Source organism: Streptomyces sp. NPDC059718 (assembly GCF_042733315.1).
Taxonomy (GTDB): Bacteria; Actinomycetota; Actinomycetes; order Streptomycetales; family Streptomycetaceae; genus Actinacidiphila.
The window spans coordinates 1-112,783 of the sequence record NZ_JBHWGA010000010.1 but is presented as its reverse complement, the minus strand read 5'-3'; the positions used below and the strand labels follow the sequence as shown (position 1 = coordinate 112,783).

General features: G+C 74.7%; 94 protein-coding genes, 1 tRNA gene and 3 pseudogenes (1 of these 98 cut by a window edge). 50 read left to right on the top strand and 48 right to left on the bottom strand.

The genetic code is table 11. From position 1 onward, the window contains the following. Together ACFV3E_RS14130 and ACFV3E_RS14125 are read left to right on the top strand one after the other, a co-directional pair. Nucleotides 1-244 carry the 3' end of a Sco1979 family transcriptional regulator gene (locus ACFV3E_RS14130; protein WP_500534941.1) on the top strand. 623 nt of this gene lie to the left of the window's left edge, so 244 of the gene's 867 nt are visible here — the last part of the coding sequence; the start codon falls outside the window, past its left edge; it ends in the stop codon at nucleotides 242-244. Between the two features lie 85 nt (nucleotides 245-329). Further along, a complete protein-coding gene (locus tag ACFV3E_RS14125) occupies nucleotides 330-1,136 on the top strand; it encodes an SAM-dependent methyltransferase (RefSeq protein ID WP_500534940.1) in 807 nt (268 codons plus the stop codon). Between the two features lie 21 nt (nucleotides 1,137-1,157). On the opposite strand, the gene ACFV3E_RS14120 is transcribed toward ACFV3E_RS14125, so the two are convergent. The 6 genes and pseudogenes from ACFV3E_RS14120 to ACFV3E_RS14095 form a co-directional block, all read right to left on the bottom strand. Then, on the bottom strand, nucleotides 1,158-2,048 hold the full coding sequence (locus tag ACFV3E_RS14120; RefSeq protein ID WP_500534939.1) for an STM4011 family radical SAM protein: 891 nt from the start codon (nucleotides 2,046-2,048) through the stop codon (nucleotides 1,158-1,160). A gap of 11 nt (nucleotides 2,049-2,059) precedes the next feature. Next, complete coding sequence (locus ACFV3E_RS14115) at nucleotides 2,060-3,439, bottom strand: STM4012 family radical SAM protein (RefSeq protein WP_500534938.1); 1,380 nt, start codon at nucleotides 3,437-3,439, stop codon at nucleotides 2,060-2,062. Beyond that, nucleotides 3,436-4,245 carry an STM4013/SEN3800 family hydrolase gene (locus ACFV3E_RS14110; RefSeq protein ID WP_500535026.1) on the bottom strand — a complete coding sequence of 270 codons (810 nt, stop codon included), beginning with the start codon at nucleotides 4,243-4,245 and terminating at the stop codon, nucleotides 3,436-3,438. The genes ACFV3E_RS14115 and ACFV3E_RS14110 overlap by 4 nt, the downstream gene beginning before the upstream one ends. 1 nt (nucleotide 4,246) lies before the next feature. Further along, nucleotides 4,247-5,370, bottom strand: a pseudogene (locus ACFV3E_RS14105) (STM4014 family protein). Continuing rightward, the gene (locus ACFV3E_RS14100) at nucleotides 5,351-6,316 is read right to left on the bottom strand and encodes an STM4015 family protein (protein ID WP_500534937.1); all 966 of its coding nucleotides are present in this window, start codon (nucleotides 6,314-6,316) and stop codon (nucleotides 5,351-5,353) included. The pseudogene ACFV3E_RS14105 and the gene ACFV3E_RS14100 overlap by 20 nt, the downstream one beginning before the upstream one ends. A gap of 7 nt (nucleotides 6,317-6,323) precedes the next feature. Further along, the gene (locus ACFV3E_RS14095) at nucleotides 6,324-7,280 is read right to left on the bottom strand and encodes an STM4015 family protein (protein ID WP_500534936.1); all 957 of its coding nucleotides are present in this window, start codon (nucleotides 7,278-7,280) and stop codon (nucleotides 6,324-6,326) included. A gap of 201 nt (nucleotides 7,281-7,481) precedes the next feature. Between ACFV3E_RS14095 and ACFV3E_RS14090 the strand changes: the two genes are divergently transcribed. Beyond that, nucleotides 7,482-7,808: a DUF8820 family protein gene (locus tag ACFV3E_RS14090; RefSeq protein WP_500364173.1), complete on the top strand. Its 327-nt coding sequence runs from the start codon at nucleotides 7,482-7,484 to the stop codon at nucleotides 7,806-7,808. Nucleotides 7,809-7,889: 81 nt separating this feature from the next. After that, on the top strand, nucleotides 7,890-8,918 hold the full coding sequence (locus tag ACFV3E_RS14085) for a DUF6745 domain-containing protein (protein ID WP_500535025.1): 1,029 nt from the start codon (nucleotides 7,890-7,892) through the stop codon (nucleotides 8,916-8,918). Here ACFV3E_RS14085 and ACFV3E_RS14080 read toward each other — a convergent pair. Continuing rightward, entirely contained in the window at nucleotides 8,894-9,817 is a 924-nt protein-coding gene (locus tag ACFV3E_RS14080) for a carbohydrate kinase family protein (protein WP_500534935.1), read from the bottom strand. The two genes, ACFV3E_RS14085 and ACFV3E_RS14080, sit on opposite strands and share 25 nt — an antisense overlap. A 153-nt stretch (nucleotides 9,818-9,970) precedes the next feature. Here ACFV3E_RS14080 and ACFV3E_RS14075 point away from each other — a divergent pair, with 153 nt between their 5' ends. Beyond that, nucleotides 9,971-11,167 (top strand): RNA-guided endonuclease InsQ/TnpB family protein, encoded by a 1,197-nt coding sequence (locus tag ACFV3E_RS14075; protein ID WP_500534934.1) that lies wholly within the window; start codon nucleotides 9,971-9,973, stop codon nucleotides 11,165-11,167. A 174-nt stretch (nucleotides 11,168-11,341) separates the two neighbouring features. On the opposite strand, the gene ACFV3E_RS14070 is transcribed toward ACFV3E_RS14075, so the two are convergent. The 5 genes from ACFV3E_RS14070 to wecB form a co-directional block, all read right to left on the bottom strand. After that, nucleotides 11,342-11,626 (bottom strand): hypothetical protein, encoded by a 285-nt coding sequence (locus ACFV3E_RS14070; RefSeq protein WP_500534933.1) that lies wholly within the window; start codon nucleotides 11,624-11,626, stop codon nucleotides 11,342-11,344. 117 nt (nucleotides 11,627-11,743) lie between these two features. Beyond that, the gene (locus tag ACFV3E_RS14065) at nucleotides 11,744-13,906 is read right to left on the bottom strand and encodes a glycosyltransferase family protein (RefSeq protein WP_500534932.1); all 2,163 of its coding nucleotides are present in this window, start codon (nucleotides 13,904-13,906) and stop codon (nucleotides 11,744-11,746) included. Further along, on the bottom strand, nucleotides 13,903-15,720 hold the full coding sequence (locus ACFV3E_RS14060) for a hypothetical protein (RefSeq protein ID WP_500534931.1): 1,818 nt from the start codon (nucleotides 15,718-15,720) through the stop codon (nucleotides 13,903-13,905). The genes ACFV3E_RS14065 and ACFV3E_RS14060 overlap by 4 nt, the downstream gene beginning before the upstream one ends. Next, nucleotides 15,720-16,361, bottom strand: a complete 642-nt coding sequence (locus ACFV3E_RS14055) for a class I SAM-dependent methyltransferase (RefSeq protein WP_500534930.1) — start codon at nucleotides 16,359-16,361, stop codon at nucleotides 15,720-15,722. Before ACFV3E_RS14055 ends, ACFV3E_RS14060 begins: the two co-directional genes overlap by 1 nt. After that, nucleotides 16,354-17,439 carry a non-hydrolyzing UDP-N-acetylglucosamine 2-epimerase gene (wecB, locus tag ACFV3E_RS14050; RefSeq protein WP_500534929.1) on the bottom strand — a complete coding sequence of 362 codons (1,086 nt, stop codon included), beginning with the start codon at nucleotides 17,437-17,439 and terminating at the stop codon, nucleotides 16,354-16,356. The genes ACFV3E_RS14055 and wecB overlap by 8 nt, the downstream gene beginning before the upstream one ends. Nucleotides 17,440-17,501: 62 nt before the next feature. On the opposite strand from wecB, the gene ACFV3E_RS14045 reads away from it, so the two are divergent. The 3 genes from ACFV3E_RS14045 to ACFV3E_RS14035 are packed head-to-tail and all read left to right on the top strand — an operon-like array spanning nucleotide 17,502 to nucleotide 21,361. Further along, nucleotides 17,502-18,932: a glycosyltransferase family 4 protein gene (locus ACFV3E_RS14045; protein WP_500534928.1), complete on the top strand. Its 1,431-nt coding sequence runs from the start codon at nucleotides 17,502-17,504 to the stop codon at nucleotides 18,930-18,932. A gap of 18 nt (nucleotides 18,933-18,950) precedes the next feature. Continuing rightward, on the top strand, nucleotides 18,951-20,210 hold the full coding sequence (locus tag ACFV3E_RS14040) for a nucleotide sugar dehydrogenase (RefSeq protein WP_500534927.1): 1,260 nt from the start codon (nucleotides 18,951-18,953) through the stop codon (nucleotides 20,208-20,210). Further along, the gene (locus ACFV3E_RS14035) at nucleotides 20,210-21,361 is read left to right on the top strand and encodes a glycosyltransferase (protein ID WP_500534926.1); all 1,152 of its coding nucleotides are present in this window, start codon (nucleotides 20,210-20,212) and stop codon (nucleotides 21,359-21,361) included. Before ACFV3E_RS14040 ends, ACFV3E_RS14035 begins: the two co-directional genes overlap by 1 nt. A 322-nt stretch (nucleotides 21,362-21,683) precedes the next feature. Here the strand turns inward: ACFV3E_RS14035 and ACFV3E_RS14030 are convergent, their stop codons facing one another. Further along, entirely contained in the window at nucleotides 21,684-22,715 is a 1,032-nt protein-coding gene (locus tag ACFV3E_RS14030) for a saccharopine dehydrogenase family protein (protein ID WP_500534925.1), read from the bottom strand. 231 nt (nucleotides 22,716-22,946) lie between these two features. On the opposite strand from ACFV3E_RS14030, the gene ACFV3E_RS14025 reads away from it, so the two are divergent. Continuing rightward, on the top strand, nucleotides 22,947-23,858 hold the full coding sequence (locus ACFV3E_RS14025) for an alpha/beta hydrolase (protein WP_500534924.1): 912 nt from the start codon (nucleotides 22,947-22,949) through the stop codon (nucleotides 23,856-23,858). Nucleotides 23,859-24,178: 320 nt separating this feature from the next. On the opposite strand, the gene ACFV3E_RS14020 is transcribed toward ACFV3E_RS14025, so the two are convergent. From ACFV3E_RS14020 to ACFV3E_RS14005, 4 genes are all read right to left on the bottom strand, one after another. Then, nucleotides 24,179-24,634, bottom strand: coding sequence for a hypothetical protein (locus ACFV3E_RS14020; protein WP_499515234.1), 456 nt, complete (start codon nucleotides 24,632-24,634; stop codon nucleotides 24,179-24,181). A 523-nt stretch (nucleotides 24,635-25,157) separates the two neighbouring features. Beyond that, nucleotides 25,158-26,225: a maleylacetate reductase gene (locus tag ACFV3E_RS14015; protein ID WP_500534923.1), complete on the bottom strand. Its 1,068-nt coding sequence runs from the start codon at nucleotides 26,223-26,225 to the stop codon at nucleotides 25,158-25,160. After that, nucleotides 26,222-27,088 carry a dioxygenase family protein gene (locus tag ACFV3E_RS14010; protein ID WP_500364145.1) on the bottom strand — a complete coding sequence of 289 codons (867 nt, stop codon included), beginning with the start codon at nucleotides 27,086-27,088 and terminating at the stop codon, nucleotides 26,222-26,224. Before ACFV3E_RS14010 ends, ACFV3E_RS14015 begins: the two co-directional genes overlap by 4 nt. Nucleotides 27,089-27,100: 12 nt before the next feature. Then, nucleotides 27,101-28,858 carry an FAD-dependent oxidoreductase gene (locus ACFV3E_RS14005; protein WP_500534922.1) on the bottom strand — a complete coding sequence of 586 codons (1,758 nt, stop codon included), beginning with the start codon at nucleotides 28,856-28,858 and terminating at the stop codon, nucleotides 27,101-27,103. 69 nt (nucleotides 28,859-28,927) lie between these two features. Here ACFV3E_RS14005 and ACFV3E_RS14000 point away from each other — a divergent pair, with 69 nt between their 5' ends. The 3 genes from ACFV3E_RS14000 to aroQ are packed head-to-tail and all read left to right on the top strand — an operon-like array spanning nucleotide 28,928 to nucleotide 31,385. Further along, complete coding sequence (locus tag ACFV3E_RS14000) at nucleotides 28,928-30,073, top strand: helix-turn-helix domain-containing protein (protein ID WP_500534921.1); 1,146 nt, start codon at nucleotides 28,928-28,930, stop codon at nucleotides 30,071-30,073. A gap of 60 nt (nucleotides 30,074-30,133) precedes the next feature. Continuing rightward, complete coding sequence (locus ACFV3E_RS13995; protein ID WP_500534920.1) at nucleotides 30,134-30,895, top strand: pirin family protein; 762 nt, start codon at nucleotides 30,134-30,136, stop codon at nucleotides 30,893-30,895. A gap of 22 nt (nucleotides 30,896-30,917) precedes the next feature. Continuing rightward, on the top strand, nucleotides 30,918-31,385 hold the full coding sequence (aroQ, locus tag ACFV3E_RS13990; RefSeq protein WP_500534919.1) for a type II 3-dehydroquinate dehydratase: 468 nt from the start codon (nucleotides 30,918-30,920) through the stop codon (nucleotides 31,383-31,385). Between the two features lie 43 nt (nucleotides 31,386-31,428). Here the strand turns inward: aroQ and grpE are convergent, their stop codons facing one another. Continuing rightward, nucleotides 31,429-32,124 carry a nucleotide exchange factor GrpE gene (gene grpE, locus ACFV3E_RS13985; RefSeq protein ID WP_500534918.1) on the bottom strand — a complete coding sequence of 232 codons (696 nt, stop codon included), beginning with the start codon at nucleotides 32,122-32,124 and terminating at the stop codon, nucleotides 31,429-31,431. Continuing rightward, nucleotides 32,121-33,989 carry a molecular chaperone DnaK gene (gene dnaK / locus ACFV3E_RS13980; RefSeq protein ID WP_499515243.1) on the bottom strand — a complete coding sequence of 623 codons (1,869 nt, stop codon included), beginning with the start codon at nucleotides 33,987-33,989 and terminating at the stop codon, nucleotides 32,121-32,123. The genes grpE and dnaK overlap by 4 nt, the downstream gene beginning before the upstream one ends. Before the next feature lie 142 nt (nucleotides 33,990-34,131). Between dnaK and ACFV3E_RS13975 the strand changes: the two genes are divergently transcribed. The 4 genes and pseudogenes from ACFV3E_RS13975 (at nucleotide 34,132) to ACFV3E_RS13960 (ending at nucleotide 36,308) form a co-directional block, all read left to right on the top strand. Beyond that, nucleotides 34,132-34,986 (top strand): NUDIX domain-containing protein, encoded by an 855-nt coding sequence (locus ACFV3E_RS13975; protein ID WP_500534917.1) that lies wholly within the window; start codon nucleotides 34,132-34,134, stop codon nucleotides 34,984-34,986. Nucleotides 34,987-35,039: 53 nt separating this feature from the next. Beyond that, nucleotides 35,040-35,570 (top strand): O-acetyl-ADP-ribose deacetylase, encoded by a 531-nt coding sequence (locus tag ACFV3E_RS13970; RefSeq protein ID WP_500364129.1) that lies wholly within the window; start codon nucleotides 35,040-35,042, stop codon nucleotides 35,568-35,570. Nucleotides 35,571-35,812: 242 nt separating this feature from the next. After that, a pseudogene (locus ACFV3E_RS13965) lies at nucleotides 35,813-36,144 on the top strand (EfeM/EfeO family lipoprotein); the annotation flags it as partial. Continuing rightward, nucleotides 36,141-36,308, top strand: coding sequence for a hypothetical protein (locus ACFV3E_RS13960; RefSeq protein ID WP_500534916.1), 168 nt, complete (start codon nucleotides 36,141-36,143; stop codon nucleotides 36,306-36,308). The pseudogene ACFV3E_RS13965 and the gene ACFV3E_RS13960, both read left to right, overlap by 4 nt. A gap of 55 nt (nucleotides 36,309-36,363) precedes the next feature. Here ACFV3E_RS13960 and ACFV3E_RS13955 read toward each other — a convergent pair whose 3' ends face one another. The 3 genes from ACFV3E_RS13955 to ACFV3E_RS13945 are packed head-to-tail and all read right to left on the bottom strand — an operon-like array spanning nucleotide 36,364 to nucleotide 40,045. Beyond that, nucleotides 36,364-37,899: an ATP-dependent DNA ligase gene (locus ACFV3E_RS13955; RefSeq protein WP_500534915.1), complete on the bottom strand. Its 1,536-nt coding sequence runs from the start codon at nucleotides 37,897-37,899 to the stop codon at nucleotides 36,364-36,366. 47 nt (nucleotides 37,900-37,946) lie between these two features. Continuing rightward, nucleotides 37,947-39,083 (bottom strand): site-2 protease family protein, encoded by a 1,137-nt coding sequence (locus ACFV3E_RS13950; RefSeq protein WP_500534914.1) that lies wholly within the window; start codon nucleotides 39,081-39,083, stop codon nucleotides 37,947-37,949. Between the two features lie 17 nt (nucleotides 39,084-39,100). Then, complete coding sequence (locus tag ACFV3E_RS13945) at nucleotides 39,101-40,045, bottom strand: AraC family transcriptional regulator (RefSeq protein WP_500534913.1); 945 nt, start codon at nucleotides 40,043-40,045, stop codon at nucleotides 39,101-39,103. Nucleotides 40,046-40,323: 278 nt separating this feature from the next. On the opposite strand from ACFV3E_RS13945, the gene ACFV3E_RS13940 reads away from it, so the two are divergent. Then, nucleotides 40,324-40,974 (top strand): DUF4360 domain-containing protein, encoded by a 651-nt coding sequence (locus ACFV3E_RS13940; RefSeq protein ID WP_500364121.1) that lies wholly within the window; start codon nucleotides 40,324-40,326, stop codon nucleotides 40,972-40,974. A gap of 69 nt (nucleotides 40,975-41,043) precedes the next feature. On the opposite strand, the gene ACFV3E_RS13935 is transcribed toward ACFV3E_RS13940, so the two are convergent. After that, nucleotides 41,044-41,928, bottom strand: coding sequence for an alpha/beta fold hydrolase (locus ACFV3E_RS13935; RefSeq protein WP_500534912.1), 885 nt, complete (start codon nucleotides 41,926-41,928; stop codon nucleotides 41,044-41,046). Between the two features lie 68 nt (nucleotides 41,929-41,996). Here ACFV3E_RS13935 and ACFV3E_RS13930 point away from each other — a divergent pair, with 68 nt between their 5' ends. The 5 genes from ACFV3E_RS13930 (at nucleotide 41,997) to ACFV3E_RS13910 (ending at nucleotide 46,962) form a co-directional block, all read left to right on the top strand. Then, nucleotides 41,997-42,626: a GNAT family N-acetyltransferase gene (locus ACFV3E_RS13930; RefSeq protein WP_500534911.1), complete on the top strand. Its 630-nt coding sequence runs from the start codon at nucleotides 41,997-41,999 to the stop codon at nucleotides 42,624-42,626. A gap of 39 nt (nucleotides 42,627-42,665) precedes the next feature. Beyond that, nucleotides 42,666-43,067, top strand: a complete 402-nt coding sequence (locus tag ACFV3E_RS13925) for a hypothetical protein (RefSeq protein ID WP_500534910.1) — start codon at nucleotides 42,666-42,668, stop codon at nucleotides 43,065-43,067. A gap of 125 nt (nucleotides 43,068-43,192) precedes the next feature. Further along, nucleotides 43,193-45,049, top strand: coding sequence for a DUF2264 domain-containing protein (locus tag ACFV3E_RS13920; RefSeq protein ID WP_500534909.1), 1,857 nt, complete (start codon nucleotides 43,193-43,195; stop codon nucleotides 45,047-45,049). A gap of 7 nt (nucleotides 45,050-45,056) precedes the next feature. Beyond that, nucleotides 45,057-45,485, top strand: coding sequence for a PPOX class F420-dependent oxidoreductase (locus tag ACFV3E_RS13915; RefSeq protein ID WP_500534908.1), 429 nt, complete (start codon nucleotides 45,057-45,059; stop codon nucleotides 45,483-45,485). 310 nt (nucleotides 45,486-45,795) lie between these two features. Next, nucleotides 45,796-46,962, top strand: coding sequence for an MBL fold metallo-hydrolase (locus tag ACFV3E_RS13910; RefSeq protein WP_500534907.1), 1,167 nt, complete (start codon nucleotides 45,796-45,798; stop codon nucleotides 46,960-46,962). 73 nt (nucleotides 46,963-47,035) lie between these two features. Here ACFV3E_RS13910 and ACFV3E_RS13905 read toward each other — a convergent pair whose 3' ends face one another. From ACFV3E_RS13905 to tnpA, 5 genes are all read right to left on the bottom strand, one after another. Next, nucleotides 47,036-48,202: an MFS transporter gene (locus ACFV3E_RS13905; RefSeq protein ID WP_500534906.1), complete on the bottom strand. Its 1,167-nt coding sequence runs from the start codon at nucleotides 48,200-48,202 to the stop codon at nucleotides 47,036-47,038. Beyond that, nucleotides 48,199-51,159, bottom strand: a complete 2,961-nt coding sequence (locus ACFV3E_RS13900) for a glycoside hydrolase family 2 TIM barrel-domain containing protein (RefSeq protein WP_500534905.1) — start codon at nucleotides 51,157-51,159, stop codon at nucleotides 48,199-48,201. Before ACFV3E_RS13900 ends, ACFV3E_RS13905 begins: the two co-directional genes overlap by 4 nt. A gap of 313 nt (nucleotides 51,160-51,472) precedes the next feature. Continuing rightward, complete coding sequence (locus tag ACFV3E_RS13895) at nucleotides 51,473-52,027, bottom strand: P-loop nucleotide/nucleoside kinase family protein (protein WP_499515259.1); 555 nt, start codon at nucleotides 52,025-52,027, stop codon at nucleotides 51,473-51,475. Between the two features lie 89 nt (nucleotides 52,028-52,116). After that, nucleotides 52,117-53,424 (bottom strand): hypothetical protein, encoded by a 1,308-nt coding sequence (locus ACFV3E_RS13890; RefSeq protein ID WP_500534904.1) that lies wholly within the window; start codon nucleotides 53,422-53,424, stop codon nucleotides 52,117-52,119. 110 nt (nucleotides 53,425-53,534) lie between these two features. Further along, the gene (gene tnpA / locus ACFV3E_RS13885; RefSeq protein WP_500534903.1) at nucleotides 53,535-53,963 is read right to left on the bottom strand and encodes an IS200/IS605 family transposase; all 429 of its coding nucleotides are present in this window, start codon (nucleotides 53,961-53,963) and stop codon (nucleotides 53,535-53,537) included. Nucleotides 53,964-54,011: 48 nt separating this feature from the next. Here tnpA and ACFV3E_RS13880 point away from each other — a divergent pair, with 48 nt between their 5' ends. Then, complete coding sequence (locus ACFV3E_RS13880; protein WP_500534902.1) at nucleotides 54,012-55,226, top strand: RNA-guided endonuclease InsQ/TnpB family protein; 1,215 nt, start codon at nucleotides 54,012-54,014, stop codon at nucleotides 55,224-55,226. Here the strand turns inward: ACFV3E_RS13880 and ACFV3E_RS13875 are convergent. Together ACFV3E_RS13875 and ACFV3E_RS13870 are read right to left on the bottom strand one after the other, a co-directional pair. Continuing rightward, on the bottom strand, nucleotides 55,185-55,832 hold the full coding sequence (locus tag ACFV3E_RS13875) for a hypothetical protein (RefSeq protein WP_500534901.1): 648 nt from the start codon (nucleotides 55,830-55,832) through the stop codon (nucleotides 55,185-55,187). The genes ACFV3E_RS13880 and ACFV3E_RS13875 overlap by 42 nt on opposite strands. A 164-nt stretch (nucleotides 55,833-55,996) precedes the next feature. Then, nucleotides 55,997-56,719 (bottom strand): transporter substrate-binding domain-containing protein, encoded by a 723-nt coding sequence (locus ACFV3E_RS13870; RefSeq protein WP_500534900.1) that lies wholly within the window; start codon nucleotides 56,717-56,719, stop codon nucleotides 55,997-55,999. A 173-nt stretch (nucleotides 56,720-56,892) separates the two neighbouring features. Here ACFV3E_RS13870 and ACFV3E_RS13865 point away from each other — a divergent pair, with 173 nt between their 5' ends. From ACFV3E_RS13865 to ACFV3E_RS13845, 5 genes are read left to right on the top strand one after another with little or no spacing between them, the layout of a single operon-like run. Continuing rightward, the gene (locus ACFV3E_RS13865) at nucleotides 56,893-57,747 is read left to right on the top strand and encodes a DUF4132 domain-containing protein (RefSeq protein WP_500534899.1); all 855 of its coding nucleotides are present in this window, start codon (nucleotides 56,893-56,895) and stop codon (nucleotides 57,745-57,747) included. Next, nucleotides 57,744-62,723, top strand: coding sequence for a hypothetical protein (locus tag ACFV3E_RS13860; RefSeq protein ID WP_500534898.1), 4,980 nt, complete (start codon nucleotides 57,744-57,746; stop codon nucleotides 62,721-62,723). The genes ACFV3E_RS13865 and ACFV3E_RS13860 overlap by 4 nt, the downstream gene beginning before the upstream one ends. Further along, nucleotides 62,720-63,889: an ATP-binding protein gene (locus ACFV3E_RS13855; protein WP_500534897.1), complete on the top strand. Its 1,170-nt coding sequence runs from the start codon at nucleotides 62,720-62,722 to the stop codon at nucleotides 63,887-63,889. Before ACFV3E_RS13860 ends, ACFV3E_RS13855 begins: the two co-directional genes overlap by 4 nt. Before the next feature lie 4 nt (nucleotides 63,890-63,893). Continuing rightward, entirely contained in the window at nucleotides 63,894-67,670 is a 3,777-nt protein-coding gene (locus ACFV3E_RS13850; protein WP_500534896.1) for a DUF5682 family protein, read from the top strand. Then, nucleotides 67,667-69,496 (top strand): hypothetical protein, encoded by a 1,830-nt coding sequence (locus ACFV3E_RS13845; RefSeq protein ID WP_500534895.1) that lies wholly within the window; start codon nucleotides 67,667-67,669, stop codon nucleotides 69,494-69,496. Before ACFV3E_RS13850 ends, ACFV3E_RS13845 begins: the two co-directional genes overlap by 4 nt. 4 nt (nucleotides 69,497-69,500) lie before the next feature. Here ACFV3E_RS13845 and ACFV3E_RS13840 read toward each other — a convergent pair whose 3' ends face one another. The 3 genes from ACFV3E_RS13840 to ACFV3E_RS13830 form a co-directional block, all read right to left on the bottom strand. Next, entirely contained in the window at nucleotides 69,501-69,713 is a 213-nt protein-coding gene (locus ACFV3E_RS13840) for a hypothetical protein (RefSeq protein ID WP_500534894.1), read from the bottom strand. Between the two features lie 160 nt (nucleotides 69,714-69,873). Then, the gene (locus ACFV3E_RS13835; RefSeq protein ID WP_500364086.1) at nucleotides 69,874-70,728 is read right to left on the bottom strand and encodes an ABC transporter permease; all 855 of its coding nucleotides are present in this window, start codon (nucleotides 70,726-70,728) and stop codon (nucleotides 69,874-69,876) included. Continuing rightward, nucleotides 70,725-73,400 (bottom strand): alpha/beta fold hydrolase, encoded by a 2,676-nt coding sequence (locus tag ACFV3E_RS13830; RefSeq protein WP_500534893.1) that lies wholly within the window; start codon nucleotides 73,398-73,400, stop codon nucleotides 70,725-70,727. The genes ACFV3E_RS13835 and ACFV3E_RS13830 overlap by 4 nt, the downstream gene beginning before the upstream one ends. Nucleotides 73,401-73,519: 119 nt before the next feature. On the opposite strand from ACFV3E_RS13830, the gene ACFV3E_RS13825 reads away from it, so the two are divergent. Continuing rightward, on the top strand, nucleotides 73,520-74,485 hold the full coding sequence (locus ACFV3E_RS13825) for an aldo/keto reductase (RefSeq protein WP_500534892.1): 966 nt from the start codon (nucleotides 73,520-73,522) through the stop codon (nucleotides 74,483-74,485). Here ACFV3E_RS13825 and ACFV3E_RS13820 read toward each other — a convergent pair. Both ACFV3E_RS13820 and ACFV3E_RS13815 read right to left on the bottom strand, forming a co-directional pair. Further along, nucleotides 74,482-75,423, bottom strand: a complete 942-nt coding sequence (locus ACFV3E_RS13820) for a transketolase family protein (protein ID WP_500534891.1) — start codon at nucleotides 75,421-75,423, stop codon at nucleotides 74,482-74,484. The genes ACFV3E_RS13825 and ACFV3E_RS13820 overlap by 4 nt on opposite strands. A gap of 29 nt (nucleotides 75,424-75,452) precedes the next feature. Then, nucleotides 75,453-76,154 carry a thiamine pyrophosphate-binding protein gene (locus ACFV3E_RS13815; protein WP_500534890.1) on the bottom strand — a complete coding sequence of 234 codons (702 nt, stop codon included), beginning with the start codon at nucleotides 76,152-76,154 and terminating at the stop codon, nucleotides 75,453-75,455. A gap of 54 nt (nucleotides 76,155-76,208) precedes the next feature. Here ACFV3E_RS13815 and soxR point away from each other — a divergent pair, with 54 nt between their 5' ends. Continuing rightward, the gene (gene soxR, locus ACFV3E_RS13810) at nucleotides 76,209-76,688 is read left to right on the top strand and encodes a redox-sensitive transcriptional activator SoxR (RefSeq protein ID WP_500534889.1); all 480 of its coding nucleotides are present in this window, start codon (nucleotides 76,209-76,211) and stop codon (nucleotides 76,686-76,688) included. Here soxR and ACFV3E_RS13805 read toward each other — a convergent pair. Next, on the bottom strand, nucleotides 76,669-76,959 hold the full coding sequence (locus tag ACFV3E_RS13805) for a YiaA/YiaB family inner membrane protein (RefSeq protein ID WP_500323927.1): 291 nt from the start codon (nucleotides 76,957-76,959) through the stop codon (nucleotides 76,669-76,671). The two genes, soxR and ACFV3E_RS13805, sit on opposite strands and share 20 nt — an antisense overlap. Nucleotides 76,960-77,140: 181 nt before the next feature. Between ACFV3E_RS13805 and ACFV3E_RS13800 the strand changes: the two genes are divergently transcribed. After that, nucleotides 77,141-77,214, top strand: a tRNA-Pro gene (locus tag ACFV3E_RS13800). 335 nt (nucleotides 77,215-77,549) lie between these two features. Further along, on the top strand, nucleotides 77,550-79,364 hold the full coding sequence (locus tag ACFV3E_RS13795) for an ABC transporter ATP-binding protein (RefSeq protein WP_500534888.1): 1,815 nt from the start codon (nucleotides 77,550-77,552) through the stop codon (nucleotides 79,362-79,364). A 26-nt stretch (nucleotides 79,365-79,390) separates the two neighbouring features. On the opposite strand, the gene ACFV3E_RS13790 is transcribed toward ACFV3E_RS13795, so the two are convergent. Next, nucleotides 79,391-79,870, bottom strand: a complete 480-nt coding sequence (locus ACFV3E_RS13790) for a winged helix-turn-helix transcriptional regulator (RefSeq protein WP_500534887.1) — start codon at nucleotides 79,868-79,870, stop codon at nucleotides 79,391-79,393. Between the two features lie 139 nt (nucleotides 79,871-80,009). Between ACFV3E_RS13790 and ACFV3E_RS13785 the strand changes: the two genes are divergently transcribed. From ACFV3E_RS13785 to ACFV3E_RS13775, 3 genes are all read left to right on the top strand, one after another. After that, complete coding sequence (locus ACFV3E_RS13785) at nucleotides 80,010-80,366, top strand: MmcQ/YjbR family DNA-binding protein (RefSeq protein WP_500364073.1); 357 nt, start codon at nucleotides 80,010-80,012, stop codon at nucleotides 80,364-80,366. Beyond that, nucleotides 80,363-81,436: a TIGR03617 family F420-dependent LLM class oxidoreductase gene (locus ACFV3E_RS13780; protein ID WP_500534886.1), complete on the top strand. Its 1,074-nt coding sequence runs from the start codon at nucleotides 80,363-80,365 to the stop codon at nucleotides 81,434-81,436. The genes ACFV3E_RS13785 and ACFV3E_RS13780 overlap by 4 nt, the downstream gene beginning before the upstream one ends. A 123-nt stretch (nucleotides 81,437-81,559) precedes the next feature. Next, nucleotides 81,560-82,243: a RibD family protein gene (locus ACFV3E_RS13775; RefSeq protein ID WP_500364069.1), complete on the top strand. Its 684-nt coding sequence runs from the start codon at nucleotides 81,560-81,562 to the stop codon at nucleotides 82,241-82,243. Nucleotides 82,244-82,485: 242 nt separating this feature from the next. Here the strand turns inward: ACFV3E_RS13775 and ACFV3E_RS13770 are convergent, their stop codons facing one another. Continuing rightward, a complete protein-coding gene (locus ACFV3E_RS13770) occupies nucleotides 82,486-83,280 on the bottom strand; it encodes a CDP-alcohol phosphatidyltransferase family protein (protein WP_500534885.1) in 795 nt (264 codons plus the stop codon). Between the two features lie 116 nt (nucleotides 83,281-83,396). Here ACFV3E_RS13770 and ACFV3E_RS13765 point away from each other — a divergent pair, with 116 nt between their 5' ends. The 5 genes and pseudogenes from ACFV3E_RS13765 to ACFV3E_RS13745 form a co-directional block, all read left to right on the top strand. Then, the gene (locus ACFV3E_RS13765; protein ID WP_500534884.1) at nucleotides 83,397-84,377 is read left to right on the top strand and encodes a zinc-dependent alcohol dehydrogenase; all 981 of its coding nucleotides are present in this window, start codon (nucleotides 83,397-83,399) and stop codon (nucleotides 84,375-84,377) included. 24 nt (nucleotides 84,378-84,401) lie between these two features. Next, nucleotides 84,402-84,800: a 6-pyruvoyl trahydropterin synthase family protein gene (locus ACFV3E_RS13760; protein ID WP_500534883.1), complete on the top strand. Its 399-nt coding sequence runs from the start codon at nucleotides 84,402-84,404 to the stop codon at nucleotides 84,798-84,800. Beyond that, a complete protein-coding gene (locus ACFV3E_RS13755) occupies nucleotides 84,797-85,921 on the top strand; it encodes a glycosyltransferase family 4 protein (protein ID WP_500534882.1) in 1,125 nt (374 codons plus the stop codon). Before ACFV3E_RS13760 ends, ACFV3E_RS13755 begins: the two co-directional genes overlap by 4 nt. Further along, nucleotides 85,918-86,769 carry an SAM-dependent methyltransferase gene (locus ACFV3E_RS13750; protein WP_500534881.1) on the top strand — a complete coding sequence of 284 codons (852 nt, stop codon included), beginning with the start codon at nucleotides 85,918-85,920 and terminating at the stop codon, nucleotides 86,767-86,769. Before ACFV3E_RS13755 ends, ACFV3E_RS13750 begins: the two co-directional genes overlap by 4 nt. Beyond that, nucleotides 86,766-87,596: pseudogene (locus ACFV3E_RS13745) on the top strand (lysylphosphatidylglycerol synthase transmembrane domain-containing protein); the annotation flags it as partial. The gene ACFV3E_RS13750 and the pseudogene ACFV3E_RS13745, both read left to right, overlap by 4 nt. A 107-nt stretch (nucleotides 87,597-87,703) precedes the next feature. Here ACFV3E_RS13745 and ACFV3E_RS13740 read toward each other — a convergent pair. From ACFV3E_RS13740 to ACFV3E_RS13730, 3 genes are all read right to left on the bottom strand, one after another. Continuing rightward, the gene (locus ACFV3E_RS13740; RefSeq protein ID WP_500534880.1) at nucleotides 87,704-88,213 is read right to left on the bottom strand and encodes a GNAT family N-acetyltransferase; all 510 of its coding nucleotides are present in this window, start codon (nucleotides 88,211-88,213) and stop codon (nucleotides 87,704-87,706) included. A gap of 565 nt (nucleotides 88,214-88,778) precedes the next feature. Then, the gene (locus ACFV3E_RS13735) at nucleotides 88,779-90,230 is read right to left on the bottom strand and encodes an MDR family MFS transporter (RefSeq protein ID WP_500364054.1); all 1,452 of its coding nucleotides are present in this window, start codon (nucleotides 90,228-90,230) and stop codon (nucleotides 88,779-88,781) included. A gap of 143 nt (nucleotides 90,231-90,373) precedes the next feature. Then, nucleotides 90,374-91,150 carry an enoyl-CoA hydratase-related protein gene (locus ACFV3E_RS13730; RefSeq protein ID WP_500534879.1) on the bottom strand — a complete coding sequence of 259 codons (777 nt, stop codon included), beginning with the start codon at nucleotides 91,148-91,150 and terminating at the stop codon, nucleotides 90,374-90,376. A gap of 133 nt (nucleotides 91,151-91,283) precedes the next feature. On the opposite strand from ACFV3E_RS13730, the gene ACFV3E_RS13725 reads away from it, so the two are divergent. Beyond that, a complete protein-coding gene (locus tag ACFV3E_RS13725) occupies nucleotides 91,284-92,069 on the top strand; it encodes a tyrosine-protein phosphatase (RefSeq protein ID WP_500534878.1) in 786 nt (261 codons plus the stop codon). A 106-nt stretch (nucleotides 92,070-92,175) separates the two neighbouring features. Here the strand turns inward: ACFV3E_RS13725 and ACFV3E_RS13720 are convergent, their stop codons facing one another. Both ACFV3E_RS13720 and ACFV3E_RS13715 read right to left on the bottom strand, forming a co-directional pair. Then, on the bottom strand, nucleotides 92,176-92,832 hold the full coding sequence (locus ACFV3E_RS13720; protein WP_500364047.1) for a hypothetical protein: 657 nt from the start codon (nucleotides 92,830-92,832) through the stop codon (nucleotides 92,176-92,178). A 39-nt stretch (nucleotides 92,833-92,871) separates the two neighbouring features. After that, a complete protein-coding gene (locus tag ACFV3E_RS13715; protein ID WP_500534877.1) occupies nucleotides 92,872-94,026 on the bottom strand; it encodes a LysR family transcriptional regulator in 1,155 nt (384 codons plus the stop codon). 117 nt (nucleotides 94,027-94,143) lie between these two features. Between ACFV3E_RS13715 and ACFV3E_RS13710 the strand changes: the two genes are divergently transcribed. From ACFV3E_RS13710 to ACFV3E_RS13680, 7 genes are all read left to right on the top strand, one after another. Further along, nucleotides 94,144-95,016 carry an FAD binding domain-containing protein gene (locus ACFV3E_RS13710; protein ID WP_500534876.1) on the top strand — a complete coding sequence of 291 codons (873 nt, stop codon included), beginning with the start codon at nucleotides 94,144-94,146 and terminating at the stop codon, nucleotides 95,014-95,016. A gap of 1 nt (nucleotide 95,017) precedes the next feature. After that, nucleotides 95,018-95,539, top strand: coding sequence for a (2Fe-2S)-binding protein (locus ACFV3E_RS13705; RefSeq protein WP_500534875.1), 522 nt, complete (start codon nucleotides 95,018-95,020; stop codon nucleotides 95,537-95,539). Continuing rightward, a complete protein-coding gene (locus ACFV3E_RS13700) occupies nucleotides 95,536-97,590 on the top strand; it encodes an aerobic carbon-monoxide dehydrogenase large subunit (protein WP_500534874.1) in 2,055 nt (684 codons plus the stop codon). The genes ACFV3E_RS13705 and ACFV3E_RS13700 overlap by 4 nt, the downstream gene beginning before the upstream one ends. After that, a complete protein-coding gene (locus ACFV3E_RS13695; protein WP_500534873.1) occupies nucleotides 97,572-97,892 on the top strand; it encodes a hypothetical protein in 321 nt (106 codons plus the stop codon). The genes ACFV3E_RS13700 and ACFV3E_RS13695 overlap by 19 nt, the downstream gene beginning before the upstream one ends. A gap of 8 nt (nucleotides 97,893-97,900) precedes the next feature. Beyond that, entirely contained in the window at nucleotides 97,901-98,845 is a 945-nt protein-coding gene (locus ACFV3E_RS13690) for an XdhC family protein (RefSeq protein WP_500534872.1), read from the top strand. Next, the gene (locus ACFV3E_RS13685) at nucleotides 98,835-99,176 is read left to right on the top strand and encodes an AAA family ATPase (protein ID WP_500534871.1); all 342 of its coding nucleotides are present in this window, start codon (nucleotides 98,835-98,837) and stop codon (nucleotides 99,174-99,176) included. Before ACFV3E_RS13690 ends, ACFV3E_RS13685 begins: the two co-directional genes overlap by 11 nt. 540 nt (nucleotides 99,177-99,716) lie before the next feature. Then, on the top strand, nucleotides 99,717-100,925 hold the full coding sequence (locus ACFV3E_RS13680; RefSeq protein ID WP_500534870.1) for a vWA domain-containing protein: 1,209 nt from the start codon (nucleotides 99,717-99,719) through the stop codon (nucleotides 100,923-100,925). Between the two features lie 46 nt (nucleotides 100,926-100,971). Here the strand turns inward: ACFV3E_RS13680 and ACFV3E_RS13675 are convergent, their stop codons facing one another. Next, nucleotides 100,972-101,958 (bottom strand): NAD-dependent epimerase/dehydratase family protein, encoded by a 987-nt coding sequence (locus tag ACFV3E_RS13675; protein ID WP_500534869.1) that lies wholly within the window; start codon nucleotides 101,956-101,958, stop codon nucleotides 100,972-100,974. Nucleotides 101,959-101,991: 33 nt separating this feature from the next. Further along, complete coding sequence (locus ACFV3E_RS13670; RefSeq protein ID WP_500534868.1) at nucleotides 101,992-102,711, bottom strand: TetR/AcrR family transcriptional regulator; 720 nt, start codon at nucleotides 102,709-102,711, stop codon at nucleotides 101,992-101,994. A 144-nt stretch (nucleotides 102,712-102,855) separates the two neighbouring features. On the opposite strand from ACFV3E_RS13670, the gene ACFV3E_RS13665 reads away from it, so the two are divergent. Further along, the gene (locus ACFV3E_RS13665) at nucleotides 102,856-104,373 is read left to right on the top strand and encodes an APC family permease (RefSeq protein WP_500534867.1); all 1,518 of its coding nucleotides are present in this window, start codon (nucleotides 102,856-102,858) and stop codon (nucleotides 104,371-104,373) included. A 59-nt stretch (nucleotides 104,374-104,432) separates the two neighbouring features. After that, the gene (locus ACFV3E_RS13660) at nucleotides 104,433-106,085 is read left to right on the top strand and encodes an amidohydrolase (protein ID WP_500534866.1); all 1,653 of its coding nucleotides are present in this window, start codon (nucleotides 104,433-104,435) and stop codon (nucleotides 106,083-106,085) included. Between the two features lie 13 nt (nucleotides 106,086-106,098). Here the strand turns inward: ACFV3E_RS13660 and ACFV3E_RS13655 are convergent, their stop codons facing one another. From ACFV3E_RS13655 to ACFV3E_RS13645, 3 genes are all read right to left on the bottom strand, one after another. Then, the gene (locus tag ACFV3E_RS13655) at nucleotides 106,099-107,079 is read right to left on the bottom strand and encodes an ATP-binding cassette domain-containing protein (protein WP_500534865.1); all 981 of its coding nucleotides are present in this window, start codon (nucleotides 107,077-107,079) and stop codon (nucleotides 106,099-106,101) included. After that, complete coding sequence (locus ACFV3E_RS13650; protein WP_500534864.1) at nucleotides 107,076-109,850, bottom strand: hypothetical protein; 2,775 nt, start codon at nucleotides 109,848-109,850, stop codon at nucleotides 107,076-107,078. The genes ACFV3E_RS13655 and ACFV3E_RS13650 overlap by 4 nt, the downstream gene beginning before the upstream one ends. A 1-nt stretch (nucleotide 109,851) precedes the next feature. After that, the coding region (locus ACFV3E_RS13645) for an FtsX-like permease family protein (protein WP_500534863.1) at nucleotides 109,852-112,783 on the bottom strand (2,932 nt) is incomplete at its 5' end.

The window sequence follows — 112,783 nt, the reverse complement described above, 5'->3', positions numbered from 1 at the left end:
ACTCCAGATCATGCCGTTCACGGCCGGACCGCACCCCGCCATGTACGGCCCGTTCCACATCTTCCGGTTCCAGACGCACGAGCTCCCGGACGTCGTCTACTCGGAAAGCCTGGTCGGGGGCGTCTACTTCGACGACCGCGACGACGTCTCGGCGTTCCTGGAGGCACTGGACCGGATGTGCGCACAGGCCGCACCCACCCAGAGCACCGAGCGGATCCTCGGTGGCATCCACAGGGAGACGTGACCATGGAGCGGACCCACGACGGCGACGAGATGACCGCACCGACCTCGGCCCGCAAGGGTCGCCGGAATCCGAACGGAGCAGGGCGTTGACCGACAAGGGCTTCCCCGCGGAGGAGATCGACACCAGCCGGCCGCACCCGGCCCGGATGTACGACTACTACCTCGGCGGCAAGGACAACTACGAGGCCGACCGCGAGGCGGCCGAGATGGTGATCCGCATGACCCCCGACGCGCGCCCCAGCGCCCGCGCCAACCGGGACTTCATGCAGCGCGCGGTGCGCTACGCGGCGGGGCAGGGCGTCCGGCAGTTCGTCGACATCGGCACCGGCATCCCCACCTCGCCCAACACCCACGAGGTCGCCCGCTCCGTCGTCCCCGAGGCCCGGGTCGCCTACGTCGACAACGACCCCATCGTCGCGGCCCACGCCGGCGCGCGGCTCACCAACACCGGCAACGCGGGCTTCTTCCTCGGCGACGTCCGCGAGCCCGAGACCATCCTGGAGCACGCCACCATCCGGGAGCTGATCGACTTCGACGAGCCCGTCGCCCTGATGCTCGTCGCGCTGCTGCACTTCGTCCGCGACGACGAGGACCCGGCGGGGATCGTGCGCACCCTCACCAAGAACCTCCCGGCCGGCAGCTTCCTGATCCTCAGCCACGGCACGACCGACTTCCACCGGGACGTCGACGCCGACGCCGGTGAGGCGTACAAGAACGCCACCTCCACCCTCAACCTGCGCAGCAAGCCGCAGATCGAGCCCTTCTTCGAGGGGTTCTCCCTGGTCGAACCCGGCCTGGTGCAGGTGCCGCGGTGGCGCCCGGACTCCCCTTCCGCGCAGGAGGGCGAGCACGCCCGCGCAGCCTTCTGGGGAGGCGTCGGCCGCAAGGGCTGACGCGGGGGCGTCGGCCGCCCGCTACGGAATCAGGGAGGGCAGGAGCGGGAGCGGGGTCCGCCCCGGCGGCGGCGCGGCGGGGATCCGCTCCAGGACCCCGCCCGCGAACACGTCGTACAACGGCAGCGTCTCCAGGTGGACGTAGCCGATGTGGCAGTCGCAGACGGCCAGCGGGCACGCGCGCGGGCGCAGGGCCGCGCGGTAGGAGCCGTCGTAGAGGTTGCCCAGTTCCTCGGGGACGAAGTGGCAGCGGCGCACCGTGCCCTCGCCGTCCACCGAGACGACCGACTCGCCCGTGCGGCACGGCAGGCCCGCGCTGCGGTGCGGATGCCGGCTGTACGGGAAGAGCGGGTCCAGCGCGGTCCACCGCGCCGCCTCGGCGTCGGTGTACGTGTGGCCCTCGGCGGCGTTGACCCACAGGTAGACGTGGTCCGGGAGGTCGGCCCGCAGCCGGTCGGCCTGTTCCAGGTGCTCCGGCAGCCCGACCACGCCCACGCTGTGGCGCACGCCGCGGTCCGCGAGCTCGCGGCACTTGGCCAGGAAGCGGTCGTAGGGCGTCTGGCCCGGGTGGAAGGTGCACCACAGGGCGAGCGTGTCCAGGTCGGCCTCGTCCAGCCACTGCGTGCGGCAGCTCAGATTGGTCTGGATCGCCACCCGGCGGACGTGCGGAAGCCGGCTCAGCTCCGCCAGCGTACGCCGGTACCAGGAGCGCACCAGGCCCTCGCCCCACGGCGTGAACAGCAGGGAGAGCCGGTCGTCGGTCCGCCCGGCCGCCCAGCCCGCGAAGCGCTCCAGCGCGGCGCGGTCGGCGGTCAGCTGGGCGCGGCTGTCACGGCGCTTGGCGAAGGGGCAGTACGGGCAGTCGTAGTCGCACGAGGCCAGCGGGCCGCGGTAGAGGATCGTCAGGTCCATGGCGGAGGCGCTCACTTGGGCTCGTAGGCGGCCATGCGCCGGCGGACGGCGGCGGAGAACAGCTCGGGTCCGGCCGCGTCGGAGTGGGCCAGCCCCTGCGGCGACAGCCGCAGCACCTCCGGCCCCGCTGAGGCGTCGATCCAGCCCCGGTCCGCGAAGCGCTCCAGTTCCGCGGCGAAGTCCTCCCCGGGAGCCGTGCCGAACCGGGCCCGGTACTCCGCGACCGGCAGGCCCTCGGCCTGCAGCAGGGACTGCAGCAGATGACGGCGGCGGGCCTCCTCGGCGTCCATCGCCCAGCCGAAGTCGGCGTGGGCGAACTCCCCCGTGGTGCGCGCCGTGTAGTCGTCGATGATGCCGCGGATGTGGTGCATGTCGACGGCGTAGTCGAAGGAGTAGTGCAGCGAGGAGGTGTACGAACGGGCGCCGCAGCCCAGGCCCACCATGCCGTCGGTCTGGCACGCGTAGTCCCCGCCGCCCGTGGTGGGCGCCCCCTCACGGCGGAACATGCGCATCGACACCTGCTCGTAGCCGTGCGCCAGCAGATGGTCGCGGCCGTGGCGGTACAGCCGCAGCCGCTGCTCGTCCCACGCCGCCTCGCCCCGCGCGGCGTCGGCCGCGTGCCGGCCGAGGCCGGTGAGCGGGCGGACGTACAGGGGGTACAGGTACAGCTCCTCGGGCCGCCAGGCGAGCGCCGCGTCGAGGGACTGCGTCCAGGAACCCTCGGTCTGGCCGTCGATGCCGTAGATCAGGTCGATGTTGAGGACGGGGATACCCGCCTCCCGGATCCTGCCCAGCGCCGCCTCGACGTCGGCCCGGCGCTGGGGACGGACGGCGGCGCGCGCCTCGGCGTCGACGAAGCTCTGCACCCCCAGGCTCAGCCGGGTCGTGCCGCGCTCCGCCAGCACCGACAGCCGGTCGGCGGTCGCGGTGGCCGGCGAGGCCTCCACGGACAGCGGTATCGCCCGCAGGTCCGCCCCCAGGCCGTGTTCGGCGAGATCGCAGAGCCGCTCCAGCTCGGCAGCCTCCAGGTACGTGGGAGTGCCGCCGCCGAAGGCGGCGTTGGCGAACCGCGCGCCCTCGCCCAGCGCCTCCCGCACCGCCGCGGCCTGGCGCTCCAGCGCGTCCAGGTAGGCGGTCGCCAGGCCGTCGGGTGCCCCGATCCTGGTGAAGAGGTTGCAGAAGCCGCAGCGGACCTCGCAGAACGGGATGTGGAAGTAGAGGGAGAGCGCGTCCTTCGGCTCGTCCGCCCACAGGTCGCGCAGCCGGGCGTGCTCGCGGGGCAGCGCGCGGTAGGCCGTCTTGTGCGGGTACGCGTACACGTAGTGCCGGTACGGGCGCACGGCGGCCGTGGCCGGGGGCGTGGCGGAGAGCGTCACGTCGGTGCGGGTCATCGGGCGGCCCCGTCGAGGAGGAAGTGGGCGTAGGGCACCGTCCACACGACCTCGTGGCCGATGCGGTGGCCGGTGTGGCCGTCCTCGCCGTACGCCGTGCCGTGGTCGGAGCAGACGACGGCCAGGCACGGACGGCGGCTGGAGACGGCGGCGAAGAGCCTGCCGATGTGGCGGTCGACGTACTCCAGGGCGGCGGCGTGGGTGGCGCGCGAGTCGCCCGCCTCCCGGGTGGCGCCCGGCAGGTGGAACCAGTTGGGCTGGTGCAGCGCCGACACGTTCACGAACAGGAAGAGCCGCTGCTGCGTCGGCAGGGCGGCGACGACCTCCTCGGCGCGGGCCACCTGGGCCTCGAAGGAGGTCGGGGAGGGCACGCCGAACTCCGGCTCCCAGTGGCTCTCCTGGAAGAGGCCGGGCAGCACCGAGCCCAGCGGCGCCTGCTTGTTGAAGAAGCCGACGCCGCCGATGCACACCGTGCGGTAGCCGGCCTCGGCCAGGCCCGACACCAGGTCGGGGGTGTCGTACACGAAGGTGCCGTCCGCGGTGCTCTCGCTGCCGGCGAAGCGCGCCGCGAACAGCCGCGGGTGCGGACCGGGCGTGGTGGGCGTGGGCAGGAAGCCCGCGAAGATCGCCTGGTGGGAGGCGTAGGTGAAGCTGCCGGGCGCGTGCCGGCGTTCCCAGCTGCCACCGGGCAGATGGCGGGCCAGATGGGGGATGCGGCCGGCCGCGGCCAGCTCCTCGGCCACGTCGTGGCGGAGGGTGTCCAGCGTGACCAGCAGGATGTCGTGGCTTCCCACGATCTGGTTCATGTCAAGCGGTGGCGTCATGGTGGTGCTCCTCGCGTCGCGCGCCGTGCATCGCGGCCGGTACGGCGGCGACCTGGGCGGCGTAGGTGTCCAGGCCCTCGGCACCGCTGCCGGGGAGGCCGGTGAGCCGGGGCAGCAGATCCCCGAAGGCGTTGACCTCGCCGACGGCGAAGCGGCGCCAGCCCGTCGCGGGCAGGACGTCCACGCCGACGCAGAGCGTGCCGGGGAAACACGCGGCCGCCCGTTCGGCGGTCGTCAGCACTTCCCCGAAGTCGCCGCCCGCGGCGCGGATCGCCGCGCGGGCCGTGTCCAGGTCGCCGCGGGCGCCGCCGAGGTGCAGGTTCGTCATGGGGTGCGGGCTGGTGCGGACGACGGCGTGCGTGGCGCGGCCCGCGACCACCACCACCCGCAGGTCGGCCGCCCGCCCGTGCTGGGACGCCTTGGGCAGCCAGCGCTCGACGTGCAGCCCGTCCGGGGCCAGCGCGTCCACGAGGGCGGCGACCTCCCGCTCCGTGCGGTACTCGCGTACCCGCAGCGAGTTGAACAGGCGTCCGTCGGCGGTGGTCTCCACCGAGGTCGTGGCCTTGACCCGGCCGGGGCCCGCCATCGCCAGCGCCACCACCCCGGAGGCGGAGGAGCCGTGCGCGGGCTTGAGGAACGCCCGGGAGATCCGGGCGGACCGCAGGCGCTCCCTGAGCTCGGCCCAGCCGCGCACCGGCGGCCCGTCTGGAGCGGGCGGCACCGGGACCCCCGCGGCGGCCAGCCGGGCGTGGCAGCGGCGCTTGTCGAACAGCACGGCGACCTCCCCGGCGTCCGCCGACGGCACCGCACCGGCCAGGCGGGCCGCCTCCGTCACCTCGTGCACCGCGGCGGTGAAACGGCGGTACCACAACGCGGTGCCCTCGACCCTGGCCGGGTCGTCGGCGCCTCGCAGCATGCGGTCGACCTCGGCGTCCTCGCCGGGCGAGTCGACGCGCACGAACTCGCCGGGCGCGAAGGCGTACCGGCCGCGCAGCACGTCGCGCCACGCACCGCGTCGGCGAAGAGGGTCGTCCTGCGGTTGCCGGGGTTGCCGACGACGGCGATCCGGAGCGGACCGCCGGTACCGCTACTCGGAGACGGCGACATAGCGCCACTCCTCGTTCCGCCAGTGATGCGGCTCGCAGTGCTCCGACAGGTCGACCTCGGTGCCCGCGGAGCCCACGACGGCGCGCAGCCGCTCGGCCAGGGCCCCGCTCAGGAAGTGGTGGTGCAGGTCGAGCCGCTTGAGATGGGTGAGGGGCTGGCCGCCCAGCAGCGCCTCGGCGCCGGTGTCGGTGAGGGTGCCCATGGACAGGCTCAGCGTCTCCAACTGCGCGACGACGGGAGCGGAGGCCACGGCCGCCGCGATCTCGTCCTGCAACTCGCTGTCCTGCAGGCCGAGGTGGCGCAGCGCGGGGAAGCGGCCGCCGGCCAGGACCGGCGCGAGGTCGGCGACCGTGGCGTCGCCTCCGTACTGCTCCACGCCGAGCCACAGCTCCAGCCGCTCCAGCGCGGGCAGTTCGCAGGCGCCGACCGCCCGCACCACCGCGCCGGGCAGCCCGCCGGACTCCAGGCGCAGTACGCGCAGCGCCTCGTGACGGACGGGACGCAGCGACAGCGGCTCCTCGCCCAGCCCCAGCGAGTCGCCGCCGCGGACCCCGAACTCCTCCAGCAGCGGAAAGCGTTCGAGGACGGGCGTGACGTCGGTCAGCTGAAGCCAGGAGACCTCGCACTCCTCGCCGGTCACGTCGGCGAGGAACAGGGCGCGCAGCGCGGGGAAACGCTCCGCGTCCGCCAGCACCAGTTCGAGGACGGGACGCAGCTCGGAGTACTCGTCGTCCCACCAGGGGCCGAGGACCAGGGCGCGCACCCGCGTGGTGTCGACCGCCGCGGTGAAGTGGCTCCACAGCTCGGGGAAGGGGATCTCGCCGGCCTCGAAGCAGTCCAGCCGCCAGGCCACGGCGTCGGGCCCGGGCAGCTCGGCCGTGCCGGCCTCGGGCAGCGTGTGCACGCGCAGCCCGTGGAAGGTCTCCAGGTGACGTGTGACGGTCATGACGGCCTCACTCCGCGACGGCGGTGTAGCGGTGGACCTCGCCGTCCCACTCGTCCTCGTCACCGGGTTCCGAGAGGTCGACCTCGACGCCCGAGGGCTCGAGGGCGGCCCGCACGCGCTCGGCGACCGGCTCGGTGACGAAGTTGTGGTGCAGGTCCAGCCAGTTCAGGTGGGTGAGCGGCTGGCCGGCGAGCAGGGCGGTCACACCGTCGTCGGTGAGCACGCCCAGGGACAGGTCGAGCGAGGAGAGCTGGGCCACGACGGGGGCCGCGGCGACGGCGGCGGCGATCTCGTCCTGGATCTCGCTGTTGCGCAGGCCGAGGTGGCGCAGCGCGGGGAAGCGGCCGCCGACCAGGACCGGCGCGAGGTCGGCGACCGTGGCGTCGCCTCCGTACTCCTCCACGCCCAGCCACAGCTCCAGGTGCTCCAGCGCCGGGAGTTCGCTCGCGGCGACACCGCGGACCGCCTCGCCGGGCAGGCCGCCCGCCTCGAAGCGGAGCGTGCGCAGCCGCTGGTGGCGGGTCGCCGGGAAGCGCAGTCCGGTGCCGCCGCGGACGCCGAACTCCTCCAGCCGCGGATAGGCCTCGAGCACCGGCGTCACGTCGGACTGCTCGATCCAGGAGATCTCGGCCTCCTCCATCTCCAGGTCGCCGATGAACACGGCCTCCAGCGCGGTCAGCCGTTCGCGCGCGTCCACGAGCAGCCGCACGAGGACGCCGGAGTCGTTGTCGTAGGGCTCGCCCCACTGGCCCAGGACCAGGGCCCGCACCCCGGCGGGTTCGACCGTCTCCAGGAAGCGGTCCCACAACTGCGCGAAGGTCTCCTTCGCGTCGTCCTCCCAGGGGTTGACGGCCAGCCGCCACGCCACCGCGCCCGCCGCCGGGAGCTCCTGCCGCGCGCCGGGCGCGGGGAAGTCGAAGGCCGGCAGGCCGTTCAGTTCCTGCAGATGTTCGACGTGGGACATCGGTGGTCTCCCGAGGTGGACGGACGCGGTGCCTTGAGTGGTGGTGCCTTGAGCGGTGCCTTGCTCGCGAAGAGTTCTACCAAGCCGCTCCGACAGTGCCTGCCGCGGGCTGTGCACAAGCCGTCGGGGGGCGTTGTCACACCCCCCGCGTAGCGTCGTGGACATCGGGTCGGCGGGTGCCGACGGCGGAGGGAGACACGCATGTACCGGCAGGGGGACGTCCTGATCGTGCCCGTCGCGGAAGCGGCCGTGCCGCCGGGCACGGACCGGATGCCGCGGCAGGCGAGGGACGCGCGGGGCAGGCTCGTGCTGGCCCTCGGCGAGGTGACCGGGCACGCCCACGCGGTGGTCGGGCCGGGGACGCTGGTGCGCGAGACCGGGCCTTTCGGGGCGGCGTACCTCCATCTCCCGGACGGTGGGCGGGTGGTCCACGAGGAGCACGCCGCGATACCGCTGCCGAAGGGGTGGTACCGGGTGGTGCGGCAGCGCGAGTACGCGCCCGGCGCGGTACGCGTCGTGGCGGACTGACCAGGACGGGGGAGCGGAGCGATGACGACGGTGGCGAACACGGGCACGGCCACGAGCACGAGTTCGGGCACGGGTGTGGCGATGGAGCCGGCGCCGGACACGACGGCGCTGTGGCGCGAGGTCGTCGCGGCGACCGGACCCGCGGACCGGACGGCGGCGGAGGAGGGGGTGCGCCTGGCCTACCGGCTGGCGGGGCTGCCGGAGCCGGAACGGATCGTGTGGGCGGCCTCGCCCCTGGAGGCGGTGGTCCTGGCCGTGCGCCTGACGGCGGACGGCACGGCGGGCGGCAGCGTCCGCGACGCCGTGCGGACACGGCCGTGGGCGGCCGCGCGGGAGCGGGTCGCCGACCGGCTCGGACCGGCTGGGTGGGCGGACCACTGGGCCGTCACGGGCGCGCAGTTGTGGGACACAACGGTGCTGCTGACCGAGCGGATACGGACCGCAGTGGTGGACGCCGGACCGGGTGTGCCCGGCGGCGGGCAGGCCGTGCGGCTCGCGTTGCTCGACGCCGTGCTCGGGCAGCACGACGCGGCGTGGCTGGCCGCCTTCGACGGCCAGGAGGGCACGCGGGAGCTGGCCGGGATCGCCGCGGTCGCCCGGAGCGCCGGCTGGTGGTGGCCGTACGAGCGGACGGTGGTCGTCGCCGAACGCCCCCTGGAGTTGCACCGGGACGAGGCGGGCCGGCTCGACCGCGGCGACGGCCCCGCGCTGGCCTACGCGGACGGCTTCGCGCTCCACGCCTGGCGGGGCATGCCGGTCCCCGCCGAGTTCCTCGACGGGCTCGCCGGGCTGACCCCGCGCCGTATACGCGAGGAGGAGAACGCCGAGCTGCGCCGGGTGATGCTGGAGCACTACGGCTACGAGCGCTACCTGGAGGAGTCCGGGGCCGAGCCCGCGCAGCGGGACGCCGCCGGCGTGCTGTGGCGGATCGAGCTGGAGGGGGACGAGCCGCTGGTGATGGTCGAGGTCGTCAACTCCACGCCGGAGCCGGACGGCACCCACCGCACCTACTGGCTGCGGGTGCCGCCGCGGACCCGGACCGCCCGCGAGGGCGTCGCCTGGACCTTCGGACTGGAGGAGGCCGACTACGTGCCGGAGAGGGAGACCTGAGCGGACTCCAGCGTCGCGGCGTCGATGAGGGCGAGGTTGCCGCCCGCCGTGCAGGTGTGGGCACCTGCCGTCGCGCCGAGCCGGGCGCAGGACTCGAAGTCCAGTCCGCGCATGCGCCCGTGGAGGAAGCCGCAGAGGAAGGCGTCGCCCGCCCCGTTGGAGTCCACCACCGGGCCGGGCGGGGTGACGGCCGGGACGTGCCGGGGCATGCTGCCCCCGTCGCGCGCGAGCAGATAGGCGCCGCCCGCGCCCGCGGTGGCGATCACGGCCTGGGCGCGGCCGTCGCGCAGGATCCCGCGCATGATGTCCGCGATGCGCTCGCCCGCTCCCGCCGCGCTGAGGAAGACCAGGTCGGAGCGGTGGGCGAACTCCCGCTGGTGCTCGGCCAGTCCGTCCCAGTCGTGCAGGTCGGTCGAGACGGGCAGGCCGAGTTCCTCGATGTCGTCGTAGAGGAAGCGCGTGAAGTGCGAGATCGACAGGTGCACGTGCCGGGCCCGGCGCAGGTGCGGCAGGTAGAACTCGCGCGGCATCCGCAGGTCCGCCGGGTCGCGTCCGTCGTAGAAGGACATCCGGCGGCCCGTGGAGTCCACGAGGTTGACGGCCCGCCGGGTCCCGGCGGGGGAGATCAGCGGCTCGAAGTCGACGTCGCCCTTGGCCAGGCGCTCCCTGAGCATGGTGCCGATCCAGTCGTCGCCGACGAAGTCGAGGAACTTCACGGTCATGCCGAGCGCGCGGCAGCCCAGCGCCACGTTGCCGCCGGTCTGGCCGGGCCACTCCCGGACCGGCTCCACCCCGAGGGAGTCCACGAGCGGTACGGGCAGGGTGTCCACCCGCACGACGGTGTCCACCCCGGAACCGCCCACGACGAGCACGTCGTACGGCGACTCTTCCGTGGTCATCGAATCTCCTTCGAGGAAACCCCGCCCTTCAGCGGGGAGGAATCGAACCCCTGCGGAGCAGGGCAAAGAGAGCTGGTTCGCCGTCAGGGCGAACAGGTGTCCACTCCCAATTTATCGGCGCAAGTTACAAACTGACGTAATAGTATGTGAGTGATGAAAGTCACCCATGTGAAGCGGGCGTTCAAGTTCCGCTTCTATCCGACCGATGCACAGGCGGCCGAGCTGTCGCGCACGTTCGGTTGCGTGCGGAAGGTCTACAACCTCGCTCTCGCAGCGCGCACCGAGGCGTGGGCGCGGCGGGAGCGGGTGAACTACAACCAGATGTCGATGATACTGACGGCCTGGAAGAAGACCGAGGAACTGGCGTACCTCAACGACGTCTCCTCCGTCCCCCTCCAACAGACCCTGCGCCACCTTCAGACGGCGTTCACCAACTTCTTCGCCAAGCGGGCCAGCTACCCGCGCTTGAAGTCGCGGAAGAAGTCGAGGAAGTCGGCGGAATACACCACCAGCGCGTTCCGGTTCCGGGACGGCCGATTGACCCTGGCGAAGATGGCGCAGCCGCTCGACATCGTGTGGTCCCGGCCGCTGCCCGAAGGCGCGTCGCCGTCCACCGTGACCGTGTCCCAGGATGCGGCCGGCCGCTGGTACGTGTCCATTCTTTGCGAGGACCCGTCCGTTGCGCCTCTGGTCGCGGGCGGCAACGCCGTGGGCGTCGATGTCGGCCTGGACCACCTGCTGACCCTGTCCACGGGGGAGAAGGTTTCCAACCCGCGGCACGAGCGCCGCGACCGCGCCCGACTGGCGCTGGCGCAGCGGCGTTTGGCGAAGAAGGCCCGAGGTGATGGGGCCAACCGTCGCAAGGCTCGGCTGAAGGTCGCCAAGATCCACGCCCGCATCGCTGACCGGCGCCGTGACGGGTTGCACAAGCTGACCACTCGACTCGTTCGTGAAAATCAAACGATCGTGATTGAGGATCTGGCCGTGCGCAACATGGCCAGGAACCGGAGTCTGGCCCGCGCCATCAGCGATGCGTCGTGGGCGGAGTTCCGGAGCATGCTGGAGTACAAGGCCACCTGGTATGGGCGGGAAGTGATCGTGGTCGACCGCTTCTTCCCCTCGTCCAGGCTGTGCTCCGTCTGCGGCACCTTGCAAGGCAAGATGCCGCTGCACGTCCGTACCTGGACCTGCGAATGCGGCACGACCCACGACCGGGACGTGAACGCCGCGCAGAACCTGCTGGCCGTCGGACTGACGGTGTCGGCCTGTGGAGCCGGTGTAAGACCTCAACGGAGAACTCCGAGCGGGCAGTCGGCGATGAAGCAGGAACCCCTACAGCGCGAGCCGTAGGAACCCCTCCCTTCAAGGAGGGGAGAAAGTCAAGTGCACCTCCAGTCACCCCCCGCCACCTCGGCGCCATGTTACGGCCGGGCGGTGTCCCCGGTGTCCGGTCACGGATGTGCTCGGCCGCCCGGGGGGCCCGCTCCTGCCGCATCCTGGTGAAGCGCAGCCCGCACTCCAGGGTCAGCCGGTCGTAGAAGGCGAGGTCGCCGCCTGCGTCCCAGTCGACGGAGCGCTCGAGTTCCAGCAGCTCCTCATGGCGCTCCGCGGCCGGCGCCCCCCGTGCTCCACGTAGGCGCGGGCCCGTCCGGTGTCGACCTGGTGGACGAGGAAGACCCGCAGCAGCGCGTCGTTGCGGCGGTTGCGCTGCGGCTCCCCCTCGGTGAGCCATTGGATCAGCTCCGCGCGGCCCGCCTCGGTGAGGGCATACTCCCTGCGCCCGCATGGCCCCTCGGCGGCGACGGTCACCAGCTCGGCCTCGGCGAGCCGGTTCGCTCCGGGTAGAGCTGGCTCCAGGGGACAGGCCGGACGTCGGCGTGGCTGCCCGCCGGCAGGCAGCCGGTCCGGCGCCCGCCCCCGCGGGCGTCACGGCGCCGAGCCGGTGACCAGCTCCGTCCACGCCGCGCGGACCGTGTCGAGCCCGAAGGACGCGCGCAGCCAGTCGCGGGCTTGCTCGCCCGCCTCCTGCCAGCCGTCGGCCGCGAGCGCCGCGATCGCGTCCGCCATGGCCGAGGGGGAGTCGTGGATCCAGCGGCGCTCGTAGATCGCGTCGGCGCCCGGCCAGGGCAGCAGGGCGGGCACCGCGCCGGAGGCCATGCCCTCGGCGGGCGCGAGGTGGAAGCTCTCGTCGTCGCTGGTGGAGAGCACGAAGCCGATGCGCCGCAGCCAGCTCGCCACGTCGGGGCCGAAGTCGTCGAAGACCACGGCGTCCTCCAGCGGACCGGACTGCACACGGCGCAGCACGGCGTCGTAGTGCGCCCGCTCCTCGGGCTTGTTCCAGATCCACCAGTAGTCCCAGGGCATCTTGGACTTCACCGACAGCCGCCAGCGCGGGTCCCTGGCCCGCAGCGCCTCGAGCACGTCCAGGCCCAGGTCGAGCCGCTTGCGCGAGGGCGCGATGCCGATCATGCCGAGGCGGTAGCGGGCGTCGGGGACCTTGGGGCGGTCCAGCTGCCGGTCGTCGACCCAGTTGGGGACGGTGACGAGCTTCTCCTGCGGCCAGCCGGTGCGTTCCCGTGTGAGCCGGTTGTAGTGCGGGCTGACGCACACGACGCGGTCGACGGCGTCGATGTCGACCTGCGCGGGGTAACCGGCGTACAGCTCGAAGCGGTGGAGGCGCACCAGCAGGCGGGAGCCGCGCCGCTTGTGGCGGCTGTACCAGACGGCCGCCGGCCCGCACCACTCCACGACCACGACGTCGGCCCAGGCGGCGAGTTCGCGGCCGGCGGCCGCGTCGTGCCGGGCCAGTGCCTCCCAGGCGTCGACCCGCACCTCGACCCCGGGCAGGGCCTGGAGGTGGTCCAGCAGACGCGTGAAGAACTTCAGGTCGTGCCCGGCCACGACGACCCGCAGCGGCCGTCCGCGTCCGGCGAGCGCGACCGGTGCCGCCGGCAGCGCCCGTTCGACCAGGCCGCGCAGCCGTTCGGCGGCCCGGTCCAGTGAGAAGTGCGCGGCGGCCTCGCGGCAGCGCCGGGCGGCCGTGCGGTAGGCCTCGGGGGAACGGACGGCGGTGGCGACCGCCTCCGCCGCGTCGTCGAGGGTGCCGCGGCCGGGCACGAACAGCGGGTAGTCGGCGCCGAGCAGCGCCTCGTGCGCCGGCGTGCGGTTGAGCACGACGGGCAGCCCGAGCGTCCCGAACTCCAGTACCTTCGTGGACAGTTCCAGGCTCGCGTCCAGTTCCGGATGACGCCAGCCCAGCCCCAGGTCGCATCCCGCGGCGATCCGCATGGCCTCCTGGCGGGGGGTGCCGCCGTGGTGCACCACGCCGGTCGCGCTCCGCAGCGCACGCTCCATGGCCGCGTGGAAGCCGGGGTGCCGCGGGTCGTCGTGGACCTTGTCGCCGACGGTGTGCAGCTCGGCCCGGATCCCGCGGGCGGCCAGCGCGCCCGGCAGTTCCGTCATCTCCAGGGTGTTCCAGCGGGGCGCGAACTTGCCCGTGTACACCATGCGGACGGGGTCGCGCGCCGCGTCGTGCCCCGGCACCGCGAAGTCCGGGACGGGCACGCTCGGCGGGTACAGCACGCACTTGCCGCACGCGGCCGGCACCCAGGCCTCGATGAAGCAGCGCAACTCCTCGGTCTGGCACAGCAGGTAGCGGGAGGCCTCGGCGATCCGGGTCAGTTCGCCGACCGCCTCGTCCGACATCTGCGCCGCCGACTGCGGGATGTCCGTGAGGTACGCCCAGATCCGCCCGTCGAAGGCGCCGTCGGCGACGACCTGCGCCACCAGCCGGCGACCGCGCAGCACCAGCAGGTCGCACGGCTCCCGCTCGTCCTGCTCGCGCAGCACCCGCGAGGCCTGGACGGGGGACAGGACGTGCCCGGTCGGTACGACGGACACCCCCGGCAGCTGCGCCAGCGGATCGACCAGCCGTCCGGTGCGCACCGGCGCCTTCAGCACCAGCCGGGTCCCGCAGCCCGCCCGCGCCAGCGCCTGCACCGTCGACTGGGCCCACACCGCGGAACCGTCGATGAGGTTGAGGTCCACGTCCCCGTAGACCATCGCCCTGACCGTGCGCGTGCCCGTCATCGGACCTCCTCCGGGCGGATCGTGAACAGCCGTGCCGCCCCGGGGGACGGCCAGAGCGTCCTGCGCAGCAGGGCCGGGCGGAAGCCGTTGACGTGCGGCACGAAGCCCGGGGTGTCCGCGCTGAAGCCCACCGCGTCGGCCCCGGAGCACTCCTGGGCGCACATCAGGTCCAGCAGGTGGACCGCCGGCCGTTCCTCGGCGAGGTCCGACCAGTCCGCGACCCAGGGCGCGCCCGGCCCGTCCGCCGTGGCCCGTACGGTGACCCCGACCGCGGTGAGTTCCGCGTAGGCCGCCCCGGGAACGGGCACCAGCACCTCGGCGGGGCGGAGCCGCTGCGCCATCACCTGCGCGACCAGGCGTGACACCTCGGATCCGTCACGCGGGTCGGCCAGCACGGCCACCCGCCGGGCGTCCAGCGGGTCCGCCGCCCCGGCGATCCGGGCGAGTTCCGACAGCCGGACCCGGGTGGCCCGGGAGGTGAAGATCTCCCGCAGGTCGGCGCGGTCCACCGACGCCGGGTCCAGCCGGGCCGGCTGCACCCCGGTGTCCCCGTCGAGCACGGCGTCCCAGGGGAACGGGGCCAGCCCCGGCGCGGCGGAGGCGGGGGCGTCCCGCCACAGCACGGCGGTACGGCCGAGCGCGTGGACGGTGGCGAGGAGTTCGGCCAGCCGGCGGTCCAGGTCGGGGGCGGTGCCGGTGCCGGTGTGCGCCCACGGCCCGGCGAGGCAGGCGCTGAGCTGCACGACGAGCACGTCCGGGTCGGTGCGTTCGGCGACCTGCCGTGCGTCGTGCGGCAGCACGCGGTTGACGACGGCGTCGTGGGCGAAGTCGGCGGCGGTCGTGGCGTCCAGGACGCCGGCGATGACCAGCCGTTCGCGGGGGCCGGCCGTGAACGCCCGGTGGGCCAGGTGCAGGTGTCCGTCGGCCGCCGGACCGCCCCCGCCCGGTGCGGGGGAAGCGGCGGCCGGCACGCCCGGCCGGGCGGCCGCGGGGCGACCGCCCTTGCCGCGGCCGCGCCACATCCCGTACAGCTCGCGCGGCAGCCGCGTCGAGCCGCGCAAGGGGGAGCGCGCGGCCGAGACCAGCGCTTGGCCGACCCGCAGCGAGGTCGAGCCCTGCAGCATGGCGACCCGGGTCTCCAGCACCCCGATCCGCTCCCTGGCGCGTCGCAGCTCTGCCGCGAGCCGGTCGCGTTCGTGCGTCACGGCCGCCGTCCGCTCGCCGTCCGTGCCGTCCTGCAGCGCCTCCAGCGCGCGCTGGTCCTCCTCGTGCCGCCGCTCCAGCTCCAGCACCCGCGCGCGCTCGGCACGCGAGACGAACTCCGCCAGCACGTACTCGCCGGCCACCCGCAGCGCGGTGCTCTCCCCGCCGGGCACGGGCCGCCCGGCCGGGTCCAGGAGCGGCAGCAGCGCCTCGGTGCAGGTGAACACCGCGCCGCCGTGCAGGTGCAGGTAGGCCAGGCCGGCCGCCCGCAGCACCTGGCAGCGGTGCGCCACCAGGGCGTCGAGCAGCCGGTGGTACGGCAGTTCGGCACCGGTGTGGCCGAACACGATCAGGCCCTTGCCACCCGGGCGCATGCGCCGCAGCGCCGCGAGGCACGCGTCCTCGTCGCCGTGCCGGGTGGGGTCGGGGCCGTAACTGAGCAGGGCCAGCCGTCCCTCGCCGACCGGGTCGTGGTCACCGGCCTGCGGGGGGCACAGCCGGACGCCGCCCGGCAGGTGCAGGTACGGCTCGAGCGGGATGCCTCCGCCGGTCGCGTCGACGACCTCGGTCACCCCGTCCAGGTGCGGGTGGAGCAGATCGAGAAGGCGCATCAGGAGGTCCTCGTGAAGACGTGGAAACCGACCCTGTTCTCCCGGAAACCGTACGGCGTGAAGCCGCCGTACCGCAGTCCGAGCGGTTCGACGGCGGCGCGGTACTCGGCCGCAGGGCGGTGCAGGATGTAGTCGCCGCGCGCCACGCGCCCGGGCGCGTCCTCGTCGGTGACGACCAGCCGGCCGGTCAGCCGGACGAGGGAGGCGAGGTTGACCAGCGCGGCCCGCCAGGCGGTGTCGTCGAGCACGTGGAAGAGCACGTCCACGGCGAGCACCACGTCGTACAGCCACGGGCTCCGCCACGCCGACAGCTCCGCCACCGCGTAGCGGGGGCCGCCGCCGAGCGCGCGGCCGTGGTCCACCGCCGAGGGGCTGGCGTCGATCGCGTCGACGAGGTGGCCGCAGCGGGCCAGGGCCCGGGCGAAGTGGCCCTTGCCGCAGCCCGCGTCGAGCACGAGCAGCGGGTCGTTGGCGCGTTCGAAGTCGCCGGTGATGCGCAGCACCCCCGCGACGCGCAGCGCGTAGAAGATCTCGTTGCCCGGCCGGTCGAGGCCGATGTGGCCGCCGGAGGCGAGGTCGTCGTGCTCGCGGTGGCGGTTGTCCCAGTACGCGAGGGGGTCGTCCAGGCGCGGCTCAGACATGGTGGTCCAGCCACTCGGTGATGACGCGGGCGATGCGGGGCCCCGAGCGGCCGTCCCACAGCGGGGGGCCCTCGGGGGCGCGGGCCTCGCCGTCCAGCGCCTTGAGCAGGGCGGGGACCAGCCCGTCGGGGGCCACCAGGCGGTTGGTGCCGTGGGTGACCGTCACGGGCCGCTCGGTGTTCGGCCGCAGCGTCAGGCAGGGCACGCCCAGGACGGTGGTCTCCTCCTGCACTCCGCCCGAGTCGGTGACCACCGCGGCGGCGCCCCGCAGCAGCCCCATGAACTCCAGGTAGCCGAGCGGCTCCAGGATCCGGATGCCGGGCGTGTCGCCGAGCCCCGCCGCCTCCAGCGCGGCCCGCCCGCGCGGGTGCAGCGGGACCGCCAGCTCCAGGTGTTCCGCCGCCTCGCGCAACGCCGCCACGGCGGCGGCCGCGGCGGCCGGGTCGTCGACGTTGGCGGGACGGTGCAGCGTGACGACGCCGTAGCGCCCGCGCAGCCCGTGGGCGGCGCGGGCGGCCTCCGGGTCGAACCGCGGCAGGTGGGCCATCAGGGTGTCGATCATCGGGTTGCCGACGAAGTGCACCCGGGCGGTGTCCACGCCCTCGTCCGCCAGATGGCCCACCGCCTCCGGGCTGGTGACGAAGAGCAGGTCGGCGAGCTGGTCGGTCAGCCGCCGGTTGACCTCCTCCGGCATCGTCATGTCGAAGCTGCGCAGGCCCGCCTCGACGTGCGCCACGGGCAGCCCCAGTTTAGCGGCGACCAGGGCGGCGGCGAGCGTGGAGTTGACGTCCCCGTAGACCGTGACCAGGGCGGGCGCCCGGGCCGACAGCTCGTCCTCCAGGGCGGTCAGCAGGGCGGCGGTCTGCCGGGCGTGGCTGCCGGAGCCGACGCCGAGGTCCACGTCCGGCTCGGGCAGGCCGAGCTCCCGGAAGAAGACGTGCGACATCCGCTCGTCGTAGTGCTGTCCGGTGTGCACCACCGACTGCGGCTGCCCGGCCTCGCGCAGCGCGGCGACGACCGGGGCGGCCTTGACGAAGTTGGGCCGGGCGCCGACCACGTGGACTACCGAGCCGAGCACGGTGCCTCCCGTTCACTTGCCGTGCTTAGGGTGGGATTGTGCGTCGTCGTACTCTTCGTGCCTTGATTCTCGCCGCCTCCGTGGCAGTCCGTCATCTGCGGGACGACCCGGTGCGCGCGGCGTCCCTTGCCCTGAGGGTCGCCCCGGGGCCGGCCCGGCGGCCCGCCCGGTGGGCGCTGGCCCGGCTGCCCGAGCGCGATCCGCACCGCGTACGCGGCGGTGCCACCGCGTACGGGCCGCGGGGTGTGCCCGCCCCGGCCGGCGTGCCGGGGACGGCGGTGCCCGGGCGGGTGCTGCACCTGGTCACCAACTCCCTGCCGTACCGCAACGCCGGCTACACCGTCAGGACGCACGCCATCGCGCGCGCCCAGCGGCAGGCGGGCCTGGACCCGCAGGTCGTCACACGGCTGGGCTTCCCCGTGGCGCAGGGCGTCTGGGACGGACGGCCGGCGCAGGTCGTGGACGGGGTGCCGTACCACCGCCTGCTGCCGGTGCGGATGCCGGGGACGCCCGAGGCCGCCCTCGCCCGCAACGCCGAGCTCGCCGCCCGGCTCGTCGAACGGCTCCGCCCCGCGGTCCTGCACGCGGCCACCGATCACCCGAACGGCCGAGTGGCGCTCGCACTGCGCGAATCGTTCGGCCTGCCGGTCGTCTACGAGGTGCGCGGCTTCCTGGAGGAGACCTGGCTGACGCAGGGACCCGGGCGTGACCGTGACAGCGCGTCGTACCGGGAGCGGCGCGCCCTGGAGACGCACTGCATGAAGGCCGCCGACCTGGTGCTCACCCTCGGCGAGGCCATGATGGCGGAGATCGTCTCCCGGGGGGTGCCCGAGGAACGGGTGCGGGTCGTGCCCAACGCCGTGGACGACGTCTTCCTGCAGCCGCTGCCCGACCCCGGTGACCTGCGCACCCGTCTCGGCATCGGCCCGGACGAGATGGTCGTGGGAACGGTCTCCACGCTCACGCCCCACGAGGGCATCGGCACCCTGCTGCGCGCCGGGGCCGTACTGCGCCGCCGGGGGGTGCCGCTGCGCCTGCTGATCGTGGGGGACGGCCCGCAGCGGCCCGCGCTGGAGCGGCAGGCGGCCGGGCTCGGCCTCGGCGGGAGCGCCCTGTTCACGGGCCGTGTGCCGTACGCCGAGGTGCGCGCCCACCATGCCGTGCTGGACGTCTTCGCGGTGCCCCGGACGGGAGAGCGGGTGTGCCATCTCGTGACCCCTCTCAAGCCGGTGGAGGCGATGGCGAGCGGTCTTCCCCTCGCAGCAAGTGATGTCACGGCGATGGGGGAGCTGGTCGAAGACCAGGTGAACGGACGGCTAATTCCGTCAGGAGACGTAAATGCCTGGGCAGATGCGCTCGAAATATTGCTCTATAGTCCAAATCAACGGCGGATGATGGGCGACGCCGCCCGCGCACGAGTGGCCCGTGACCGTACGTGGGCCCACATCGCGGGGCGGACGCGCGACGCCTACCGCGGTCTGGGGGCCGTATAGCGCTCTGGATGGTGCGGCATGACGGTGGAGCTCGCAGTCGTAGGCCTCGGATACGTCGGGCTGCCCCTCGCCAGGGAGGCGGCGGCGGTGGGACTGAGCGTCGTGGGACACGATCTGGACCCCGCCGTGGTGGACGCCCTCAACTCCGGCCGCTCGCACGTGGACGACGTCCGCGACGACGACCTGCGGCGCATGCTGGCCTCCGGGTTCACCGCGACCACCGGCCAGGAGTGCCTGGCGGAGGCCCAGGCCATCGTCATCTGCGTCCCCACCCCGCTGTCCGAGGACGGCGGACCCGACCTGACCGCGGTCACCGGGGCCGCCGAGGCGGTCGCCGCGCGGCTGCGCCCCGGCGTCCTGGTCGTGCTGGAGTCGACGACCTACCCCGGTACCACCGACGAGGTCGTCCGGCCCCTGCTCGAGGCGGGCTCGGGGCTGCGCGCCGGGGTGGACTTCGCCCTCGCCTTCTCGCCCGAGCGGATCGACCCGGGCAACCGGACCCACGGCTTCCGTGACACCCCGAAGATCGTCGGCGGGCACACCCCCGGGTGCGCGGCGCGCGCCGTCGCGTTCTACGGCAAGCTCGTCGACACCGTCGTGCGGGCCAAGGGCACCCGCGAGGCCGAGATGGCCAAACTGCTGGAGAACACCTACCGCCACGTCAACATCGCGCTCGTCAACGAGCTGGCCATCCTCTGCCGCGAACTGGGCGTGGACATCTGGAACGTCATCGACTGCGCCGCCACCAAGCCCTTCGGCTTCCAGGCCTTCCGGCCCGGCGCGGGCGTGGGCGGCCACTGCATCCCGATCGACCCCAACTACCTGTCGTACAAGGTCCGCACCCTCGGCTACGAGTTCCGCTTCGTCGAACTCGCCCGGGAGATCAACCACCGGATGCCGGAGTACGTGGTGCGCCGGGCGCAGGACCTGCTCAACACGGCCGGGAAGGCGCTGCACGGCTCACGGGTGCTGCTGCTCGGCGTGACCTACAAGCCCGACATCGCCGACCGGCGCGAGAGCCCCGCCGTCCCCGTGGCGCGGCTGCTGCGCCGGCTCGGCACGGGGATCTCCTTCCACGACCCGTTCGTGGAGGCCTGGGAGGTCGACGGCGAGCCCGTCCCCCGGGCCGGCGACCTGGCCGCCGCCCTGCCGGAGCACGACCTGACGATCCTCCTGCAGGACCACAGCGCCTACGACCTCCAGGTGGTGGCGGACCGGGCCCGCCTGCTGTTCGACACGCGCGGACGGATCTTCCGGCCGGACGTCGAGGTGCTGTGATGCACGTACTGGTCGTCACCGTCGTGCACCACCCCGAGGACGCGCGCATCCTGCACCGGCAGATAGCCGCCCTCATGGCCCACGGCCACACCGTCACCTATGCCGCGCCCTTCACCGCGCGGGCGACCCCGCCCCGCCCCGGGGTCGAGGGCGTCGACCTGCCCCGGGCCACCGGACGGGACCGGCGTGCGGCCGTCCGTGCGGCCCGGCGCCTGCTGGTGCGGCGCGGGTCCACCGTCGACGCCGTCCTGCTCCACGACCCCGAACTGCTGCTCGCCCTGCCGCGCGCGCTGCGGCACTGGCACCGTACCGGCGCCCGGCGGCCGGCCGTGGTGTGGGACGTGCACGAGGACACCGCGGCCGCCCTCACCATGAAGGGCTGGGTGCCGCGGCCGCTGCGCCCGCCGCTGCGTCTTGTGGTCCGCGCGGCCGAACTCGCCGCCGAGCGGCATCTGCACCTGCTGCTCGCCGAGGACGCCTACCAGCGGCGCTTCCGCCGCGCGCACCCCGTGGTGCCGAACCTGGTCACCGTCCCCATGGACCCCCCGCCGGCGCCGGGCGACGACCGCGTGGTCTACCTCGGGCAGCTGTCCCGGGCCCGCGGGGCCGAGGAACTGGTCGCCATGGCACGGCTGCTGGCCCCGGACGTCCATGTGGAGCTCATCGGCGCCGCCGACGGCGACGTCCGCGCACTGCTGGCGGCGGCCGACCGCGACGGCGCGCTGCGCTGGCACGGTTTCCTGCCCAACGACGCGGCCCTGGGCCGGCTGCGCGGCGCCCTCGCCGGGGTGTCGCTGCTGCGCGACGAGGCGAACTACCGCCACTCGCGGCCCACCAAGGTCGTCGAGTACATGGCCTACGGCATCCCCGTCGTGAGCACTCCCAACCCCCTCGCCGCCGAGCTGGTCCGCGGGCACGACTGCGGCCTCCTCGTCCCCTTCGGGGATCCCGTGGCTGCCGCGGACGCGGTCCGACGGCTGCGCGACGACCCGGAACTGCGCCGCGCGATGGGCGCCCGCGGCCACGCTGCCGCCCGCGGCGGGCTGCACTGGCCCGACTGCGCCGGGCACTTCGTCACGAGCCTGGAGGGCTGGGCGGTGGCGGCGGCCACCGCCGCCACGGCGCGCGCCTCGGCGGCGCGTCCGTCGTAGCGGGAGCCTCGGCCGGCGCGGGGGCCCGGTCGCGGACCGGTGGGGCGGCTTCGGCGGCAGGGTCGCGGGCCGCGGTTCCGACTCACCGCAGGGCTGTCGGAGGCCAACGGCGTCGCCCGGACCTTGCCGCTGTGCCTGGCGCGGGTGCGTGCGCCCGGTCGCGGGAGTGGGCGCGTGGTGGCGCCCCTCCGCCGTGGCCCTTCAGGGACCGGCCGACCGCGGCGCGGGTCGGCCTCGGCGACCGCGTCCCCCGGCGGCGGATCCGTCGTGGCGGGAGCCTCGGCCGGCGCGGGCCTGGGCGGTGCGCCTGTCGTAGGGGGGATCAGCTGACGTGGGGTCCGTCCCGGCGTACTCCGTCCAGTTCCAGGACGAAGTCGGCGCCGAGGGCCGAGGAGGGGGTCTGGGTGCCGTGCGGGAGCCGCGGCAGCCGGGTCACGATGCGCAGCACCGAATCGACGGTCAGGGCGTAGCCGTTGGGGGCCGACAGCGCCGCCTGGGCCTCACCGCCGTGCGCGTCGCGGGCGCGGGCCCACACCTGGGAACGGGTGCGCGCCCGCGCGCGCTCGCCGGGGCCCGTCAGGAAACGTTCGACCCCCGCGCGGGCCAGCCGCCGTACCGGGCCGACCCCGAGCACGCGTGCCACCAGCGGGGCGCCCGGCAGCCAGGTGTACGTCGAGATGTTGGGGATGCCGGTCGAGTGGTAGGCCGTGCTGACGTCGCCCCAGGCGATGCCGGCGACCTGGCGCCGGCCGGTGCGGAAGGACGCGGTCACCCGGGGGTGCCCGAGCGGGACGTCGCGGATCACCCCGTCGACGCGGGCGCGGCCGCCGGCGCCCTTGTCGAGCGCCTCGAGCGCGGAGCGCGCCGTGCCGGGGCTCGCGCCCCCGCCGGCCACGAAGGCGATGTCCAGGTGGGTGGCGGTGGGCAGCGCGGCGGCGACGGTCGCGGCGAGGCAGTCGGTGGGGACGACGTCGAACCCCGCCCCGGGCAGCAGGACCACGCCCGCCGCGCGGGCCCGGGCGCTCATCGCGTGCAGCGCCTCGAGCACGTCGATCTCGCCGGTGATGTCGAGGTAGTGCGTGCCGGTGTCCAGGCACGCCTCGGCCATCGGCAGCGCCGTCGCGGAGAAGGGCCCGGCGCAGTGGGCCACGGCGTCCACGTCCGCGAGCGCCGCGCGCAACGCCGCCGCGTCGCCGAGGCCGACCACCCGGTGGTCCAGGCCCAGTTCGGCCGCGAGCGGGGCCAGCGCGGCGGCCGACCGCCCCGCGAGCACCGGGCGTTCCCCGCGGGCCACGGCCTCCCGTGCGACGAGGCGGCCGGTGTAGCCCGTGGCTCCGTACAGCAACCAGGTCATGCGCGTGTGCTCCCTCGTCGGTTCCGGCCCCCGGGGTGAGGTCTCCGGACACCGAACCTACCGGTCGGTCACCGGACTTCACCCCCCGGCGCGTCGCGGGCCTGCGGCGCCTCGCGGGAACCGAGGCGGCCGTTGAACCACTCCCGGCCGCCGTCCGTTACCCCGGGTAAAGGGAGTGCGCCCGGTCCGTGCGCGCCCCCGCCGCGCACCTGTCCTGTGAGGAGCCACCCCATGACCCCCAGCACCGCACGCGCGCCCGGAGGGACCGCCGCCGAGGTGTCCGCCGCGACCCGCGTCGACGCACGCACCTGGGACCTGACGGTCGCCTCGGCGGCGCTCGGCCGCCCGGCGGCGGTGCGGATCGTCCTTCCCGCGGACTTCGCGCGTGCGCCCGGGCGCACCTGGCCGGTGCTGTACCTGCTGCACGGGCCGCACGAGGACCACACCGCCTGGAGCCGGCAGGCGGGCGTCGAGCGGCTCACCGAGGGCGGCGGCCTCATCCTCGCCATGCCGGACTGCGGCCCCGCGGGACTGTCCAGCCACTGGCTCGACGGCTCCGACTACGAGACCTTCCAGCTGGGCGAAATCGACGGGCTGCTGCGCCGCGACTACCGGGCCTCCGGCGTACGGGCCGTGGCGGGCGTCTCGACCGGCGGCCACGGCGCCATGGCCCACGCCGCCCGCCACCCGGGGGCGTTCCGCGCCGCCGCCTCCTTCAGCGGCGTCCTGGACACCACCTTCGCCGGGGTGCCCACCGCCCTCGACGCCCTCCTGCTCCGCGAGAGCCTCTGCCCCGGGTCCCTGTGGGGCGACCCCGTGGACCGGTGGGACACCTGGCGGTCCTTCAACCCCACGGCGCGCGCGGGAGGGCTGCGCGGCACCGCGCTGTACGTGTCCTGCGGAAGCGGTGCCGCCGCCCCGGCCGCGGGCGGCGGCACCGAACTGCTTCCGGAGGTGCTGGAGAGCACCCTGTGGCCCGCCACGCATGTCTTCGCCACCGCGCTGGAACTCCGTGACATCCCGGTGACGACGCACTACTACGAGGGCGGCCGGCACGAATGGGCTTACTGGCGACAGGAGTTCGCGACGGCGTGGCCGCTGCTCGCCCACGCGCTCGGCCTGCCGGGACCTCCGGGCGCGTGACGATGAGACGATGAGCGGGTCAGAGGGTGAGAGGAAGGCCCCTAAAGAGGGGCGCGCGCTCACTCGTTCCAGTGGCGCTGCCCGCTCCGGACGTACCACCGGCGCACGAGCCGCGTTGCAAGGGGACATGGACAGCAGCTCATCCTCGACCCGTGGATGCCTCCTCGAGGGCCACCCGGACCATCACCGGACCTTCGCCGAACTCACCGGCGCCTACTGGATGGATCCACCGATCTACACGGAACTCCTCGCCGACTGGCGGGCCCACGGGCGCGCCGTCCCCGGCTCCGCGGGGCCGGACGTACCGCGGGCGGCCTCCTTCAGCGGCGGCAGTCTGCCGCAACTGCTGCCTGGAACAGCGCCAGTTCCACCACGGTAGGGGTGTGCAGGGTGCCCGTTCCGTCGGGGGGCACCAGCCACCGCAGGGCCCCCGCGGCCCGGTACGGGGGCGGGACGGCGATCCAGGCGCCCCTGCCGGCGTAGCGGATCCCGGTGCCCACCCATCTGCTGACGGGGTCCGGCGGGAGGAAGAAGCCGACCCGGCGGGAGGCCGTGTCGGCGAGGGTGGGCCCGGGTTCCGTGCGGGGGAGGCGCAGCAGGGCGTCGAGGGCGAGCAGGCCGAGGTCCTCGGGCACGCTGAGCACGTCCCAGAAACGCCCGGCGGGCAGCAGGACGGTCCCGCTCTCGCCGTGTTCCCATTCCCGTTTGCACGCCCGCGGATCCGCCGCGGCGGCGGCCAGCCACTCCATTGCCTGTTTCGGTGCCGCATTTCTCATACGCTCAACCTTGGTAGATATTTCTAACCGGCGGAAGGGGTGGCGGGGGATGGCGTTTTGGAGCGCGAAACGCCTGTTTTCCGTACGCCTGTGCGGCGTTGCGGCGCGGGCCCGCCGTGCCCTGCACGGCGGGCCGCGGGACGGTGCCGCACTCGAACGGCTGGTGAGGACGGCGGAGCGGCTGGACTACGGCGGCGGGCCGCCCGCGGCGCCGGACCGGGAGACGCGGCGCCGGGGCTGAGGGATTCCCGCGCACCGGCGGAACGCGGGTTCCGCCGGGAATTCCGGGACTGCTGCCGGGGAATGTGCTCGCCGTACGGCCGAAAAGCGCAAAGGTGTTCGCGTGTGCAGAGGGAATGCCCCCGCCGGAATCCGCAGGGCCGGTTCGCGGGCGTTCCCTTCGGACACCGTTGGGGTGCCGGTGCCGGCCCCGACGGGGCGCGGGCTCGGGCCGGTCGCGGATGACCGCCGCCCCGCGCCCGGCCGCCTCGCGACCGCACCCGCGCTCCCGAAAGCCGGGCGGTCAGTCCGTCGGCGGCGCCCCCTGGTACGCCGCCGTCAGCAGCGCGCGCAGCCCGTCCGCGTCCGCCGGGCGCGGGTTGGCGTACGAGGCCGCGCCCACCAGCTCCACGACGCGGCCGATGCCGTCGGCCGGCAGACCGACCTCGGCCAGCGAGCGCGGTGCGCCGAGCCGCCCGCCCAGCTCCCACAGGGCCCGTGCCGGGTCCTCGGTCCCCAGCGCCCGGCGGAGCGCGGCCGTCGCGGCCGGGGTGTCCTGGGCGTTGAAGGCGAGGACGTACGGCAGCAGCACCGTGTGCGTCGCGGAGTGCGGCAGGTCGAAGGAGCCGCCGAGCACATGGGCCAGCTTGTGGTGGAGGCCCATCGTGGTCGCCCCGAGGCACGCCCCGCACAGCCAGGCCCCGTACAGGGCGTGACCGCGCGCGTCGAGGCCGCCCGGGTCGGCGACCACACGGGGCAGCGCGTCCGCCAGGGCCCGCACCCCCTCCTCGGCCATCAGCGACACGATCGGGGTGGCGTCGGGGGCGTACAGCGCCTCGACGGCGTGGGCGAGGGCGTTGACGCCGCTGGTGCCGGACAGCGCCGGCGGCATCGACAGGGTGAGCTCCGGGTCGTAGACGACGCTGCGCGGCAGGACGCGGCGGTCGCGGCCGGTGCGCTTGACGCCGTCCTCCGTCAGGCCCCAGACCGGGGTCATCTCGGAGCCCGAGTACGTCGTCGGCACGGCCAGCAGCGGCAGCCCGGTGCGCAGCGCGACCGCCTTGCCCAGGCCGACCGCGGAACCGCCGCCGACCGCGACCAGCCCGTCGGCGTCCAGGTCCCGCGCCACCGCGACGGCCTCGTCGGCCACCTTCACCGGCACGTGCATCACCGCGCCCGGGTGGACGCCCGCGCAGACCGCACCGAGGGACGCGGCGACGGAGCGCGCGGTGTCCTGACCGTGCCGGCCCGACAGCACCAGCACGCGGCGCAGGCCGAGCCGGCCGGTCTCCTCCGCCACGGCCGTGGTGGCGGCCCCGGCGCGGAAGACGACCCGCATCGGCAGCGCCTCGTGGACGAACTCCAGGCTCATGACCGCTGCAGCACGATGTCGAAGGTCGCCAGCCGGAAGGGGTTGGGAACCCCGTACCCGGCCGCCCGCTCCGGGTCGTCCACCTCGGCGAACTCCTGGACCAGGCTCTTCTTCACCGCGAAGACCGCGTCCGAGTCCAGGTAGGGGCTGTCCTGGACGAACACGTGCGTGGTGACCGGCTGGTGGCCGGCGGCGGCCGCGATGAAGTGGATGTGCGCGGGCCGGTACGGATGGCGCTCCGTGGCGTTGAGCAGACCGCCCACCGGGCCGTCGGTCGGGATCGGGTAGTGCGCGGGCACGACGGTGCGGAACCGGAAGCGGCCCTCCCCGTCGGCCTCGAACAGCCCGCGCCCGTTGCCCTGGGGCTGCTCGCCCGGCTGCTGGACGTCGTAGAAGCCCTGGTCGTCGGCCTGCCAGACGTCCACCGTGGCGCCCGGCAGCGGTGTGCCGTCCACGGAGACCACGCGCCCGGTGACCACGCAGGGCTCACCCGAGCCGATCATGTCGATCGCGTCGCCGAACTCCCGCGCGGGGGAGTCGACCATGTGGAACGGGCCCAGCACGGTGGAGTCGGTGGCCCCCTCCCCGGCCGACTTCCGCTGGTTGATCGTCTCGACCAGCATCGACACCCCGAGCACGTCGGACAGGAGGATGAACTCCTGCCGTGTGTCGGTGCACGCCTGGCCGGTGCGGGTGAGGAAGCCGATCGCCGCCTCCCACTCCTCCATCGTCGGCTCGACGTCCCGGACGAAGTCGTGGAGGTGCCGGGTCAGACTGCCCAGGACCTCCCGCAGCCGCGGGTCGGGCGTCCGCGCGAAGCTCTCCACGACGGCCGGCGTCGCGCTCTGTTCGGTGAAGTCCATGCTCTCTCCTCGTCAGTCCCGTCCCAGGATGCGCCGCAGCGCCGCGCCGAGCACGGCCCGCGCTTCGGCGCCGTCGGCGGCCCCGTCGGCCCGCCGGAAGGCCACGTACAGGTCCGGCCGGACCAGCAGCGCGCCCGTGTCACCGATGCCGCGCACCCGCGCCCAGTCGCCGTACGGGTCCTCGTACTCCCGGCCGGGGCCGATCAGCGCGGTCGCGATGTCCAGCCCCAGCTCGGCTCCCGCCGCGCGGGCCGCCGCCACCCAGGCCTCGCCGCCGATGCCGGTCAGCAGCGCGAACCGGCCCCCGCCGCCGAGGTCGAGGGTGGACAGCGTGCGGGTGCCCGCCGTCAGCCACGCGTGCGGCAGCTTGGCGCCGGGGCGGCTGCTCGGCTGGTGGTACAGCTCGGGATCGCGGTCGAAGCCCGGGTCGTCGGTGCCGTCCGGGACGACAGCGGCCGAGGCGTAGCGCTGGTTGAGCTCCACGCCGTGCGCGTTGAACTCGTACCGCTTGAAGTCGATCGCCTCGCGCAGCCGGGCGCGCCGCTTCTCGCCGGCCGGGGTCGCGTCCTTGCGGGACTCCATGTTGGCGATCAGCTGCTCCGGGCTCTGCGGCGCGAGCAGGTCCAGCGCGTCGAAGACCGGGGCGGTCTCGCCGATCGACTTGTTGGCGCGGGTGACGATCTGCTTGCCGACGGGCGCCCGCTCGGCGGTGTAGGTGTCCAGCAGCGAGGGCGCGGCGGTGCCGTCCAGGACCAGCTTCAGCTTCCAGGCCAGGTTGTACGCGTCCTGGATGGAGGTGTTGGAGCCGAGTCCGTTGGACGGCGGGTGCCGGTGGGTGGCGTCGCCGGCGCAGAAGACCCGGCCGTGGGAGTACGTCTCGGCGTACATCTCGTTGACCGTCCACGCCGAGGAGGAGCGGATGGTCACCGGGATGTCGTCGTCGCCGACGAGCTGCCGGACCACCGACAGGGCGTACTCCTCGGTGAGGTCCGGGGGCGCGCCCTCGACGTCGTAGCCCCACACGATCAGCCACTCGTTCCACGGCCGCACGCAGCGCACCAGGCCCGCGCCGATGCCGCCCACGGTCGCGCCGGGGGTGAGCACCCAGTACAGGGTGCTGGGGCGGTGGGCGACGTACCGGGACAGGTCGGCCTCGAAGACGATGTTGACGCTGCCCGCCACGCCCATCTTGCCGCCCATGGGCAGCCCGGCGTCCTCGGCGACCTTGCTGCGTCCGCCGTCGGCGCCGATCAGGTACTTGGCGCGGATGGTGTACTCGTCGCCGCGCAGCCGGTCCTCCACCACGGCGGTCACGCCGTCGGCGTCCTGCTCGAAGGACTTGTAGACGGTGCCGTAGCGCAGCCGGGTGCCGCGCGCCACGGCCGCCTCGACCAGCACCGGCTCCATCCAGTTCTGCGGCATGTCGCACATGCGGCTCGGGCTGGCCAGGTCGTGCGCGGCCTGCACCAGGGGGTCGTTGCCCCATGAGCGCAGCCGCCCCAGTTCCTCGCCCGCGAGGCTGGTGCAGAAGACGGTGTTCCCCATCAGGTGCTGGGGAGTGGCCTTGGCGACGACCTCCTGCTCGACGCCGAGGTCGCGCAGCACCTCCATGGTGCGCTGGTTGGTGATGTGGGCCCGAGGGGTGTCGGCCAGCCTGTCGTAGCGCGTGACGACGATGTTCGGCACCCCGTACGTGCTGAGCGCGAGCGCGGCGCTCGCCCCGGCAGGCCCACTGCCCACGATCAGCACATCGGTCTCGACGGTCTCCATCAACGCGGCTCCTTGACGGATAATTGAAATGGCAACGAACCGATCGTGGATCAGAGGGAGACCGCCGGCGTGTCTCAATCCGATACATCCCCTGAAGAGCTGCTGCTCGGCGCGTACCTGCGCGAGCGGCCGAACGGCCGGGCGGTCGTCGCGGCCGACGGCAGGACGCGGATCGTGAGCGCCGAGGCCGCGCGGCGGCTGTCCGACGAGTCACTCGCGCTGCTGGAGCGCCGGGCGGGCGGCATGGTCCGCGACGGCCGGACCGAGGGGTACGAGCTGCCCCTGCCGGACGGCGGCTGGCGGGCCCGGCTCGACCCCGTCCTGGACTCCGGCGAGGTCATCGGCGCCGTCGCCGTCCTGTCCGCGGCGGCGGAGGGCTCCGGCGGGCCGCCGGCGGTCCCCGAGCCGAGGCTGCCGGGGCTCGTGGGCGCGTCACTGCCCTGGCGGGCCGCGGTGGCCCGCGCGGTGCGGCTCGGGGGCGAGCAGGGACCGCTGCTGGTGACGGGGGAGCCCGGCACCGGCAAGACGACGCTGGCCCGCGCCGTACGGGCCGGCGACGTGGAGCTGGACGCGGCACAGGTGACCGGTGCGGCCGCCCATGACTGGGTGCGGCGGCTCGCCGTGCGCCCCGACCCGGGCCGGGTCCTCGTCCGCCACGTCGAGGCGCTGGACGCCGGTGCCGCGGCCGCGCTGGTGGCGCTCCTCGAACAGCGCCCCGTCCTGCGGCTGACCGCCACCCACACCCCCGGGGACCGTGCGGACCCGTGCCTGGACCGCCTGCTGGGCCGGCTGGCGGCGCGCTCGCTGTCCGTACCGCCGCTGCGCGAGCGCCCCGAGGACCTCCCGGGGCTGCTCGCCGCCCTCAGCCCGCGACCGGCTCCCGGCCACCCGCCGCTGACCTGGACCGTCGAGGCCCGGCGCACCCTGGAGCGGCACACCTGGCCGGGCAACGTCGCCGAGCTGGCGACGGTCGTCAGGACCCTCGCGGACGAGCGCCGGCTGAGCGGTCCGGTGCGTCCGGAGGAGCTGCCGGACGCCGTGCGCGGCGGCGCCGGCGGCCGCCGTCTGGGCAGCCTGGAGCGGGCCGAGCGGGACGCGATCCTGGAGGCGCTGCGCACCCACGGCGGCAACAAGGCGCGCGCGGCGAAGGCGCTGGGCATCGCGCGGGCCACGGTCTACCGCAAGCTGCGGAGCTACGGCATCCAAGGAATATAGTTCGAGATTCAACATGTTAGGTTGGGCGACAGAGACACACCCCGCAGAAGGAGATCCCCGATGGCCACCCAGCTGGATGTCCGCCGCGCCGGCCAGCGGTTCCACACCCGCGCCGGCTGGCTCGACTCGCACCACTGCTTCTCCTTCAGCCACCACTACGACCCGAAGAACACCCACTTCGGTCTGCTGCTGGTCTCCAACGACGACGTCGTCGCCCCCGGCACCGGCTTCGACACCCACCCGCACCGGGACATGGAGATCGTCACCTGGGTGCTCGACGGCGGCCTCGTCCACCAGGACTCCGAGGGCCACAACGGTGTCATCTACCCGGGCCTCGCCCAGCGGATGAGCGCGGGCACCGGCATCCTGCACAGCGAGAAGAACGACAGCTGGAAGCTGACCGGCGCGCCCGAGCACAAGGACCCCGTGCACTTCGTGCAGATGTGGGTCTTCCCCGACGAGCAGGGCATCAAGCCGGGGTACGAGCAGCTGGACATCAACGACGAACTCGCCCGCGGCGGCTGGGTCACCGTCGCCTCCGGCATGGACCGCGACCGCGACGAGCGGGCGATCTCCATCGCCCAGAAGCACGCCGCGCTGCAGGCCGCGCGCATGTCGGCGCAGCAGACCCTGACCCTGCCCACCGCCCCTCTGGTGCACCTGTACGTCGCCAAGGGCGAGGTCGCCGTCGAGGGCGCCGGGCTGCTCGCCAAGGGCGACGCCGTGCGCGTCACCGGGGCCGAGGGCCAGCGGCTCACCGCCGGCGCCGAGGGCGCCGAGGTGCTGGTCTGGGAGATGGACGCCGCCGTCAGCTTCGGGTGATCACGTGGTAGACCTTGGGGCCATGACCCGCACCCTCGCGAGCGCGCCGATCATGGTCCTCAACGGTCCCAACCTCAACCTGCTCGGCCGGCGGCAGCCCGAGATCTACGGCTCCGAGAGCCTCGCCGACGTCGAGGCCCTGTGCGCCGCGACGGCGGCGCGGCTCGGGGGGACCGCCGACTGCCGGCAGAGCAACCACGAGGGACAGCTGATCGACTGGATCCACGAGGCCCGCGAGCACCACGCGGGCATCGTGATCAACCCCGGTGCCTACTCCCACACCTCGGTGGCGATCCTGGACGCCCTTAACGCCTGCGACGGCCTGCCCGTGATGGAGGTCCACATCTCCAACATCCACCGGCGCGAGGCGTTCCGGCACCACAGCTACGTCTCGGCGCGGGCCGACGCCGTGATCGCGGGTTGCGGCGTCCAGGGCTACGCCTTCGCCGTCGAGCGGATCGCCGCGCTCCTGGACGCCGGCGCCCGCTGAACCGCCGCCGGGCAGCGGCCGGACCGCCCCTGAACCGGCGCGCTCAGGCCTCGCCCGGCTGCCAGTCCGGCCACTCGCCGGGGTGGTCGGCCCAGTGCACCTGATCCGGGTCCGACACGTCGATGTCCGGGAAGGTCCCGCGCACCCGCAGCTCGAACTCCTCCCGCTCCAACTGCTCCCAGCCCACACCCCGGATGTGCACCCTGCGGTAACGGTGGTCGGCCCCGAGCGGGGCCACGTCGACCTTGTGGGTTGTCTCCATGCCTCCAGGGTGCACCCGGGCCGGTGCCCCCGCAGGTCCGGTGACCACCACCTCCGCCGGGCGCAGCAGGTGCGCGCCGACCCGGTAGCCGGACCGTACGACGGTGCCGCAGACGAGGCGGTCCGCGCCGTAGGCGCCCGACGAGCCGACCGCCTCGTGACGCGCCGGGTCGAAGGGATCCCCGGGCTCGCCGAACGACCGCAGGCCGAGCTCCGCCAGCCGCGCCTCCAGCACCTCGACCACGGCGCGGAAGCCACCGGTCACCTCGCCCAGCTCCCGCGCCCGGTCGACGGCGTCCAGCACCGGCAGCAGTCCGTGCAGCACGTTCGCGACGGCGATCTCCCGCACCGCCAGCCGGTCGCGGTGCACGCGCTTGCGGTAGTTGTCGTACTCGGCCTTGAGCCGTTGCAGGTCCGCCGTGCGTTCGACGAGCCGCGCCCGCAGCCCGCCGCCCGGAGGCGGGCCGGCCCGGTTCACGCCGTGCCTCCCTCCCGCTTGTCGTCGTCGACGATCTCGGCGTCCACCACGTCCTCGTCGCCCTCCGGCGGCGCCGCGTGCGGGGCCCCGCCCTCGCCCGCCGCGGACCGTTCCGCCTGGGCCTGGGCGTACATCGCCGTGCCGATCTTCTGCGCCGAGGCGGTCAGCCGCTCGGTCGCCCGGCGGATGCCGGCGGAGTCCTCGCCCTTCAGCTGCTCCTTCAGGTCCGCCACCGCCGACTCGACCTCCGACTTCAGGTCGCCCGGGACCTTGTCGGGGTTGTCCCGCAGCAGCTTCTCGGTGGAGTAGACCAGGCTCTCCGCGTTGTTGCGGGTCTCGGCCTCCTCACGGCGCTTGTGGTCCTCCTCCGCGTACTGCTCGGCCTCGCGCATCATGCGGTCGATGTCGCTCTTCGGCAGCCCGGAACCGCCGGTCACGGTCATCTTCTGTTCCTTGCCGGTGCCGAGGTCCTTCGCCGTCACGTGCATGATGCCGTTGGCGTCGATGTCGAAGGAGACCTCGATCTGCGGGATGCCGCGCGGGGCCGGCGGCAGACCGGTCAGCTCGAACACCCCGAGCTTCTTGTTGTACGCCGCGATCTCGCGTTCGCCCTGGTAGACCTGGATCTGCACCGACGGCTGGTTGTCCTCGGCCGTCGTGAAGATCTCCGAGCGCCTCGTGGGGATGGTCGTGTTGCGCTCGATCAGCTTGGTCATGATGCCGCCCTTGGTCTCGATGCCGAGGGACAGCGGGGTGACGTCCAGCAGCAGGACGTCCTTGACCTCGCCCTTGAGCACCCCGGCCTGGAGGCTGGCGCCGATCGCCACGACCTCGTCCGGGTTGACGCCCTTGTGCGGCTCCTTGCCGGTCAGCGACTTCACCAGCTCCGTCACCGCCGGCATCCGGGTCGAACCGCCCACCAGGATCACGTGGTCGACGTCCGCGACGTTGATCCGCGCGTCCTTGACCGCCTGGTGGAAGGGACCCTTGCAGCGCTCCAGCAGGTCCGCGGTCAGCTGCTGGAACTGGGCGCGGGTGAGCTTCTCGTCCAGGTGCAGCGGGCCCTCGGCGGAGGCCGTGATGTAGGGCAGGTTGATCGTCGTCTCGGTGGACGAGGACAGCTCGATCTTCGCCCGCTCGGCCGCCTCGCGCAGCCGCTGCAGCGCCATCTTGTCCTTGGCCAGGTCCAGCCCGTACGCGTTCTTGAAGCGCTCCACGAGGTGGTCGACGACCCGCTGGTCCCAGTCGTCGCCGCCCAGCTCCGTGTCGCCGTTGGTGGCCTTGACCTCCACCACGCCCTCGCCGATGTCCAGCAGGGAGACGTCGAAGGTGCCGCCGCCCAGGTCGAAGACGAGGATCGTCTGGTCGTTCTCCTTGTCCAGGCCGTACGCCAGGGCCGCGGCCGTGGGCTCGTTGATGATCCGCAGCACGTTCAGGCCGGCGATCTCCCCGGCCTCCTTGGTCGCGGTGCGCTGGACGTCGTCGAAGTACGCGGGCACCGTGATCACCGCGTCCGTGACGTCCTCGCCCAGGTACGCCTCCGCGTCCCGCTTCAGCTTCTGCAGCACCCGGGCCGAGATCTCCTGGGCCGTGTAGCGCTTGCCGTCGATGGTGCCGGAATCGGGGAACCGCCAGTCGGGGTCGCCCATGTGCCGCTTGGCCGAGCGGGCGGTCCGCTCCACGTTGGTCACGGCCTGGCGCTTGGCGATCTCGCCGACGAGGACCTCGCCGCCCTTGCTGAAGGCCACCACCGAAGGTGTGGTCCGTGCCCCTTCCGTGTTGGTGATGACGGTGGGCTCACCGCCCTCCAGAGCGCAGACCACCGAATTGGTGGTGCCGAGGTCAATACCGACCGGACGTGTCATGTCAGCTCGCCTCCTCCCCTCCAGGGTGCGACGAGCGGGGGCCGACCACCAGACGGCCGCCGCAACCCGCGCCGGGGAGCGCAGGGCAATGTCCCGGAATATTCGCGGGGCCCGGACAGCGGGCGCTGCTAGCGTCGGCGGGATGTCCTCACTGCATGCGGGAGTGATCCTCTTCCACGACCAACGCCTCGCCGTACACAGCGACTTGAGCCTGCCGCAGGCCACCGTCCCGCCTCGCGGCGACCCCGCGGAGACCGCCCGCGCGGCGGCCCGCGACGGCCTCGGCGTCGACGTCAGGACGGACCTGCGGCCCTGCCTGGAGGTCCGCGCGACCGGCGGCACCCATCTGTACTACCGGGCCGCCGTGCCACTGCCGTCCGGCCCCCCGCCCACCCGGCTGCTCAGCAGGTCCGAGGCCCTGCACCTGCCGCTCGCGCCCTGGACGGCGTGGGAGGCCATCCTGCGGTCCTGGGACGGCCCGCCCTGGTGGCGGGGCCGCCTCGTACTGGAGGACCCGCTCGGCCGGCCGCCCAAGCGGACCCGGGCCGGCGCGGTGATCATCCGCGACGGGCGCATGCTGCTGATCCGCTGCCGCCACCGGCGCGGGGACTACTACGAGATCCCCGGCGGCGGGGTCGAGCCGGGGGAGACCCCCGAGACGGCCGTCCTGCGCGAACTCGCGGAGGAGACCGGGCTGAGCGGCACCGTCGGGCAGGAGATCGCCCGGGTGAACCGGCTGCACCAGGTGCACCGCGGCTCGCACCCCGGGCACTACTTCCTCGTCGAGGCGCACGGTGAGATCGGCCCCCGCTCCTCCCTCGACCTGGAGGAGGGCGCCGCCCCCGTCTGGGTCCCCGTCGACGACCTGCGGCACCTGCCGCTGTGGCCCAAACGGCTGGGCTGGCGCATCGCGCACTGGCACGGCGAGGGCTGGCCGAAGTCCCCCGCGGAGTTCTGCGACTCACTGCTCGACCTGAGGGTGCCCTGCGACTGGTGACGCGGCGCGAACGGCCGGGCGCCCGGGCACCTCGCGGTGGCAGGATCACCGGTATGGCACGCATCACCCTTGTCCGGGGCGACATCACGCAGCAGTCCGTCGACGCCGTCGTCAACGCCGCCAACTCCTCGCTGCTCGGGGGCGGCGGCGTCGACGGAGCCATCCACCGCCGCGGCGGCCCGGAGATCCTCGAGGAATGCCGCGCGCTGCGCGCCTCGCGGTACGGGCGCGGCCTGCCGACCGGACAGGCCGTCGCCACCACGGCCGGCCGGCTCCCGGCCCGCTGGGTGATCCACACCGTCGGCCCCGTCCACAGCACCGGCGAGGACCGCTCCGAGCTGCTCGCCTCCTGCCACCGCGAGGCGCTGCGGATCGCCGACGAGGTCGGCGCGAAGACGGTCGCCTTCCCCGCGATCTCCACCGGCGTCTACCGCTGGCCCGTCGAGGACGCCGCGCGCATCGCCGTCGCCACCGTCCAGGACACGGACACCGAGGTCGAGGAGGTCCGCTTCGTCCTCTTCGACGACGCGGCCTACGCCGCGTTCGCCGCCCGACTTCCCGGGGGAGGGCCGGGTGAGCGGTGACCTCGGCTTCCGGGAGCGGGGCGCGGAGCGGTGCCCGGCCCGATCTGCGGGTTAACCGGGGCGGAACTCTTGGTCATCGATTCCTTTGGGAAAGGTCCGGGACCGGAAGCCCTGCCTAGCATGAGGTGACCACGCACCGTACGACCCGGGGGCGGCCTGGAATGCCGTTGTCCGGCCCCGGGCCGCGGCTCTCGCGTCCGGGCGTACCCGCCGGGATCCTGGGCGCGGACCGGTCGCAGACCCGCATGGGTCCGGCCCGACCGGGGCTGCGGGCACACGAGATCCTGGAGAACACGTGCAGTTCGAGCTGACCGGACGGACCGGCTTCGGCAGCGGCGGCGACCTCGGCACCGCCCAGGCGGGCCCCGACCGTACCCGCGAGGACCTGCCGGAGCCCGACCGGGAGCCGGGCCACGCCGAGGAGGCCCTCGAAGCTTCCGCCTCGGACGGCGAGTGGACCCCGCTGCCCCGGCTGAGCCGCGCCCAGCGGGAGGCGGTGGACGCCGCCCTCGACGAACTGGTGGAACGGCTCGCCCTGGTGGCCACCCTGTGCGAGGCGAGGCGGACGGTGTGAGCCCCGCCGACCACGGAACCGGCCGCGTCGGACGGCGCGGCTTCCCGCGGCGCGCGGCGGTCGCGGGCACCGGGCCCGCCGTCGGCGGTGCGGCCGCACCGGACCGTGCCGCCGCCACCGGCGCGTATCGCACCTCGCGTCGCAGGCGCGGCGCCACCGCCTGACGGGCACGGGCGATCCCGGCCCGCCGCGGTCACCCCGACCGCGCCGGGCCCCCGCTCAGGGCCGCAGGGCCAGCACCGTGTCGACGGTGTCCGCCTCGGCGGCCGTCTTGTCCTCGCGGTAGCGCAGGACGCGGGCGAAGCGGAGCGTGACGCCCGCGGGGTAGCGGGTGGAGCGCTGCAGGCCGTCGAAGGCGATCTCCACGACGAGTTCCGGGCGGACCCGGACCACCCACCCGTCGTCGCTCACGGCCAGTTCCCGCAGGCGCTCGGTCTGCCAGGCGAGCATGGCGTCGGTCAGGCCCTTGAAGGTCTTGCCCAGCATCGCGAAGGTGCCGTCGGGGCGGCGCGCGCCGAGGTGGAGGTTGGACAGCTTTCCGGTGCGGCGGCCGTGGCCCCACTCGGCGGCGAGGACCACCAGGTCGAGGGTGTGCACCGGCTTGACCTTGAGCCAGGCCGCCCCGCGCCGCCCGGCGCTGTACGGGGCGTCGAGCGCCTTGGCCACGATTCCCTCGTGGCCGCGCTCCAGCACCTGCTCCGCGAAGTCGCGGGCCGCCTGCCGGGTGGCCGGGTCGCCCGGGTCGGCGGCCACCAGCCGGCGCACCCTGCGCGGTGCGGGGGCGACCCGTGCCAGTTCCTCGTGGCGCTCGGCGGTGGACAGGTCCAGCAGGTCGCGGCCGTCGACCGACAGCAGGTCGAAGAAGACCGGTGCCACGGGCAGCGACTCCCGGGCGGCCTCGACGTCCAGCCGCGAGCCCACCCGGGAGGAGGTCTCCTGGAAGGCGCGGGGGCGGCCGTCCTCGCCGAAGGAGATGACCTCGCCGTCGAGCACGGCCTCCGCCACGGCCAACTCCCGTGCGGCGGCCACGACTTCCGGCAGCCGGCCGGTGATCTCGTCCAGCGTGCGGGTGTACACGCGCACGTCCTCGCCCTTGCGGTGCACCTGGACGCGGATGCCGTCCAGCTTCTCCTCCAGCGCGCACGGGCCCAGCCGGTCCAGGGCCTCGTCCACGTCCTTCGCGGTCTGCGCGAGCATCGGCTGCACCGGCCGCCCGACCTCCAGCCGGAACGCCGCGAGCGCCTCCGGTCCCCCGGCGAGCAGTGCCCGCGCGACGGCGCCCAGGGAACCGCCCAGCATCACCGCGCGCCGCACGTCCTCCGGGGGCACCTCCGCCGCCACGGCGAGTGCCTCGACCGCGAGCGCGTCGAGCGCCCCCTGCCGCAGCTCCCCGCCGATCAGCCCGAGCAGGAACGCCTGTTCCTCCTCCGTGGCCGCGCCCATGAGCTCCGCCACCAGCCGCTTGCGTTCGGCCGCCGCCCCCTTGCCGGTGACCGCGGCGATCCGGTCGAGCGTCCCGTGGACCTCATGCACCGTCAGCCGGGGCGCCGGTGCGGGCTCCCGCCGCTCCCGCAGGGTGCTCCAGCCCACCCCGGTGCGCCGTTGGGGCAGCCGCCCCGCCAGGTACGTGATCACCACGGGCGCCTCGTCGGGCTCCGCGGTACGCAGCAGCCGGGCCAGCGCCGCCACCTTCTCCGACCGGGCGGACGTGGCCGCCACCTCCCGGGACGTCCGGGCGAGCTCCGCGAGCAGCATGGCTCCATCCTGGACCGCCCGCGCCGGGCGCGCAGCCGTCGGGCGGATCAGACGGGGGGCCGTCCGCCCGTCATGCGGCGGTGCTGGACGAGCCGGGTGACGTCGGTGCCGGTGACGATGCCGATGGGGCGGCCGCCGTCGACGACGACGACCCGGACGCCGCCGGCGCCGGGCTGGAGGCGGTCGAGCGCGTCGTTGACGAGTTCCTCCGCCGTGCCGGTGGTGGTCCGGGACAGCGGGACGGCGACGTCGCGGACCCGCACGTCGGCGCGGCGGTCCGCCGGGACCGACGTGAGCCGGCGCAGCTGCACCACCCCGCTGAGGCGGCCGTCGAAGTCGACCAGGGGCAGGGTGGAGTGGCGGGCGGCCACGGCGACCTCGTCGATGAAGCGGTCCACCGGCAGCCAGTCGGGGCCGGTCACGACGGGGGCCGACATGGCGTCGGCGAGCCGTACGCCGCGCAGGGCGGCGCTGATGACCGCGCGCTGGCGCTCGGCGCCCGCGGTGAGGGCCATGAAGAGCCCGACCAGGGCGAGCCACAGGCCGCCGGCCATGCCGCGGGCGAAGGCGAGCCACCCGATCACGACGAAGAGGAAGCCGAGGACCTGCCCACCGCGCCCGGCGACCCGGTCGGCGCGGTCGCGGTCCCCCGTCCGCCACCACAGCAGGGCCTGCAGCACGCGGCCGCCGTCCAGCGGCGCGGCGGGCAGCAGATTGAAGACGCCGAGCAGCAGATTCGCCCAGCCCAGCCAGATCAGCAGCGCCCCCGGCACCGAGCGGTGGACCGCCGCGTCCACGCCGATGCCCGCGCCGAGCGCGGCGCCGCCGATGAGCAGGCTCGCCAACGGGCCGCTGACCGCCACCAGGAAGGCCGCGCCCGCGGAGCCGGGCCGCCCCATGCGCGTCATGCCGCCCATGGCCCACAAGGTGACGTCCTCGACCGACAGGTGCTCGCGCCGGGCCGTCGCCGCGTGGGCGACCTCGTGCGCGAGCAGGCTCGCCATCAGCAGGACCGCGCCCACCGCCGCCGCGACCGTGTAGGCGGTCGCCGACAGGCCCGGGACCCAGGCGGGCAGCGTCTCGCGGCCGAGCCCGTAGGCGAGCAGCACGATGAGGACGGGGACGCTCCAGTGCATCCGGAGCGGAACCCCGAAGACGCGTCCCACAACGACCGAACCGTTCATGACTCCTCTCTCCAGTGTCACTCCGCCCGGGCCGCGCCGACGCGGTGCTCCTGGGGGCTCACCCCCCGCACCCGCTTGAAGGCGGCGCTCAGCGCGAAGGGGCTGCCGTAGCCGACCCGGCGGGCGACCGCCCCGAGGGTGGCGTCCGGTTCGAGCAGCAGATCGGCGGCGAGCGCCAGCCGCCACCCGGTCAGGTACGCCATCGGCGGCTCGCCCACCAGCTCGCCGAAGCGCCGGGCCAGCGCGGCCCGCGACACGCCCGCCTCGGCGGCGAGCCCCGCCACCGTCCACGGGTGGGCCGGGTTGTTCTGCAGCAGCCGCAGCGCCCGGCCCACCACGGGGTCGGCGAAGGCCCGGTACCACGCGGGGGCCGCCTCGCCGCGCCGGGCGAACCACGCCCGCAGCACGGAGATCAGCAGCAGGTCCAGCAACCGGTCCAGCACCGCCTCCTGCCCCGGATCGTCCTTGACGATCTCCTCGGCCAGCAGCGGCGGCAGCGGGCTCTCCCACTCCCGCGCCGGCAGCACCAGGAGCGGGGGCAGCGCGTCCAGCAACCGCCGGCCGACCGCGCCGTCCACCGCGTAGGTGCCGACCAGCATGACGTCGGAGCCGTCGGCCCGGTTGCCCCAGGTCCGCACCCCCAGCGCCATCGCGTCGGCCAGGTCGTGGCCGTCCGCGGTGCGGCACACCGCACCGGGGAGGATCCAGGCGTGCGGCGGGGTCGAGGGGAGGTCGGCGACCGCGTACGGCACGGGGCCGCGCGCCACGGCCACGTCCCCGGGCCGCAGCCGCACCGGCGCGCCCTCCTCGGGCACGACCCACGCCGCGCCGCGCGCGACCGTCATCACGCACAGCGGCGCCCGGTCCTCGATCCGCACCGACCACGGCGGTTCCATGACCATGCGCAGCAGGAAGGCACCCCGCGCACGGGGTCCGTCGAGCAGGCCCGAGAGTGCGTCCATGTCCTCCAGCGTAGACGTCCGCGTATGGGAACGAGCCATTCGCCCATGATCCGTCTCAGCCCCTCTCAGCCGGGAGGACCCACCGGCGTCACGCCGGGTGACTGTCCGGATCTCATGCGTCACTTCCGCGCCAGGGGCGACGGCGGTCGGCCATTCCTGTGGGAAACCTGTGGGGATTCTGTACGTGAACGGTGACGCATGGTGTCGTGTACGCGACACCGGAACGGGGTGCACGACCCGGTGTCGCGACCCCTCAACGACCTGAAGGGAATCCCCCCATGACGTTACGTGCGTTGGCCATGAGCGGTGTGGCGGCCGCCTCGCTGCTCGGCCCGCAGGCCTGGGAGCCGGGCGGCGCCACCCTGCCGCCGCCGGACCGGATCGTCATCGACGTCGCCACCGTCAACGGTTCGGGCTGTCCGGCCGGCACCGCCGCCGTGGCCGTCTCGCCGGACAACGAGGCCTTCACCGTCACGTACAGCGCCTACATCGCCCAGGTGGGCGTCGGCTCCAAGCCGACCGACTTCCGCAAGAACTGCCAGCTCAACCTGAACGTGCACGTTCCGCAGGGCTTCACCTACGCGATCGCCGCCGCCGACTACCGCGGCTTCGCGCACCTGGAGCGCGGCGCCTCCGGCGTGGAGAAGGCGAGTTACTACTTCCAGGGCTCGCCCGAGACCAACGCCATCAGCCACACCTTCCGCGGCGCGCTGGACGACAACTGGCAGACCACGGACAGCGTCGACGTCGCCGCGCTGGTCTGGGCGCCCTGCGGCGAACTGCGCAACTTCAACATCAACACCGAACTGCGGGTCAGCGCCGGCAGTTCGGACCCGTCGCGGACCACGAGCTTCATGACGATGGACTCCACGGACGGAAGCATCAGGACCACCTACCACCTGGCGTGGAAGGAGTGCCCCGGCACGTAGTCCGCGGCGCCCCGCGGGTCGGGCCCCGGACCGGTCCGGGGCCCGGCCCGCGTCATCCGGCGGCCGCGCTCACGGGGCGGTGATGGCGTCGGCGACCCGTTCGGGCTCGTCGACCTGCACGTAGTGCCCGGCGCGCATCAGCAGGCGCAGTTCGCTGTGAGGGAAGATCACGGAGAATTGCCGGGCGACGCGGGTGTTGAGCCACCGGTCCCGGGTGCCGAAGACCACCCGGACCGGCGGCTGGAACTCGCGCATATCCGGGATGCGCCGCCGGCGGCTCAGCACCGCGTGCAGCAGTTCGTCGTTGAGCCCCCAGAACGCCGGGCGCGCGGCGGGGTACTGCGAGTAGAGCCGCTCGACGTACGCCTCGCGCACCTCCGGGTCGCTGATGAAGCCACCCACCTGCCAGGCGTAGAGCCTGCGGTCCAGGGCGGGCCGGCGCCTGGCGACGGCCCGGGCCGCCGAGCGCAGCAACGGGGTGGAGTACAGGGCGATCGCCGGAGGGCGGCGCAGCGCGGGGGTCCAGTGGTAGTAGGTGTTGAGCAGCACCAGCCGGGCCACGCGGTCGGGGTGCTCCAGCGCCCAGTCGATCGCGGGCGGTCCCGAGGCGTCGTGCGCCACCAGCACCAGGCGCCGGGCGGTACGGCCCGCCGCGAGGGCGTCGGCGACCGCGGCGAGGTCGTCCACCTGCTGGGCGACGGTGTAGGCGTGGCCGGACGGCTTGTCGGAGCGTCCCCACCCGAGGAAGTCGAACCGCACCACCGGCAGCCTGCCCTCCAGGTGGGGGAGGAGGCGGTCGTACAGCCGGCTGCTGTCGGGGAAGCCGTGCATCAGGACCGCGGGCGCGCCGGGCCCTGGGGTGATCTCGGCGTGCAGCCGGTAGGGGCCGTGCGACACGGCCAGCGCCTCGGTGGCCGGGGCCATGGCGACCTCCCTCGGCCTGTGGGCCCCCATGTGGTTCAGCCTAACGCGGTACGTCGCAGGGGTTGTGGGAGCGCTCCCATGGCCGTCATCATGCCCGCATGACCCCACGCGCCGTGATCCGCCCGTACCGCCCGGAGGACCGGGCCGCCGTCTACGACATCTGCGTGCGCACCGGCCACGAGGGCGGCGACGCGCGGCACCTCTACACCGACCACGATCTGCTGCCCGACAACTTCGCCGGGCCCTACGCCCACCTCGAGCCCGAACTCGCCTTCGTCGTCGACGACGGCACGCGCGCCGTCGGCTACATCGTCGGCACCGCGGACACCGCCGCCTTCGTGCGGCGTTTCCGCGCCGAGTGGCTGCCCCGGCTCGAACACCGCCACCCCAAGCCGTCCGGGCCGCCGGTCACCCTGGACGAGGAGATGGCGGACCTGCTGCACCGCCCGGAGCGCATGATCGTGCCGGAACTCGCCGGGTACCCCGCGCACCTGCACATCGACCTGCTGCCCGCGTACCAGCGGCTCGGCTACGGGCGGGAACTGATGGGCCGTCTCCTGGCCGCGCTGTCCGCCCGGGGCGTCGGCGCCGTCCACCTCGGCATGGTGACCGCCAACACCGCGGCCCGCGCCTTCTACGACCGGATGGGCTTCCGCGAGCTCCCCGTCCCGGACCCCGGTCCCCTGACGTACCTGGGACGCGGGACGTCGGCGACGGCCGGGAGCTGAGAGGATCGCGGTGTGCCGCCGGTGGGAGAGGAGCGTCGCATGGGGGTGCCCGGCCCCGAGGCCGACTGGGAGCCCGCGCCGCAGTACCAGGGCGGGAAGCGCAACCCCGCCCTGCAGATCGGGCTGTGGGACCGGGTCGCCTGTGACTTCCGATGTCTCGCGAGGCTGGATCCGCCTCTGGAGGCGTTCGCCGCGCGGCTGAGGCTGTCCGTCGAACGCAGCTGGCAGGACCTCGGCGACGTGGGCGTCGCGGTCTTCCGCATCGGCAGGACGGAGTACGCGCTGCACGAGTTCGACGGGGGCCCGCACGGCACCTACGCCTGGGTCCACCATTCCGTGGACGACCACGAGCAGGCACTGGACGTCCTGTTGCGCGCCCTCGGCGTGGGGCGTGCCGTGATCCGTCCGGGCACGCTCTCCACCGATCCGGAGGGGGCCTGACGGCCCCGGGCGAGGCCGACACGCTCTGGAAAGCGCTTGCGGCACGGCGGTAGAGTCCCCGCCTGCCGGTCGCCATGGGCGGTCGGTGCGCCGCCGAAGCCGTTCCCCGACCCCGGAAAGGCCGTATGCGAACCGTGACCCGGAAAGCGCCGACGCACCCCTTCCAACTGCCGCCCGAGGACCGGGAGCTGAGCCCGTACACGGGGTGGACCCGCGCCCACTGGGAGGCGGTCGCCGACGGACTGCTCGCCGCCGTCGCCCCGCACGCCACGCCCGGCGGGGCGCTGTACCACCTTCCCGGCGACCGGAACAGCGCCTCGGGCGCCCGATCGGACGGCCTGGAGGGGTACGCGCGCACATTCCTGCTCGCCGCGATCCGCGTGGCGGGCGCGGATGGTGACGATCCGTCAGGACTGTTGCAGCGCTACGCCGACGGCCTGGCCGCCGGCACCGCGCGGCCCGGCGGGGACGGGCCGGAGGACTGGCCCGTCGTGGCCGACCGCACGCAGCCGCTGGTCGAGGCCGCGTCCATCGCCATCGGGCTCCGGCTGACCCGCCGCTGGCTGTGGGACCGGCTCGACGGGCCCGTGCGCGAACGCGCCGGCGCCTGGCTCTCCCGGGCGGCCGTCGCGCAGGCGTGGCCCAACAACTGGGAGATGTTCCCGGCCACCGTCGGCGGTTTCCTCGGCGACCGGGACGCCGTGGCGCGCGGACTGCGGCGGATCGACCGCTGGTACGTCGGCGACGGCTGGTACACCGACGGGCACCTTCGCGCTTTCGACCACTACAACGGGTGGGCGCTGCACCTCTACCCCGTGCTGGAAGCCTGGTTCTCCGGCGACGCCGACCTGCTGGACCGCTACGGCGAGCGGCTGCGGATCCATCTCGCCGACCAGTCCCGCCTGTTCGGCGCCGACGGCTCGCCCCTCCACCAGGGCCGCTCGCTGACCTACCGCGTCGCCGCGGCCGCGCCGCTGTGGCTCGGCGCCCTCACCGGACACACCCCGCTCGCCCCCGGCACCACGCGGCGCCTGGCCTCCGGCGCCCTGCGCCACTTCCTGGACCGCGGCGCGGCGGGCCCCGACGGGCTGCTGTCGCTGGGCTGGCACGGCCCCTTCGCGGGTGTCCTGCAGGACTACTCCGGGCCCGGCTCCCCGTACTGGGCGAGCAAGGGCTTCCTCGGCCTGCTGCTGCCGCCCGGACACGCGGTGTGGACGGCGCCCGAGGAGCCCGCCCCCGTCGAACGCGGCGACGCCCTGACCGCGCTGCCCGCGCCCAACTGGCTGATCCAGTCGACGGCCGCCGACGGCCTCGTACGCCTGCACAACCACGGCAGCGAGGACACCCGTTACGCGGCCCACTACGCGCGGTTCGCCTACTCCACCGCCACCGCTCCGCTGACCGGGGACACGCCCCCCGACAACCACTTCGGCCTCCCGGACGCCGACGGCGGTGTCAGCGCGCGCACCAGGCTCACCCCGCTGGGCGCCGGCGAGGGATGGGCCGCCTCACGCTCCCGCGCGGGTGACCGGGTCCGCGTGGTGAGCCTCGTGATGGCCAGGGGCGCCGCCGAGATCCGCGCCCACCTGGTCAGCGGGGCGCCGCCCGGCTCGCCGGTACGGCAGACCGGCTGGCCCGCGGGCGAGGGCCTGACCTCGGAACTGCTGCCGCTGCACGGCCTCCGCGCCGCACCGGGCCTGCCGCCCGCCCCCACCGCCTGCACCGGACACGCGGTCACCCCCGTCCTCACCGGCGAGACCACCGAAGGCGGCGGCAGCCGCGGCGACCTCTTCCTCTGCGCGGCCCGGCTCACCGGCGCCGCCGACGCGGAGCCGCTGTCCGCCCTCGCCGGGGCGGAGGTCGGTGTGTCGCCGTCGGGGGTCCACGAGGTGACCGTCACCTGGGCCGACGGAGCCACGCACCGGGCGCGGCTGACCACGGCCGACGCGGTCGTGGAATCCTCGCCCCCGGACGCTCGTTGAGGCTGCCATGAGCGACAAAGACCTCCTCCGCCTGCTCGCCGACACCAAGGGGGGCGTGCTCGTCACCATCAAGCGCGACGGCCGCCCCCAGATGTCCAACGTCATCCACCACTACGACCCGGACGCGGGGGTGCTGCGGGTCTCCCTCACCGACGACCGCGCCAAGACCCGCAACCTGCGCCGTGACCCCCGCGCGAGCTACCACGTCACCACGGCCGACCGCTGGGCCTGGACGGTCGCGGAGGGCACCGCGGAACTCACCCCCGTCGCGGCGGACCGGGACGACGCGACCGTCGAGGAGCTCGTCGACCTCTACCGGGCCCTGCAGGGCGAGCACCCGGACTGGGACGACTACCGCCGCGCCATGGTCGAGGACAAGCGCCTCGTGCTGAAGCTCCACGTCGAGCGCGCGTACGGCCAGCCCCGCGGCGCGTAGCGGTCGCTCCGGCGTGGTCCCGCCGCCCGCTCCCGGTGGGGCGGGCGGCGTCCGGCCCGCGACGGTGGCAGCATCGAGACTGCGAGACACTGGGCGACACTGCGGGGGACGATCTTCCGCACCGGGGAACCGCCTGGTCACGGCCGTCCCGCCGGTCGTGGGCGGGAGCCGGTGGGCCGCCGGCGGCCGATTCCACAAAGGGGCGCGGAACCGGAATGACCGGTGTAGGAGTTGTCGCTGTACATACTGGTTCTGCCGGGGCCCGGACGGCTCACGGCACGTTCGTGACCGCCGACCAACGGGAGGTGCCGTGTCCGGCTCCAGTCCGAAGCGTTCCCTGCTCTCCAGCCTCATCCCCGCCTTCGGAGACAACCCCTACGGGGAGAGGATGGAGCGCATCCGGCGGTCGCCGAACTTCGCCGACGGGGTGTTCACCAACCCCCTGGGCGCACGTACGGCGCCCTCCGGATCGATGCTGCGGTTCGCCCGGACGTACTTCCGCAAGGAGGAGCGGGTCCGCAGGGCCCCCGCCGGCGACATCCCGCTGCACGCCACGACCCTCGCCGACCTGGCCGCACCGCCCGCCTCGGGCCTGCGGCTCACCTGGATGGGCCACTCCACCGTGCTCGCCGAGATCGACGGGCGCCGTGTCCTGTTCGACCCCGTCTGGGGCCGGAGGTGCTCCCCCTTCTCCTTCATCGGCCCCAAGCGCCTCCACGAGCCGCCGGTACCGCTGAAGGAGCTGGGCGAGGCCGACGCGATCGTCATCTCCCACGACCACTACGACCACCTCGACATGCCCACGATCAAGGCGCTCGCCGGGACCGGCACCCGCTTCGTCGTGCCGCTGGGCGTCGGCGCCCACCTGGAGCGCTGGGGCGTCCCCGCAGACCGCATGACCGAGCTGGACTGGCACGAGTCGACGCAGGTCGCCGGGCTCACCCTCACGGCGACCCCGGCTCGGCACTTCTGCGGCCGGGCGATCCGCAACACCCAGCACACCCTGTGGGCGTCCTGGGTCGTCGCCGGGCCCGAGCACCGCGTCTACCACAGCGGCGACACGGGATACTTCCCCGGTTTCACGGAGATCGGCGAGGCCTACGGACCGTTCGACGCCACCATGGTGCAGATCGGCGCGTACAGCGACTTCTGGCCTGACATCCACATGACCCCCGAGGAGGGCGTCCGCGCCCACCAGGACCTGCGCGGCGAGCTCATGCTCCCCATCCACTGGGGCACGTTCAACCTGGCCCCGCACCCCTGGGAGGAGCCCGCCGAGGGCACCGTCGCCGCGGCGCGCGCCGTGGGGGCCCGGGTCGCCGTGCCGCGCCCCGGCGAGCCCTTCGAGCCCGCGGCCGGGGTGCCGCTCGACCCCTGGTGGCGGGCGATCGCGCACGGGGCCGCCGCCCGCACCTGGCCCGCGCTCACCGACGACGCGCGGCCGGCCGCCCCGCAGCCGGACAGCGCCCCGGCGTGAGCAGGTCGTGAGCCGGTCGTGAGCGACCAGGGGGCGGTGCGCATGCCGCATCCGCCCCCTCCCGCACGGGCCGTCAGCCGTCGCCCGCGGCCCGCGTGAGCCAGGCCGTCGCCGCCAGGCTCGCCGCCGACAGCAGGAGCAGCAGCAGGGGGACGGCGCCGATGCCGGAGGCCTCGATGCCCTTGCCGAGCGCCGGCGGGGCGGCCACACCGCCGATCATCGACGCGGCGATGACCCACGCCCCCGCGCGCCGCGCACCGGGCACGGCCCGGGTCAGCCACGGCAGCCCCGTCGGGAAGACCGGGGCGATGAACAGGCCGACGCCCGCGTAGGCGTACGGCGCGAGCGTGGGCACGGCCGCCAGCGCCAGACAGCCCGTCATCCCGGCGCAGCACACCAGCAGGATCCGCGGCGCCGGGTAGCGCAGGGCCAGCGGGACGACGAGGAACCGGCCCGCGGTCATCATCAGCCAGTACACCGCCGTCGCGGACGCGGCGTACGCCACCGGGTGGCCGAGCGACTGCAGATGGGTCGGCTCCCAGCCGCCGACCCCCGCCTCCACCCCCACATGGAGGACGTACAGCACAACGAAGCCCAGCAGCACCGGCGTGACCAGCCGCCCCCGCGCCCCAGGCCGGGCGGCGGGCGCGGGCCCGGGAGGCTGTGTCCGCACCCCGCGCGTGCACAGCGCGAGGGCGCCCGCGAGGACGGCGCATCCGGCGAACACCGACGCGTAGCGGTCCGGGCCCAGCGCGGCGAGCAGGGCGGGCCCGGCGACCGCGCCGATCCCGAAGTGGGCGTTGAGGACGTTGAGCATCGCCGCGCCGCGGTCCCCGAAACCCACCGCGAACAGCTGGTTGAGGCCGTAGTCGATGCCGCCGAAGCCGAGCCCCGTCAGCAGCGCCGCGCCCAGCGCGAACGGCCAGTCCGGCGCGATCGCGAAGGCCCCGCTGCCCGCCGCCATCAGCGCGTACGCCACCGTCAGCAGCCCGCGGTCGCCGATCCGGCCGCGGACCGCGTCGAAGACGAGCACCCCCACGACACCGCCGACGAAGTGCGCGCTCAGCCCCAGCCCGGCCATTGACGGGGACAGCCCGTGCTCCTGCCGCAAGGCGGGCAGCGCGGGACCGTACAGCGCCTGGAGGGCGCCGATGAGCACGAACCCGGCGCAGGACGCCACCACCGCGGGCCGGCTGAAGAGCCGCGCCGCGGGCGTGGTCTCCCGCAGGACGGCGGTCACCGGCCGTCCGCGAGGGTGGTGAAGGTGAAGCCGAACGAGGCCTCGGCGGCCTCCAGCCGGTAGCGGGGCAGCACGCCGGGCCCGCAGGACTGGCTGCCGATGCCGTGCAGGGCGTGGTCGAGGTTGACCCACAAGGTGTTCCCGGGCACCAGGTCGCAGGTGTGCGCGGCGGCGTCCAGTTCCTCGCCGGTCCAGCGCCGGGCGGTGAACCAGAAGGGCGGGCCGCCCTCGATCGCCACCCCCGTCCCGTCCTCCCGGCGCAGCCGCACCCGGCGCACGTCGGCGCGCGCCCCGTTCTCCTGCGGGCGGACGTACGGGGTCTGCAGCGCGTCGACCGTCGCCGTGTGGAGCCCGATCCGGGACGCGGCCCGTGTGTCGGGATAGGCCTCGCCGGGGCCGCCGCCGTACCACTCGGCCCGGGTCAGCGTGCCGCACAGCCCGAGGCGGACGCCGAGCCGGGGCAGCGGCAGCGTCCACCGCCCCTCGGGGGTGACGTCCACCGCCAGGTGCAGCCGGTCGCCGTCGGCGGTCCACCGGTAGAGCGTGCGCAGCCCGAAGGAGGCGGCGGCGGGGGCGACCCGCGTGGTGACGGTGAGCGCGTCGTCCGCGGCCTCGACGCCGTCCACGCGGTGCCGCATCCGGTGCAGTCCGGCCTCCCGCCACAGCAGGCCGAAGCGCGGGTCGGACTGCCAGGGGGCGCCGAGGTCGTTGTCCGTCGGGGCCCGCCACACGTCCAGCCGGGGGCCGGCGAGGGCGAAGCCGTCGAGCAGCCGCAGTTCGCCGGTGGCCGCGTCGAAGGTGCCCGGGCCCAGCAGCACCACACCGCCCTCGGCGTGCCGGGGGCGGTGCGGGCGTTCGGGCTCGGGGGCCGTCCGGCGGCCGCCCGGGCGTTCCGCGGCGGGCCACTGGCCCCACGCCACCTCGTGACCGGTCGGCGCCCACGGGGTGTCCCGTGCCAGGACCGCCCGCACCAGCCAGAACGCCTCCCCGGACGCTTCCGCCGCCGCGGGCTCCGGCAGCTTCAGCTCCGTCGTGCCGCCCGCGGCCAGCGGCGGCACCTCCAGGTCCCCCTCGGCGACGGCCAAGCCGTCGGCCTCGTACGACCAGGTGAAGCGCAGGTGCGAAAGATCCGCGACGTCATGGCGGTTGGTGATGCGGACCGTGCCCCCGAGCGGGTCGCCCTCGATCCGCACCGGCTCGATCACCTTCTTGTACTCGACCAGACCGGGCGAGGGCGTCCGGTCCGGGAAGAGCAGCCCGTCGCAGACGAAGTTGCCGTCGTGCAGCTCCTCGCCGAAGTCGCCGCCGTAGGCGAACCAGCGCCTCCCGTCGGGGGTGCGGCGTGCGATGCCGTGGTCGATCCACTCCCAGACGAAACCGCCCTGCAGCCGCTCGTGGGTCTCGAACAGCCGCTGGTACTCGCCCAGTCCGCCCGGTCCGTTGCCCATGGCGTGCGCGTACTCGCACAGCAGGAAGGGCATCGCGCGCCGTCTGGCGTCGAGCGCGGGATCGTCCAGTGGCGCCTCCTCGCGCCTGCCGATCCGCTCGACCTCGGCGTGCCCGGCGTACATCCGGGAGTACAGGTCCGTGTCGGCGCAGGTCGGATCGCCCTCGTAGTGGACGGGCCGGTCCGGGTCCCGGTCGCGGATCCACCGCGCCATGGCGGTCAGGCCGCGGCCGGTGCCGCACTCGTTGCCCAGCGACCAGACGAGCACACTGGGATGGTTCTTGTCGCGCTCGACCATGCGGGCGGCACGGTCCAGCAGCGCCGGGGTCCAGCGGTCGTCGTCGACGGGGTTGCCCTCCCAGCCGGTCCCGGCGAAGCCGTGGGTCTCCAGGTCGCACTCGTCGACGACCCACAGGCCCAGTTCGTCGCACAGGTCGAGGAAGGCGGGGTGCGGCGGGTAGTGGCTGGTGCGCACGGCGTTGATGTTGTGACGCTTCATCAGCAGCAGGTCCTCGCGCATGGTGGCGATCTCCAGCGCGCGGCCGTGCTCGGGGTGGAACTCGTGGCGGTTGACCCCGCGGAACAGGATCCGGCGGCCGTTGACCTTCAGCACCCCGTCCTCGACCGCGACCGTACGGAAGCCGACGCGGAACGGGACGCGCTCGCCCGCGCCGGTGAGCACGGCCTCGTACAGCCGCGGTACCTCGGCGCTCCACGGCTCGGCGGGCACGCTGACCGGCTCGCCCGCCGCGACGTCGACACCCAGCTCCGGCACGGTGACCCGGCCGCCGGACGGGGCGTCCACGCGCAGGGTGCCCTCGCCGGTGGTGTGGTCCCAGCCGGCGTGCACGAAGAAGTCGGCGACGCAGCCGGCGGGCCGGTGCAGCAGCGTGACGTCCCGGAAGACGCCGGGCAGCCACCACATGTCCTGGTCCTCCAGGTAACTGGCCGAGGACCACTGGTGGACGCGGACCGCGAGCACGTTCCCCTTCGGCCGCAGCAGGTGCCCGACGGGGTACTCGGCGGGCAGCCTGCTCCCCTTGAAGACCCCCACCTCACGGCCGTTGAGCCAGATCCGGGCACAGGACTCGATGCCCTCGAAGCGCAGCACGGTCTCGCCGCCGGCGGGCCAGTCGTCCGGCAGCGCGAAGGTGTGCCGGTGGTCGCCGGTCGGGTTCTCGGTGGGGACCCGGGGCGGGTCGACGGGGAAGGGGTAGCGGACGTTGGTGTAGGCGGGCGCGCCGTGGCCGCCCAGCACCCAGTGGCCGGGGACGGCGAGGATGTCCCAGCGCGAGGCGTCGAAGTCCGGCCGGGCGAAGGAGGTGTCCTCGGCCCCGGCGGTCGGAGACAGCCGGAACCACCACATGCCGCTCAGGCTCAGCCGGGCCGCGTCGGAGGTGGGCACCCAGGCCCGGGGCGGCAGGGCGCCGTGGCCGGGGGAGAAGTCCTCGTAGTAGGGGAGTTCCGGCCGCGCGGCCGGGGAGCCGGACGGGTGCGCGGGCATGGTCATACGACTCCTCGGTCGGCCCTCGATGCCGGTCTGCCGTTCGCTGCGGTGTGCCGCCGGTGCGCGCGGGCGCGGTCGGCGCGGCGCTCCCCGGACGCAGGCCGCGGAACGGTGTGCGGTGGGGACGGCGACCTGTCGCCCGCGGTCCTCGTGCGGGCGTTCCCGGGCCCGCGCGGCCCGGCGCGGGCGGCCGCGCGGAGGTCACCCGACGTCCGCTCCACCCCCGGGTCCCCCTCCCGTGCCGCCGCCGACGGGAACACACGCTAGGCGCCGGGCGGGAGCCGGACAAGCGCTTCACGCACACCCCCGCCGGACCTCACGGCGCCGGGGACGGGCCGCCCGCGATCCGGCGGGCGAGCGCCGCGACGTCCACCGGGCGCGAGGTGTCCACCCGGTGCACGCTGCCCAGGCCCAGCGGCTCGGCCATCTCGGTCCAGAACCGCCACTCCTCCTCGGGGAAGCGCGCGCCCTCGGTGTGCACCGGGTGCCGCGCGGGCGCCCGCTCCCGGAACCTGCGGCGCGCGGTGTCGGGCGGCACGGCACACCACACCTCGTGCACCTCGGAGGCGCCCGCCCGCGTCAGGCCCGCGGCCACCACGGGACGCATGTGCGCCAGCCACGGGCTCTCCAGCACCGCCCCGACCGGTGCGTCGGCCAGCAGCGTCCACAACGTCTCGCCCGCCGCGGCCCCGAGGCAGCGGCTCCACTCCCGCCCGCCGCCGCCTGCCGGGCGCAGCGCGGCCAGCGCGTCGGCCAGGGTCTCCTTCACGGAGTCCTTGCTGAACAGCGGGAGCTCCAGTTCGCGGGCGAGCATCCGGGCGAGGGTCGTCTTCCCCGCTCCGGGCAGTCCGTTGACCAACACAGCTAACATGCGGCGACCTTAACGACGCCGCGGGCGGCGGTGGAGTACGCCGCCCCGCCGCCCGCGCGTCACCCGGTGCCTCACGGGCGGGCGGTGGCTCACGGGCCGGCGGTGGTCGGTTCCTCCGTGACGTCGATGCCCGTGAACCGGGCCCAGTTGCGTCCGATCTCGCTCCAGCCCGCCACCGGGCCGCCGCCCAGACGGCCGGTGAACAGCGGGCGCAGGTCCGTGTCGCGTTCGGCCCAGGCCGCCGAGAACTGGCTGCGGGTGACCCGGAGACTGGTGTTGAGCTGGACGACGGCCGCCCGCGCGCAGTCCTCGCGCCACTCGTCGTCCGTCCAGGCGGCGGAGCCGACGGGGGGCTGCGCGGCCAGCGCCAGGCTGAGGAAGCAGGCGGCGTTGTAGTTGACGAGGTATCCGGCGGCGGCCCGGTTCGAACCGCGGTGCCGGGGCGCGGAACCGGCGATGCCCGCCCGGCTGTGGGCCTCCCCGCCCGTGTGGTCCGCGCCCGTGTGGTGGTCGGCGTAGAGCAGGCGGCGCAGCCCCCAGTCGGGCCCGCCCCACAGCCGGCCCCACCGCGCCCAGCCCCCGGTGACCTCGCTCGCCACGTCGCGGAACGCCGTCCGCAACTCCCGCGGACCGGGGGAGACGTTCTCGCGCAGCACCTCGGCGGCGCTGGCGATCCGCACCGCCCCGCGGAAGGAGCGGCGGCGGGTGCGCAGGGCGGGACGGGGCCGTTCCATGGCCCACCACTGCCGCCAGTAGCGGCGTTCGCCGAGGTTGCGGCGGCCGGGGAGCCAGGTGCGGGCGTACCGGCGCAGGATGGCACGCCGCGACAGCCGCCTGAGCAGCAGTCGCAGGTGCTCCCGCGAACGGGGTTCGCGGCGTCTCGCCCGCTCGTCCCTGTGCGCCGGGTGGCGGCTCTCCTCGGCGCGGGCGATGGAGAGCCGGTAGGCCGTCTCCATGTGCTCGGGCCACAACTGGACGCAGTACTTGTAGACCTCGACGGCCTGCCGGATGTAGTCACCGGGCTCGGCGACGCCGGGGAACTGGCTCATCAGCTCCAGGACGCCCGCCTGGTGCAGCCGGACGGTGAGGTTCCCCGGCACCAGCGCCGCGGCCTCCTCGAAGTGCTTCAGGGCCCGCTCGTGCCCGGCCCGTTCCCCGGTCACGTCCCGGTGCTTGTTCGCGGCCAGCGCGTCTTCCTGCGCCTTGGTGCCCATGCGGTAGCAGCGGTACGCGTCGGGGTCGTCGCCCCAGCTCTCCCAGCGGGGGATGCGGTCCTGCGAGCGCGGGTCGGCGAGGATCTTGACGGTGCAGTAGCAGGCGACGCGTTCGTACAGCTCCCGGTCGGCGTCGCGCCTGGCGCCGTCCGGGGCGCCGGCCTCCGGCGCGCGGCCCTCCATCCTTCTTCTTCGGAGGGAATCCCCGCCTTCAAGCGGGGAGGGAATCCGATCCTGAGCCCTGCGGCGCGGAGCGCTGCGCAGTTTCGGAGCGCTCCGCCAGTGGTCCGCGCTCAGTCGGGCCGTTTCTGGTTGTCGATGTAGTCCTTGACCACCTGGAGGGGCGCTCCACCGCATGAGCCGGCGAAATAGGAGCCGGACCAGAAGCGGCCGTGCATGATCGCCTGGTTGGCATGGCCGGTGTACTCCTGCCGTAGGCGGCGCGAGGAGACGCCTTTGAGGGAGTTGACCAGGTGGGAAAGTGCGACCTTCGGCGGGTAGTGCACCAACAGGTGCACGTGATCCTCTTCGCCGTTGAACTCGATCAGGTCGGCCTCGAAGTCCTGGCACACTTTTCGCATGATTTCTTCGCAGCGCGTCAGCATGGCGTCGTTGAAGACGGTCCGCCGGTATTTGGTGACGAACACCAAGTGCGCGTGCAGGTGGTAGACGACGTGACGGCCGCGCCGTACATCGGGGTCTGGTTCCCAGCGTGGTGACATAAGCCAATGTTAGAGTCGAGGTCGACTCGCGCCGAAGGGGGTGGGCTGATGATCCGTGCGTACAAGTTCCTTATGCGGCCCACCGTCCGTCAGGACCAGGCCTTGTCCGAGATGCTGCGGGATCACTGCTCGCTCTACAACGGCGCGTTACAAGAACGCCGCGACGCCTACCGGCACGTGTCGAAGACGAGCGTCACGTACGGAATGCAGTCCGCGCAGCTCAAGGACATCCGGGCATTCGACGCGGAGTGTCAGGGCCGTTGGTCGTTCTCCTCGCAGCAGGCCACCCTGCGCCGGCTGGACAAGGCGTTCACCGCGTTCTTCCGCCGCATCAAGGCCGGCCAGGCGCCCGGATATCCCCGCTTTCGAGGGGTGAACTGGTTCGATACGGTCGACTTCCCCAAGGACGGGGACGGCTGCCGCTGGGACAGTACGCCGCACGACCCGGTCACCCGCGTCCGCTTCCAAGGTGTCGGGCACGTCAAGGTGCATCAGCACCGGCCGGTGGTCGGCAAGGTCAAGACGGTCAGCGTCAAGCGCGAGGGCCGCAAGTGGTTCGTCGTGCTGACCGCCGAACAGGACCAGCCCGAGCCGCTGCCCGCGACGGGCAGTGCGGTCGGCATCGACCTGGGCATAGCCAACTTCCTCGCCGACTCGGGCGGCGGATTCGTCCCCAACCCGCGCCACGGCCGTGCCAACGCGGCGAAGCTCCAAGCCGCGCAGCAGGCCCTGGCGAAGTTCCCGCGTGTACGCCGGGACAAGCTCACGGCCAACCACCGCCGCGCGGTGGAGAAGGTCGCCAAGCTGCACGGCAAGGTCCGCCGCCAGCGGCTGGACCACGCACACAAGACCGCCCTCACGCTGGTCCGCGAACACGACTTCATCGCGCACGAAGACCTCAAGATCCGCAACATGAGCAAGACCCCGGCCCCGAAGCCGGACCCCGACCAGCCGGGCAGCTTCCTGCCCAACGGGGCCCGTGCGAAAGCTGGGCTGAACCGCTCGATCAACGATGCCGGATGGGGGGTGTTCCTGACGATCCTGCACGCCAAGGCTGAAAGCGCCGGACGGGAAGTGATCGCCGTGGACCCCCGCAACACCTCACGGCGGTGCCCGCAATGCGGGCACACCGCCAAAGAGAACCGGCCCACACAGGAAAAGTTCCACTGCGTCCCGTGCGGCCACACCGCGCACGCGGACACGGTGGGCGCCCTGAACGTTCTACGGGCCGGGCTGGTCCGTCGCGAAGCCCAGCCGGCATAGCGAGAAGCCACCCCGTCCACGGGGTGGAGGAGTCACGATGGTCGCGGCCACCACCGTGTTCTTCGGCATGTACAGGATCCGCACCGAGAAGCGGGTCGGCTGGTCGCCCGTCGACAGGCGGTGCAGCATCACGTGGTACGCCCGGGGACGGAAGAACGCGAGCCGCTTCATCACGTCCACCCAGCCGTGCGGGGAGGAGGCGGTCTCCGGCGCCGGATCGGGCCCGATGGTCGTGCCGCTGCCGGGGGTCAGGACGTTCGGGCCGAGCGCGTCGGCGGCCATGTGCTCCGTGATGTACGCGGCCAGTTCGGCGGTGGCCGCGGACTCGTGGCCGTGGTCGGGGCCTCCCGGCCCGCCGCCGTTGCCGCGGTGGCCGTTGCCGTGGCCGTCGAGCAGACCGCGGTCCTCGCACACCACCACGGGCAGCAGCCGGTTGCCGCGGTGGCGGCGCAGCAGCCCCGACCCCAGCCGTACCAGGCCGATGAACACGGCGACCGCGAAGATGCCGAGCACCCACACGGCGGTGCCCCCGGACTGCTCCCAGAACCCCTGGGGCCACGGGCCGCCGTCCCCGGCGGCCGCGGGCGCGGCGAAGACCGTCCCCATGGCACATCCCCCCGTCACATCCCCCTTGTGTGCTCTTGCGATGATCCCCGTTACCGGAGATCGCCAAGCCCGTGCAGGGGTGGCGAATCGTCACACCGTCAACTCGCGTGCCGTCGCGGGGTGTCGTGCGACGCACGGGGACGGATCGCGCCGAAGGGCTCCCGTCAGGCGGGCGGGGCGACCAGCGTGCCGGACTGCCCGGCCCGGAGCAAGGCTCGGGCGACGAACCCGTCCGCCTTCAGCTCCTCGACGACCTCGCGGAGGAAGGCGACGGACTCCGGCAGCCGGTCCACCGTCGTGCCGACGGCCTGCCGGATCTGCATGAACGCGCCCTCGACGAGGCGGAGGTCGGGGTGCCGAGCGACGTACCCGGCCATCGGCTGCCCGATCCCGGCCGCGACCTCCAGGCCCTCGGCGCGGAAGACGTCCACCCCCTCGTCCCCGCGGACGACGGTGGCGTGGCGCAGCGTGCGCGACAGGAAGAGGTCGTAGGCGGAACCGCGCTTCACGCCGATCCGGACACCCGCGCGGTCCACCTCGTCCACCGCGCCGACCTGCGAGCCGCGGGGCACGGCGAACACCCCCTCGATCACCACGTACGGCGCGGTGAAGGCGACCTCCGCCTCCCGGGCGGGCTCGACCGCCAGGAAGCAGATGTCGGCCCGACCCGACGCCATGGCCTCGAACGACTTGCGTGCCGCGTCGAAGCAGACCGGTTCCACCGGCACGTCCAGCCGGGCGCCCACCTTGCGCGCGATGTCGACGGTGACGCCGCCGGGGGACTGCGCGGTGCCGTGCGCCAGCACCGGGTTGCCCAGGTTGATCGACGCCCGCAGGACGCCCGTCGGCGCCAGGTCCCTCACGACGGCGGCAGTCACGGTGGTCATGGTGCGGAGTGTAGGCCCGCCCTCGCCGACTGCCCGGCACGGCCCCCGCCGACGTCTGCCGCCGCCTCGTTCCGGTTGCGGCCCGGCGTCTTGTCAACAGGGTGACGGGGGCGTTGTCAGTGGCCTCGCCTAGTGTTCCGGTCACTTGATCACGGCGTTGCAGGGAGGCACGCATGGGGTGGGTCACGGCGGGCGACTACGAAGTCGCCCTCGACGAAGGGAAGGTCGTGTGCCGCAACGCGACCGGCCGCCGGCTGAAGTCGGTGCCGGCCAAACTGGCGGACGACCCGGCGGTGACGGGACTGCGACAGCTCGCCGAATGGCTGGAACGGCACGAACGCCAGTGCCTGGCCGACGTCGAGCGCTGGATGGTGCGTTCGCTGCCGGTGCCCCTCGCCGTGATCGGCCGCGTGTGGCCCGACCCGGCGTGGCGGGCGGCCCTGCGGGACCTCGTCGTCACCGGGGAGGACGGTCAGGTCGCCGGTTTCCTGCGGGACGCCGACACCGAGCGCGGCCTCGGCCTGGTCGACCTCGACGGCGACACCGTGCGCATCGCCCCGGACATGGTCCGCATCCCGCACCCCGTGCTCCTCGACGACCTGGAGGAGCTGCGGGAGTTCGCCGTCGAGCTGGGCGTGGAGCAGAAGGCGCAGCAGCTCTTCCGCGAGGTGTGGCAGCGGCCCGCCGGGCTCGACCCCGAGGGCACGCTCGTCGAGGAGTACGCGGGCGGCACCTTCAAGGAGCTGCGCTTCCTGCACGGCCGCGCCACCTCCCTCGGCTACCGCGTGCGCGGCGGGCACTCCGTCTGCCCCGTTCTGGAGGACGGCCGCGCCGTCGAGGCCCGCATCTGGATCGGCGACTACGACGGCTGGAGCGAGACCGAGACCGGGTCCCTGTCCTGGACCGACACCGCCGGGAAGACCCTGACGTTCTCCCAGGTCGGCGCCGTCGCCTGGTCGGAGGGCATGCGCATGGCGGCCGCGCTCTACGCGGGACGCGACATCGAGGACGAGGAGCAGGCGGCATGAGCACGTACGACCCCACCACCACGGCCGCGCTGCTCGACGCGGGCGCCGTGCTGCCGCCCGGCACCAGCACGCGCGAGGACGCCGACATCCTCACCGTCCGCACCTACACCCACCCCGTGCTGGACGACCGGCGCGTCGTCCGGCTCGTGCCCGGCACCCTCGGTGAGGCCGAGGACCTGGCCCTGGACTTCCTCGGTCTGAGCCGTGAGGACGAGGCCCCCGAGGTCGGCCAGGTCCGCCGGGAGACCCTCGGGTTCCCCGCCTGGGCCCTGGTCAACGACCCGGCCAACGGCCACCACGCGCTCGCCCTGGTCAAGGACGTCGAGCGGCTCGCCCGGATGGCCAAGTCCCGCGCCGGCGCGGCCAAGGACGGTTTCGACGCGCTCGCCGAGCGTCTGGGCCGCGCGGTACCGCACTTCCTGCCCACCTTCCACGAGCAGGCGGCGCGCGTCTTCCTCCAGCACGAGAACACCACGTACGCCGCCGCCTTCTTCGGCAAGGCCCGTGCCGCCGAGCGCGTCCACGGCCTCGCCGTCGACGAGGACCGCCAGCGCGCCGTCTTCCTGGAGTTCGCCTTCGCCGGCGCCCTCACCGTCAAGGCCCTCAAGGAGCACGTCAAGGACCTCGCACGGCGCCTGGACCCAGGCGAGGCCTGGCGGCAGTTCCGGCAGCTGACGGTGGAGCGCTGCGCCGCCGGGATGCCCCCGTACGCGTCCCTGCCGCAGGACGCCCGCAGCCTGATCAAGGCAGCGGGCCTCAACCGGGTCACCGAGGAGTGCGCCCTCGTCGCGGACCTCGTCGCCTCGCCCGCCGTCGTCCGTGCGCCCGGCTCCTTCTGGACCGCCTACCGCGCCACCCTCGCCGTCCTCGCCGAGCGCGAACCCGCCGTCCGGGCACGGCTGCTGGAGATCATGCCGGCCGGACTCGGCCGCGACGCCGAGGGCGACGAGTTCTGGCTCGCCCTGCTCGTCGAGACCGGTGCCGACACCCTGCTCACCGGCGAGGCGGGGGAGGCCTCGCGGGCCGTCGACGCGGCCGACTGGCTCAGCCGCTGGGCGAGCCACCGCAAGCACGGCTCCGGCGCCCCCGAACGCTCCGCGGCCACCCTCGACCTCGTCAGCCGCATGGCGCCCCGGCTGCGGGCCGACGGCAGGCCCGTCGACCTCTTCACCGGCCGCTGGCACCACGGCGCCGAGCTCGACCTGCTCGACCTGTGCGCCGCCGAGCGCGTGCCGCTGACCGTCCCCGCCGAGGACGTGACCGTGCACCTGCCGCTCCACCGCTGGCTGGAGACCGCCGACCCGGCACGCCGCGACCTCGTCGCCACCGGTGCCGACCCGCGCCTGCGCCGCCTGCTGCACAAGGCCGTCGGCAGCCTCGGCGAGGACCGCGGACTGTCCGGCGTGCTGGAGGCCCTGGCCGGCCACCCGGTGCTCGGCGACGTCCTGCGCGCATGGCTGGAGGAGGCCGCCGCGCAGTTCACCCGTGCCGCGGGCCTGCCCGCCGCCCGCAGCGCGATCAGCCGGCTGCGCCCGTTCCGTTCCGTCGCGGCCCGGGTCAACCCGCAGGCCGTGGGCCGGGTCGCCGCGCAGGAGATCGCGCCGCTGCTCGGCCGCACGCTGCGCGAGGGCATCCTCGACGAACTGGGGTGGCCCGCCCTCGACGAGGGCCTGCGCCTGCTCGACGCCGCGGTCGCCAAGAACAAGGACCACACCCTGGCCGTCGCCGAGGCCTGGCCCGCACTGATCCTCGCCCGCGGGGACAAGGCCGTCGTCGTCGGGCCCGACAAGGTGCTGCTCGACCACGACCTGCGCATCCCCGTCGAACTCGACCGCTGGCACCGCCCCCACTTCCGCTGGGCCGACGGCGAACTCCTCGTCATGTGGCGGCAGGACGACAAGCAGCTCGGCTACTGGTCCGCCCGGCCCGCCGAGGTGTTCACCCTCGGCGGCGAACAGCTCCCGCACTGGTGGCACGGCCACGTCGCCGCCCCGTCGATCCCGCTGCCCGGCGGCGGCCGCGCCACCGGAGGCCGCACCCTGCACGCCGGAGACACCGTGCTGCCGGCCGGCCGCCCCGTACTCGGCGACGGCACCGCGCTCTGGCGCCAGGGCAAGCAGGGCCGCCACGAGGTGTGGATGGAGTACGACCCGGCCTCCGGCACCCACGGACGCGCCTCGCTGCCCGCCTTCCTCCGCTCCGGCATCCTCGACGGCGCACGGCTCAGCCAGGAGGACTGCGAGGTCCTGCCGCTGCAACCCGGGCTCGAGCGGAGCCCCTTCGGCACCGACGGCACCGTCCTCGGCCGCTGGGTCCGCGTCGAGGGCGAGGGCGGCGGGTCCCGCACCGTCGCCGGCACCCCGGACGGCCGCACCGTCGCCCTCCCCACCCGTAAGCAGGGGTGGGCACGCCGCGTACCGCTCGGCGCGCTGCGGCTCCCCGGCGGGGCCGAGCCCGTCGTCGCGCTCACCCACCAGAAGGTGTCGCTGTACGCGGCGGGCGACGTCACCTGCGACGACGAACTGGGCAGCGTGGCGTTCACCGAGCAGGGCGGCGAGTTCGCCGCCGGCACCCGCTACGTACCGCCGCTCGCGTACTGGCACGCCCTGCGCCCCCGTGACGAAGGGGCCTCCGCGGTGCTCCGCGCCCTCACCGACGAGCAGGCCGCCGAAACGCTGCGCGTCGCCGCCCACGCCCTGGCGGAGCACCAGGCCGAGGTGAACAGGACGAAGAAGTACACCGGTCCGTCCGCGGAGACCGTCGCGAGGTCCGCCGTCGCCGCCGCCCTTCCGGCCCTCACGGACGAGCGGCTGCTCATCGGCGTCACCGCCCTCGTCCGGGGCACGCTGCGCCACGCCGAGTCCGTCGCCTCCTTCGTCGTCCCGCCCACCGACAAGCCGCGGCAGTCGCTGCGGCGCACCCAGGACATGTTCGCCGACCACAAGCCGCTGCACGGTGACGACGGCACCCTGCGCACCGCCCTGGACGGCATCGCGGGCCGACGTGGCCACTGGTGGAGCGGCACCCCCCAGTGGAGCGCCCTGCAGCAGATCCGGGCGGTCAACCACGTCCTGTCCGGCAAGGAGGCCGAGGGCAAGCCGCTGCCGGACCGGGCGGAACTGGGCGACCCGGGTGACGGCTGGCACAGCGACGAACACACCGTCCCCGGCATGGGTCTGGGGTGGCTGCCCGCCCTGTCCGTGCTGCGGCCGCTCGCCTACCGGGCGGCGTCGCCCGCCGTCACGCAGGCCGCACGCGAGGCCCTCCTGCTGCTCTTCGACGCGATCACCGAGGGCCCGCTGGCGGTGCCAGGGAGCGGACTCCGCGAGATCGTCCTCGTGGAGAAGCACGGGAAGCAGCGGCGCGCGGGCCAGGTCCTGCGCAAGGACGGCCGCACCGTCGTGATCCTCGGCTGCCAGAGCGTCGACGGCGACCGCGACCGCGTCCACTGGCTCGCCCTCGACCACGACCCCACCGGGGTGTTCGGCGCCGTCGCCCACTTCACCCTGGAGGACGAGACGGACCGTACGCCGGTCTTCCCCGCCGAGCGGCTCACCGCCGTCACCCGCCTCATCCGCGACAAGGGCCCCGCGCCCTGGCGCCCCGACGCCCCCGCCGCGCTCGCTGCGGCGACCGGCGGCGGCCTCGGCCCCGTCCAGGCGACCCTGCTGCTCGCCGGGCGGCCGCAGGACCCGGACGCCGAAGCCCTCGCCCGCATCGACCTGAAGGCACGCCAGAAGGGCCTCGGCGAGGGCCTGCTCAGCTCCCTCTCCGAGGGCGATCACGCGGCCGTCCTCGGGGCCCTGCTGCCCGACGACCCCGCCGACCTGTGGGGCAGCGGCCCCGACACCGCCGCCGCCGGCCGGGTGTGGGGGCAGCGCCTCGGCGCCGTCGTCCGCCTGCCGGAGGACGTCGCCGCCGAACTCGCCGGAGTCACCACCGCGTCCGCCGAGGCCGTGCTCAACCCCGCGCTGACGCCCTGGCTGAGCCGCACCACCGTGCAACGCCCCGACAAGGACGGCAACCTCGTCCCCGCCGACCCCGCGGCCCTGCCCGGACGGCACGACATCACCGGTGCCGTCGCCGTGCTCGCCGGGCTCGCCTACGGACTGCCGTACGGACATCCGCTGCGCGCCGCCCTCCCCGAGGGCCTGGCGGCGCTGCGGCGCCGGTTCGCCGACCCGGGCCTGCTGGTCGACCTCGACATCGCCTGGACGGAGAAGGGCGGCCCCACCGCCGTCCAGATCCGCACGGCGTACGGGCTGCCCGCCGCCGGCGGCGCCGACGCGCACGGCCTGACCCACGCGGGCGACGCGCTCGTGCTCCGACCCTGGTACGGCGACACCGAGACGGTCCTCGTCCGCCCGGCCGGGCTGACCGGGTCCGAGGACCCCGTCCTCGGTCTCGTCGAGGGCCTCGTCGGCATCCGGGGCGGCGGCATCCAGGCGCTGCGCGCCGTGCTCGGCGGCGAACTCGCCCGCGCCGTCGCGGCGGGCGGTGAACCCGGCGCACCCGCCGGTCACGCCCAGGACCCCACGGTCTCCGTGCCCGCCCTGGTCACCGAGGTCGCCGCGGCCCACGGCCTGGGCGAGGACGCCGCCGCGCTCTACCTCCAGCTGCTCGCCCTGCCCGACCCCACGGACCGCAACTGCGCCCGCTGGACGGACTGGAAGCCCGCCCGAATGAAGAAGGCCCGCGCCGAACTGGCCGCGACCGGCCTCGTCGTCGAGGCCAAGCGCCCCCGAGCCGGCCGCACCCTCTTCCTGCCCTGCGGCTGGCGCGACCTCAAGGCGCCCGCCCTTCCCGTGGAGACCTGGAAGGAAGGCCTCTACCCGGTCCGCGACCACGCCCGCGTCGTGCCGCTGCTGCCCGTGCCCGAGCTGTTCGCCCGCGCCTGGGAACGCGTCCGCGCAGGCGACGCCCCCGGCTTCGAAGAACTCACCACCCGTGCCACCCGGAAGGGCCGCCGCCGATGACCACCACCGCCCCCGCCCCCGTCGCGCGGCAGATCACCCCGCCCGAGGACCGGTACGCCACCGAACTCGCCTTCCTCGCCGCCCACGACGGCGGACCACGTCCGCCCGCCTGGCGGCTCACCCCACGTGCCGTCGTCACCTTCGTGATGGGCAGCGGCGGCCGGGCCCTGCGCCTGCCCGACGACGCCGAGGTCCCCGAGGACGTACCGCGCCGCCTCGTCGTCGAGGGGAAGTTCGTCGGCGACCGCGCCCTGGTGGAGCGGTGCGTCGTCACCCTCGCCGGGGAACGCGGCCTGCTCCTCGTCGGCGAGCCCGGCACCGCCAAGTCGATGCTCTCCGAGCTGCTGTCGGCCGCGATCTGCGGCACCAGCGGGCTCGTCGTCCAGGGCACCGCCGGCACCACCGAGGACCAGCTCAAGTACGGCTGGAACTACGCCCTGCTGCTCGCCCAGGGCCCGAGCCGGCAGGCGCTCGTCCCCTCACCCGTGCTCACCGCCATGTCGCGCGGCGCCATCGCCCGCGTCGAGGAGGTCACCCGCTGCCTGCCCGAGGTGCAGGACGCCCTGGTCTCCCTGCTCTCCGAACGCCGCATCGCCGTCCCCGAACTCGCGGGCGGCGACGACGCCCTGGCGCACGCGGCGCCCGGCTTCAACCTGATCGCCACCGCCAACCTCCGCGACAAGGGCGTCTCCGAGATGTCCGCCGCCCTCAAGCGGCGCTTCAACTTCGAGACCGTCGGACCCATCGGCGACCTCGACGCCGAGACGGCGCTCGTGCGCAGCCAGTCCCGCGCCGCCGTCGAACGGGCCGGCGCCCCCTACGAGGTCGACGACGCCGTCCTGGAAGCCCTCGTCACCGCCTTCCGCGACCTGCGCGAGGGCCGCTCCGCCGAAGGCTGGGAGGTCGAACGGCCCTCCACGGTCATGAGCACCGCGGAGGCCGTCGCGGTCGCCGGCGCGCTGGGCCTGGCCGCGGCGTACTTCCCCGGCGACCGGGACGTGCTCGGCCTGCTGCCCGGCCACCTCCTCGGCGTCGTGCGCAAGGACGACCCGGCCGACGCCGCCCGGCTGCTCGGCTACTGGGACGGCCCGGTGCGGCGCCGCGCCGAGCAGGGCTCCCCGACCTGGCGCACCCTGTGGGAGCTGCGCGCCGTCCTGGAAGGCTGAGCCCGTGTCCCTCACCCCGGACGAGGCCGTCACGGTCCTCACCGACCCGGCGGCGCCCTACCTCGTCGGCGTACGGCACCACGCCCCGTCGCTGGCGGCCGCGCTGCCCGCCCTGCTCGACGGGGCCAAGCCCGACGTGCTGCTCGTCGAACTCCCCGGCGAGATGCAGGAGTGGCTGCCCTGGCTCGCCCACGAGGACACCCGGGCTCCCGTCGCCCTCGCCGCCGCCCCTGGCCACGGGGGCGGCGGTCCCGCCTTCTACCCCTTCGCCGACTTCTCGCCCGAACTCGCCGCCGTCCGCTGGGCGGCGCGCAGCGGCGTCCCCGTCGTCGCCTGCGACCTGCCGCTCGCCGACCGCGCCTGGGACGCCGGACGTACGACGGCCGCGCCGGGCGACTCCGGCCCCGGGCTGCAGGGGGCCCTGCGCGCCCGGCTCACCGGCCGCCCCGGCGACGACCTGTGGGACCGCCTCGTCGAGGCCTCCGCCCCGGGCTCACCACCTGAAGCGCTCCGCCGAGCCGCCCTCCTGACGGGATGGGCCCTGCGCCGGGACGCCGCCGAGGGCGCGGGCGTCCCCGTACTCGACCTGCGCCGCGAGCAGTGGATGCGGGCCCGCATCGCCGAGGCCACCGCGGACGGCCGCCGCGCGGCCGTCGTCGTCGGCGCCTTCCACGCACCCGCCCTGGTCCCGGCCGACGCGTGGCCGGCGGGCACCGCCCCCGTGGAAGGCCCGGACGCACCGCCGGTACCCGAGGGCGGCACGATGTGGACGACCTCCCTGATCCCGTACGCGTACCCGCTGCTGGACGAACGCTCCGGCTACCCGGCGGGCATCCGCGACCCCGAGTGGCAGCACATGGTGCTGGAGGCGGCCGGCGACCCCGCCGCCCTCGACGAGGCGCTCACCCGCGCCGCCGTCCGCATCTGCGCCGAACTGCGCGCCCAGGGCCACCCGTCGGGCCCGGCCGACGCGCGCGAGATCAGCCGGCTCGCCGGTGACCTCGCCCGGCTGCGCGGGCTGCCCGCGGCCGGCCGCGGGGAACTCGTGGAGGCGGTGCAGACTGTGCTGGCCCAGGGCGAGCCGTACGGCCGCGGACGGGCCGTGGCGCGCGCGATGGAACGGGTGCTGGTCGGCACCCGCGGCGGACGCCCCGCACCGCACGCGCCCCGCAGCGGCCTGGCCCCCGCAGTCGAGGCGGAACTGGCCGCACTGGGTCTGCCCGCACCCGGCCCGGACTCCGGCGCCCCGGCCGAGGCACGGGACCTGCGCCTGGATCCGCTCCGCTCCGATCTCGACCGCCGCCGCGAACTCCTGCTGCGCAGACTGTCGGTGTGCGGCGTGCCCTACGCCGAGCCGAAGGACGTCACGGGAGCGGCCGGCACCGAGGGCCTCACCACCCGCTGGGAGGTCCGCTGGACACCCGCCACCGCGGCCATGCTCACGGCGGCCGCGGTCCGTGGCGTCACCGCCGCCCAGGCCGCCGAAGGCGTGCTGCGCGAACGCCGCCGCCAGGAGACGGACGAGGGCGGTCCCACCGCGGCGCAGACCCTCGCCGGACTGGCCCGGGCCGCGGAGTGCGGGCTGCCCGGGCTCGCCGGGGAACGCCTGGCCGAGACCGCCGACGTGCTCCCCGCCTCCGGCACCCTCCCCGAACTCCTCGCGGGACTCGCCCTGCTGGACCGCGTCCGGGCCGGCCACATCGCCGGCCTCGGCGCCGACGAGGCCCGCACCGCCCGCGCCACCGCCGTCGCCGTGCTGCTCACCGCGGCGGCGGTCCGTCAGGTCGACGGCCTGACCGGGTCCGAGGACCCCGCCGACGCACACGCGCTGCTCGAACTCGCCCACCGCGCAGACCTGCTGGGCGGCGTGCGGCTCACCGACGCCCTCGCGCGGCTCGCCGCGGACGGCTCCCCGCTGATGCGCGGGGCGGCGGGTGCCGTCCGGGTCCTCCTCGGCCACGAGGCACCCGAGAGCCTCGGCGCCCGCGTCGCCTCCTGGGTCGACGCCGCCGGCGACCCCGACTCCCGTGCCGCCCTCACCGCCCGGCTGACCGGGCTGCTGACGGCGGCCGGCCCGCTGCTCGAGGCGGCCGCCCCCGCCCTGGAACCGCTGCTCGACCGCGTCCGCGACCTTCCCGACCAGGCCTTTTTGTCACGGCTCCCGGCCCTGCGCGGCGGCTTCGACACCCTCAGCCCGGCCGCCCGCGACCGTCTCCTTTCGGCCGTCGAGGAACGTCTGGACGCCGACGGCATCGCCGACACCGCGGGCGTCGACCCCGTCGCCCTCGCCACCTGGACCCGCGCCGACCTCGCCGCCCGCGCGACCCTGGACCGGCTCGGCCTGCTCTCGCACGAGACGCCCGAGGCAGCAGCAACGGCCGCCACGGCAGCGGCACTCCCCGCGGAGCCGGGCGCCACGCACGAACAGGCCCCCGATGCGGCTGTCCGCGAGGCCGGGCCCGCCGCCACGGCGTCGCCGGGTCCACCGCACGGTGCCACCACCCCCGGCGCGGCCGTTCGCGGCGACGCGGCCACCCGCGAGGGTGGACCCGCAGACGCGGCAGCCGACGGTGCGGGCCTCACCGGCCCGGCGTCGCCGGGCACGCCGCGGCCCGCCACCAGCCCCGGCGCACCGGGCGAAGCCCCCGCTGCCGCGGCCCGCACCCTCGCGCCCGCCGACCGGTGGCGCCTCGTGCTGGGCCGGCGAGGTGACCGGCTGCCGCCTTCCGCCGGGGCCCTGGCCACCGCGCTGGACGAGCTGTACGGCAACGGCCGGGGCGAGGGCAGCCGCGGCGACCTCGGCGGGCACGGCAGGGCCGGCGGCGACCGGGGTGGCCGCGAGGCGCCCTACCCCGGGGTGCGCGAGTGGTCCGAGGAACTGGCGGCCCTGTTCGGGCCCGGCATCCGCGAGGAGGTGCTGGCGGCCGCCGCCGCGTCCGGCCGCAAGGACGTGGTGGCCGAACTCGACCCCGACAGCGTGCGCCCCTCCGTCGACCTGCTGCGCACCGTCCTGCGGCACGCGGGCGGGCTGCCGGAGGCCCGGCTGGCCACGCTGCGCCCCCTCGTACGGCGCCTGGTCGAGGCCCTCACCCGCCAACTCGCCACACGGCTGCGCCCGGCGCTGCACGGCACCGCGCTCCCGCGCCCCAGCCGGCGCCCCGGGGGCGGCCTCGACCTGGCCCGCACGCTGCGCGCCAACCTGGCCACCGCACGCCGCGGTCCCGACGGCACCGTCCAGGTGATCCCGGAGCGGCCGGTGTTCCGCGCCCGGGCCCAGCGGGCCGCGGACTGGAGGCTGATCCTGGTGACCGACGTGTCGGGGTCCATGGAGGCCTCCACGATCTGGGCCGCGCTCACCGCCTCCGTCCTGGCCGGGGTGCCCACCCTGTCCACGCACTTCCTGGCGTTCTCCACCGAGGTCATCGACCTCACCGACCACGTGGCGGACCCGCTCTCCCTCCTCCTGGAGGTGAGCGTAGGCGGCGGCACCCACATCGCCGCCGGGCTCCGGCACGCCCGCGAACTGGTGACCGTGCCCTCGCGCACCCTCGTCGTGGTCGTCAGCGACTTCGAGGAGGGGTATCCGCTCGGCGGCCTCCTGGCCGAGGTCCGCGCCCTGGTCGGGGCAGGCTGCCACGTCCTGGGCTGCGCCAGCCTGGACGACGCCGGGCGCCCCCGTTACTCCACGGGCGTCGCCGGGCAGCTCGTCGCCGCCGGTATGCCCGTCGCCGCCCTCAGCCCCCTCGAACTCGCCCGCTGGGTAGGGGAGAAGATCACATGAGCCAGCAACTCCCCCCGGTCGCACCGGCCGTGACCGCGGAACTCGTCGGGGCGCTTTCGCCCCGGCTGCGCAAGCGCCTCGACGCCGGTGTCGCCAAGCTCGCGGCCCGCCCGGTCGTCGTCGACGGCGACACCGTGCGGATCGCCGTGGACGACGACACCGACCTCGAACTGCACGCTCCCGGCGGCACGGTGGCCCGGGCGGAGGACGTCCGCTGCGGCTGCCTGCTCGCGCCCGACTGCCTGCACCGCGCCGCCGCCGCCTCGGCCGCACCCGTCGCCGAGGCTCCCGGGCGGGCAGCCGAGGGAGCCCCGCCGCAAGCCGCCGGGGGAACGGCGCCCGGAGCCGCGCCCGGAGCCGAGCCCGGAGCCGAGCCCGAGACCGCCACCCGGCAGCAACACGCCGCCGCCGACGCCCTGCGCGCCGCGGGCGCCGCCGTCCTCGACGCGGGCATCGACGGCTCCGGCGCCGTCGTCCAGGCCGAACTGCTGCGGGCCGGGCACTCCGCCCGGCTGAGCGGGCTGCCCCGCGCCGCCGCCGCGGCGGTCTCCGTCGTCACCCGGCTGCGCGCCGCCCGCGCCGCCGACCCCGGGCACCGCCTCGCCGACCTGGCCGCCGCGCTCCGCGAACTCCTCGGCACCGCCCACCGGGTCCCGTACGCCACCGGCCCCGAACTGGCCGCGGTGCGCGGCACCGCGCGACAGCCGTACACCCCGGACGGCTCGCTGCGGCTGTACGGGCTGTTCTCCGAGCCCGTCCTCACCGCGAGCGGCTACGCGGGCGCCGTCACCTGGACGGCGGACGCCGACGGCCGCCTCTACACCGTCTCCGACGTCGCGCCCGGCGGCCCCGGGCGCGCCACGGGCGCCGCCGACCGGGCCGTGCGCATCGGCGACACCGCCCTCAGCCACCGCGAACTGTCCCGCGCGGGCCTCGCCGTGTCCGGTGCCACGGTCTCGCCCACCGGCAGACTCGGCGCGGGAGCCGCCGTCCGCGCCGTACGGGCCCCCGGCGCCGCCTGGACGGCCGAACCCCTGGACCGCCTGTGGCGGGTGCCCGTCGCCGAACAGGCCGTGCGCGCCCTCAGCACCGGCGACGGCCTGCTCTTCCTCGACGTCACCCTCATCGGCACCGTCCGCGAGGCCGGCGGCGACTGCCTGCTCGCCGCATGCGACGGCCTGACGCTCCGGCTCGCCGCCGCGCACGACCATCCCGCGCTGCCCCACCGCGACAACCTGCGGCTGCTCGCGGGCGCGCCGGGCACCCCTCTGCGCGTCATCGCCCGGCTCGACCCGGCCCCGCACCCGCGCGCGCTGCTGCTGGCCACCAGCCATCCGGCCGACCCCGAGGCCCGCGTGGACACCGGCCTCGACCGCCTGCAGCGCGCCGACCTCCCCGCCGCCGACCTCCCCGCCGCCGAACCCCCGGTCCCGCTCCCGCTCCCGCCGTCCGCGGCGCCCGACGAGGCCCCCGTCCACCTCCTGCTCCGTCGCGTCCACCAGGCCGCCTCCGGCGGCCGCCGCGTCCTCGCCCTCCCCACGAGCTCCGCCCCCGACGCCCGGCGCCTGCGCCGCGCCGCCCTCCCGACCGCCGCGGACCTCCTCGAAGACCTCCACCGCGCCGCGTCCGACCGCGGCCGCGACCCCTTCGGCCGCCTTCTGCCCGCCGACACCGACCGCTTCGCCCTCGCCTGGCTCGCCGCCGCCGTCTACGCCGACGAACTCTCCCGCGCCCTGTGCGCCGCCGCCTGGGGCGCCGATCCGTCAGCCGATCCCTCCACCGACGCGCCGCTGCTGTCCGGCAGGGTGGCGGGCAGCCCGGTGTAGCGGTTCAGCCGCGGAGGAAGCGGTGTGCCGGCGTGCAGCCTGACGCCGACCGGGCGGGAGGTGTGCACGGCTGCTCGTCGCCGGGCCCGGAGCCGGGGGCGAAGACGCACCCGCTCCAGGTGCAGCGCACCCGGGCACCGGCGCCCGCCGCCTCGAGCAGCCGCGCGGCGTCCTCGGCCGCCTCCAGCCAGGTCTGCTCCACGACCACGAGCGGCACGGCGTCCAGCAGTCGCCTGCTCCGCCGTGCGCTCAGCCCCGTCGCGGACCGGAGCGACCGGCCGACGTCCGGCTTCCGGTCCGCGCCCCGGCCGCGGTCAGTAGCACGCTGGACCCCGGCTCCTCCACGGTCCGCCTCCGCGCCTCCGCGTCCGTGCCCCTCAGGACACGATGTCCTTCCCCCGGAAGCCGCGGAAGGCCAGCGCGAAGAACACCACCGCGAAGGACAGCGACACCGAGGTGCCCTTGAGCATGCCCGACCATTCCAGGCGGGGCTGGAGCGCGTCGATCCAGGCGTACTGCCAGTGCGTCGGCAGGACGTCCCGCAGCGAGCCCAGGGCCGTGATCGCGTCCAGGATGTTGGAGAGGATCGCGACGCCCACGGCCCCGCCGACCGCCCCCAGGGGCGCGTCGGTGAGCGTGGAGAGCCAGAAGGCGAAGCCCGCGACGGCCAGTTGGCCGACGAAGACGTAGAGGGCGGCGATCGCGAGCCGGCCCGTGGCGGTGCCCGGGGGCAGCGAGCCGGCCGTGGTGAGCTCCAGGTCGCCCCAGCCGTAGGCGAGCGTGCCGACGCCGAGCGCCACCGTCGGCAGCGCCAGCACGGCGGCGGCGCTGAAGACCAGGGACACCAGCGCCTTGGAGCCCAGCAGCCGGGCCCGGGGCACCGGGGCGGCCAGCAGGTAGCGCAGGGAGGACCAGTTGGCCTCCGAGGCGATCGTGTCGCCGAAGAAGAGGGCGACCGGGATCGTCAGCAGGAAGCCGGAGGAGACGAAGAGGACCGCCAGCGAGAAGTTGACGCCGGAGGCGGTGGCCACGTCCATCATCGTCGGGCCGGAGTCCCGCCCCCGCGGGGTGCCGCCGATCGCGAAGGCCGCCCACACGATCACGGGCAGCCCGAGGACGACGGCGAACGCGACGAGCGTGCGGCGCCGCAGCAGCTGACGCACCGCCTCCACCCGCAGCGGGAGGGTGCGGCCCGGACGGTACCCCGCGGCCAGTTCCAGGGTCTCGGTCACGCGGGACCTCCGATCAGGGTCAGGAACGCGTCCTCCAGGCGGCGGTGCGGGCCGACGCGCTCCACCGGCACGTCGAGCCTGAGGAGTTCGGACAGCAGCTCCGGCACGGTCATGGTGCCCGGCCGGACCAGCAGCCCGTCGTCCGCGGACTCGGCCGTCTCGACGCCGGGCAGCGCCGACAGCTTCGCGGCGACCGCCTCGCGCTCCTCGTCGCCCATGCCCGGCGCGCCGACGAAGAGCGTCTGCCCGCTCCCGGCGATCTCGCCGACCGGGCCGGCGGCGACGAGCCGCCCCTTGTCCATGACGACCAGGTGCGTGCAGCTCTGCTCGACCTCCGAGAGCAGGTGGCTGGAGACGAGGACGGTACGGCCGGCCGCCGCGTAGCGCCGCACCACGTCGCGCATCTCGCGGATCTGCGGCGGGTCGAGCCCGTTGGTCGGTTCGTCGAGGATGAGCAGGTCGGGCAGGCCCAGCATGGCCTGCGCGATGGCGAGCCGCTGACGCATGCCCTGCGAGTAGGTGCGCACCGCGCGCTCCAGGGCCTCGCCGAGGCCGGCGATCTCCAGGGCCTCCTCGACGTGGGCGTCGGCCGCCGGCCGGCCCGTGGCCCGCCAGTACAGCTCCAGGTTGGCCCGCCCCGTCAGGTGCGGCAGGAAGCCCGCGCCTTCCACGAAGGCCCCGACCCGGGACAGCACGGGCGCGCCCGGCCGGATCGCGTGGCCGAACACGCGGATGGTTCCGGCGTCGGGCCGGATGAGGCCCATCATCATGCGCATCGTCGTCGTCTTGCCCGCGCCGTTGGGGCCGAGCAGCCCCAGTACCTGGCCCCGCTCCACCCGGAAGGACAACTCCCGCACGGCGTAGCGGTCCGCCGCGCCGTGGTAGCGCTTGGACAGCCCGGAGATCTCCAGGGGGACGTCCGTCAGGGCCGGGTCCGGCGCCTGCCGCACCGCGCCCGCCCGGCGGCGGCCGGTCAGCAGCAGCGCCGCCGCCAGCGCGAGCGCGGCGACCGGCAGCAGCCACACCCAGGCGGGCAGCGTGCCCTGGGCGGTGGCCAGTTCCGGGTCCGTCGGGACCGTCAGCGCGGCGCCCCCGGGCAGGGACACCCGGTACGTGGCGGCCGTTACGGGGGAGGCGTAGCCGAGGTCGGTGGTGGACAGCACCAGCCGCAGCCGGTGTCCTGCGGCGAACTCGTGGTCCACGGCGGGCAGCCGCACCTGCACCGTGCCGGCGCCGGCGACCCGCAGCGGCGCGACCAGTTGGTGCGGCAGGGTCTCGTTGCCGCCCGGGCCCACGTCGTACAGCTTCGCGAAGAGCACCGCACCGGCGGGCGCGTCCGTGTCGACGGTGACCCGTGTCGTCGCCGCGCCCGTCAGGCGCAGCGACGAGGTCAGCGGCGCCGAGTCGAACGCGGCGCGCTGACCGGGGAAGTCCAGCGACAGCGACAGCCCCTGGCCGAGGTCGGAGAGCTGGGAGAGGGCGCCCACACCGGGCACCGCCGAGATCGCGGGCGGGCTGCCGCCGGCGGGGTTGGCCACCGTCTGCGCGCGGCCGCCGAGGGGGACCGTCCGGGTCCGCGTGCCCTCCAGCCCCGGGTACGCGTCGGCGTCCGCGCCGCGCCGCACGGCCCTGCCGTCGGTGGTGTCGACGCCTCCGGTCCGGGTGACCCGGAACGCGGGCCCGGTGTCGGTGCCCTGGTCCTTCTTCAGCCAGCGGTCGAACCAGGCCGTGGTGCGCGCCTCGATCCGCGAGGTCTCCTGGTCGCCCCCGTCGTGCCCGCCGGAGAACCAGTCGACGGCCACGGGCGCGCCGTTCGCGGCGACGGCACGCGCGATGGCGTCGCCCTGGTCGAGCGGGAAGAGGGAGTCGTTCTGGCCCTGCACCACCAGGGTCGGCACCTTGATGCGCGCGGCCACCGAGGAGGGGCTGGAGCGCGTCAGCAGCCGCAGCGTCGCGGCGTCCGGGCGGCCGGCGACGGCCGACCGGTCGTACATCGCGCACAGTTCGGCGGTGAAGCCGCAGGCGGCGCCGCGCGAGCCGGTGGAGAAGAAGATCCCCGCCCACAGCTTCTTGAACACGCCCTGCGGGAACAGCGCTTCGCCCAGGTCCCACCAGGTGATCGCGGGCGCGATGGCGTCCACCCGCCGGTCGTACCCGGCGGCCAGCAGGGAGATGGCTCCGCCGTACGAGGCCCCCGCGACGCCGACCCGCGGGTCGTCACGGCCGTCGCGCAGCACCTCGGGCCGCCGGCCCAGCCAGTCGATGAGCCGTGAGACGTCGGCGACCTCGGCGTCGGGGGAGTTGAGCCCGATCCGCCCGTCCGAGGCGCCGAATCCCCGCGCGGACCAGGTCAGTACGGCGTAGCCGCTGCGGGCGAGGGACTCGGCTTCGGCCCGCACGTCGTCCTTGGTGCCGCCGAAACCGTGCGCGAGCAGCACCGCCGGGCGCGGCGCCGACCCGCCGGAGGTGAAGTAGGAGGTGTCGATCCGCACCTTCGCGGCGCTGCCCGGGGCCTCGGGCAGCGAGAAGACCCGGTCCTGGCGGCGCACGGGCGCGGGGGCGTCGGCCGTCGCGAGGGTGACGGCGCCGCCTCCGGCGAGCAGGGCGAGGGCGGCGGCGCCTGCCGCCAGCCGCCGCCGGGTGCGCCAGGTCCTGGGCAGGGCGAATCGCATGCGTGATCCTCGGACGGGTACGACGAGTGTGACGCTCCCACTATGCATTCCGGTGATCACCCGCGACGTCCGCCTCAGGCACCGGATCGGCGTACTGCACCGGGAGTACGGTGGCGACCGTGCCCCTCGAACGACTCGTCACCGCCCCCCTGCCCCGGCTGGGTCTCGGCCTCGCCGCCGTCGGCCGTCCCGCCTACATCGACCTCGGCCGCACCGCCGACCTGCCCGCCGACCGCACCGTCGAGGCGATGCGGGACCGCGCCCACGCGGTCCTCGACACCGCCTACGCGCTCGGCATCCGCTACTTCGACGCCGCCCGCTCCTACGGCCGGGCGGAGGAGTTCCTGGCCGGCTGGCTGGACGCCCACCCCGAGGCCACCGACGTCGTGATCGGCAGCAAGTGGGGCTACACCTACACCGCCGGCTGGCGGGCCGACGCCGAGGTGCACGAGGTCAAGGACCACGGCACCGCCACCTACGACCGGCAGATCGCCGAGACCCGCGCCCTGCTCGGCGACCGCCTCGACCTCTACCAGATCCACTCCGTCACCCCGGACAGCCCGGCCCTGTCCGACCGCGACCTCCACGAACGCCTCGCCCGCCTGGCGGCCGACGGGGTGGCCGTCGGCCTGTCCACCAGCGGTCCGCTGCAGGCCGAGGCGATCCGCGCGGCGCTGAAGGTGACGGTGGACGGGCGGCGCCTGTTCTCCGTCGTGCAGGCCACCTACAACCTGCTGGAGCCCTCCGCCGGGCCCGCCCTGGCCGAGGCGCACGACGCGGGACTGACCGTGATCGTCAAGGAGGCGATGGCCAACGGCCGCCTGGCCACGGCCGAACCCGACTCCCCCCTCGCCGAGGTGGCCGCCCGGACCGGTGCCACGCCCGACGCCGTCGCCCTCGCCGCGGTACTGCGCCGCCCCTGGGCCGGTGTCGTGCTCTCCGGCGCCGCGACGACCGGCCAGGTCACCGCCAACGCCCGGGCCGCCTCCGTCGGCCTCGACGCGGAGCACCTGGCCCGGCTCGCCGCCCTGGCCGAACCGGCCCCGGCGTACTGGCGGCACCGCGCGGAGCTCCCCTGGATCTAGCGGACGCCCGAGCCCGCGAGGCCCGCCGGGTGGCGGGAGCCCGCCAGGAAGCCCCCGATGCGTGCCCGCAGCCCGGCGGCGTCCAGGCCGTGCGCCGCCACGTGTTCCTGCCAGGTGCCGTAGCGGCGCAACTCCGCGCGGGCGGTGCCCAGCGCCAGGACGCGGTGGGGCAGGTCGAGCAGGGCCTCCGCGGCGAAGGGCGCCGAGGTGCCCGCAAGGTAGGGCTCGACCAGCACCACGTCCGCCGCGTCCGCGCCCGCGACGGCCGCCCGCAGCCCGGCCGCGTCGAAGGGGCGCACCGTGGAGGCGTACAGCACGGTCACGTCCAGGTCCGCGACCGCCGCCAGCGTGGCGTCCAGGAGCGGGCCCACGGCGACGACCACGCCCGCCCGGCCCTCGCGCAGCACCCGGAACCGGCCCGGCGAGACCGGCCGCGCGGTGCGGTTGGACTGCTCGCTGAGCCGCACGTAGACCCGGTTGTCGTCGTCGGCCGCCGCGTGCCGGACCAGGGCCTCGGCCTCGTCGGGGTGGCCGGGCACATGCACGGTCCAGCCGTCGAGGGTGTCCAGCAGGGCGACGTCACCGGGGGCCTGGTGGGTGCGGCCGCCCGCGGCGATGTCGTACGAGGCGCCCGCGCTGACCAGCACCGCGCCCGCGCCCTGATGCCCCAGGTCGAGCTTGACCTGCTCGAAGGGGCGTTCCACCAGGAAGCTGCCGAAGGTGTGGACGACCGGCCGCAGCCCGGTCAGCGCCAGCCCGCCCGCGACGCTGACCAGCAACTGCTCGCGGATGCCGACGTCGATCACCCGGTCGGGGTGGGCGCGGGCGGCGTCGGTGAAGCGGTCCCCGGAGATGACCGCCAGCACGACGGCCAGCCGGGGGTCGTCGTCCAGCAGGCGTCCGGCGACGGTGGTGAAGCGTTCACGCATGGTGTCCACGGGAAGGTCTCCTCGGCTCGGGGCGGCGGTCAGCGCTTGGACTCGACACGGGCGACGACGGCGTGCGGCCGTCCGGGGTGCGGCATGGTGAACGCCTCGTACAGGGCTTCGTGGTCACGGCCGTCGACGGTGGCCACGGACCAGCCCTCGGCGGCGAAGAGCGAGGCGGGACCGCCGGGGCGCCGGTAGGTGGCGGAGGTGTTGTCGACCGCGACGACGTGCAGGCCCTCCAGGCCGACGGCGCCGGCGAGGGCGACGGCCTCGTGGTTGCTGCCCTCGTCCAGTTCGGCGTCGCCGACCAGCACCCACACCGCGGCGTCGGTCAGGCCCTGCGCCCGCAGCCCCAGGGCACTGCCCACGGCGATCGGCAGCCCGTGGCCGAGCGAGCCGGAGCCGATCTCGGCGCCCGGCACGAGCACACGGTCCGGATGGTGACCGAGCGGCGACCCGAAGGAGCCGAAGCGCGGCAGCCACTCCTCCGGGACGAAGCCCTTGGCGGTGAGGACCGCGTAGTACGCCATCGGGCCGTGGCCCTTGGAGAGCAGGAAGCGGTCCCGGCCGGCGTCCTCCGCGGTCCCCGGGGTCACCCGCAGCACGCGGTCGTAGAGCACCCACAACACGTCGAGGGTGGAGGTGGCGGCGGGCCCGTGCTTCTCGTCGCCGGTCATGAGCGACATCAGCCGCCGCAGGTCGTCGTAACCGTACGCGGTGTCCGTGCTGGTCGGAGTCATATGGAGAGGGTGCAACTTCAAGTCGGCTTGAGGTCAAGCGCTATCCTCGGACCCATGAGCGACCCCGCACCGCGCCGCGACCGCCTGGCCATCGGTGAGCTCGCCGCCCGCAGCGGCCTGGCCACCTCGGCCCTGCGCTACTACGAGGAGCTCGGCCTCATCCGCTCCGTGCGCACCGCCGGCGGGCAGCGCCGCTACGCCCGCGCCACGCTCCGCCGTGTCGCCTTCATCCGGGCCGCCCAGCGCGTCGGCCTGTCGTTGGAGGAGGCCGGCGCGGCCCTCGCCCGGCTCCCCGAGGACCGCGCCCCCAGCGCAGCCGAATGGAACACCGTCGCCCGCACCTGGACCCGCCGCATCGACGAGCAGATCGCGGAGCTCGAACGGCTCAAGGGCAACCTCACCGGCTGCATCGGCTGCGGCTGCCTGTCCCTGCGCAAATGCGCCCTGTACAACCCCGACGACACCGCCGCCGCCAAGGGCCCCGGCGCGCGCTACCTGCTGGGCGACGAGTCGGCTACACCCCGTCGACCTTGAACGGGTCGTGCTCGGCCAGCAGCTTGTCCAGCCGGGCCTGGTCCACCCGGCTCGTGACCTGGCCGGCCTCCTGCCGGTCGCGGACGACCTTGGCGAGCGTGAACGCCGAGGTCACCACGTAGAGCAGCCCCACCGCCAGGAAGGCCCGCACCCACGGGCCGACCGGCAGATAGGCGATGCCCACGACCATCGCCCCGAGGGCGACGGCGAACGAGATCGCGGCCTGCGCCGAGAAGGCCGCGGTCGTCTGCTGCTGGATCGGATTGGCCATGATTGAAGCATCGGCCGTCGTGGCCCGCGCCACATGAGTACGGCTACTCATCCCGGGCCGGGTACCCCGTCGCGGCGGCGCCCGGCGTGCGGCGGGAATGGTGCGAGCGAGCACCCGACGACGTGCGGTATTGTTCTCGTGCGCGGTCGGCCGGGCGGGAAGCCCGGGACGAAAGCGACACCGGGACGTGGCGCAGCTTGGTAGCGCACTTGACTGGGGGTCAAGGGGTCGCAGGTTCAAATCCTGTCGTCCCGACGGTGTCGACCAGCGGGTTTGTCATTCATGACAAACCCGCTGGTTGCGTTTGCGGCACATGAGGCGCGGCCGGAGCGGTACGACCCCGGCCGGCCGCCCCCCCCCGGCGGAGCCGTGCCGCCCCCGGCCGCCGAGGGCCGCGCGCGTGCGCCGGGACGCCTCCGTGCGCCGTGCCACCGGGCCGGAAAACACTTGGACTCCACGTGGGCGGTCGCGGGACACTGCCACTTCCGGACCGCCCACTCATGCGCACCTCGGCGCCGCCGCACCGCCACGGCGGCAGCGGCTCCCGGAGAAGCTCGCGGCAGCACGCCGCACGACACCACAGGGTGGAGATGGGATCGCCTGAATCACGCAGGTTCCGGCCGGCCAGGGGCCCGGTGCTCCTGGCACTCCGTTACTACGGAGGGGAGTTGGCCCGGTTCCGCTGGCTGACGCTTCCGGCGATGCTGTCGCCGGCCCTCGGCAACATCGGCATCAACTACGTCGCACCGCTGATCGTCGCGAAGCTCGTCGGCGGCTTCGTCGACGGCACCGCTCCCGGCATCGGCTCGACCCTCCCCTACGTCCTGGCCTTCGCCGGCGTGCTGCTGCTCGCGGAGATGCTGTGGCGCATCGGCCTGCACTGCCTGAACCGCCTCGACGCCCGCGGCATCGAGCACCTGTACGTGGTCGGCATGGACGAGCTGTTCGCCAAGGACGCGTCGTTCTTCCACGACAACTTCGCGGGGTCCCTCACCAAGCGCGTGCTGAGCTTCGCCTCGCGCTTCGAGGAGTTCGTCGACACGCTGACCTTCAGCGTCCTGGGCAGCTTCGTACCGCTGCTGTTCGGGTCGGTGGTGCTGTGGGCCTACGAACCGCTGCTGGTGATCGGCCTCTTGGCGATGATCGCGGTGACGGCGCTGTGCGTGACGCCCCTCATCCGCCGTCGCCAGGCGCTCGTCCGCCGGCGCGAGGAGGCGATCGCCCGGGTGTCCGGGCACGTCGCCGACAGCCTGATGAACATGGACACGGTCCGGGCGTTCGCCGCGGAGGAACGCGAGGCCGCCGAGCACCGCTCCCGTGTCGCGGAGTCGCGAAGGCTCACGCTCAAGTCGTGGGACTACGGCAACCTGCGCATCGACACCCTGGTCGCACCGCTGTCCGTGCTGACCAACGCGCTCGGCCTGCTGCTCGCGGTCACGCTCGGCGCGGGCACGCACGGCGTGGAGGCGGTCGTGGTGGCCTTCACGTACTACTCCAACGCGACGCGGATCATGTTCGAGTTCAACCAGATCTACCGCCGCCTGGAGAGCTCGATGACGGAGGCGGCGCAGTTCACCGAACTGCTGCTGAAGCCGCCCACCGTGCTCGACCCGCCCGCGCCGGAACCGCTGCGGTCCCGGGGCGCCGACGTCCGCTTCGAGCACGTGACCTTCGCCCACGGGGGCGCGGAGCCGCTCTTCGAGGGGCTCGACCTGGCCGTGCCCAGCGGTGCCAGGGTCGGTCTCGTCGGCCGGTCCGGCGGCGGCAAGACCACGCTCACCCGGTTGCTGCTGCGGATGAACGACATCGACGGCGGCCGGATCCTCATCGGCGGGCAGGACATCAGCCGGCTGCGCCAGGCCGACCTGCGCAGCCTGATCTCCTACGTGCCGCAGGACCCGGCGATGTTCCACCGCTCGCTGCGGGACAACATCGCCTTCGCCCGGCCGGACGCCACCGAGGGCGAGATCCGCCGCGCGGCCATGGCGGCCCACGTCACGGAGTTCGCCGACGCGCTGCCCGGCGGCTTCGACACGATGGTCGGCGAGCGCGGGATCAAGCTCTCCGGCGGACAGCGGCAGCGGGTCGCGCTCGCCCGGGCGATCCTGCGCGACGCGCCGATCCTGCTGCTGGACGAGGCGACCAGCGCCCTGGACTCGGAGAGCGAGGTCCTCGTCCAGGAGGCGCTGTGGCGGCTGATGGACGGGCGGACGGCGCTGGTGGTGGCGCACCGGCTGAGCACGGTCGCCGGCATGGACCGGCTGATCGTCCTGGACCGCGGGCGCATCATCGAGCAGGGCACCCACCAGGAACTGCTCACGGAGGAGGGCGCCTACGCCAAGCTGTGGCAGCACCAGTCCGGAGGCTTCCTGGACGACACCGCCGAACGGGCCGACCTGCACTGAACCCGGTCGTCCGGTCGCCCGGTCGGTCAGGCCGTCCCGGTGGGCTGCGTCACCGCGATGGACACATCGGTGCCGGGCACCTCACGGCCGTCGTCGGTGAGGAAGCCGACGTGGACGGCGTGGCCGGTCGAGCGCGTCCGCCGGCGCGCGGAGGGGCCGGACGGGCGCGGCCGGTGGCGGTCGCCCCACTGCTGCAGTGAGGCCATGACGAGGTCGAGTTCCCGCCCGGCCTCGGTCAGGTGGTAGCTCTGCCGCTGCCGGCTGCCCGGCTCCTGGTACGCGCGGGTGCACAGCACCCCGGCCTCGACGAGCAGCTTGAGGCGGGCGCTGAGGAGGTTGGGCGCGATCCCGAGCGAGGACTGGATCTCGGCGAAGCGGTGCCGCCCGGCGAAGACCTCGCGCAGCACCAGCAGGGACCAGCGCTCACCGAGGATCTGCAGGCTCCGCTCGATGGAGCAGGCCGGCTGGTCCTCCTGGGGGCCCGACACGTGCCGTCCGGTCGTCACCGCGGCTCACCTCCTGCCCGATGCGGCGGAAGGACAGTGTACACCTAGGTTTCCTCCTGCTACTCAGCCCCGGGAGGGGCCCGGAGCGGCCGGGGGACGCGTCACGGCCGTTGTCGGAGGCGATGGCTACGGTGGTCGCATGCCCGATTCCGAAGACGTCCGCCGCATCGCCCTCTCGCTCCCGGAGACGGTGGAGAAGGAGGCCTGGAGCATGCCCACGTTCCGGGTCGCCGGGAAGATGTACCTCACGCTGCCCGACGACGAGACCTCCTTCGCCGTGCGCTGCCCCATGCACGAGCGGGGCGAGCTGATCGCGGCCGAGCCGGGGAAGTTCTGGGTGCCGCCGCACGAGGCCGGATCGAACTGGGTGCGGGTGCGGCTCGCCGCCCTGGACGACGTCGACGAGCTCCGGGACATCGTCGCCGACTCCTGGCGGCAGGCCGCGCCGCCGCGGCTCACCGAGACGGCGGGCCCGCCCGCGGGAGCCGGCGCGTGACGCCCCCGACGACCCCGACCCCGCCTCCGGACCCGACCCCGCCGCTCAAGGCCGACTTCACCTTCACCGGCCGGATCGAGCGGACCGCCACCGAGGCCGCCCGCGCCGAGGCGCACGGGGCGGACGGCGTGCTGGTCAACGAGATGCGGCACGACGCCTTCCTCCAGCTGGCCCTCGCCGCGGGCGCCACCCGGCGGGCCGACCTGGTCAGCGGCGTGGCGATCGCCTTCGCCCGCAACCCGATGACGGTGGCCACGGCCGCGTACGACGTCCAGCGGCTCTCCGGCGGGCGGATGACCGTCGGCCTCGGCTCCCAGGTCAAGCCGCACATCACGCACCGCTACGGCATGCCCTGGTCGCGGCCCGCCGCCCGTATGAAGGAGTTCGCGGGCGCGCTGCGCGCCATCTGGCACAGCTGGCAGACCGGCGAACGGCTCCGCTTCCGCGGCGAGTTCTACACCCACACGCTGATGACGCCGATGTTCGACCCGGGCCCCCTGCCGTCCGGGCCGCCCCGCATCTGGCTCGCCGGCGTCGGCCCCCTGATGACCGCCGTCGCGGGCGAGGTCGCCGACGGGCTGATCTGCCACGCCCTCACCTCCGCGGACTACCTGCGGCAGGTGACCCTCCCCGCCGTGCACAAGGCCAGGGAGTCCTCCGAGCACGCGGGGCAGCCCTTCGACGTGGTGGGCAACGCCCTGATCGCGACCGGCCGTACGCAGGAGGAGTACGCGGCGGCCCTCACCGCCACCCGCGAGAGGATCGCGTTCTACGCCTCGACGCCCGCCTACCGCGCCGTGCTCGACCTCCACGGCTGGGGCGAACTCCACGACGAGCTGCACCGGCTGTCCGTGCGCGGCCGCTGGGCCGAGATGGGCCGGCTGGTCGACGACGAGGTCCTGGACGCCTTCGCCCTCCACGGTGAACCGCGGGAGGTCGGCCGGGCCGTGCGCGACCGCTACGCGGGCCTGTGCACACGCGTCACCGTCTCCCTCTCCCACGACTCCGACTCCGACGCCGACGCCGACGACACCCTCGCCCTCGACGTGCTGGCCGGGGTGCGGGACTGACGGGCCGCCGGGTCCTGACCAGGCCCGCACGATGATCGGCGGACCTTACATCCATCCGGCCCCCGGCACCTAACTTCACGAAGCTTCACATCCGCGAACGCCGCCGTGCGGCAATGTGTCCTCATGAGATCGCGCCCGTACGTACTGATGTCCGTGGCCTCCTCGCTGGACGGATGCCTGGACGACACGAGCACGACCCGGCTGCTGCTCTCCAACGAGGAGGACTTCGACCGGATCGACGAGGTCCGCTCCGGGGTGGACGCCATCCTCGTCGGGGCCAACACCATACGGTCCGACGACCCGCGGCTGCTGGTGTGCTCCGCCGAACGCCGCGAACGGCGCGTCCGTGCCGGGCTCCCGCCGACCCCGCTGAAGGTCACCGTCACGGAGAGCGGGAAACTGGACGCCGGCGCCCGGTTCTTCACCACCGGGGAGTGCGAGAAGGTCGTCTACACGACGTCCTGCGCGAGCGACTGCCTCCGCGAACGCCTGGGTGACGTCTGCTCCGTCGTCGACGCCGGCGACCCGCTGGACGTCCGGCTCCTGCTCGCCGACCTCGCCGGGCGCGGCGTCGAACGGCTCATGGTGGAGGGCGGGGGAGTCGTCCACACCATGTTCCTCAGCGCCGGGCTCGTCGACGAACTGCACCTCGTGTACGCGCCGTTCTTCGTCGGCCAGGCCGATGCCCCGCGCATGGTGCACCCCGCGGTCTTCCCGCAGGGCCCCCAGCACCGGATGACGCTCGCGGAGACCCGGCAGATCGGCGACGTGGTGCTGCTGCGCTACCTGCCGCGTCAGGACGCCTGACCAAGCCACCGGCGGGGCCGTGCCCTGCCGCGCCGGCCCGCCCCGGCCACAGCACGTCGCGGCCGAACGGCCACAGCGGCGAGCCCAGGGCAAGCAACCCGCGAACCCGCGACGCCTGGGTGACGCCCCGCGACCCCGTGCCGCGTGACGGAAGCACTCGCGGGCCCGGCGTCAGGGGCGCCGTGCGACAAGCCAGAGGCCCCGGCAGCGGAAAGCGCCGCCGGGGCCTCGAACGGGCCGGGTCAGGAGGCCCGGCCGCCCGCGGACACCAGCGTGCGGGTCTCCGCCACCATCCCCTCGGCCCCCGCGAAGCCCGCAGCGGACCGCGGTGCCGGCCGGTGCCGCCACAGCCACAGCACGTCACGGCCGAACGACCAGACCAGCGAGCCCAGCGCGAGCAAGGTCAGGGCCGCGGAGACCTCCAGCGGGACCAGCCCCGAACAGGCCAGGAGCAGGACGACGCCCTGCAGTGCCGCCACCGTCTTGCGCGCGAAGCTCGGCGGGAGCGGCGCGTTGAGCCACGGCAGCACCCACGCCGCCGCCACGAAGGCGTAGCGCATGGCGCCGATCACCAGCACCCACGGGCCCAGCGTGAGGGCGAGCCGCGTGCTCAGCACCAGGATCAGGAAGGCGTCGACCTCCATGTCGAAGCGCGCGCCCAGGGCGGACGCCGTGCCCGTGCGCCGCGCGACCTTCCCGTCCACCGCGTCGAGCGCCAGCGCCACCGCGGTCAGCCCGGTCAGCAGCGGCGCGCCGTGCGCGACGCCGCCCGCCACCATCGCCGTCACGCCGCCGACGAGCACCGCCCGGGCCAGGGTCACGTGGTCGGCCGGGCCCAGTGAGCGGCGTCCCGCCCGCCGCAGGCCCGCGGCGAGCAGCGCCCAGGTGCCCGCCGCGTAGACGGTCCCGGTCAGCCAGCCCACGGTGTCCAGGCCCACGGTGGCCCACAGCGCGGCGAGCAGCGCCAGCTGGGCTGCTGCCGCCCCGGCCTGCTCGCGCCCCGCGGTGCCCCCACGGAACTCGGATCCAACGGTCATCACGGTCATGAGACGTCCCCGCTTGTCGCCTGTGCGGCACAGCCGCGTACGGTACGGGCCCGGCACCACCCGGATGGCGGGTGCCTGTTGCCCGCCATGGAGTACGGAGGAAATCGGTGGAGCGTTCGGCGCGTGCGTTCTGGCTTCGAGAACCCGGCGAGGGCGAGGTCAAAGAGGTCCCCCTGGCGGAACCCGGTCCGGGGGAGGTGCTGGTGCGCTCCCTGTACTCCGGCGTGAGCCGCGGTACCGAGACCCTGGTCTTCCGGGGCGGGGTGCCCGTGAGCCAGCACCAGGCGATGCGGGCGCCGTTCCAGGACGGCGAGTTCCCGGGGCCGGTGAAGTACGGCTACCTCAACGTGGGCGTGGTCGAACTGGGGCCGCCCGAGCTGCTCGGCCGCACCGTCTTCTGCCTCTACCCGCACCAGACCCGGTACGTCGTCCCGGCCACCGCCGTGACGCCCGTGCCCGACGACGTCCCCGCGGGACGCGCGGTGCTGGCGGGCACCGTCGAGACCGCGGTCAACGCGGTCTGGGACGCGGGCCCGCAGATCGGGGACCGGATCGCCGTGGTCGGCGCCGGCATGGTCGGCTCCAGCGTCGCCGCTGTCCTCGCCGGCGTCCCGGGCGCGCGGGTGCAGCTGGTCGACGTCGACCCCTCCCGCGCCGCCGTCGCCGAGGCGCTCGGCGTCGGTTTCGCCCACCCCGACGCGGCGGAGGGCGGCTGCGACCTGGTCGTCCACGCCAGCGCCACCGAGGCGGGGCTCGGCCGCGCCCTGGAGCTGCTGGAGCCGGAGGGCACCGTCGTCGAGCTGAGCTGGTACGGCGACCGGCGGGTCAGCCTGCCGCTGGGCGAGGCCTTCCACTCCCGCCGCCTGGTCGTGCGCAGCAGCCAGGTCGGCACCGTCTCACCCTCGCGCCGCACCCGGCGCACCTATGCGGACCGGATGGCACTGGCCCTGCGCCTGCTCGCCGACCCGGTCTACGACGCCCTCGTCACCGGCGAGAGCGACTTCGAGGAGCTGCCCCTGCTGATGAAGGAGATCGCAGGCGGTGAACGTTCCGTGCTCTGTCACCGTATTGCCTACCGTCCCGGTTAGGCCTTTGGGGAAGGTTGTCCTCGCGTGTTCAGTATCACCGTCCGCGACCACGTCATGGTCGCCCACAGCTTCCGCGGCGAGGTCTTCGGACCCGCGCAGCGGTTGCACGGCGCCACGTTCCTGGTGGATGCGACGTTCCGCCGCCAGGAGCTCGACGCCGACAACATCGTCGTCGACATCGGACTGGCGACCCAGGAACTCGGCGCGGTGCTCGCCGCGCTCAACTACCGCAACCTCGATGACGAGCCGGAGTTCGCCGGGACCAACACCTCGACCGAGTTCCTGGCGAAGGTCATCGCCGACCGGCTCGCCGACCGCGTGGCCGCGGGCAAGCTCGGCGAGGGCGCCCACGGCCTGACCGGCATCTCCGTCACGCTGCACGAGTCGCACGTCGCCTGGGCGAGCTACGAGCGTTCTCTGTGAGGACGGCCGCCCGCACGGCCGCCCCCGCTCCGGCGGGGGCGGGCCCCGCGTACGTCGTCCTCCCGGGCGACGTCGACGACGCCACCGCGCCCAGCGGCGGCAACGTCTACGACCGCCGTCTGAGCCAGACGCTCGCGGCGGCGGCCCGTCCGCTGCGGGAACTCCCCGTGCGGGGCACGTGGCCCCGTCCGGACACCGCCGCCCGCCAGGCCCTGGCCGGGGCGCTCGCATCGGTGCCGGACGGCGCCGTCGTCCTGCTCGACGGACTCGTGGCCTGCGGCGTCCCCGAGATCGTCGTCCCGCAGACCCGCCGGCTGCGCACCGCCGTCCTGGTGCACCTGCCCCTGGCCGACGAGACCGGACTCGACCCCGCCGCGGCCCGCGAACTCGACGCCCTGGAGCGCGAGACCCTGCGGGCCGCCGCCGCGGTCGTCGCCACCAGCCCCTGGGCCGCCCGGCGCATCGCCGAGCGGCACGCGCTGACCGCCGGCCGGGTCCACGTCGTCACCCCCGGCACCGACCCCGCGCCGCTCGCACCCGGCACGCAAGCCGGCACCCGGCTGCTGTGCGTCGCCTCGCTGACCCCGCGCAAGGGCCACGACCTGCTCGCCGGGGCGCTCGCCGCCGTCGCCGACCTGACCTGGACCTGCCGCTGCGTGGGCCCGCTCGGCCGCGACCCCGAACACCTCGCACGCGTACGCGCGCTGATCGGCCGGCACGGCCTCGACGACCGCGTGCACCTCACCGGCCCGCTCACCGGCGAACCCCTCGCGGCCGAGTACGCCGCCGCCGACCTGCTCGTCCTGCCGTCCCGCGCCGAGACCTTCGGCATGGTCGTCACCGAGGCCCTGATGCGCGGCACACCCGTACTGGCCACCGCCGCCGGGGGAGTGCCCGACGCCCTCGGCCAGGCACCGGACGGCACACCGCCCGGCCTCCTCGTCCCCCCGGACGACACCACCGAACTCGCCGCGGCGCTCCGCCGCTGGCTCGACGACGCCGACCTGCGCGGCCGGCTGCGCACGGCGGCCCGCCGGCGGCGCGAGACGCTGCACGGCTGGGAGCACGCCGCGCGGCACATGGACGCGGTACTGGAACTGCTGCGGGAGGGAACCCGATGACCACGTCCGACACCGCCCCCTTCACACCGCACTGGCTCGCGCTGCGCGAGGACGCCGACGCCGCGGCCCGCGCCGCGGACCTGCTCGGCCCCCTCCGCGAGCACCTCGCGGGAGCGGCCCGCGGCACCGGCCCGCTCGTCGTCCGCGACCTCGGCTGCGGCACCGGCTCGATGGGCCGCTGGCTCAGCGGACGACTGCTCGGACCGCAGCACTGGATCCTCCACGACCACGACCCCGCCCTGCTCGACCTGGCCGCGGCGAGCCTGACCGGCCTCACCGCGGGCGGCGGCCCCGTCACCGCCGAGACCCGCGAGGGCGACCTCACCCGGCTCACCGCCGCCGACCTCGCCGGGACCTCGCTCGTCACCGCCTCGGCGCTGCTGGACCTGCTCACCGCCGCCGAGATCGACGCCCTCGCCGCCACCTGCAACGCCGCCGCAGTGCCCGTGCTCTTCGGTCTCTCGGTGGTCGGCGAGGTCGAACTCGGGCCCGCCGACCCGCTCGACGCGGAGATCACCGCCGCCTTCAACGCCCACCAGCGGCGCACGGCCGGCGGCCGCGCACTACTGGGCCCCGACGCCCTCGATGCCGCCGGCAGGGCGTTCACCCGGTACGGCGCCACCGTCACGACCCGGCCCAGCCCCTGGCGGCTCGGCGCGGACCGGTCCGCGCTCACCGCCGAGTGGCTGCGCGGCTGGGTGGGCGCCGCCGTCGAGCAGGAACCCGGCCTGGCCGCCCTTGCGGAGCCCTATCTGCGCCGACGGCTCGAAGACTGCGCGGCCGGGCGGCTGACCGCCGTCGTCGGCCACGGCGACCTGCTCGCCCTGCCCGGAGGTGACGCCCGGTGAGGCAACGACTGTGGGCCTGGCTGCGGCTGCTGATCGGCGCGGGCATCCTCGCCGCCCTCGTGTGGCGGCTCGGCACCGGCGCGTTCGTCGACGGCCTGCGGGTCGTCGACGGCCCCGCCGTCCTCGCCGCCCTCGCGATCGGCCTGTTCACCACCGTGACGAGCGCCTGGCGCTGGTGCCTGGTCGCCCGCCGGCTCGGCCTGCGGCTCCCGATGGCCCGGGCCGTGTCCGACTACTACCGGGCGCTGCTGCTCAACGCGGTGCTCCCGGCCGGCGTCCTCGGCGACGTCGACCGGGCGGTCCGCCACGGCAAGCACTCCGGCGACGTCGGCCGCGGCGTGCGCGCCGTCGTCCTGGAACGGGTCGGCGGGCAGGTCGTCGTCCTCGCGCTCGGCGGGGCCGTCCTGCTCACCCGACCCGCCCTGGTCACGGCCATCGCCGGGGACCTCGTGCCGGGCCGGGCCGCCGCGGAGGTCACGGCCGGGGTCCTCCTGGCCGTCGTGGTGCTCGGCGGGTGGCTGCTGTGGCGACGCGGCGCCAAGGGCCGGCAGGCCCTGGCCACCGGGCTGGCCGACGTCCGCAGCGGACTGCTCGCCCGCGGCACCTGGCCGGGCGTGGTCGCGCTGTCCGCGGCGGGACTCGCCGGTCACATCGCCCTGTTCGTGGTCGCGGCCCGCGTCGCGGGCTCGTCGGCACCGGTCACCACGCTCGTGCCGCCGCTCGTCCTGGCCCTGCTCGTGATGGGACTGCCCGTCAACATCGGCGGCTGGGGCCCGCGTGAGGCCGCCGCGACGCTCGCCTTCGGCGCGGCCGGGCTGGGCGCCACGCAGGGCCTCGCGACCGCCGTCGTGTACGGGGTGCTCACCCTCGTCTCCAGCCTCCCCGGGATCGCCGTGCTCGCCCTCCCCGGCCTGCGCGCGCTCGCCGCCCGCGTTCAGCCTGCGGAGGACGGCGCCGTGCCGTCCGCCAGGGCGCGGACGAACCGGAGCCCGGGGCGGCCTTCCAGCTCGACCGTGCCGGCCGACACGAACCCCGTACGGGTCAGCACCGTGCGGGAGCCCGCGTTGTCCAGCGTGGTGACCGCCCACAGCGTCGTCAGCCCGTACTCCCCGGCCGCCAGGGCGCACACCTCGTGAACCGCGGCCGTGGCGAGCCCCCGCCCGGCCGCGCTCTCGGCGATCCGGTACCCCAGCTCCGCCGCCCCGTCCGTCACGTCCACGACGTTGACCCGGCCCAGCACTTCGTCGTCCGCGCCGACCAGCACGTGGAAGTGGCAGAACCCGGCGTCCTGCTCGGCGAGCAGCGCCTGGTGCCGCGCGTCGAAGTACGCGAAGTAGTCGTCGCCCCGGTCCGGTATCGACGCGGCGAAGTACGCGCGGTTCGCCCGCTCGAACTCCAGGAGCGCGGTGGCGTGGTCGGCACGGAGACGTTCCAGGCGAGGCATGGGTCGATGCTAGGGCCTGACGCGGCGGCGGCATGTGAGAGCACCCGGCGTCGGCCGCCGCTCTGCCGGTGCCGCCAAGCCCTGTCGCACAGTCTCCTTCGGCCGGGGGTGCGCCCGGGCACCTCCCAGCGGAGAAACAGAACCGCCCGGCAGCCTCCGCGTCGGCTGCTGGTTGCCGTGCTCGCGCACCCCGGAAGGCTGCGCGCGGCCCCGGCCCCGGCCGCTGCGGCGGCCGGAGCGGCACGGGCTGGGCCCGCATGCGGAGGACGTGTTCGTCCACGGCTCGGTCCAGGCCCCTCGCTGCCGGACAGCGCACGTGCTCGTCGAGGAGGGCCTGGTGCCCCAGGGCCGCATGGCCGGGCCGGTGGCACGGCCCGGCGCGAGCTGTGACGGGCCCGCACCCGGCGGCGGCCCGCAGGGGCGGGCGCGGGAGGTGGCGCCCGGACGTCTTCCTGACCGGTGCCCCGGGCCTGATCGGCGGTCAGGCGCCGCCGCCGGTGCGCCGCGCGACGGTCCCGTACCGCGCCGACACGGCGGCAGCCCTCGGGGCACCCGCGGCACGCGGTCAGGTGGCCGGCGAGGCGGCGGCGTCGGGGCGGGCGTGGCGGCCCGGACGGGGGCTCTCGACGCGCAGGGCGTCCTTGTCGGAGACGAAGAGCGCCGCGACCGCCGAGATCAGGGCCAGGCCCGTGCAGAGCACGAAGCCGGCGTGGTAGGCGCCCAGGTTGGCCGTCGTGGTGCCGCCCGCCGTCACGGTGGTGGTCCCGACCGCGGTGAGGAGCGTGGCGATGAGCGCGGTCCCGAAGGCACCGCCCAGCTGCCGCTGCATGTTGAACACGGTCGCCGCCCGCCCCGTCGAGGGAGGGGGGATCGTGGCGAAGGCGGCGTTCTGCGCCGACATCATCACGTGCCCGATGCAGTAGCCCAGGACGAACAGCACCCCGCGCAGCACCCACGGCGAGGTGGCCGTCGTGAACCCGGTCATCACCGCCACGCACACGCCCATGCCGGCCGAACCGCCCACCATGAGCCACCGCGGCCCGATCCGCCGGTACAGCCGCGGGGCGATCTGCGCGGCGGCCATCACGCCCACGGCCTCCGGCCAGGTGGCCAGGCCGCTCTCGAAGGCGTTGAAGCCCAGCGCCTCCTGCAGGAACATCGGGTAGAGCCACACCGTGCCGAGGAAGACCGCGCTGAGCGGGAACATCACGACGGTGTTCGCGCGGAACAGCCGGTCCCGGAAGAGCTCCAGGTCCAGCATCGGCATCGTGATCCGCCGTTCCACCAGCACCATCGCGCCGAGCGCCGCGAGCCCCACGAACAGCGGCACGAGGATGCCCGCGGTGCCCCAGCCGTCCTTGGCGCCGTTGGTCAGCGCGTACAGCGTCAGCGACAGCCCGCCGCCGGCCAGGAGGAAGCCGACGAGGTCGAAGCGCCCGGGGCGCTCCAGCCGGTAGTCCGGCAGGAAGAGCAGCCCGAAGACCACGGCCGCGGCGCCGACCGGCAGGTTGACCAGGAAGACCCAGTGCCAGGACACGGCGTCGCACAGCCAGCCGCCCAGCACCGGGCCGACGGCCGGGGCGATCGCGGTCGGCACCATCAGCGCGCGCTGCGCCTTGATCCGTTCCGCCGGCGGGTACGCCCGGAACAGCATGGTCTGGCCGACCGGGACCAGCAGACCGCCGCCGGCGCCCTGCAGGATCCGGTACAGGGTGAGCTGTTCGAGACTGGTCGACATCGCGCACAGCGCCGACGCCGCGGTGAAGGCGACCAGCGCGGCGAGGAACACCCTGCGGGTGCCGTACCGGTCGGACAGCCAGCCGGCGACGGGGATGAAGACCGCCAGGCTGACCAGGTAACCGATGTTGACGCCGCCCAGCCCGGACGCCGGCACGCCGAAGTCCTCGCCGATGGCCGGTACGGCGACGTTGACGATGGTGGTGTCCATGATCGCCATGAACAGCGCGGCGACGAACACCACGGCGACCGCGGTGGTCGGCGGAATCCTGCGTGCCAAAAGGAAGCTCCTCGCTCGGGGGCGCCTCCTGCGCGGCGGACCGCGTTCGGACGACACCGGTCACGGCTTCCAGATAAGCCCGGTCCCCGGCGTGGCGCACGCCGGAGTCACCCGCGTGCGTGTATCCGCCGGTTACCGGGGCGTCAGCGGCCGGTCCAGCGGGGCGGGCGCCGGTCCAGGAACGCGGCGACGCCCTCGTGCCGGTCCTCGGAGGCCATCACGGTGCGGGTGGCCTCCTCCGTGGCCCGCCAGCCGAGTCCGTCGGAGCCGGAGAGCCACGCGTCCATCGCCACCAGGCTCGCCTGGACCGCGACCGGGGCGTTCTCGCAGACGCGCGCGGCGAGTTCGAGCGCGCCCGCGAGCGCCCCGCCCTCACCCGTGACCCGGTTGACCAGCCCGGCGGCGTGCGCCCGAGCGGCGTCGACGGGGTCGCCGGTCAGCACCATCTCCCTGGCCAGGTTGACGGGCAGCGCGCGCGGGCCGCGGAACAGCCCCGCACACGTGGGCACCAGGCCGAGCCGGACCTCCGGCAGTCCGAAACGGGCGGTCGCCGCGGCCACCACCAGGTCGCAGGCGAGGACCAGTTCCATCCCGCCGCCCAGGGCGGCGCCCTCGACGGCGGCGACCAGCGGTTTGCGCCGGTGACGGCGGATCAGCCCGTACTCGCCGCCGCGCTCGGTGACGTAGTCGCCGATGGCGTTGAGATCGCTGCCCGCGCTGAAGACCCCGCCGGAGCCGGTGAGCACCCCGGCCCACAGCTCCGGGTCGTCCTCCAGGGTGTTGAACGCCGCGTCGAGCGCCTCGGCCAGGTGCCGGTCCACGGCGTTGCGCTTGTGCGCACGGCACATCCGGATCACCAGGACGCGGCCGTGCCGCTCCGTCCGCACCAACGGCTCCACGGGCGGGTCGGGCTGGGCCATGGCGGGCACCTCCGGTCGGTGGTCGGCGGGGGGTCCCCGGGATCAGCCGACGATATCCCCGTGGCGGCGGTCGCCGGTGGACCGGGGCGGCCGCGCACGGCACGATGGCCAGGGGCTTCACGAGGAGGGTGCCTTGGAGACGACGCGGGACGGATCGACCGGTGAGACGCCGCGCTGGCTCGAGCTGGCGGAGGTGGACAACATCCGCGACCTCGGCGGTCTGCCGGTGCGGGGCGGGGGCACGACCCGGCGCGGTGTGGTGTTCCGGGCCAGCACCCTCCAGGAGGCCACGGCGGACGACGTCGAACTGCTGCTCGGCCGGTACGGGCTGCGTACCGTCCTCGACCTGCGCGGCCCGGACGAGGCGGCCCGCGAGGGGCACGGCCTGCTGGCGGACGCCGCGGTGCGCCGGATGAACCTGCCGGTCAGCCGGGTACGGGCGCTGGTCACCGACACCGTCCCGGCGACGACCGCGGACGACGGCGACGCGACCGGCTTCTACCTCGGACTGCTCGACGGCAGCGGCGAGTCGCTGGTTGCCGCGGCGCGCGTCGTCGCCGACACCGACCAGCACGCCGTCGTCTTCCACTGCGCCGTCGGCAAGGACCGCACCGGTGTCCTCGCGGCCCTCCTGCTCGACGCGGTGGGCGTGCCCGCCCCCGCCATCGCCGCCGACTACGCGCTCACCGCACAGCGCGTCGTCCGCATCCGCGCCCGCCTGGCCCGCTTCCCGTCCTACCGCGACCTGCCCGCCGTGGAGCACGCCTTCATGGCCTCGGAACCGCGCGTCATGCACCGCTTCCTGGACGTCCTCCACACCGGCCACGGCGGTGCGGGCTCCTGGCTGCGCGACCGCGGCCTGACGGCGGCGGAACTCACCCGTCTGAAGGAAGTCCTGGTCACCCCGGCCCCGCACTGACCGCTGCCGTTCGTGCGGGCGCGCCCCGGTTCCGGGTGCCGCGGCCTGGGCCGACGGCGGCGAACGCGTCGCCGGGGCCGAGCGCGGTCGTGCCCTCGGGCACGGCCTACGCCCGGGGCGTGCCGTCCCAGCGCCACGACGTGGGACGAGGGTGTCCGGGCAGGTCGGCGCGCCCGGTGGCCCACAAAAGGGTGGACCAGGAATCCGTGGACGACGGCGCGTGCGGAAACAACCGGGCGAGCACCCGGGAGCACAGATCGGCAGGCGGGCTCCATACGAGATCGAGCCCCTGTGCCAGGTCATGCGTGTGCACAAGCGTCTCCACGATCCCCATCGCGGCGAATCCCTCGGGGTCCGAGACGCCGAAGGCGTGGTGAGCGCGGGTCTGCGGTGGCGTCGTGCGCACCATGGCGACCAGCAGCGCCCCGCTCGCTTCCAGGACCTGCAGCAGACCGGCGGGCCCCGCCGCGCGGTTCGCGTGAATGGCGTTCGCCGGGCCGCCGGGCCGCCGGCTCTCCCATACGAAGGGCACTTCGCCGTCCAAAGGCGGTGTCTTGGGGCCCAGTTGTGCCGCGTAGGCGAAGAGGTCGTCGCTGAGATGCTCGACGGTTTCCCAGCAGTCCCATTCCAGCGAACCGGCCTTGCCCTCCCAAGCAGCCGGGGGCGCCTCTCGGAGGACTGCCACCGCGAGCTGCACGGCGAGGTCGAGGTCATCCGCGGTGACGGGTGACCGTGAGAGGCCGGCATCGGCTGATCGGGACATGGCAGGAGCGTACCGCCACCGAAAGGCACCTCCCATGGGTCACCGGCCCCGCGACCCGGGCGGCCGTCCGGCGCTCTCGTCGGTGTGCGCGCCGTCAGGAGGCCCGCGGGAAGGCCGGGTGCGCCGCCTTGCCGAGGAAGGTGAAGCGGGTGTCGCCCGTGAGGTGCTCCTCCAGGGCGTCCTTGACGCCCTGGAGGGCCGGGCCGGGGAGTCCGCGCCGCATGCCGGGGCGGGGTCAGGCGGTGGGCCAGAGCGTGACGTGGACGGCGGGCGGAAGCGGGAGGGAGTGATGCCGGCGCCGGGGGCGCCCATGACGCGGGTGGCGGCGGCGGTGTGGAGGAAGTGCAGGAAGACGTCGGTCGCGGGGGAGCGGAGGCCGGGGGGCAGGACGGTGGCGTACCAGGTGGCGTCCGCCGGGGTGGCCGGGGTGTCGAGGAGGCGCAGCTCGTCGCGCCGCAGACGGGGGGTGACCAGGTGCGCCACCGCGGGCGCCACGCCCGCGCCCTCCGCGGCGGCGTCCCAGGCCGCGGTCTGGTGCGGGAAGACCCGGACGCGGGGTTCCGGCACCCGCAGCCTGCGCAGCAAACGTCCCGTGTCGGCGCCGGGGTCGGTGCCGGAGGCGTCGACCAGCCACGTCCAGCGCGACGGCGGTCCCGCAGGCCGGGGTGCCCGGGGTCCGGTCACCGCGACCAGCAGGGCGCGGAAGACGGGCTCGCCGATCAGCCCCCCGCCGCGCACCGCACCCAGGTCCGGGCCGAGCGCCACGTCGGCCAGGCGGTGCTCCACCAGCGCCCGCATCTCACTTGTCGTGGCGACGCCGAAGGACGTGTCGATGCGGCGGCCCGTCCGTTCGGCGAAGGCCTCCGTCAGTGAGGGCAGCACGAATTCCGCGAGCGTGCCCGCGGCCACCACACGCAGCTCGTCGGGCCCTCCCTGCGCCGCCCGCACCGCGGCCTCCGCGTCCGCGCTCAGCGCGACCATGCGCGAGGCGACCGGGAGCAGCCGCGCGCCCGCCGGGGTGAGCCGCATCCCGCCGCCCGGCGCGCGCCGGATCAAGGGGTCGCCGAAGTGCGCGCGCAGCGCGCTGAGCGACTGCGACACGGCGGACTCGCTCACGTTCAGCGTCCGCGCCGCGGCGGTGACAGAACCGAGCCGGGCCACCAGCACGAAGGTGCTGAGCTGCGTCACGGTCACCCTTCCATTTTCCCCCCTTCCGCCCGATAAGTGAAGCCTTATCGGCCCGTTGCACCGGCGCCTTGGCGAGGCGCAGCATCACCGCACAGGGGGAACGCCCGGATCCAGGAGGGCGCCATGCAGGTTCCGGCCACGTTCCAGTACGCGCGGGCGACCGGCGTCGACCACGCCATCGAGCTGCTCACCCGGTACGGGCCCGAGGCCCGCGTGGTGGCGGGCGGGCACAGCCTGCTGCCGATGATGAAGCTGCGGCTCGCCCAGCCGGAGGCGCTGATCGACATCAACGGCCTCGACGAGCTGACCCGCATCCGGGTGGACGGCGGTGAACTGGCCGTCGGCGCCATGGTCCGCCACGCCGACCTGCTGGGCTCGGCCGTGGTCGGCGAGCACTTCCCCGTCCTCCGCGACGCGGAGCGGATGATCGCCGACCCGCTCGTGCGCAACCGCGGCACGGTCGGCGGCTCGCTGTGCCAGGCCGATCCGTCCGAGGACCTGTCCGCCGCGTTCTGCGCGCTGCGCGCGACCCTCGTCGCCCAGGGGCCGGACGGCCGGCGGGCCGTGCCGGTGCGGGAGTTCTTCCTCGGCCCGTACGAGACCGTGCTCGGCGAGGCGGAGCTGCTGCTGGAGATCAGGGTGCCGATCCGCTCGCACGCCAGCGCCTACCGCAAGGTGGAGCGCCGTGCCGGTGACTGGGCGGTCGCCGCCGCGGCCGCGGTCCTGGAACTGTCGGCGGGCGTGGTCACCGAGGCGGGCATCGGGCTGACCGCTGTCGGCGCGCCCCGGTTCGTCGCCGAGGAGGCCGAGCGTTACCTGCGCGGGGGACCGCCGGGCGAGGAGCAGTTCGCCGAGGCGGGCCGGATCGCGGGGGAGGAGTGCCGGCCCTCCGCCGACCAGCGCGGCCCCGTCGACTACAAGCGGCACCTCGCCGCCGAGCTCACCGTGCGGGCGCTGCGCGCCGCGGCCGCCCGTGCCCACGGGCAGGAGGCCTGACATGCAGATCACGGTCACCGTGAACGGCGAGCGGTACACCCGGGACGTCGAACCCCGGCTGCTGCTCGTGCACTTCCTCCGCGACGAGCTGGGCCTCACCGGCACCCACTGGGGCTGCGACACCTCCAACTGCGGGGTCTGCGCCGTCTGGCTGGACGGCGCGCCCGTCAAGTCCTGCACGGTGCTGGCGGTGATGGCCGACGGCCACGAGGTCCGCACCGTCGAGGGCCTGGCCGAGGGGGCGGAACTCGACCCCGTCCAGCAGGGGTTCGTCGCCTGCCACGGACTGCAGTGCGGCTTCTGCACCCCCGGCATGATGATGACCGCCCGCTGGCTGCTCGACCACGACCCCGACCCCTCCGAGGAGGACATCCGGGAGGCCATCTCCGGCCAGGTGTGCCGCTGCACCGGCTACGAGAACATCGTGCGCTCCATCCGGTGGGCCGCCGAGCAGGGCCGCGCCGCGCGACCCGCCGGAGGGACGGCGCAGGAGGCCTCCGGCCGTGAGGAGGTGCGGACATGACCACCACCGGGGAACGGCCGGTCGGATTCGGGCGGATGACCCGCAAGGAGGACGCCCGCTTCGTCCGCGGCCACGGCACCTACGTCGACGACGTGCGGCTGCCCGGGATGCTCTACGGCGCGGTGCTGCGCAGCCCGCTGGCGCACGCGCGGATCGTGTCCGTCGACACCTCCGCCGCCGAGGCGCACCCGAAGGTCAAGGCCGTGATCACCGGACAGACCCTCGCCGGGCTGGGACTTGCCTGGATGCCGACCCTTTCGTACGACACCCAGGCGGTGCTCGCCACCGACAAGGTGCGCTTCCAGGGGCAGGAGGTCGCCTTCGTCGTCGCCGAGGACCGCTACGCGGCCCGCGACGCCCTCGAACTGATCGACGTGGAGTACGACCCGCTGCCGCCCGTCGTCGACGCCCGCAGGGCGCTCGACGCCGACGCGCCGCTCATCCGCGACGACAAGGAGGGCCAGACCGGCAACCGCGTCTTCGACTGGTCCGCGGGGGACAAGGAGCGCACCGACGAGGTGTTCGCCCGCGCCGACCTCGTCGTCACGCAGGACATGCTGTACCCCCGGGTGCATCCCGCCCCGCTGGAGACCTGCGGCACCGTCGCCGACATGGACGCCGTCACCGGCAAGCTCACCGTGTGGTCCACCACCCAGGCCCCGCACGCGCACCGCACGCTGTACGCCATGGTGTCCGGCATCCCGGAGCACAAGATCCGCATCATCTCCCCGGACATCGGGGGCGGCTTCGGCAACAAGGTCGGCATCTACCCCGGGTACGTGTGCGCGGTCGTCGGCTCCATCGTCACCGGAAAGCCGGTCAAGTGGATGGAGGACCGCTCGGAGAACCTGATGAGCACCTCCTTCGCCCGCGACTACCACATGCACGGGGAGATGGCGGCGACCGCGGACGGGCGGATCCTGGGCCTGCGCGTGAAGGTCGTCGCCGACCACGGCGCCTTCAACGCCACCGCCCAGCCCACCCACTTCCCCGCAGGCTTCTTCGGCGTCTTCACCGGCTCGTACGACATCGAGGCGGCGCACTGCGAGGTCACCGGCGTCTACACCAACAAGGCGCCGGGCGGCGTCGCCTACGCCTGCTCCTTCCGCGTCACCGAGGCCGTCTACCTCGTGGAGCGCATGGTCGACGTGCTCGCCGCCGAACTCGGCACCGACCCCGCCGAACTGCGGATGCGCAACCTGCTGCGGCCCGAGCAGTTCCCGTACCGGAACAAGACCGGCTGGGAGTACGACTCCGGTGACTACCCGCGGGCCCTGCGGCTCGCGATGGACCTCGCGCAATACGACGAGCTGCGCCGCGAGCAGGCGGACAAGCGCGGGCGCGGCGAACTCATGGGCATCGGCGTCAGCTTCTTCACCGAGGCCGTCGGCGCGGGCCCCCGCAGGCACATGGACATCATGGGCCTGGGCATGGCCGACGGCGCGGAACTGCGCGTCCACCCCACCGGCAAGGCCGTGCTGCGGATCTCCGTGCAGACCCAGGGGCAGGGCCACGAGACGACGTTCGCGCAGATCGTCGCCGAGGAACTGGGCATCCCGCCCGAGGACGTCGACGTGGTGCACGGCGACACCGACCAGACGCCCTTCGGGCTCGGCACCTACGGCTCGCGCTCCACCCCCGTGTCCGGCGCGGCCGCCGCACTGGTGGCCCGCAAGGTCCGCGAACGGGCCCGGCTGGTCGCCTCGGCGATGCTCGAGGTGAGCCCGGACGACCTGGAGTGGACCAAGGGCCGCTGGTCCGTCAGGGGCGACCCCGACCAGGGCCGCACGATGGCCGAGATCGCGCTCGCCGCGCACTCCAGCCTCGAACTGCCCGAGGGCGTGGAGGGGCACCTCGACGCGACCTGCGTCTACAACCCGCCCAACCTCACCTTCCCCTTCGGCGCCTACATCTGCGTCGCGGACGTCGACGCCGGCACCGGGCAGGTCAAGGTGCGGCGCTTCATCGCGGTGGACGACTGCGGGACGCGCATCAACCCCATGATCGTCGAGGGGCAGGTGCACGGCTCGGCATGGCGCTCATGCAGGTGATCGCCTTCGACGAGGACGGCAACTGCCTCGGCGGGTCCTTCATGGACTACCTGCTGCCCACCTCCGTCGAATGCCCCTCCTGGGAGCTCGGCGAGACCGTCACCCCGTCGCCGCACCACCCGATCGGCGCCAAGGGCGTCGGCGAGTCCGCCACCGTGGGCTCGCCCGCCGCCGTCGTCAACGCCGTCGTCGACGCCCTGCGACCGCTGGGGGTACGCCACATCGACATGCCCCTGACCCCGGCGGCGGTCTGGCGGGCCGCACGGGGACGGCCGTTCCGCAGCGACCTGGCGATCACCTGAGGCCCCCGATGACGAGCACGGAACTGCTGGACCGCGCGGACCAACTGCGGCAGGGCCGCACCCCGTTCGTCCTCGCCACGGTCGTCCGCGCGCAGCGCCCCACCAGCGCCAAGCCCGGCGACAGCGCGCTGGTGCTGCCCGACGGCAGCGTGGAGGGCTTCGTCGGCGGCGTCTGCGCCGAGTCGACCGTGCAACTGCAGGGGCTGCGCCTGCTGGAGACCGGGGAGTCGGTGCTGCTGCGGATCACCCCCGGCGGCGCGGAGGGGGCGGCCGGGCGCGGGGCGGACGGCGAGGGCCTGGTCACCGTCGCCAACCCGTGCCAGTCCGGGGGGACCCTCGACATCTTCCTGGAGGCCCATCTGCCTCCCCTGCTGGTGCACGTGCTCGGCCACGCGCCGATCGCCCGCGCCCTGCTCGACGTCGGCCGGGCCCTCGGCTACGACGCCAGGCCCGCGGCACCCGGGACCCCGCTGCCCGACGACCTGGACGCCGTCGTGATCGCCTCGCACGGCCGTGACGAGGAGGCCTCGCTGGCCGCGGCGGTGCGCGCGGGAGTCCCGTACGTCGGGCTCGTCGCCAGCCCCCGGCGCGGCACCGCCGTCCTCGCCGGGCTCGGGCTGACGCCGCAGGAGCGGGCCCGCGTCCACACCCCGGCGGGGCTGGACATCGGGGCCCGGACCCCGGCGGAGATCGCCGTGTCGGTGTACGCCGAGGTCATCGCGGTGCGGCCGCGCCCCGCCGCCCGCCCTGGCGGCCGCCCCGGCGGGAGCGAGCCCGCGGCGTCCCCGCGGCCCGTCGCGGAGGCCGTGGACCCGGTGTGCGGCATGAGCGTCGCCGTCACCCCCGGCACCGTCGCGCTGACGGGGCAGGGCGGCGGCGCCGTCTACTTCTGCGGACCCGGCTGCCGGCACGCCTACACCGACGACCCCACCCGCTACGCGCATGCCTCCTGACCCCGACGCCCTCGTCCCCGACGTCCCCGCCCTGCGCGCCCGGCTCGACGCCGCCGACTACCTCGCCGACGACGCGCTCGCGACGGCCCTGCTGCTCGCCGTCCGCATGCGCCAGCCGATCCTGCTCGAGGGCGAACCGGGCGTCGGCAAGACCGAGGCGGCCCGCGCCCTCGCCACCGTGCTGGACACCCCGCTGATCCGCCTCCAGTGCTACGAGGGGCTGTCCGCCGCTACGAGTGGAACTACCCGCGCCAGCTGCTCGCGATCCGGCTCGCCGAGTCCCGCGGCGAACCCCTGCGCGACGCCGACCTGTTCACCGAGGACTTCCTGATGCCGCGGCCCCTGCTCGCCGCCATCACCCATCCGGGGCCCCGGCCGGCGGTCCTGCTCATCGACGAGGTGGACCGCGCCGACGACGAGTTCGAGGCCTTCCTGCTGGAGCTGCTCGCCGACGCCGCCGTCACCGTCCCCGAACTCGGCACGCGCACCGCCGCGGTGCCGCCCGTCGCCGTCCTGACCTCCAACCGCACCCGTGACCTGCACGACGCGCTGAAGCGGCGCTGCCTCTACCACTGGATCGAGTACCCGGACACGGAGCGCGTCGCCGCCGTCATCCGGCGCCGCGTCCCGGACGCGGGGGAGTGGCTGGCGTCCCGCGTGGCCGGCGCGGTGGACCGGCTGCGCGCCGACCACCGGCTCACCAAGCCGCCCGGCATCGCCGAGGCCGTCAACTGGGCGGGCGCGCTGCGTGCGCTGGGCCTCACCTCGTTCGACGCGGACGCGGCCGACCGCACCCTCGGCGCGGTCCTCAAGTACGCCGAGGACCTCGCCGCGGTCCGCGCCGAGGGTCTCGCGCACCTGGTGGACAGCGATGCATGAGGCCGGGAGTGACGCAAGTAATGCGAGGGTCGAGACGGCTCCGGCACCAGGGCTGGCGGAGGTGGTGGCCACGCTCGGCGAGGCCCTGCGGCGGGCGGGGATACCGGTGGGTCCGGACAGGGCGGCACGGTGCGCGCGGGCGGTGACCGTGCTGGCTCCGGTGACGACGCCGCAGTTGCGGCACTGCGCGCTGGCCACGCTGGTGGCGGACCCGGAGCAGATCCCGGCGTTCGACGCCGTGTTCCGGGAGGTGTTCGGCGGTGAAGGTCCCGGGCACGCGGTCGCGCGGGGGCAGCGGGGCGACCCGCCGCGGTCGTCCGCCGGGGCCGGACGTGCCGCCCCGCGGCGTGGTGCCGGGCGGCCCGCGGAGGACACCCCGGGGCGGGCGGGCGAGGTCGAGGCACCGACCACCGCCAGCCCCGCCGACCGCCTCGCCACCCGGGACTTCGCGGAGCTGACCGAGGACGAGCTCGCCCTCCTGGCACGGGCGATGCGCGCGATCGTGCTCAACACCCCGCTCCGTCCGTCCCGCAGGCGCCGACCCGCCCACCACGGAGACCGCATCGACCTGCGCCGCACCCTCGCCGCCGGGCGCCGCACGGGCGGGTACCCGCTGCGGCTGCGCCGCTTCGTGCCGCGGCCCCGCCGCCGCGGCCTGGTCGTCCTCTGCGACATCTCGGGGTCGATGGAGCCGTACGCCCGGGCGATGCTGCAGTTGCTCTACTGCGCGTCGCGCGGCGCGCGGGCCGAGGTCTTCACGTTCGCCACCCGGCTCACCCGGCTGACCCCCGTCCTGCGGCGGCCCGGCCTGCCCTCCGACGCGCTGGCGCGCGCCGGGCGTACGGCGCCGGACTGGTCGGGGGGCACGCGGATCGCCGCGTGCCTCGGGGAGTTCAACGAACGGTACGGACGCCGTGGCATGGCCCGCGGCGCCGTCGTGGTGATCGTCTCGGACGGCTGGGACACCGGCGACCCCGCCGTCCTCGCCCGGCACATGGCGGCGCTCGCCCGGGTGGCCTTCCGTGTCGTGTGGGTCAACCCCCGTACCACCAGCCCCCGTTACCGTCCGCTCGTGGGCGGCATGGCCGCGGCGCTGCCGTACTGCGACGCCATCGTCAGCGCCCACGACCTGGCGGCCCTGGGCGACTTCACCGCAGCGTTGTCCGCGCCGGGCCGCCGCCCTGGCGCGGGGCAGGTGTGACGCAGGGCTCCACGCGGGTGCCGGTGCCGGCGCCGGGCGGTGGGTCTCAACCGCCCAGTGCCTTGGCCTCCTTCTCCGGGGCGAGGCCCACCGTGGGCCGGTCGGGGCGCTGGGGTGCCGTGCCGCCCAGCGAGCGCAGCCACTCCCAGGTGTCGGCGACGGTCTCGGTGACGGGACGGCAGCGCAGTCCGGTGGCGAGGGCGCGGGAGACGTCGGCGGTGTGGAGCGTGTCGTAGAGCTCGCCCGGGGGGAGCCAGACCGGCAGTTCGGTCCAGGGCTCGATGCCCGCGGCCAGGACCGTTTCCGGGTCCGTCCAGCGCAGTTCGGCGTCGGAGCCGGTCACCGCGGCGCAGGCTTCGAGGAGTTCGCCGGTGGTGGTGTGCCCGGGCGGGCTGACGAGGTTGTAGGCGCCGCCGAGGCCGGATTCCGCGGCGTCCAGGACCCATGCGGCGAGGTCGCGGGCGTCGACGTACTGCAGGGGGAGGTCGCGGGGGCCGGGGGCGAGGACGGGGCCGCCGCGGGCGATGCGGGTGAGCCACCAGGGGAGGCGGCCGATGTTCTCGTAGGGGCCGAGGATGAGGCCGGCGCGGGCCAGCAGGGCGTGGTCGCCGAAGGACTCGGTCGCGGCGAGTTCGCCGCCGCGCTTGGCGCGGGCGTAGTCGACGTCGGGTCCGTCGCCGGGGGAGGCGTCCACGACGGGTCCGTCCTCGTCGAGTCCGGCGGGGGCGGGGTAGGTGTAGACGGAGCGGCTGGAGACGTAGGCGTACGTCCGGGCGCGCCCGGCCAGGAGGCGGGCGGTGTCCCGTACGGTGGCCGGTGCTCCGGACCAGGTGTCGACGACAGCGTCCCACTCGCCGTGTGCGAGGGCGGCGAGGCCGCCTTCGGTGCCGCGTTCCCCGAGCAGCACGGTGGCGCCGGGCGGCGCTTGGTGCCGGCCGCGGTGGAACACCGTGACCTCCCAGCCCCGCTCGAGCGCGTCCTCGACGACGGCGCGTCCCACGAATTCGGTTCCACCCAGGGTCAGCAGCTTCATACCGGCCACTGTGCCCCGCGGTGCGGCCGGACGTCAGCGATCACGCTGTGGGCGCAATCGTGCGGCGAGGGCGGTGAGCATGAGGTCGACGGCGGTGTCGAAGGAGCTGCCGGCCATCAGGTGCAGGTGGCCGCGGACGGCGGACAGTGCGGGGAAGGCCTGTGGATCGACCGTCGCGGAGCGGTATTCCTGGGTCCAGGCGCGCCGGTCGGCCTCGCGCTGGGCGTGCGGCAGCGCGAGGTGGGCGGCGTCGAGGGCGGCGTGGCCGAGGACGGTGTCGATGAACGCCAGGTAGAGGGGGACGGCGCTGTCCGGTGCGAAGCCCGCCCGCAGCAGGATGCCGATGCCCGCCTCCACGGCGCGGAACTCGTGTTCGCGGCGGGTGATCCGGTACGAGGCCATGGCGGCGGCGCGCGGGTGCGCGAGGTATCCGTCGCGGACCCGGACGGCCATGTCGCGCAGGGAGGTCTGCCAGTCGTCGCCGGGGGTGAAGCCGTCCATGGCGTCGCCGATGATGCGGTCGGCGACGGCGAGCAGCAGGTCGTCGGTGTTGTGGAAGTAGCGGTAGACCGCGCTGGGGTCGCAGCCGAGGGCCGCGCCGAGGCGGCGGACGCTCAGTGCCTCGGGGCCGTGTTCGCCGATGAGGCGCAGGGCGGTGTCGACGATGAGCGGGGCGGACAGCAGGACGCCCGAGCGGGTGGGGCGGCGGCGCTTGCGTTCCCGGGGGACGCGGTCGCCGGTGGCGGCGGTCATGGGTGGGCCCTTCTCTCGGCGTCGGGCACAGTGAAGGCGCCCGGACGCCTTATGTCAACACCATTGACGGTAGATGAACATGGCCTGTTTCATCACAACCCCGCGCGGCTCTTCCCCGTCCGTCCTCCTTCAGAGGAGCCCCAGATGCCGACCACCGGACCCGCCTCCGCCCCCGGACCCGCCAGATCGCCCGCCCAGCTGCGCCGTTCGCTGGGTGTGGTCGACGGCGTCGCCATCGCCGCCTCCAGCACCGCGGCCACCACCAGCATCGGCGTCGGTATGGGCGCGCTCGCCGCGACCGTCGGCCTGCAGGCGCCGGTCGTGCTGCTGCTGGCGTTCCTGCCCGTGCTCGGCATCGCGACCGCGTACGCCCGGCTCAACCGCTCCGAGCCGAACTGCGGCAACGGCTACACGTGGGTCGGCGCGACCCTGGGACCGTGGCCCGGTTTCCTGACCGGCTGGGTGACCCTCGCCGGTTCCGTGGTCTTCATGGCGTACACCAGCGCCATCACCGGCTCGGTGATCCTGGCGTTCGCGAACAAGGCGGGGCTCACCGAGGTCGCGGGGCTCGCCCTGGACCCGGGGTCGACCGCGGTGAGCACCGTGCTGGGCCTGGTGGTCCTCACCGGTGTCACCGTCCTGGCCGTCACGGGGGTGCGGGGCGCGACCCGGCTGCAGGCCGGGTTGCTGGTCTTCGAGTACGCCGTCCTCCTCGTCTTCTGCGGCCTGGCGTTCCTGCGCGGCGGTCACGCGGTGCGGGCGTCCTGGTTCGACCCGTTCGCCGTCCACGACGGCACGGCCTTCGCCCAGGGCCTGGTGCTCGCGGTGTTCTTCTTCTGGGGCTGGGACGCGGCGTTCAGCGTCAACGAGGAGACCCGTGACGTCGGTGACTCCGCGCGCGGCGGCACGATCGCGCTGGTCGCGATGCTCGGCATGTTCCTCTTCGCCTCCGTGGCCTTCCAGCGTGAGATGAGCCTGGCGGAGCTGATCGAGAACGGCCCGCAGGCGCTGCCCCACCTCGGTGCGAAGCTCGCCGACGAGCCGTGGGCGAGCCTGCCGCTGCTCGCGCTGATGTTCTCGGCCGTGGCCTCCGTGCAGTCCTCGGTGATCCCCACCGCCCGCGGCATGCTGGCCATGGGACGGGACCGCACGATGGGGCCCGTCTGGACCCGGATCCACCCGCGCTTCGGCACGCCCGCCGTGGGCACCGTCCTGGTCATGGCCGTCGCCGCCGTCATCGCCCTGCTGGCGATGGCCATCCCGCGGCTCAACGACATGCTGCTGGCGGCCGTCAACTCCGTAGGGCTGCTGGTGGCCCTCTACTACGGACTGACCGCGGTCGCCTGCGCCGTCCGTTTCCGTGGCGCGCTGCGGGCCGGGCCCCGCGAGGCACTGCTGTCCGTGGTGGTGCCCGGCCTGTCCGGCGCGGTGCTCCTGGGCGCCGGCTGCTACCTCGGCCATTCGTACGCCACGATGAGCGACCACTTCGAACTCAGCCCCGGCAACGGCTGGTTCATGCTCGCGCTGCCCGGCGGGATCGTCCTGGCAGGCCTGGTGATGGCCGCCTGCGCCAAGTACCTGCGACGCTCTCCCTACTTCGCCACCGGCCGCGGCACGGACGCGGACGCCCTGACCCTGCCGGTGGACCGTACGAGCGTCTGACGCACTGCCCGAAGCCCGAAGCCCGAAGCCCCGCGACCCCTGCCCCTGGAGCGCACGCCATGTCCCACCCGCACGCCGACCTCGTCCTCACCGGCGGCCCGGTGCACACCGTCGACCCCGTCCTCGGCCGGGCCACCTCGGTGGCCGTGCGCGACGGCCGCATCGCCGCCGTCGGCCACGACGAGGTACGGGAGCTGATCGGGCCCGGCACCGAGGTCGTGGACCTGGCCGGGAAGATGCTGTTGCCCGGTTTCCAGGACGCCCACGTCCACCCGCTCGGCGCCGGCATCGAGCTGGGCCAGTGCCATCTCGCGGAGGCCCACGAGGCGCGGGAGTACCTGCGGCTCGTCCGCGCGTACGCGGACGGGCATCCCGGCGCCGAGTGGATCACCGGCGGTGGCTGGTCGCTGGACGCCTTCCCGGGCGGCACCCCGACCGCCGCGCTCCTGGACGGCGTCGTCGCCGACCGTCCGGTCTTCCTGCCCAACCGGGACCACCACGGGGCCTGGGTCAACTCCCGCGCCCTGGAACTCGCCGGGATCACCCGGGACACCCCCGACCCCGCGGACGGCCGCATCGAGCGCGACGCCGACGGCAACCCCACCGGGATGCTCCAGGAGGGCGCCCTCCACCTCGTCGGCCGGCTCCTGCCGCCGGTCACCCCGGGCGAGCGGACCGCCGCGCTGCTGCGTGCCCAGCGCGTGCTGCACTCCCTGGGCGTCACCGCCTGGCAGGACGCCATCGTCGGCGATTACGCGAACATGACCGACCCGGTGTCCGCCTACCATGCCCTGATCGCCGACGGGCTGCTCACCGCGCGCGTCGTCGGTGCCCTGTGGTGGGACCGGGCCCGCGGCGCCGAGCAGATCCCCGAACTCGTCGAACGGCGGGCCGCCGTGAGCCGGGGCCGCTTCCGCGCCACCAGCGTCAAGATCATGCAGGACGGCATCGCGGAGAACGGGACGGCGGCGCTGCTCGGCCCCTACCTCACCGCCTGCGGTTGCGCCTCCGCCAACAGCGGCATCAGCTTCGTGGACCCTGCGGCGCTGGCGAAGCACGTCACCGAGCTGGACGCGCTCGGTTTCCAGGTGCACTTCCACGCCCTCGGCGACCGCGCCGTCCGTGAGGCGCTGGACGCGGTGGCGGCGGCCCGTTCGGCCAACGGCCTCCGTGACACCCGGCACCACCTCGCCCATCTGCAGGTCGTCCATCCGGACGACGTCGCCCGCTTCCGGGCTCTGGGCGCCACAGCGAACGTCCAGGCGCTGTGGGCCGCCCACGAGCCCCAGATGGACGAGCTCACCCTGCCGTTCCTCGGCCCCGAACGGGCCGCCTGGCAGTACCCGTTCGGCGATCTGCTCCGCTCCGGCGCGACGCTCGCCGCCGGCAGCGACTGGCCGGTCAGCAGCCCCGACCCGTTCCAGGCCCTGCACGTCGCGGTCAACCGCCGCACCCCGGACGCCCCGGACGGCACGCCCGTCTTCCTGCCGGAGCAGCGCGTCGACCTGGCCGCCGCCATCGCCGCCTACACCGCGGGGAGCGCGTACGTGAACCACCTCGACGACACCGGCACGGTCACCCCGGGCAAGCTGGCCGACCTCGTCGTCCTCGACCGCGACCCCTTCGCCGGGCCGCCCGCGGAGATCGCCGCGACGCGGGTGCTGCAGACCTTCGTGGGCGGTCAGCGGGTCTACGCGGCGCCGGACGCGTAGGCGCCCCGGCCGGTCAGTCCTCTTCGGGGCGGTCGGGGCGGACGGCGATGTGGTCGGGTTCGAGTTCGAGCATGACGCGGTTGCGGATGTCGAGGGCGTGGGTGTAGTCGCGGGGGAGTTGGAGGCGGCCGGAGCGGTCGACGGTGGCGTATTCGCTGGCGTGGACGGTGGTGCGGCCTTCGTCGTCGACGCTGGTGCGGCGGACGACTTCGGAGGCGGTGCGGCCGTCGCGGATGGCGACGGTGCGGTCGACCGCGGTGGCCACGGCCTGGTCGTGGGTGACGACGACGATGGTCGTGCCGAGCTGTTCGTTGGCGGTGCGGAACGCTGCGAAGACCTGCTCGCCGGTGGCGGAGTCCAGCTGGCCGGTGGGTTCGTCGGCCAGCACCAGGGAGGGGTGGTTGGCCAAGGCGACGGCGATGGCGGTGCGCTGCTGCTCACCACCGGACATCTGCTGCGGCCGCCGGTCGGCGCAGTAGCCGACGCCCATCATCTCGAGCAGTTCGGTGGCGCGGTCGGCGCGGGCCTTGCGGCCCTTGACCCGGCCGGAAAGCCGCATGGGCAGCACGACGTTCTGCAGGGCGGTCAGGTAGGGCAGCAGGTTGCGTGAGGTCTGCTGCCACACAAAGCCGACGACCTCGCGCTGGTAGCGCAGGCGGGCGCCCGCGTCGAGCGCGAGCAGGTCGAAGCCGGCGACCGAGGCGGCGCCGGCGGTGGGGGTGTCCAGCCCGGCAAGGATGTTCAGCAGGGTGGACTTGCCGCTGCCCGAGGCGCCGACCAGGGCCATCAGTTCGCCCTGCTGCACCAGCAGGTCCAGTCCCTGCAGCGCCTGCACCTCCACGCCCTGGGCGGTGAAGATCCGCACCAGCCGGTCGCAGACGATCAACGCGTCGTGCCCGTAGGCGGGCTGCTCCCGGCTCTCGGTGACGCGCCGTTCCAGGTCCGCCAGCGTGACGTTGCCGCGCTCGGCGGTGCCGGACGTGTTCTGAGTCATGATCGTTCCCCCATCCGGAGTTCGGTTCCTTCTCCCCGTCGCCCTGTCAGCCAGGCCTGCACGGCCAGCACCACACACGCCAGCACGACGAGTGCGGCCGCGGGCACCAGCAGCGACGCCGCGTCCGTGCGCAGCACGGCGCCCGACAGGTCGGTGGCGGGCGTGCGGACGGTGAAGGCGAGCGCCACCAGGTCCACGCCCGGACGTACCAGCGGCACGGTGGCCACGCTCACCAGGACACCACCCAGGGCGCCCAGCAGGACGTGCGGCAGCATCTCCAGCACCGCCAGCCACTGCCGCTGACGCCCGGTCATGCCCATCGTCCGCAGCCGCGCCAGCAACGCCTTGCGCTGCGGCGCGTTGTGCAGCAACGACAGCAGCAACGCCAGCACGCTGTAGCCGGCGCCCGCCGCGACCGCCGCCAGGTACACGTGCCGTGCGCCCGACTGCAACGCCGACGTCGTCCCGTACGAGGCGCGCTGCTCGGTCCGCAGCGTGACCTGCGCCTTGGGCGCGGCCTTGGTGACCAGGGCGCGCAGCGCCTGCGCGTCGATGCCGGTGCCCATCGCATAGAGCGTTGAGGGCCCGTGCGCCGGTTCCTTCGTGCCGGGTGCCACCTTCGCCAGGGCGGCCCGCGACACGATCAGGAACTCGTGGTTGGGGGCCGCCGGTGTGGCGTCCTGCGTGCCCACGACACGCACCATGACCCGCCCGACCGAGGACCTGACGCTCTCGGGGTCGCCGACGCCATTCCCGAACTTCCGCGCGACCGCCGGGGAGGCGATGGCGGGAATGGGCTCCTTCGCGCCCGAGTCGAGCTTGCCGACGGGGAACGAGGCGCCCAGGCCGGTGGCCGCCACGAGCCGGGCATACGGCGCCGGATCGACGACCACCAGGTCGAACCGGTCCCTGTCGTTGATCAGTTTCTGCCCGGATTCGATCCGGACGCCGGTGACCTCCCGCACCCCCGTGACCTTGCGGATCTGTGCGGTCAGGCCCTGCGGCAGGGCGCCGTAGCTCTGCACGCGGGCGTCCGCGCCGACCGCGGTCACCGCGGCGTGGTCGCGTCCCGACTCGACGCCGGCGAGCACCGATCCGCCGAAGGAGGTGACCGTGAGTGCCACCAGGACGGCCAGCAGCGGCAGCGCCGTGGTGGAGGTGGCGCGTCCGGCGCGGGCCAGGCCCAGGTGCAGCACGGCTCCGTTGAGCCGTGCGAAGGGCCGTGCCAGCAGTCGGACCGGCCAGGGGTACAGCCGCAGCAGCACCAGCGCGGCGACCATCGCGAGCAGCACCGGCGCCGCGGCGGTCAGCACGTCCGCGCCGCCGTCGGCCGTGCCGCGCTGCCGCAGCGCCACCACGGCACCGGCGACGACGACCACGACCGCCAGCTCGGTCACCGTGCGGCGCCGCGACGGTCGTGCCGCGACGATGTCCTCGCGCTGCTCGGGGCGCGGCCGGCGGGCCGTCGCCGCCGCCCGCAGCGGCAGGCTCACCGTGGCCAGGACGGCCACGGCGGTGGCCGACCACACGGCGAGCGCGGCGCGTTCCGCAGGCAGCAGGAGCAGCGCCACGGCCAGGCCGGCCGCCGCGGAGGGCACCGCCACCACGGCGCTCTCCGCCAGCAGTCGGCCGGTCAGCACCGGCAGGCTGATCCCGCGGGCCCGCAGCAGGGTGAACTCGGCCCTGCGCCGGGCCGCCGACAGGCCCGCCGCCATAAGCAGCACGACGGCGCCGACGGTACCCACGCCGACGGCGGCGACCAGGACCAGCGGCTGCGCGGCGGTGCGCTCGGCGACGAAGGGCCCGAGGAGTTCGGCGAGTCCCTGCTCCTCGACCCGCAGGCCGCGCTGCCGGGTCTGCAACTGCGCCGCGGCAGGGCCGGCCGTCAGCGCGGACAGCCGGTCGCGCAGCGCGGGGACGTCCTGCGCGGTGAGCGCGTCGACGTCCGCGGGGTGGTGCCAGTAGGCCAGCGCGCCGTCCTGCAGACTCAGCAGGGCCTTGGTGGTGTTCTGGTCGATGAGCGCGGTGAAGTGCCAGTAGCGTACGGGATCGTCGCCCGGGCTGGGCAGCGAGCGCAGGCTGGGCCTGCGCAGATCGGACTCCGCGTTCCACCAGGCGGCGCCGGGTGTCCGGGGCGTGACGATCCCGGTGACCCGCACGGTCATGACGGATCCGACCGCGTCCTGGAGGTGGAAGGCCGAGCCGTTGCGCAGTTTCATGGTCTCGGCGGTGCGGTCGGTGATCACCGCTTCGACGTTGTGGGCGTCGGCGGCGGGCCGGGGCAGACGTCCTTCGAGGAGCCGGGTGTTCGCCGCGAGGTCGGGCTGGGCCACCAAGGTGCTCTTCGGGGGGAGCGGGTCCACCGCGGGGAACCGGGTCAGTCCGGGGTCGTTGGCGACCGTTTCCATGGAACGCACGCCGTACACGGTCCGTTCGGCGTCCAGCGCCAGCGGAGGCCGCACGAGACGCTGGAACTGCGCCTCCGTCGCCTTCAGCGACCGCGGGGTGAGCAGCGCCTCGGGGCCGAAGGGGACGGACAGCTGGGAGACCTGGAGCGACATGGTGACGCTGCGGTTCGGCATCGAGGCGTGTGACACGGTGTCACGCAGCGCGGTGTCCTCGTAGCCCTCGACGGCCCGCGGCAGGGCGGCCGCCAGGAACGCGGTGACGAACACCAGCGCGGCCAGGGCCAGCGTCCCGCCGGGGGCGGCGCGCAGCCGGGCGCGGATCCAGGAGACGTCACCGCTCCGTCGGGAACGGGGCTCGGCCACGTCATTCACCTCCTTGGCGCCGCAGCGCCTGGGCCGGGTCGGCGGACCGCCACGCGGTGAGCATGACGCCGAGCAGGGGCAGCACCGTGACGGCGATCAGCAGCACGGCCAGCGGGCCGGACGGCAGTTCCACCCGGACCTCGGGGACCGGGCTCTGCGCGCGGGCCGTCAGGACGATCAGGGGGACGACCTGCCGGGTCAGCAGTCCGCCGAGTACGGCGCCCACACCCACCGCGACCAGGACCAGCAGGCCCTGTTCGGCGGCGATCACCCGGGCGAGCCAGCGGCGCGGGGTGCCCAGCGCCCGCAGCATCGCGAACTCCTGGGAGCGTTCGCGCAGCGCTCCGGCCGCCGCGACGACGTAGCCGACCGCGGCAAGCACCGCGGCGGTCACCACGGCGGCGGGCAGCGCGGACACCGGCCCGGCGCCGAGCGGATCGCGTTGCAGCTCGGCCCGCTGCTCGTCGCGGACCAGGAGCGAGGTGATGTCGCCGCGGGCCCGCAGCGCCGAGGCGACGCGGGCGGTCGCGCCGGGCTCGGCCGCCAGCCACCATTCGCCGGGTGCCAGGGAGCCCTGGTCGGTCCCGTTCAGCAGAGTGTTGACGGAGCGCAGGTCCAGCAGTAGCGCCCCGCCGTCGGTGTCCTTGTCCTTGGATGCGGCGGTGGGCAGGGCGCGGACGGCGGCGGTGACGCGGACCGGCACCGTCGCGCCGGCCAACTGGATCCGCACCGGGTCGCCCACCTTCGCGCCGACCGCCCGCAGGAAGGAGTCGGTGGCGACCCCTGTCAGCGCGGCCGGGGCCTTCGGTCCCGAGGTCACGATCACGGTCGCCTGGTCGAAGCCGCTCGGCACGTACCCCTCGAGGAGCATCTGACCGGTGTCGTACTCGACGGTCAGCGGTGTGCCCCCGCCGGAGCGCGGACTGCCGGCCCGTGTGGAGACGAAGCCGCGATCGGGGTCCTCGGTGAAGTCCCGGTTGCCCATGAGGGCGTGGGCCTGCCAGGCGGAGCGGGCCGGTACGGGTACGGCATGCGTGGCGCCGTCGGCGGCCACCGCCTGCAGGGCTGTGACGGACAGGCGGTGGTGTTCGGACGACCGGGGCACGGAGAAGCCGGCCTTGATCCCGGTGAGGCGCAGCGGCCCGGCCGGGCCGGCACCGGGCGCCCGGCCCGCCTCGGTGGCGAAGTCCGCCTCCAGGACGTGGGGTCGGCCGTCGGCGGGGACCTCGCCCAGGGCGATGGCGTAGAGGACGCCGTAGCGGTCGGTGAAGGTCGCCGACAGCCGGTCGCCGATCTCGCTCGCCCTCGCGCGGCCGCGGGCGTCCCGGGCCTGCAGGCGGACGGTCAGGCGGAGCCGTGCCGCATCGTCCGGCAGCGTGAACCCGGCGTCCTGCGAGGCGGCGTCCTCCGTGGGACGCAGGGAGCGCAGCAGGTCCGGGAACGGCCGGTCGGTGAGGTCGTCGCGCAGCCCGGTCACGCGGGAGGCCGTGGTGGTGTCCATCGCCAGCACCGTCGCCTCGCGGCCCCGGGGCAGCGGCACCGTGCTGCGGTTCGCCGGGGTCACCGCGGCGATCCCGGGGACGTGGTCGTAGACGCCGCCTTGTCCGAAGGGCAGGGTGGAGGTACCGGCGACGCGGACGTCCGCGCCCGTCATGAAGTCGGCCTGGTCGCGCTGGGACCGCTCCCAGCTCGCGTTCTCGCCGATCGCGAACATGCTGATCGACACCGCGAGGACCAGCAGCAAGGCCGGGCCGGCGCCGCGGCCGCTCCGCCGGGACAGCTGCCATCCGGCCAGCGCGGTCGGCAGGCCGCGGGAACCGGCCGCCAGCCGCTCCCCGAGGCGGGCGGCCAGCGGCAGCAGACGCAGCGCGAGCACGGCTCCCGCCAGCAGGCAGATCGCGGGGGCCACGATGAGCACCGGATCGAGTCCGAGCTTCCCCGTGGTGTCGGTGGACAGCGCGCCCGTCCCGCCGTCGCGCCGGGACAGCTGCCAGTAGCCCAGGCCTGCCACGAGCAGCAACGCCAGGTCGGTGCCCGCCTGCACGGCACCCGGCAGCGCGCCCTTGCGGGTCCGTGCCTGCCGTTCGACTGCGTAGGTGCCGGTGCGGCGCAGCGCCGGTGAGGCCACCGCGACGGCGCAGGCGAGCGCGGCCAGCACGCCCGCCCACCAGGCCGTGGCGGTCGGTACCTCCAGGCGGACGTCCGCTCGCGCCAGGGCCCCGTGCCCGGCGAGCAGCCGTACCAGCGGCCCGGCCAGCAGCGGCGCCAGCACGGCGGCGGGCAGCGCCAGCAGCAGTGCCTCGGCGGCCGCCAGGCCCGCGACCCGGGAGCGGGAGCCGCCGCGGGCCCGCAGCTGGGCGGTCTCCTCGGCGCGTTCGCTGGCGAGCAGGCCGGCGACGAGCATCAGCGCCAGGCCCGCGAGGACGATCAGCTGCAACGCGCTGATGAGCAGCGTCGAACGGCTCACCAGCAGATTGCGGTTCAGGTCGGCCGCCAGGGCGGGCAGCTCGCTGCTCGCCGTCGTCTCGCCGTTCCTGCCCCTGTCGTCCAACTGCCCCACCGTGCGCCGGACGTCCTGGCCGACGCGGTCGAGGCGGGCGGTGGTCACGGCCGAGAAGTCGGCCCCCGCCGTCCACTGGACCTCGGAGGCCGGGACCGCGCCCGCCGTGAACGCCTTCGGGTCCACGAGCATCGGGCCGTAGGTGGTGAACGACAGCGTCCGCACGCCGCGTCCCTCGAGCGGGTCGAGCCGCCAGTACAGTGCGGACGCATCGGCGGGCCGGTACAGGCCGGTCAACCGGACGCGCAGCGACGGCCCGTTCCGCCGGTCGGCGAGCGTGATCACGTCCCCCGGCGTCACGCCGAGGGCCTTCGCGGCCGACTCGGGCAGCGCCACCGGCACCGGACCTCCGGCCTCCGGAGCGTCGGGGAAG

Bases quoted from the DNA above. Each gene is read 5' to 3' on its own strand.
- ACFV3E_RS14120 (WP_500534939.1), bottom strand. From the start codon at position 2,048: ATGGACCTGACGATCCTCTACCGCGGCCCGCTGGCCTCGTGCGACTAC.
- ACFV3E_RS14115 (WP_500534938.1), bottom strand. From the start codon at position 3,439: ATGACCCGCACCGACGTGACGCTCTCCGCCACGCCCCCGGCCACGGCC.
- ACFV3E_RS14110 (WP_500535026.1), bottom strand. From the start codon at position 4,245: ATGAACCAGATCGTGGGAAGCCACGACATCCTGCTGGTCACGCTGGAC.
- ACFV3E_RS14100 (WP_500534937.1), bottom strand. From the start codon at position 6,316: ATGACCGTCACACGTCACCTGGAGACCTTCCACGGGCTGCGCGTGCAC.
- ACFV3E_RS14095 (WP_500534936.1), bottom strand. From the start codon at position 7,280: ATGTCCCACGTCGAACATCTGCAGGAACTGAACGGCCTGCCGGCCTTC.
- ACFV3E_RS14090 (WP_500364173.1), top strand. From the start codon at position 7,482: ATGTACCGGCAGGGGGACGTCCTGATCGTGCCCGTCGCGGAAGCGGCC.
- ACFV3E_RS14085 (WP_500535025.1), top strand. From the start codon at position 7,890: ATGGAGCCGGCGCCGGACACGACGGCGCTGTGGCGCGAGGTCGTCGCG.
- ACFV3E_RS14080 (WP_500534935.1), bottom strand. From the start codon at position 9,817: ATGACCACGGAAGAGTCGCCGTACGACGTGCTCGTCGTGGGCGGTTCC.
- ACFV3E_RS14075 (WP_500534934.1), top strand. From the start codon at position 9,971: ATGAAAGTCACCCATGTGAAGCGGGCGTTCAAGTTCCGCTTCTATCCG.
- ACFV3E_RS14065 (WP_500534932.1), bottom strand. From the start codon at position 13,906: ATGACGGGCACGCGCACGGTCAGGGCGATGGTCTACGGGGACGTGGAC.
- ACFV3E_RS14060 (WP_500534931.1), bottom strand. From the start codon at position 15,720: ATGCGCCTTCTCGATCTGCTCCACCCGCACCTGGACGGGGTGACCGAG.
- ACFV3E_RS14055 (WP_500534930.1), bottom strand. From the start codon at position 16,361: ATGTCTGAGCCGCGCCTGGACGACCCCCTCGCGTACTGGGACAACCGC.
- ACFV3E_RS14040 (WP_500534927.1), top strand. From the start codon at position 18,951: ATGACGGTGGAGCTCGCAGTCGTAGGCCTCGGATACGTCGGGCTGCCC.
- ACFV3E_RS14035 (WP_500534926.1), top strand. From the start codon at position 20,210: ATGCACGTACTGGTCGTCACCGTCGTGCACCACCCCGAGGACGCGCGC.
- ACFV3E_RS14030 (WP_500534925.1), bottom strand. From the start codon at position 22,715: ATGACCTGGTTGCTGTACGGAGCCACGGGCTACACCGGCCGCCTCGTC.
- ACFV3E_RS14025 (WP_500534924.1), top strand. From the start codon at position 22,947: ATGACCCCCAGCACCGCACGCGCGCCCGGAGGGACCGCCGCCGAGGTG.
- ACFV3E_RS14020 (WP_499515234.1), bottom strand. From the start codon at position 24,634: ATGAGAAATGCGGCACCGAAACAGGCAATGGAGTGGCTGGCCGCCGCC.
- ACFV3E_RS14015 (WP_500534923.1), bottom strand. From the start codon at position 26,225: ATGAGCCTGGAGTTCGTCCACGAGGCGCTGCCGATGCGGGTCGTCTTC.
- ACFV3E_RS14010 (WP_500364145.1), bottom strand. From the start codon at position 27,088: ATGGACTTCACCGAACAGAGCGCGACGCCGGCCGTCGTGGAGAGCTTC.
- ACFV3E_RS14005 (WP_500534922.1), bottom strand. From the start codon at position 28,858: ATGGAGACCGTCGAGACCGATGTGCTGATCGTGGGCAGTGGGCCTGCC.
- ACFV3E_RS13995 (WP_500534920.1), top strand. From the start codon at position 30,134: ATGGCCACCCAGCTGGATGTCCGCCGCGCCGGCCAGCGGTTCCACACC.
- aroQ (WP_500534919.1), top strand. From the start codon at position 30,918: ATGACCCGCACCCTCGCGAGCGCGCCGATCATGGTCCTCAACGGTCCC.
- dnaK (WP_499515243.1), bottom strand. From the start codon at position 33,989: ATGACACGTCCGGTCGGTATTGACCTCGGCACCACCAATTCGGTGGTC.
- ACFV3E_RS13975 (WP_500534917.1), top strand. From the start codon at position 34,132: ATGTCCTCACTGCATGCGGGAGTGATCCTCTTCCACGACCAACGCCTC.
- ACFV3E_RS13970 (WP_500364129.1), top strand. From the start codon at position 35,040: ATGGCACGCATCACCCTTGTCCGGGGCGACATCACGCAGCAGTCCGTC.
- ACFV3E_RS13955 (WP_500534915.1), bottom strand. From the start codon at position 37,899: ATGCTGCTCGCGGAGCTCGCCCGGACGTCCCGGGAGGTGGCGGCCACG.
- ACFV3E_RS13950 (WP_500534914.1), bottom strand. From the start codon at position 39,083: ATGAACGGTTCGGTCGTTGTGGGACGCGTCTTCGGGGTTCCGCTCCGG.
- ACFV3E_RS13945 (WP_500534913.1), bottom strand. From the start codon at position 40,045: ATGGACGCACTCTCGGGCCTGCTCGACGGACCCCGTGCGCGGGGTGCC.
- ACFV3E_RS13940 (WP_500364121.1), top strand. From the start codon at position 40,324: ATGACGTTACGTGCGTTGGCCATGAGCGGTGTGGCGGCCGCCTCGCTG.
- ACFV3E_RS13935 (WP_500534912.1), bottom strand. From the start codon at position 41,928: ATGGGGGCCCACAGGCCGAGGGAGGTCGCCATGGCCCCGGCCACCGAG.
- ACFV3E_RS13930 (WP_500534911.1), top strand. From the start codon at position 41,997: ATGACCCCACGCGCCGTGATCCGCCCGTACCGCCCGGAGGACCGGGCC.
- ACFV3E_RS13925 (WP_500534910.1), top strand. From the start codon at position 42,666: ATGGGGGTGCCCGGCCCCGAGGCCGACTGGGAGCCCGCGCCGCAGTAC.
- ACFV3E_RS13920 (WP_500534909.1), top strand. From the start codon at position 43,193: ATGCGAACCGTGACCCGGAAAGCGCCGACGCACCCCTTCCAACTGCCG.
- ACFV3E_RS13915 (WP_500534908.1), top strand. From the start codon at position 45,057: ATGAGCGACAAAGACCTCCTCCGCCTGCTCGCCGACACCAAGGGGGGC.
- ACFV3E_RS13900 (WP_500534905.1), bottom strand. From the start codon at position 51,159: ATGACCATGCCCGCGCACCCGTCCGGCTCCCCGGCCGCGCGGCCGGAA.
- ACFV3E_RS13895 (WP_499515259.1), bottom strand. From the start codon at position 52,027: ATGTTAGCTGTGTTGGTCAACGGACTGCCCGGAGCGGGGAAGACGACC.
- ACFV3E_RS13890 (WP_500534904.1), bottom strand. From the start codon at position 53,424: ATGGAGGGCCGCGCGCCGGAGGCCGGCGCCCCGGACGGCGCCAGGCGC.
- tnpA (WP_500534903.1), bottom strand. From the start codon at position 53,963: ATGTCACCACGCTGGGAACCAGACCCCGATGTACGGCGCGGCCGTCAC.
- ACFV3E_RS13880 (WP_500534902.1), top strand. From the start codon at position 54,012: ATGATCCGTGCGTACAAGTTCCTTATGCGGCCCACCGTCCGTCAGGAC.
- ACFV3E_RS13875 (WP_500534901.1), bottom strand. From the start codon at position 55,832: ATGGGGACGGTCTTCGCCGCGCCCGCGGCCGCCGGGGACGGCGGCCCG.
- ACFV3E_RS13870 (WP_500534900.1), bottom strand. From the start codon at position 56,719: ATGACCACCGTGACTGCCGCCGTCGTGAGGGACCTGGCGCCGACGGGC.
- ACFV3E_RS13865 (WP_500534899.1), top strand. From the start codon at position 56,893: ATGGGGTGGGTCACGGCGGGCGACTACGAAGTCGCCCTCGACGAAGGG.
- ACFV3E_RS13860 (WP_500534898.1), top strand. From the start codon at position 57,744: ATGAGCACGTACGACCCCACCACCACGGCCGCGCTGCTCGACGCGGGC.
- ACFV3E_RS13855 (WP_500534897.1), top strand. From the start codon at position 62,720: ATGACCACCACCGCCCCCGCCCCCGTCGCGCGGCAGATCACCCCGCCC.
- ACFV3E_RS13845 (WP_500534895.1), top strand. From the start codon at position 67,667: ATGAGCCAGCAACTCCCCCCGGTCGCACCGGCCGTGACCGCGGAACTC.
- ACFV3E_RS13830 (WP_500534893.1), bottom strand. From the start codon at position 73,400: ATGCGATTCGCCCTGCCCAGGACCTGGCGCACCCGGCGGCGGCTGGCG.
- ACFV3E_RS13815 (WP_500534890.1), bottom strand. From the start codon at position 76,154: ATGACTCCGACCAGCACGGACACCGCGTACGGTTACGACGACCTGCGG.
- soxR (WP_500534889.1), top strand. From the start codon at position 76,209: ATGAGCGACCCCGCACCGCGCCGCGACCGCCTGGCCATCGGTGAGCTC.
- ACFV3E_RS13805 (WP_500323927.1), bottom strand. From the start codon at position 76,959: ATGGCCAATCCGATCCAGCAGCAGACGACCGCGGCCTTCTCGGCGCAG.
- ACFV3E_RS13795 (WP_500534888.1), top strand. From the start codon at position 77,550: ATGGGATCGCCTGAATCACGCAGGTTCCGGCCGGCCAGGGGCCCGGTG.
- ACFV3E_RS13785 (WP_500364073.1), top strand. From the start codon at position 80,010: ATGCCCGATTCCGAAGACGTCCGCCGCATCGCCCTCTCGCTCCCGGAG.
- ACFV3E_RS13775 (WP_500364069.1), top strand. From the start codon at position 81,560: ATGAGATCGCGCCCGTACGTACTGATGTCCGTGGCCTCCTCGCTGGAC.
- ACFV3E_RS13770 (WP_500534885.1), bottom strand. From the start codon at position 83,280: ATGACCGTTGGATCCGAGTTCCGTGGGGGCACCGCGGGGCGCGAGCAG.
- ACFV3E_RS13750 (WP_500534881.1), top strand. From the start codon at position 85,918: ATGACCACGTCCGACACCGCCCCCTTCACACCGCACTGGCTCGCGCTG.
- ACFV3E_RS13740 (WP_500534880.1), bottom strand. From the start codon at position 88,213: ATGCCTCGCCTGGAACGTCTCCGTGCCGACCACGCCACCGCGCTCCTG.
- ACFV3E_RS13730 (WP_500534879.1), bottom strand. From the start codon at position 91,150: ATGGCCCAGCCCGACCCGCCCGTGGAGCCGTTGGTGCGGACGGAGCGG.
- ACFV3E_RS13720 (WP_500364047.1), bottom strand. From the start codon at position 92,832: ATGTCCCGATCAGCCGATGCCGGCCTCTCACGGTCACCCGTCACCGCG.
- ACFV3E_RS13710 (WP_500534876.1), top strand. From the start codon at position 94,144: ATGCAGGTTCCGGCCACGTTCCAGTACGCGCGGGCGACCGGCGTCGAC.
- ACFV3E_RS13705 (WP_500534875.1), top strand. From the start codon at position 95,018: ATGCAGATCACGGTCACCGTGAACGGCGAGCGGTACACCCGGGACGTC.
- ACFV3E_RS13700 (WP_500534874.1), top strand. From the start codon at position 95,536: ATGACCACCACCGGGGAACGGCCGGTCGGATTCGGGCGGATGACCCGC.
- ACFV3E_RS13695 (WP_500534873.1), top strand. From the start codon at position 97,572: ATGGCGCTCATGCAGGTGATCGCCTTCGACGAGGACGGCAACTGCCTC.
- ACFV3E_RS13690 (WP_500534872.1), top strand. From the start codon at position 97,901: ATGACGAGCACGGAACTGCTGGACCGCGCGGACCAACTGCGGCAGGGC.
- ACFV3E_RS13685 (WP_500534871.1), top strand. From the start codon at position 98,835: ATGCCTCCTGACCCCGACGCCCTCGTCCCCGACGTCCCCGCCCTGCGC.
- ACFV3E_RS13680 (WP_500534870.1), top strand. From the start codon at position 99,717: ATGCATGAGGCCGGGAGTGACGCAAGTAATGCGAGGGTCGAGACGGCT.
- ACFV3E_RS13675 (WP_500534869.1), bottom strand. From the start codon at position 101,958: ATGAAGCTGCTGACCCTGGGTGGAACCGAATTCGTGGGACGCGCCGTC.
- ACFV3E_RS13670 (WP_500534868.1), bottom strand. From the start codon at position 102,711: ATGACCGCCGCCACCGGCGACCGCGTCCCCCGGGAACGCAAGCGCCGC.
- ACFV3E_RS13665 (WP_500534867.1), top strand. From the start codon at position 102,856: ATGCCGACCACCGGACCCGCCTCCGCCCCCGGACCCGCCAGATCGCCC.
- ACFV3E_RS13660 (WP_500534866.1), top strand. From the start codon at position 104,433: ATGTCCCACCCGCACGCCGACCTCGTCCTCACCGGCGGCCCGGTGCAC.
- ACFV3E_RS13655 (WP_500534865.1), bottom strand. From the start codon at position 107,079: ATGACTCAGAACACGTCCGGCACCGCCGAGCGCGGCAACGTCACGCTG.